This is a genomic window from Parabacteroides sp. merdae-related_45_40, from assembly GCF_001915675.1.
Genome location: NZ_MNQY01000046.1, coordinates 57,672 through 173,014 on the forward strand (window position 1 = coordinate 57,672; position 115,343 = coordinate 173,014).

A 115,343-nucleotide genomic window follows, 5' to 3' on the forward strand; every position below is an offset into this window, starting at 1 on the left:
AAGACGGTCAAGATGAATATGAAATAAACTGTTATTAGATAATTAAATAAGGATAAGATATATGTCGGAATCATAGGGGTACTTCCAGCAGGTAGTACCCTGTTTCATATTTATACAATGCGACATGTGATTCTTTTCAGATACTAGCCTGAATAGTTTACGATAGTTTTGCTTCATCAATTTTAATTTTCATCTTTGTGGTAAGAATAGATGCTAGAGAATCGTTATTATTAATTACAATCTCATGAAGAAACTATTATTTCAGACAACCTTGTTTCTATTATTATGTAGTTGCATAAGTAAAATAGAAAAAACACCAGTAGATTATGTGAATAACCGGATTGGGAATATCAGTCATTTACTTGTGCCTACCTATCCCACTACCCACCTGCCTAACAGCATGTTGCGAATGATTCCGACTCATAATGAGTTTACGACGGATCGTATGGAGGGACTGGCCCTAAATAGTCCTTCCCATAGGCAAGGCCATTCATTGTTGCTGTTGCCTTATAGGGGGGACGTTAAGGATTTCGATGGGAATTTAAAATATCGATATGATCATGAGAAATCTACGCCTTATAATTATTCGGTGTATTTGGATGATTTCTCCGTAGGGGTGGATTTTGCGCCTGCTGCTAAATCGGCGATCTATCGTTTTCGGTTTGAGGATTCGGATCGACGGTTGATTTTGTTGAAAGCCAATGGAAAAGGAGAGATCGATATAAAGGATGGAGCTTTGTGTGGATATGATAATTTCGCCGGGATAAAACATTATTTTTATTTGGAGTTTGATGCCCAGCCCATTCAAGTTGATAGCCTCTCTCATTCTTTGGTATTTGCTGAATTTCCGGAATCGAAGGATGTGGTAAATGTTCGTTATGGAATTTCTTATATTGGAGTAGAGCAGGCCAAGCGGAATTTATATAATGAAATCAATGATTTCAATCTGGAGAAATTGGCCTCGCAAGCTCGTGATAAATGGAACGACGTGTTAGGCAAAATAAAGATTGAAGGAGGCACGGAGGATCAAAAGACCACATTTTATACCGCCTTGTATCGGGCGCACGAAAGAATGATCAATATTTCTGAAGATGGTAAATATTTTAGTGCGTATGACGGAAAGGTACATGAAGATAATGGGGTGGATTTTTGGGTGGATGATTGGGTATGGGATACCTATCTGGCCCTTCACCCGTTGCAAGTGTTATTGAATCCGGAGGCTCAAGAACAAAAACTGGCGTCTTATATCCGGATGTATGAGCAATCCGGGTGGATACCTACTTTCCCTTGTGTATTTGGGGATGCGCATTGCATGAACGGTAACCATGCGGCAGGTGTCTTTGCGGATGCCTTGAATAAAGGCTTGCGGTTTGACGTGGAAAAGGCTTTCGAGGGTATGAAGCATACGGTGATGACTGAGTCCATGATCCCTTGGTACCGGGGACCTAAAACGGCCTTGGATGATTTTTATCATGAGAATGGCTGGTTCCCCGCTTTGCATCCGGGAGAAAAAGAAGAGTTTACGGAGGTAGGACCATTTGAACAGCGACAAGCGGCAGCCGTAACTACAGCCGCATCCTATGACGATTGGTGTATCGCCCAATTAGCTAAACATTTGGGAAAAGATGAGGATTATCGATTCTTTCAGGATCGTTCTTATAATTACCGGAATGTCTTTAACAAAGAGACTCATTTCTTCCATCCGAAGGATAAAGATGGGAAGTTTATAGAACCGTTCGACTATATTTTTTCCGGAGGTATCGGGGCTAGGGCTTATTTTGATGAGAATAATGCTTGGACCTATAATTGGGATGTACGCCATCATATTCAGGATTTAATAGATCTTTTTGGAGGCAACACTCCTTTTATTGAGAGATTGGATCAGTTATTTGTTGAGGATATGAAAATGTCAAAATGGCAATATTACGCTCTTCATCCGGACGCTACGGGCAATGTCGGGCAATTCGTGATGGGAAATGAGCCTAGTTTCCATATTCCTTATCTGTATAACTACGCCGGTCAACCGTGGAAGACGCAAAAACGGATTCGTATGCTTATGGAAAGTTGGTTCAGGAATGATCTGATGGGTGTTTGTGGTGATGAGGATGGTGGTGGAATGTCGGCTTTCTATGTATTCTCCGCTTTAGGTTTCTATCCGGTTTCTCCGGGAGTGCCTGTTTATACGATAGGTAGTCCTTTATTTGATAAATCGGAGATTCAGTTGGCGAACGGGAAAGTGTTTACCATGATCGCTCATGGGGTTTCGTGGGAAAATAAATACATTCAATCCGCTAAGTTGAATGGCGCCGAGTATAATAAGACGTGGTTTACTCATGAGGATGTCATGAAGGGAGGAACATTAGAATTGTTTATGGGAGACCGCCCTAATAAGAAGTGGGGAGTGGGAGAAGGTGCGAATCCTCCTTCTGGTGAGTTTGTCGATTGATTTGGTTTGACGGCATGATTCTACGGTCAAAGATTCGTGAAATCATTTTGTAGATGTTATCTTTGCGTAAGTAAGTTACGAACAAGTGATTTATTCGTAAGTGACAAATAAACAGGAGGAGATATATTATGGCAACGAAGCAAATTCCATATGGCCTGACGGATTTCGAGCGAATCCGTACCGCCAATTATTATTATGTTGATAAGACTCGCTATATTGCGGAGGTGGAGCGGAACGCAAGTTTCTTTTTCCTTATCCGCCCGCGCCGTTTCGGGAAGTCGCTATTCTTGAATGTCCTCAGATGGTATTATGACGTGAACCGTAAGGATTCTTTTGAGGAACTCTTCGGCGACTTATATATCGGCTCCCATCCGACCCCGGAGCAGGGACAATATCTTGTACTGGATTTCAATTTCGCAGGCGTGAACCCAGATCCTGACGAGTTGATCCGCTCTTTTAATGATCACTGTGCCGCTCGTTTCCGGGAGTTTGCCTACTACTACGAACGTTTCTTCAATCCGGGCTTCCGGGAGAAAATGGAGAGTCTGCCAAATGCTGACGAGAAGTTGACCTACACGATCAGTGAGGCTAAACGCTTGAATCTCTCTATCTATCTCTTCATTGACGAGTATGATAACTTCACCAACGCTATCCTCGCCAATATGGGTGAGAAGCATTACAAGGCATTGACACACGGTACGGGCTTCTTCCGTTATTTCTTCAACAAACTGAAAGAAGGGGCTACGGGCGATGGCCCTATCAAGCGCATGTTTATCACTGGGGTATCTCCAGTGACGATGGACGACGTGACCAGCGGTTTCAATATCGGAGCCAACATGACGACAGATTACCGCTTTAATGGAATCATAGGTTTTAGCGAGGGAGAGGTACGGGAGATGCTGGCCTATTACAAGAGCGAGACAGGTTTTGAGGATAGTGTGGACGATCTGATCAACTTGATGAAGCCGTGGTACGATAACTACCGTTTCTCTACGAAGAGTCTGGACGAGCCTATGTACAACTCGGATATGGTACTGTATTTCATCAGCAATTACCTGCCCTTGAGATCGGCCCCGGATAAGATGATCGACAACAACATCCGCACGGACTACAACAAGCTCCGCCATTTGATCCGTCTCGACAAGCGGTTCGGCACGAACGCTTCGATCATCCAGGAGATCGTGAACAACGGCGAGACCACCGCAGTAATCAAGGATGCTTTTCCTGCCGAGGATATCGCCAAGCCGGACAACTTCAAGAGCCTGCTTTACTATTTCGGGTTGCTCTCCATCAAGGGTACCAAGCGTGGAGATACCCTTCTGGGCGTTCCCAACCTGACGGTACGTGAGCAATTATATACCTATCTGATCGAGGCTTACCGGGAAGCTGATGTCTTCTCAATAGAGTTATACAAGCTTCATGATCTGGTAAAGGACATGGCTTACGACGGAGACTGGAAGCCTGTGTTCGAGTATTTTTCCTCCGAGCTGGAGCGGCAGAGCGCTATCCGCGAGTTCATAGAGGGGGAGGCGCACGTGAAAGGTTTCCTACTGGCTTATCTAGGCTTGACCCGTACCTATATAATTTATCCGGAGTATGAGGCCAACAAGGGGTACGCCGATTTCTACATGATGCCCGACTTGATCCACCAGCCCGAGATAGGCTTTAGCTATATCGTGGAGGTGAAATACGCCCGTCGGGACGCTTCCGAAACGGAAATCGAGGCGTTGAGAGCCGAGGCCGCCATCCAGTTACGCCGTTACGCCGCAGACCCGAAGGTTCACGCTACTAAGGGGGATACGGAGCTTCGTCTTGTCACCTTGGTCTTTAAGGGTTGGAAGCTTGCTGTTTGCGAGATGGACTTGGCTTGATTTTGTTTTTATGCTATTTTTGATGGTAGATAATAATACGTTTAATCATCAAAAAAGGAGATATGAGCAAGAGAAAGAATAACCGCTTGGGCAAGGCGGGCATCACATTTTATACCTATGCCACCGAACGCATCCGGGAGAAACGTTTAGCGGGGAAACATAACACTGCCGATTTATATAGGACGACCCGTAATTGGATCTGCGCCTTTCTGGGTAGGAGAAACCTTCTTTTCCCGGAGATAACCCCGGGCTTAATAAGCCGTTTTGTCGCTTATCTGCAATCCGCCGGCTTGCGAGTGAATACCGTGAATACATACCTCAGCAACTTTCGCTCGATTTATAACCAAGCTTGTCGGGATGGTCTGTTGCCGGCTTGCGTCGTATCGCCTTTCGCGTACTTGAACTTGAAGCGGGAAAGAGCCGGATCTAGGGCGTTGGGAAACGAGTCGCTCCGGGAGATCGTGACCTTGAAGTCTGAGGAGCCGGATTTGGCGTGCGTGATCGACTATTGTACGTTCGCCTATTTATCTTGCGGCATGCCTTTCGCGGATATGGCTCGCTTGACTACGGCGAACCTGTATGGCGAGGAGATCGTATATCGGCGTAAGAAGACGGGAACCTTAATCCGTGTCGGGATAACGGCAGGGATGCGGCGGTTGATTAATAAGTATGCGGACGCTTCTTCCCCGTACCTTTTCCCTATTTTATCTCCGGGTAGAGAGGTAGGGCATGAGGAATACAAGGCGATACTGCGTTCGTATAATAACTCGTTGAAGAAGATCGGTCGTGCGCTATCTCGTCCCATTCATCTGACCTCGTATGTTTTCCGCCATACATGGGCAACGAACGCCTTGCGGAAACAAGTCCCTTTATCGATCATTAGCCAAGCGTTGGGGCATACCTCGGAAAAAACAACACGTTTTTATCTGGCCTCTTTGGAACAGTCGGAATTGAATCGTGCGAACGCTAGGGTGACGGAAGAGGTGGATTTGCTTTTGGCGGCTGGATGATGCCCTTATTCGCGAAATAAGGGGAGGAGCCTATTCTGCATAAAAATTACCTATAATAGGCTATTTTCAACGGAAGGCTTGGCAAATGTAAAAAATATTATTGATAAACAATCACTTTTATCTATTTATTAAGAAATAGGAATTGAAGGGGATACAGATATCGTATCCTCTAATTAATCCAAATTTATGCTTATTGCGCATATATCGTGGATATGCGGTTAAAAATAGTGGTTATGCGTGTTTTTTTTAGTTTATGTTGGACGTGCGATATCTCTTCCCCTTATTTCGCGAATAAGGGTGATAAACATTATTAAAAGGTAACGCCCCACTACCACGGGGCATTAAAGACAAAAAGCATCATGGCAGAAGAAAAGACCATCTTGACCGTAGATCTGTACGACAACGTATTAACCGAGAAAACCGGCGATTTCACCGGAAAGATCCGCATTACCGGAACCACGCGAACCTCAGACATCTCGAACCGCATCGTGAAGAAACGTACCGAGTATCGTCCGGAGACGATCACCAACATCCTCGACCTCTCCTACGACGAGATGATCGAGGCCCTCGCCCAAGGCCGTTGCGTGGTGAACAAGTTCGGGCAATGGCTGCTCACTATCAACGGCTCGTTCGACGGAAAGAAATCAGACTTCCGCTCTACGGAGAATAAGATCACCGTAATGTTCACCCCCAGCGCCACCCTCCTGAAGGCGCTAGAAAACATCTACGTGAACGCCGACGTAGCTACCGTGGGCCCGATGATCGAGAGCCTCACGGATTCTACCACGAACGAGAAGAACCTCCATATCACCCCGAACGCCCCGGCTATCATCTTCGGCAGCACGCTGCTTATCAAGGGGGATGATCCATCTGTAGGCGTCTACTTCACCAAGGACGAGGAGGGCGCCACGCCCGTGAAGGTCTCCCTCATCGTGCGCAACACCAAGAGCGAGATCATCATCCAGATCCCGCCACTCGCCGAGGGGCAGTACTGGCTGAGCGTCACTACGCAGGCAGGAGCGGGCTATTCTCTCGTAAAAGATCCACGCACCTACAAGTTTCCCATACTCCTGACCGTTGGCGTAGGAGGAGGAGGTGACAGCGAAAGCCCGGACGAGATCTAGGCGCATAGCGGGACGGGAGAGCCTCTATGCCTAGGGTAGGGAACACTGTTGCTCCCAGCCATGGGAACCGAGGCTTTCCCATGCCTATCAACCGGGGCTTTCCCACCCGTGGGAACACCGTTGTTCCTATACTCCTTACTAACGAATGTTAAATCATTTATTCATTATAAATTATAGCTCATGAGAAAACAACTTTTACTAATGCTGATCCTTTGCCTGTCGGCCACGATGGTCTGGGCGGAAAGGATAGATGTGTCTACGGCCCGTAAGGTGGCGGAAAACGTGGCTAATGCGGGTTCGGGCTTGCGCTCGGCTGGAGACTTGTCACTGGTTTATGCGGCTGCACCGGGGAAATCCGGTTCAGCCTTACGTAGCGGGACAGTGGATGGAGCCGCCGACTATTTCGTGTTCAATGTATCGGGAAACAAGGGATTTGTGATCGTCTCTGGAGAGGACCGGGCACTCCCTGTGTTTGGTTATTCGGACGAGGGTGCTTTTGATCCGGACAACCTACCGGACAACCTCCGCTACATGTTAGCTTACTACCAGAACCAAATTACCTGGTTGGAGCGTTCTGGCATAGAGGTTACCGCGGATATACAAGCCGAGTGGAGTCATTACCTAAACGGAACCAACTTTAGGTCTACCGCTCAAGAGGTAGTGCTGGAGACGGCAGAGTGGGATCAAGGGAAACCTTATAACGGGATGACTCCTCTGATCAGTGGCGAACATGCGCTTACCGGTTGCGTAGCTACAGCGCAAGCTATCATCATGCGCTATCACCAATATCCGGGGCGTGCGATTGGGGGCGTGTCCTCCTACGATGGTGTTTCCACTACCTATGATGATTATGATTGGGCGAATATGCCGCTTACTTATCCGAGGGATGGCTATGGTGATGCCCGAGACAATGCGGTGGCCAAGTTGATGTGGCATTGTGGGGCAAACGTGGAGATGAGTTATGGACTGTCGGCGAGTGGTGCAAGTATGAAACTTCCAGCCAAGTCTTATGTTGAGGTATTTGGCTATAGTCCGGCCATTCGTTATTTAAAAAAGGAAACTTATCGCTGGGAAGAATGGAAAGAGATGATTCGGGAAGAGTTAGACGCCGGGTATCCCTTGAGTTATGGCGGGCAAAGTTCGGGTGGAGGCCATGCCTTCGTATGTGATGGCTATGATGCACAGGGCTTCTTCCATATCAATTGGGGCTGGGGAGGTTATAGTAATGGCTTTTTTGCCTTGTCTGTGCTTGATTCGAACTATGGTAATGATGGTTATAGTGATAGCCAGGAGATGATCCTTAACATCCGTCCATCACAAACCGGTGACAAAAAATATGTTTATAAGCCGGTCGTGACGGACATATCATATTCAGGTTCGCTACCTTTAACTGGTAATGTCGGGATGTCTATCGGTTTACGTTATACCGCTTTCGATAATCTGGATTACTATGTGGGTTTGGCAGTTGTGGACGTATCGGGAAGGATCATCCAACAGCCATCCGATCCAAAATCCATGAATTTTGAGGCTTATGTTCCTGGATGGCGGAATTATTCGACCTATCGCAACATAACCTTGAGCACTTCTCTTGGCGAGGGACAAAGAATCGCTGTTGTCGGTTCTTCAGATGGACATGATTGGGAAGTGATACGCTGCCTTACGACATCACCTACAGGATTGGATAATGACGGCTTGATTGGTGCTCCGGCTGACAATCCAGACGAGCCGGCCGTTAACCCCGTGAATGTGAGTATTTACTGGAATCAGTTTGACGATGTTTTCATGGCTGTATCGGGATTGGACAATAACCAATATAACGGGCAAAACACACAAGGTATTTCCTATAAGTTGACCAATGTAACGGAGAATGTCATCTTACGTTATACCCTGAAAAACTATGCTGCTTGGAAAGGGCAGTTGGATGTTTATTATGGTGATAATAACTCTATTTATCAACCAAGTCAAGGAACGAAGGCCGTGATTGGCGAGGACGGGTCTTTCAGCGTGCCGGTCAGTCTGGCGCAGATATCCGAGGGAGCATACGTGAATTATCTAAAGGTCTTATCAGCCAAGCAGGGCGAGTTGTCTTACGATATTCAAGTATATCTTGAATCCGACCAAGCTAACCCCATATTCGAGGAGAATGATAAGCCGATGAGATTCATGGAAGCCCTTACCGGCTCGATCGCTCCGCATCCGATTATGGGGGCGAAGAACTCTAGAATCCCGTTCACCTATACGATCGAGAAGACAAATCAGTGGCTCGACGGGAAGCCATTAGGAGTGAGTGCCTCAATCTCTAATCTCAAGGCAGATCAAATAAAATTGTATTACGTAAGCGATGGGCAGGAGAAGGAGATCCCGTTGAAGTCGGGCGGGAATGATTATGTTTATTGTTATACGGAAGAAGATTTTGCCATAGGTACGTTGAGCGGCGGTGCTTCATACACCTTCAAGGTTGAGGTCAATGTGTTGATCGATAATGCTTCTATCTCTCTTGTGCCAAAGGTAAAGGATATCTATCATCCTGCCGGATCTGCTTATGCGGGCCTCCAAATAACGGATGCCCCGGTCGTAACCCATGCGATTACGACTGTCTTGACGAACTTGATTCCTCGGGAAGGTCTGCCTACTGTTATCGAGACCGGGAAAAACTTGTACTACAAACTGGAATGCAACAAGGAGGGCTATACGCTTCCAGATATGATTCAGGTGGAAATGGGGACAAAGGAGTTGAACGTGATTACACGACCCGACGAACTGAATGCGGAATGTACGTATAATCCGGAAACCGGGGAGATAATGGTTTATGCGGTAAACGGCGATGTGGTTATCACCGCTACCGCGGTTCCCGTACAGATCGTTACCTATTCCGTTAAGGCGACCTTGACAAATCTATTCTCTTCCCCTGCCATCGTAGACGCTACGACCGTGAAAGAAGGAGAGACATTCTCGTTTACCTTATCGGCGAATAACGGTTACATGCTTCCGGCATCCATTACGATAAAGATGTCCGGTTCCACTTTGGAGGCAGGAAAGGGATATACCTACGATGCCAAGACAGGCAAAGTAGAGATATTGAATGTGAGAGGTGAGGTAGCCATTACCGCTGAAGGAGTGTCTGAACCATCTGTTTACAAGATCACGGCAGACCTGAAGAACCTAACCTCCACACCGGCTATTACCTCGGCTACGACTGTGAAGGAAGGCGAATCGTTCATTTTCACCTTGAAAGCCGCAACGAACTACAAGCTTCCGGATGCGATCAGTATCTTGAAGGGCAATGATGCGCTGACCGCGGAAGAGTTCACATACGACGCTAAAACAGGTAAAGTCGTGATCAAAGCAGTTTCCGGTGACTTGACCGTGAAAGCTTCTGGCATTGATGACCGCCACTACGAGGTGATACTTAATCTTGTGGGAGTCACTTCCCAACCCGCCTCGTTCGATCCTGTATTGGTTAACGGTAAGGTAGAGCTGATCTTGAAGGCGGCCGAAGGCCATACGCTTCCGGCTACCGTTACGGTAATAATGGGCGGTAAGACTTTGATAGCCGGAACGGACTATACTTATAAAGCCTCTACAGGCGCCTTCTCTTTGGCTAAGATTACAGGTAAGCTTTCTATTTCTGCGGAAGGCGTGAAGAATAGCTATCCGGTTACGACTTCATTAGTTAATATCACTTCCGACATTCCAACGAATGTCAAGGCGACATTTGGTGATACCTTCGTATGTAAACTTTCAGCGAATGAGGGCTATACGCTTCCGACTGAGGTTACGATCGTGATGGATGGTAAGACCTTGGTAGACGTGACTGATTATACCTATGATGCCGCTACGGGAAAAATCTCTTTGAAGAAAGTAACCGGTGAGTTAGCGATCACGGCGCAAGGCGTACAGAAGAGCTATGCGGTAGCCCTTACGTTAAAAGACTTGACTTCTGATATCTCGCAAGGCAAGAAGATTAAACATGGTGAGACCTTGACCGGTAAGTTATCTGTAGTGACCCCACAGTACGGGCTTCCTTCCACGATCGAGGTGATGATGGGTGGTAAAGTGCTGGCTGCTGGTTCCGGTTATTCCTATGATCCGAAGACCGGGGAGATAGAAATAAAGAACGTAACCGCTGAGGTTTCAATTAAAGCTTCTGGTGCGGAGATCTTCCAAGTGAAAGAACAGACCGAGAACATAGAGATTAAGACTTCCGGAGAGACTGTGAAAGAAGGAGAGCCATTCAAATGTGAATTAGCACCAGCTACGGGATACAAATTCCCTTATGTCATAAAGGTGATGATGGGTGGTCGTTTGTTGAAGCAAAAGAATTTGCTTAGGGCAGCAGGTTCTGAGTACTATACGTATGACAATACGACGGGAATAATCGAGATTGAGAATGTGGATGGCGAGATCGTTATTGAGGCGAAAGGTGTACAAGAGGGCTTCTTTGAGGTAATCCCGAATCTTGTTAACCTCACTTCCGATCCGGCTTCTTTCGAGCCTTTGGCTAAGGATTCCAAAGTGGAACTTACGCTGAAAGCAGCCTCCGGCTATACGCTTCCGACATCCATTATTGTGAAGATGGGAGAGAATACGCTAGCGTCTACGGATTATACATACAATTCTGGCACGGGTGCTTTCGCATTGGAGAAGATCACGGCTACCTTGGTGATTACGGCGGCAGGTAATAGGATTCCGGATCCGGAACCAGAACCGGAGCCAACCCCGACCACCTACATGGTGACATTGCCGGTTGTAGAGGGCGCTACCTTGATTGCGGAGTCTTCCACGAATGTAGAATCCGGCAAGAGTTTTGCGTTCACACTGACTTTGAAGGACGGCTACAGTGCGCCTCAACTGACAGTGAAAGCGAATGGCTCAGTACTTGGTCCGGTATCAAGCGGCCGTTATGTGATTGAGAAAGTAACGAGTAATATCGTTGTTACCGTAACAGGCATCGTGAAAGATAATCCTACTGATAACGCAGAGGTAGATCCCAATGGCTTGCGAGTATGGGGAGAGAATGGACGATTGCATATCCAGACTCCTGTTATGGACACAGCTTGTATCGTTACATTCGAAGGGCGTTTGTATAGGAACTTATCTTTGCCTGTAGGCGAGACTATCACGAGTATTCCACAAGGGTCTTATATAATTTATATTGGCAACCAATCCTACAAGATCCGCTTCTAGCTATTCTTGAGGAATCATAGGAAGGCGAGTCATTTGCGAGTGGCTCGCCTTTCTTGTTTAATAAATCTTAATATTTACCGGGGATATAAGTATCGTAAGCCATTAGAAAGTATATTCATGCGTAATCTCAATCTATTTATCATGAAATGTATATCTATCTACTTTGTGACCCTATTGTTACTGATGTCGGGCTGTGAATCCGGACGGAGGATCCTCTTAAAAGATCTTCGTTGTGAGAACTTGGAGAATCCGGTCGCGATCGACAATACCCATCCCCATTTTAGCTGGAAAATCGAGACAGACGGGCAAACTATGCGGCAAGCGTATTTTGAGATACAAGTAGCCACGGATAGTTCCTTGCTGGCTCAAGGCAAAGCCGATCTATGGAATTCAGGTAAGGTGGAATCGTCCGCTTCCGTGATGGTCCCTTATCGAGGAAAAGAGTTGCGATCTAGTGTGCTGGCCTATTGGAAAGTCCGGGTATGGGATAATAAGGGGGAATCCTCGGATTGGAGTCCAATCAATCGCTTTGGGATCGGGCTTTTGGATAAAGCGGAATGGCAAGGGAAATATATAGGGATGCCGGATGAGAAGAATCCGATGTTAAGGAAGAAGTTCGAGCTTCAAGACCGTGATGCCACATTACTCCTTCATGTAAACTCCTTAGGGTATCATGAGATCTATTTAAATGGGAGGAAGGTATCGGAAGATGTTCTCTCGCCTGCGGTATCTCAATTAAACAAAAGATCATTATCGGTGACGTACGATCTTACGCCGTACGCAAAGCAGGGAATAAACGACTTATTGCTCTGGTTGGGCCGTGGTTGGTACAGAAAAGCTACTTTTAATGCCGTTCATGATGGGCCGTTGGTTAAACTGCAATTGGACGAGATTCAAAGAAATGGCACTACAAGTACGCTACTCGTTACGGATAGCTCTTGGGAAGGCCGGGGAAGTATGTATGGTGAGACCGGTACCGGTACTTGGTATCCCCATCAATTCGGGGGTGAATGTGTGGATGGGCGGAAGGCGTTGCCGGATTTGACAACGGCTACGCTCGACGAACTGGATTGGAAGCCGGTGTTGGAGGTGGAGGTACCCGGGATAGAGGTAAGTCCCCAGATGTGTGAGCCTAATCGAATACAAGAGATTATCCGTCCCAAAGGAATCAAACAAATAGGGGACAGTATTTGGCTCGTAGATATGGGAAAGGCGTTGAATGGTTGGGTTGAGCTGAGTTTCCCAAAATTACCGGAAGGCCACCGGGTCCGTATGGAATATACGGATTGGTTAAATGAAAACGAAGATTTCAAGCCACAAGAGGAGAACGGACAGTATGAGGATTGGTATATCGGTTCCGGACAAGGCAAAGAGGTATTCCGAAATAAATTTAACCACCATGCGTTTCAATATATAAGGATATCCGGTTTGGCGAAAGCTCCCGAGGAGGTAACTGGCTATCTGATTCATACGGATTATAAGGATGCCTCGTCTTTCGAGTGCTCGGATCCGGACTTGAATGCTATCTATGCGATGATCAAATATACTTTCAAGAACCTAGCTTTCAGTGGTTATATCGTAGACTGCCCGCATTATGAGCGTATGGGATACGGTGGGGATGGAAATGCCTCTTGTAAGAGTTTCCAGACATTGTATGAGGGCTCTTCCGTGTATATGAACTGGATGCAGATGTGGCAGGATTGCATCCGTGAGGATGGGGGGATGCCGCATTGCGTACCGAATCCATACCCGGCGGGAGGTGGTCCGTATTGGTGTGGCTTTATTATCACGGGATCGTGGCCGACTTATTTGAATTATGGGGATAGCCGTCTGATCGAGCGATATTATCCGGTTATGCGACATTGGTTGCGTTATGTGGATGCGTATACGGTCGATGGGTTGCTGAAACGTTGGCCGGATACGGATTATCGGGCATGGTATTTAGGGGATTGGTTGGCTCCGGCGGGTGTCGATTATACGGCGCAGTCATCGGTAGATCTGGTTAGTAACTGCTTTATAAGCGATTGCCTCACTACGATGGAGAAGATCGCGAAGGTATTGGGGAAAGCGGAGGATGCCGCTAAGTATAAAGAGCGTCGCCAACGATTGAACGAGCTTATCCAGAAGACTTTCTATGATCCGGAGAAGAAACAGTACGCTACAGGCTCCCAGATCGATCGGATTTATCCGATGTTGGTCGGCGTGACAGATGAACAGCATATGCCCGAGGTAAAGGAAGGCTTATATCGAGAGACTTTGGAGAATTGTAAGGGCCATATCGGTTCCGGTTTGGTGGGTGTTACGATCTTGACCGATTGGGCGATAAAGAACGGAGAGGCTGATTTTCTCTATTCCATGCTGAAAAAGAGAGAGCTACCGGGATATCTATATATGATCGATCAAGGGGCTTCTACGACTTGGGAATACTGGTCGGGAGAACGTAGTAAGGTTCATAATTGTTTCAATGGCATTGGCGCTTGGTTCTGTCAGGCGATCGGAGGGATCTTGCCGGATGAGGATAGGCCGGGCTATAAACATTTCTTTATCAAACCTCAGATACCGAATGGCGTGACGTGGGCGAGAGTGGCGAGAGAGACCCCTTACGGTACGGCACGTGTGTCTTGGACTATGGAGAACCGATCGCTTTCCCTTGATCTGGAGATACCAGCGAATAGTACGGCGACCTTTATCGCTCCATTTAACGTATCGAATTGTGTGTTAGATGGGAATAATGTAGAAATATCGGCGGGTTCGATTCTGTTGGAAAGTGGAAAACACACGCTATCGCTACCTGCGGAATAGGAATCATATGATTCCCTTCTTTTGGAAATAAATATAACTTAATACTACGAATATAACATGATTAAAGAAACATTATTAGCCTCTGCTTTCGGCTTATTGGGATTGGTTACCGTAGCTTGCGGCTCTCAAAAGAAAGATCTGATGGCGGGAACAGATTATGTAAATCCCTTTATCGGGGCGAGTACGAATACGGAGGCGGCCGGTGCTTACCATGGCTTGGGGAAGACCTTCCCCGGTGCGACCACCCCTTTCGGTATGGTACAGGTAAGTCCGAATACGATTACGGGGGGCGACAATGGTTCCGGATATAGCTACGAGCATGAGACGATCGAGGGATTCGCCTTTACGCAGATGAGTGGTATCGGCTGGTATGGTGATCTGGGTAATTTATTGGTAATGCCTACCGTGGGCGATCTGCGCACGAACTCAGGAAAAGAGGGGGGCGTAGCCGGGTATCGTTCCCGGTATGATAAATCTTCCGAGGAGGCCAAGGCTGGATATTATAAGGTATTGCTAAGCGATTACCAGATACAAGCGGAGGCGACAGCGGCTCCTCATAGCGGTATGCTGAGATTCGTTTTCCCCGAGAATAAGCAGTCCCGCATCCAGTTGGACTTAGCCCGTCGTGTAGGAGGTACTTCTACGTATCAGGCGGTTCAAGTGATAGATGACCATACGATCGCCGGACGAATGGAATGTACGCCGGAAGGCGGAGGCTGGGGGAATGGTGAGGGTTCTTCCCGGTATACCGTGTATTTTTATGCGCAGTTCTCCAAACCGTTGAAAGATTATGGTGTATGGAGCGTGGATATTCCGGAAGGACAGGATCGTCATCGGGAATTCGTGGAGAGCCCGGCTTTCCAGACATTGACAGCGAACGCGAAGATTTCGGAGAGACCAAAGGCATATGAGGGTGAGCACCTCGGGTTCTTTACGGAGTTTGAGACCGAGGCGAATGAGGAGGTTCTTTTCAAGGCCGGTATTTCCTTTGTAAGCTTGGAGGGTGCGGAAAAGAACTTGAAAGCGGAGATCAAGGATTGGGATTTTGACGCGGTACGTTCTCGTGCCCGCTCGTTGTGGGATACGGCTTTGGCTAAGATGGATGTCAGCGGTGGAACGGATGAGCAAAAGGTGATCTTCTATACTTCCTTGTATCATACGATGATCGATCCGAGGATTTACACGGATGTGGATGGTCAGTATATGGGCGCGGACGGAAAAGCGCATAAGTCGGATACGTTCACGAAACGTACGATCTTTAGCGGTTGGGACGTGTTCCGTAGTCAGATGCCTTTGCAAACGATTATTAATCCGGTATTGGTGAATGATTTGTTGAAGTCATTGACAACGATGGCAGAGGAGAGTGGTCGTGAGTACTATGAGCGATGGGAGTTGTTGAACGCCTATAGCGGTTGTATGTTAGGAAATCCGGCTATATCGGTCTTGGCGGATGCCTATGCGAAAGGTATTTGTAGCTTGGATATGGAAAAGGCTTATCGGTATGCGGATAAAACCTCGAGAATGTTCGGGAATGCGGAGTTGGGCTATACCCCGAATCCGCAGAGTATCTCCAAAACCTTGGAGTATGCGTATACGGAATGGTGTATGTCTCAGTTGGCGAAATCATTAGGAAAACAGGAGGATGCGGTTTATTATGCGAAGTTGGCTCAGTCTTACCGGAATTTATATGATGCGGAGAAACATAGCTTCCGCCCGAGAGAAGCGAATGGCCGGTTTGAGGCTTGGCCGGAAGAGGGTAAGCTGAAGGAATGGTACGGCTGTATGGAATGCAATGAGCTGCAACAGGGATGGTTCGTGCCTCACGATATTCCGGGTATGGTGGAACTGATGGGAGGAACGGAACGGGTGATCGCCGATCTGGATACGATGTTCGACAAGACGCCTACGGATTTCCTGTGGAACGCTTATTACAATCATGCGAACGAGCCGGTTCATCATGTGCCTTTCTTGTACAATCATTTGGGACAGCCGTGGAAAACCCAGAAATGGTCTCGTTTCATTTGCGATAAGGCGTATAAGAATAAGGTAGAAGGCTTGGTTGGAAACGAGGATGTCGGTCAGATGTCCGCTTGGTATGTATTGGCGGCATGTGGTTTGTATCCGGTTTGTCCGGGAGATACTCGCTATGAGATATCCAGCCCGGTTTTTGAGAAGACCGAGATCCAGGTTGGTGAAGGGAATACATTTATCATACGAGCCAACCGAAATACCCCGGAAAACACCTATATCCAATCCGCTAAATTAAACGGGATGGATTATACGAGATGCTATCTTGATTATAAGGATATTATGAAAGGTGGCGTACTAGAATTGGAGATGGGCCCCGAGCCGAATACAAATTGGGGCGTGAATAATTAATCAGTAAATAAAATAACATGAAACTCAATACTTTTTATAAACAGGGGGCGGCTTTAGCCCTCTGTTTAACCCTCTCTTTCCCTGTTTTTGCGGAGAAAGACTTGGTACAATACGTAAATACTTTGCAAGGAACAAACTCGACTTACGAATTGAGTTGGGGAAATACCTACCCGACTACGGCGGTTCCCTATCCCATGAATAGCTGGTCTCCACAGACCGGGAAGAATGGTGATGGTTGGAAATACCAATACTCGGCCACTACGATCCGGGGTTTCCAACCGACGCATCAATGTAGCCCTTGGGTGGGAGATTACGGGGTATTCTCTTTGATGCCTGTATCGGAATTGGTTGTTGATGAGTCCAAACGGGCGACTCCGTTCTCTCATGATAAGGAAATTGCCAAGCCTCATTATTATAAGGTTACGTTGGAGAATGGTATTACCACGGAGTTCTCTCCAACTACCCGTTCCGCTCATTTCCGTTTTTCCTTTCCCGCGAAGGGAGACGCTTTTCTCGTACTGGATGGCTATACGAAAACCAGTCAGGTACAAATCGATGTAGCGAACCACCGGATCACCGGCTATGTACACAATGGGGCTTTCTCTCCGAAGACACATAAGAATTATTTTATCATTCAATTTGATAAGCCTTTCGTTAGCTATGGTACATGGGAGAATCGTAAGAATACGATCCAGAAGAATAATTTGAGCTGGGAAGGGGAAGGAATCGGTGCCTATGTACAATTCGCGAAAGGCTCTAAGGTACAGGCCAAGGTATCTACCTCTTATATCAGTCCGGAACAAGCGGAGGTTACGATGACTCGTGAGCTAGGTAAGCACTCATCGGTAGAAGTGACGAAGCAAGCGGCTGCTGACGTATGGAACCAGCTATTGAATCGTGTGTTGGTGGATGGTGGAAGCGAGGAGGATATGAAAACCTTCTACTCCTGCATGTTCCGTGCCAATTTGTTTTCCCATAAGTTTTATGAGGAGAAAGAGGATGGTTCTCCTTACTACTATAGTCCGTACGATGAGAAGATTCATGATGGATATATGTTTACCGATAATGGTTTTTGGGACACTTTCCGTTCCCAGTTCCCGCTGACCAATATCTTGCACCCTACGATGCAGGGGCAATATATGCAAGCCTTGCTAGACGCTCAGGAGCAATGTGGCTGGTTGCCTTCTTGGTCGTTCCCGAGTGAGACCGGCGGGATGGTCGGGAATCACTCGATCTCTTTATTGACGGATGCTTGGGTGAAGGGTATCCGCACTTTCGATCCGGAGAAAGCCTTGAAAGCGTATGCGCATGAGGCGATGAATAAGGGACCTTGGGGCGGTGCCAACGGACGGGTTCGTTGGAAGGATTATTATCAGTTGGGATATATACCTTATCCGGAATCCATGGGATCTACGGCACAGACGTTGGAATATTGCTATGATGACTTTTGTGCGTATCAGTTGGCGAAAATGATTGGGAATAAGTTTTATGAGGAGGTCTTTGCCCGCCAGATCTATAATTACAAGAATGTGTACGATCCTTCTGTCGGTTTTATGAGAGGTCGTAAATTGGATGGTAGTTGGGCGGATTTCGATGCTTTCGAATGGGGCGGTCCTTATTGCGAGGGGAATGCTTGGCATTACAATTGGTCGGTTTTCCATGATGTCCAAGGGTTGATCGATTTGACAGGAGGTGATGAGCGTTTCGTGGCGAAGATCGACTCTGTTTTCGCTTTACCCGGTATCGTGAAATATGGAACATACGGAACGAAAATTCATGAGATGCTGGAGATGGAATTGGCGAAGATGGGACAGTACGCCCAAGGTAATCAACCGATCCAGCATATGATTTACTTGTATAGTTACGCGGGTCAGCCTTGGAAGACGCAATATTGGATTCGTCAGGTGATGGATCGGTTATATAATAGCTCGGAAAATGGTTATCCGGGTGATGAGGATCAAGGCGGTATGTCTTCTTGGTACGTATTGAGCGCGTTGGGTATCTACAGTGTTTGCCCGGGGACGGATGAGTATGTATTGGGTAGCCCGAAATTCCGGAAAGCTACGATTACGATGGAGGATGGCAAGAAGTTCGTGATCGAGGCGAAAGGGAATAGTAAGGATAACGTATATATCCAAAACGCTACCTTGAACGGGAAGAGACATACACGTAATTATATCCATTACAGCGATATCGTGAATGGGGGCGTGCTGGAGCTTCAAATGGGCAATCAACCGGAGAAGACGAGAGGAACTGCGAAAGAGGATCGTCCTTTCTCGTTAAGTAAATAAGTTTTTGGCTGTAAAATCTGTATATTTGTCCCCGTAGTTCCTTGAAAACAAGGCTACGGGGAATTAATCATTAATATTCACTGATATGAATTGGATGAAAAAGGTAGCGGTAGCGTTGGTTTGTTTGCTTCCGCTCGGTTTACAGGCAGCGAAGGTAGATACTTTGCAAGTGAAAAGTCCTTCGATGAATAAAAGTATAGAGGTAGTCGTGGTAAGTCCGGATATGGCCGCGACGGAAGCGTGTCCGGTGATTTATTTGTTACATGGCTATGGCGGTAACGCTCGTACATGGGTCGGTATCAAGCCGGATCTACCTAAGATCGCTGATGAGAAGGGTATCTTTTTCGTATGCCCGGATGGTAAGAATACGTGGTATTGGGATAGCCCTTTGAACGCTGATGTACGGTATGAGACTTTCATCTCGGATGAGTTGGTGAAATACGTGGATTCCCATTATAAGACAGTGGCCGATCGTAAGGGACGTGCTATTACTGGTTTGAGCATGGGTGGACATGGCGCTATGTGGAATGGTCTTCGTCATAGCGATGTTTTCTCCGCGGCGGGAAGTACCAGCGGTGGCGTGGATATCCGCCCTTTCCCGAAAAACTGGGAGATGAGCGTACAAATAGGTGAGAAAGCAAAATATCCGGAAAACTGGGAGAAGTACACGGTTATCAATTTGGTTCCAACCTTGAGGAAAGACCAGATCGCTTTGATCTTCGATTGCGGTGACAGCGATTTCTTTTTGGAGGTGAATAAGAACTACCACGAAGCGTTATTAAAACAAGGCATCGACCACGACTTTATCACTCGCCCGGGTAATCACGATTCACAATACTGGAATAATTCTATTGATTACCAGATCCTCTTTTTCTGGAAACATTTCTTGAAGATGAAGGCCTTGTGATAAGACCGTTTGGCGATTTGACATTTTGACATTTTGTAAACTGAAGTCCCGGAGAACCGATTTTTCCGGGACTATGTACGACTCATTGCCAAATACGCAAGAAAAAAACAATAATTCGTTCATTGATAATACAATACCGAAAAACCGCCTTTCATTCTAGCGAAAATAATTCATCCTAATTCATATCCATTGACTTCTTCGGGCTATCCGATAGGGTTACGACTGGGTTCTAACCGGGTTACGATGCCTATTCACGACTATTGACAACCCTATTCGTGACTGTTTATAATGCCTAACGGCAGTATTGGCGTCGCCCAACGCGACTATACGTGTAGGCTTTTGTCGCCTTTCGTGCTTAAAAACGGGAATACTCTCACTTAAAAGGGCGTTTTATAGCCCCTCACGTCTACTGGTTGGGGCGATTCAAACGAATGCCTTGTCACGATTCGCATTCGAAAAGAAGCATAAAGAAAGTTTCCCGCTGTTATACTCCATATGTACGCTAATTTTCGTACTTTTGCCTCTTGAATCTTGAATATACGAAAGCGATGAATTATCAGATAGATGCTCCGGGTTCCGCTATCCGGACTACCGTAAAGCTTCCCGCTTCTAAAAGTATCAGTAACAGGGCATTGATCTTGAATGCGCTAAGTTATAGCGCATACGATGTGGAGAACTTATCCGATTGCGATGATACAAATTTGATGGTAAAGGCATTGAACTCGAACGATCGGGATTTTAATGTGGGTGCGGCGGGTACGACGATGCGTTTCCTTACTGCTTTCCTCTCGAAGGTGGTGGGCGAATGGACGATTACGGGAACCGAACGCATGAAGAACCGTCCGATCAAGGTGTTGGTGGATGCGCTGAACGCTTTAGGTGCCCGGATCGAGTACATGGAGAAGGAGGGTTATCCTCCTTTGCGTATTTTCGGAAGCGCCTTGCAAGGCGGAGAGATCTCGCTACCGGGAAATGTCAGCTCTCAATATATATCCGCTATCTTGATGATCGCCCCGTTAACAGAAAATGGGGTTACGTTGCATTTGGAGGGCGCCATTATCTCTAGGCCCTATATCCATATCACCTTGCAATTGATGGAGCAATATGGAGTGAGAGCCTCTTGGACGGAGAATACGATCAAAGTACTTCCCCAAGAGTATAAGCCGATTCATTTTACAGTGGAATCTGATTGGAGTGCCGCTTCTTATTGGTATGAGATCATGGCGTTATCGAAAAATGCTGAGATCGAATTGTTAGGTTTATTCAAGAATAGCTTGCAGGGAGATGCCGCCGGAGCGAAGTTGTTCGCTCAATTGGGAGTGGGCACTACTTATACGAAACGTGGAGTAGTGTTAAAGCATACTGGAAATATCTGTGAGAAATTGGTTTATAACTTCGTGAATGAACCGGATTTGGCTCAAACCTTTGTGGTGACTTGCGTGTTATTAAATATCCCTTTCCGCTTTATGGGACTTCAATCATTGAAGATCAAGGAGACGGATCGGATCGAGGCATTGAAGACAGAGCTTCGTAAATTAGGTTATGTGTTGACGGATCGCAATGATAGCATCTTGGAGTGGAACGGTGAACGCAAGGAACCGGAGTCGCATCCGGTAATCGCCACTTACGAGGATCATCGGATGGCTTTGTCATTCGCTCCCGCCGCTTTGGTACGTCCCGAGGGGATAGAGATCGCCCACCCGCAAGTGGTCAGCAAGAGTTACCCCCATTATTGGGAAGATCTTAAGGCCGCTGGTTTCTCTATTAGGGAATCAGCCCTTTAATTTTCAGTTTTCAATTCTCAATTTTCAATTGAATTATGTGGTACATTGTCATAAGTCTTATAGGTCTGGGTGTCGTAGCCGCTATCGCCGGGTATTTCCGGAATAAGAAACTTCAGAAGATGCTGGAACGGGGGGAGATCTCGGAGATCCCCGAGGCACAGGAGATCCCGGAGGTTTGCTGCGGACAACATGAGACTTGCGAGCGGGATAGTTTATTAGCCGCCGTCAGCAAGAAAATCGAATATTATAACGATGAGGAACTGGATCGGTTCCAAGGAGTGGAAGCGGACGCTTACGATGAGGAAGCCGTTGAGGAGTTTAGTGAAGTGCTTTATACCCTCCGGGAAGTGGAGGTGGCCGGTTGGCTCCGTAGCTTGCAACTGCGGGGGATCAATTTGCCGGATGCCTTGAAGGATGAGGCATTCTTGATCATTGGCGAACGCCGTACTCATTAATTTAGGAAACGAATCATATGGATTTATTGCAATATGCCTTTTTTCAGAATGCCTTGATCGGGAGCTTGCTAACCGCTATCGCTTGTGGGATTGTCGGGACTTACATCGTATCCCGCCGGTTGGTATTTATCAGCGGAGGGATCACGCATGCTTCGTTCGGTGGTTTGGGCTTGGGTTTTTATCTGGGAACAAATCCGATCTTGATGGCGATGCTGTTCTCCATCCTCTCCGCTTTTGGCGTGGAGTGGGCGAGCAAGACGCAAAACGTAAGGGAGGATTCCGCTATAGCGGGCGTATGGTCGCTGGGTATGGCTTTGGGAGTGATCTTCATCTTTCTTACCCCGGGGTACGCCCCGAATCTATCCGCTTATTTATTTGGTAATATATTAACGATCTCTACGGCCGATATCTTATGGATTTTAGGGTTGGTGGTATTGTTGATACTCATATTCTCCCTTTTCCTCCGTGAGATTGTTTACGTGGCGTTCGATCGTGACTTCGCTGTCACGCAAGGCCTGCCGGTAAAATGGATCGAGTATACGATGATGTGCTTTATCGCCATGACAATTGTTCTTTCGATCCGGTTGGTAGGGATTATGCTATTGATGAGTTTGCTGACCTTGCCTCAAATAACGGTGAACTTGTTTACTTCCGACTTCAAGAAGATCATATGGGGAAGTATCGCGATCGGCTTTCTGGGTTGCGTGTCCGGACTGGTTCTTTCTTATTTCCTGAACGTGCCTTCTGGTGCGTTTATCATCTTGTTTTTGGTGGTCCTCTTTTTGGCCTTGAAAGCAATAAAACCGTTGTTACGGCGTTAATTAAAGAATGAAAAAAGGGTTTTATTACATAGTGGCGTTATTAACGGTACTCTTGCTTTGGTCGTGCAGCACGAAGAAGAACACGAAAGCGAGCCGTTTTTATCATGCCTTTACGACCCGTTATAATATTTATTTCAATGGAAAACAAGCGTTTGACGAGGCACTGAAAAGCCAACAGGACGGATATAAAGAGAACTATTCCGACAGGATCTATATGTATCCGATTAGCGCCCAGCCTAAAGACAAAGCCGAGCCCGGCGGCCCTTTCGACCGGACGATCGAGAAAAGTAATAAAGCTATTAAACTACACTCCATAAAAGCGAAACCGGCCAAGAAACCGGGCTGGCGGAATAATCCCAAACTACGTGCTATCCAAGAACAAGAGGAATATAACCCTTTCTTAAAGAATAGTTGGCTGATCATGGGACAGGCGCAATTCTACAATGCCGATTTCCTGCAAGCCTCCGCTACCTTTTCCTATATAGCCCGTCATTACGCGAAGGACGAGGAGGTCGTGGCCGAGGCCCGTTTGTGGCAAGCCCGTTGTTATTCCGAGATGGGTTGGTTCTATGAATCCGAGGATATCTTGGATAAGATGAACAAGAACGGTATTCCTGCTTCCGCTTTGAAGCAATATGCGGCGGTGTATGCCGATTATTTGATCAAGAACGGGCAGTTCGAGGATGCCATCCCTTATCTGAAGACCGCTATCAAGGCGGAGAAAAACCGGAAGCAACGTACCCGGATGAAGTATCTTTTGGGACAAATCTATGCGGATCAAGAATTAGATGGCTTGGCTTATAAGACCTTTGGTGAGGTAGCCCGTTCGAATCCTCCGTATGAGTTGGAATTTGCCTCACGTATCCGTCAGACAGAAGTATTCTCGGGTACGAATTACTTGAAAGTGGTGAAGATGCTCGAGAAAATGGCGAAAAGCCAAAAGAATAAGGATTATCTGGATCAAGTATACTATGCTTTAGGAAATGTATACCTCAGCCGGGAAGATACGGTGAATGCCATAAAGAACTATCAACTCGGTATCGATAAGAGTACATTGAATGGAATGGATAAGGCGATCTGCCAGATAAAGCTGGGAGATATCTATTTTACGATGCGGGATTACGTGAAAGCGCAACCTTGCTTTAGCGGAGCCTTAGCCGGAATTCAAAAGGAATACAGGGATTATGAACGGGTTTCTAAATTGTCGGCGATTCTGGATGAATTGGTTGTGCATGTAGAAGCGGTCCATCTTCAAGACAGTTTGCAAGCCTTGGCTAAATTACCGGAAGCGGAGCGGTTAGCGATTATCGATAAGAAGATTGAGGAGGTAAAGAAAGAGGAGGAAGAGGCGAAAGCCTTGGCTGAGAAGGAGGCTTATCTGGCCGAGCAGGAAGCGAAAGGCACCGGAATCGACCGTCCCGGTACGGAAACCAACGCTGTTGTCTTGCCGAATGCGTCCGGTGGAGCGTCTTTCTATTTCTATAATCCTCAGACTGTAGCGCAAGGAAAGACACAGTTCCAGCGTAAATGGGGACGTCGTCCGTTGGAAGATCACTGGCGCCGCCGTAAGAAGGAACTCTCTACCTTTAATGAGAATCTGGATGAGGAGATGCTGGCCGAGGGAGATTCCACCCAAATGGTAGGGCCGGACGGTGAGCCGTTGCCGACCGATTCGATAGGCGGTGATCTGCCGGCTGTTGCCGCCGATGATCCGCATACCCGTGAGTATTATCTACAGCAGCTACCTTTCACGCAAGAGGATATAGACGCTTCTAACATTATTATTATAGACGGTCTTTACAATATGGCGATGATCTATAAGGATAAGTTGGAGGATATCCCCTTATCTGTCGAGGCGTTCGAGAATTTGGAACGCCGTTTCCCGGATAATGAGCACCGTTTGGAGAGCTATTATCAAGTATATTTGATGGCCTTGAAAACCGGAAATACAGCGTTGGCTACCGAGTATAAGAATAAACTAATGAATGCCTTCCCGGAAAGCGATTATGCGGTAGCTGTGGCTGATCCGAATTACGAGTATAATATCCGCATGATGGATGTGGTACAAGACTCGATCTATCAAGCTACTTACGACCGCTATCTGGAGAGCGATACAGCGTATGTACGTAAGAGTTTCCGGTACGTAAGCGAGAAATATCCATTGGCTACGTTGATGCCTAAATTCATGTTCTTGGATGCGTTATCATATGTGCAGGCCGGGGATGCGGAAGGGTTTAAGAATGCCTTGAAAGCGCTGGTCGAGAAGTATCCGAACGCGGATGTCACGGAACTGGCCGGGGAGATGTTGAAAGGTGTTCTTCGGGGACGTGCCTTGGTGCAGGGGGGTGTGAAAGGTATGAGTTGGAACTTACGATTCGGTTTGGGCGAGGATGGTATGTTATCTGCCGAGGATTCGGCCCGTGTATTTAATCCGGAACGGAACACGCCTTATCAGATGCTTTTGGTATATCCTACGGGTAGCGTAGATCAGAACCAGTTGCTATTCGCTGTCGCCGCTTATAACTTCGCGAACTTCATGGTGAAAGAGTTTGATTTGGCTTTGGAGCAGGCCGGCCCGATCAGTATGCTGGCGATTAAAGGATTTATTAGTTTTGACGAGATTATCCAATATTATAAGATGATATACGGTAAGGATGGCTATGCTACGGCCTTGAATAAAGCGGTTGCCGTGTTACCGATCTCTGATGATAATTATGAGACCTTGATGCGCGGCAAGACCTTGGATGAATATATCACCTTCTTCGATGAGAGCTTCGGTGAGGAATTACCGGATCTGGCAGGTCGTTGGAAAGCCCGTATGGAAGCCGCTAAGGAGGAGGAGGCGACTGAAGATGAAATGATCACGGAGGAAGAAGCCGAAGTGCCGGAAGAGGCAGATGAATTGAAACCAGAAGTTGAACCGGAAAAACAACCTGTTACAGAGCCGGAGGAGGAACAACGGCCTGTTCAAGAACCTGTTCGACAGCCCGCTATACCAGTCGTCCCGGATACGATTGAGGTCCCTGCGTTTGACAAACCGGAGATCCAGCCTGTCGATACCCTTCGTAAGGATACGGTTCCTGTTGTTCAGCCGGCGGTTGAGGATCAAGGCATGACCTTGAAAGAAATCCAAGAGATCCGTAAACGGGAAGCTGCCGAAGAAGAAGCCCGCAAGGAAGAGGCTCGTAAGGCTTTCGAGGCCCAGCAAAAGGCGGATAAGGAATTACGTGAGCAGAAAGCGAAAGAACAGGAAGAACTTCTCAAGAAGCAAGCGGAGGAAGAACGTGCCCTGTTGAAAGCGAAGGCTGATCGAGAGAAACAGTTGGAAGCTGATCGCAAGGCCAAGCTGAAACAAGCGGAAGCCGACCGTAAGGCGAAACTGAAAGCTCGTGAGGACCTTCGTAAGGAAAAGGAACGTGCTTATAAGGAACGCCTGAAACAGAAGGAAAAAGAGCGTAAGGAGAAGGAGCGCTTATACAAGCAGAAATTGAAAGAGAAAGAAAAAGCCCGCAAGGAAGCCTTGCGGGAAAAGGAAAAGGCCGCCCGGGAAAAGGCCCGGAAGCGTTAATTGCATTAGATATTAATAGGTAAGAATTTCCAATCCTGTCTCTGTCATCAAGAAGGTATGTTCCCATTGGGCGGAGGGTAGTTCATCCTCGGTGATGACTGTCCAACCGTCTTCCTCGTCGATAAATACTTTCCAAGTACCCATGTTAATCATAGGCTCGATCGTAAAGACCATACCCGGAACTAAAAGCATCCCAGTTCCTTTCCGTCCGAAATGACAAACTTCCGGTTCCTCATGGAATTCCAGACCGACGCCATGTCCGCATAAATCCCGTACGACAGAGAATCCGTTTTTCTCCGCATGCTTTTGAATAGCGTTGCCTATATCACCGACGAATCCGAACGGCTTCGCCGCTTTTATACCGATCTCCAGACATTCCTTGGCGACCTGTACCAATTTCTGCTTTTCCGGAGATACGTTCCCGATCATGAACATGCGGGACGCATCCGAATAATAACCATCTAAAATCGTTGAGACATCCACATTAATAATGTCACCGTCTCTTAGGATCTCCTTCTCACTGGGAATACCGTGACAAACGACCTCGTTGATAGAGGTACATACACTTTTAGGGAACCCCTCATAGTTTAAGGGGGCTGGAATCGCTCCATGCCCTACCGTATAATCATACACCAATTTATCGATAACAGCTGTAGACATACCTTCTTTAATCTCCTTCTGGATTAAATCCAGCACCCCTGTATTGATCACGCTACTTCTGCGGATGCCCTCAATCTGCTCTGGAGTCTTGATAAGCTTGCGGGTGGGTACTAAATGTCCTTTATTTTGGATATATAGGATTTTCTTGTCTAATTCGGTGAGAGATTGCCCTTTGATAGGCTTCCAATTGTTTACTGTTCTACGTGACATATTAATTCGTTTTACTCAAAATGTAGTGTAAAGGTATGACTTTTTAAGATACCCTGTCCTGTAGATACTCTTTATTTATCCAAATAGCTCTTCTTGAAGATATCTATACAAAGAAGGAATAAGGATAATAACAACGGCCCGAAGATGATCCCCATAAATCCGAATAAGGACAACCCGATTACGACTCCGAAGACGGTGATTAACGGATGTATATCCGCCAACTTCTTTTGTAGGATAAAACGAATCAGATTATCGACGTTCGTAATGACAAGCAAGGCATAAATAGTCAATCCCAAGGCATGTACCCAATCTCCGTTTAAAGCCATATAAGCCGCCAACGGAACCCAGACCAATGCGGTCCCTACAATGGGAATGATCGTAGCGATACAAGTGAGAAACCCAAATAACAGCGGATCGGGAGTCTGAAAGATAAAGTAACCGATCACCGCTACGATACCTTGTATAACCGCCAAAAGAGGGATACCTATGGCGTTTGATTTTACGATCATATTGATCTCGTTGAGTACCTCATCCTTGTTTTGATCACTGAAGGGGAATAAGGTGTATAGATAGTTTTCCATTTTTCTTCCGCCTATCAGCATGAAGTACAGAATGAAAATCAAGACGACGACATTTACGGCGAAACTGCTTATGCTACCCACTAAAAACTGTCCGATTTGTGGGAGTATAGAGGCCGCTTTTAATAAGTTTCCTCTATCCAGTACATCAAACCCGGTCTTTTCTTGAACTAGATCCGCTATATGTTGGCCTGTATTTAGCAGTACAGTCGGGTCTAAATTAATATTTTGAGTTTTGTTGATTACCAACCAGATCGCCAATGTGATTGGGATTAAGAAACATAAGATTGTTTCCCCCAGTAACAGTAAAGCTGCAAAAGCCGGTCTCATATTTAGCTTTTCTGTCAGATGGAACATCTGTCCACGCAGCAATATATAGATGGTGAATGCTCCAAGTATACCTCCAAGAAACGGGGTAATCTTAAAAAATAGAATTACCCCTAGTCCTAATATAATGGTGATCAATGAGTATCTCCAGTAATGTTCTTTTACGTTTTCCATATACATTCATGCCCTTATTTATCTAAAAACAAGATAGGAGAAGTCATTGTTTATTGGATTTCTTATTCTTTGGAGAGCCGTTTACCTTCGATGAAGGTCTCTTGAATCTCTATATCGTTGTTGAAAATGATGATATCGGCATCCTTTCCTTTCTCCAATGTTCCTTTACGGTCTAAAATACCCATTAGGCGGGCCGGGCTTTCGGAAGCCATACGAACAGCGTCGTGCAATGGAATTTCCGCTTTCTCGACTAGGGTACGGATCAAACGGATTCCGGTAGCTATACTTCCTGCGATAGCTGAGCGATCGGCTAATTTACATACGCCTTCCTCAATAATTACCCGGGAGTCCGGAAAATGTTCCGTACCGTTATCGCAAGTGGCGGCGGCCATTGCGTCCGTGATTAAGGAGGTACGTTCTACCCCTTTGATTTGATATACCAACTTTAAGATTGCTGGTGGTACGTGGATACCATCGGCTACAACTTCAACGGTCATATCTTTCATGAGATAAATACCTTCTACCGTTCCTTCATGTTTATACTCACGGTCTTTATGGACGGAAGTCATGGCATTGTAGAAGTGGGTAGCATGGGTGAATCCGGCTTCGTATGCTTTTTTCACTTGGAGATAATCGGCTGTGGTGTGGGCTAGTGAAACCAACACACCATGAGCTGACGCATATTTACCGAATACCAAAGCCCCGTCAAGCTCGGGGGCGGCGCTCCAGCGTTTAATACATTGGGTACTGTTTAGTAATTCCTTATATTCTTGGGGATCGGGCGGGTAAATATAATTAGGGTCTTGTCCGCCTTTCATAGCCATATTCAAATAGTTGCCTTCGAGATGTAATCCCATGATACGGGCCCCCTGTTCCGGGTGGTTCATGATGTGCTCGCAGGTCTTGATCGCTTCCCGGAAGGTCTCGATAGGGGCCGCTGCCAATGTAGGATATAAAGCCGTTGTTCCCTGTAAAGCATGTGCTCTTGTGATCGCATAGAACGCTTTCGGGGTAGCTTCTGTGAAATCATGTCCGTTGCCGCCGTGTACATGCGTGTCGATACAGCCGGGAGCCACATAATATCCTTTTGCGTCGATGATCTCCGCATGAGGAATCTCCCGGTTTTGCCCGGTGATATCCACTATTTTCCCATCTGAGATGATGATTTGCCCGTTTGGTAGGAGGCCCGAAGGAGTTAATACTTTTGCGTTTATGATTTTAAGAAATGCGCTTTCCATATATTTTGTTTTTAGTCTTTTGGAATCAGTAATAAGTTATCCTTATAGGACAACGGGGGATTATATTGGATTTCCCGGTTGCCCCTCGGGGTAGCGGATCGTAAGAGTGGTGACTGGCCGGTTATCTCGTAAATAGCTTGTCCTAATAAAGGATCCTTCAAATCTCCGAATTCAGCTAGATCACTCTTGAATTCATCAATAGCTATATCGGGATGAAATCCGTCTTCATAATCAGCTTCCCGATCCTTATTATAAATATGGAAAGTGACGGGAGAAAGTATCCAGCCATATTTTTTAGATTCATTGTAGATCGTCATACCGACGGTCTTGCCAAAAGTCTGCTTACCGATAACCCGAACGTCTAGATAAGATCGTAGCGAGTTAATGATAAGTTCGGAGGCAGAAGCCGTAGTTGAACCTGTCAAAACAAATAGCCGTTGTAGGTTTAAGTTTCCCGCCATGACCTCGGTCGTTTTGAGTAAAGGCAAGGTCTCATTTTTATTGGAGTTTTTATCGTTATACTCCATGATACATAAAGGTTCTCCTAAAACGTTTTCACGGACTAATAGCGAAGCCAGTAATTGGGCGCAATTGACAAGCCCACCCCCATTATAGCGTAAGTCAAGTACGAACTCATTGACGTTGCGGCTTTTGAATTTTTCGAAGAGTTGTTGCAAATAAAGATTATAACTTGTGTCGCTATAATCATATTCATCTGGTCCGGAGGCGAAATGGTTGTACATCAAATAGCCGATTCGCTTATTGCCATATATGTATACGGAATCTTTTAGGAATGGGATGTCTTCTACCGTTCGGGATGCGTTCAAGGTAACTCTTCGGGTGGAGACGAATCCCTTGGTGTTTCCTGTTTCTTTTCCTAGTTGGAGGGATACGCTGCCTCCGCTTCTCAACACATCATAGTCTTGGATAGAACCCAAGGAGCCGTTTACGCCAAGTATCCAGTCTCCCCGTTTCAATCCGGCTTCTTCGGCGGGTGAATCCTTTAATACATAAAGGACAATGGCTATTTTATAGGTACTACCTCCGTCTTTAAGGTTGGAAGTTGCGAAATCGAATCCGTATGAGTTGTTCGCATCGTAAATGCTCTTTGTTACGGTCGCTTTCTCTAATTGGGAGAAGTAATGATGGCCATCAGAAAGCTCTTTCCCGTCTTTATAGGATAACAGGCCCTTGAAGAAGCTCTCCGGATCAAGACTAAAGTCCAAGGAACTTTTATCCGGGAACTCGGAATACCAAAGATAATTCTCTCGCATCGTTTGCTCGATCCATTGATTTACTTCATTGTCGGTTGCCGGAATATCGATATCATCTTTCTCGCAAGCGGAGAATGCTAAAAGGCCAAGGATAACGATCGTATAATACTTATAATTCATAGTGGATATATATTAAAAACAGCCCTTCTCTCAATAACGGAAAAGGGCTGTTGATATTGTTAAGGACAAATATACGCTATATTTTCTTCTCGATAACCGCTTGAACAACATTTAATACATAATCGCCCAGCTTTTCACTTTCACTAACCATGTCCATGTAATAAACGCCATCTTGATATTGGTACAGCTTATTGTTGATATCTTCGATATTCCGGCTCTTCAACTGGTTACGGTAGTTGTTGATCTCGTTCTCTATGTTATAAGAAGGATTGATATCATCATGCACGAGCTCCGGCTTATGCAGAATTACGTTCATGCGGCTTAACGCCCCGGATACCAATTCGAACATATGATCCAGATGCTTGTTTTGCTCCTCCGTGAATTCGGATTTGAACTCGTTTCTGCGTTTGATACTTCGGGCAAGGTTATTACAAGAATCCGCTATACTCTCGATTTCCGAGACGGCACGTAGCATGATACGGATTTCTTCCTTACTTTCAGAACTCAAACGGCCTTCCGATACTTCAGTCAAGTAATTCGCGATCTCGATCTCCATGCGGTCGCTGATATTCTCGTATTTCTCTACACGGCTATACGTCTTGAGGAAGGTCTCCTCATTCTTCTCGTAAAATAATTCTTTCACCATATTAAACATCCTAGCCGTACGCTCGGCGAATAATGAGATTTCTTTATGAGCTTGTAGGATGGAAAGCTCGGCGGTGGATAACATACCTCCCGTGATATAGCGAAGGCGGTATTCCTCGTCTTCCACCTTGGGCTTGATAAGCGTACATACGGTCTTTTCGATCAAGCTTACGAACCAGATCATAATGAAAGTATTACTGATATTGAATGCAGTGTGGAACGCTGCCAGTTTAAAGGATACCGCCACAGCCGGATCACTGACCTTCATTACATGGGTAACAAACCATGAGACGGCATTCGTGAAAGGGTAGAAGAGCACCAAAACCCACATGACACCGAAAACGTTGAAAACAAGGTGCGCTAACGCGGCTCGTCGTGCTTGTGTGTTTCCGGTTAATGCGGCTAAGTTGGCCGTAATCGTGGTTCCGATATTCTCGCCTAATACCAAAGCGACTCCCAAATGATAATCGATCCAGCCGTTGGCGCACATAATCAATGTAATAGCCATCGTGGCGGCGGAGGCTTGTACGATCATGGTTAAGATCGCTCCGATAAATAAGAACAAGATGATGGAGAAAAATCCCATATCCGTATAATTCTGCACGAAAGCCAGCATTTCCGGATTCGCTCCGAGGTCCGGGGCGTTTGCCTTTAAACTTTGAAGGCCCATGAACAGGAACGCGAAACCAAAAACAAATTCACCAATTGATTTACGAGAGCTTTTTCCTGAGAAGAAGAGTGGGAGAGCGAAAGCTAAAAGGGGAAGGGCGAATGCGGCGATATCGACCTTGAAACCGAGGGCGGAGATAAGCCATGCCGTTACCGTGGTTCCGATGTTGGCACCCATAATGACTCCGATGGATTGGGTCAATGTCAAGAGTCCGGCATTCACGAAACTCACGACCATAACCGTCGTAGCCGATGATGATTGGATAAGAGCCGTTATTAACACCCCGGTGAGCATACCGGTTACTCTGTTCGTGGTCATCGCGGTTAGTATTCGCCGTAAACTGTCACCCGCAAATTTTTGTAACCCTTCACTCATGATCTTCATTCCGTACAAGAACAGCGCCAAGGAGCCGATCAGCCGGAGAAAATCAAAAAAAGAATAGTCCATTTAAATTACGTTTAAGTGGATTGTATATCCGATTAATATTCCTAACTTTAGGGGGCGAATTTACAAATAATAACTGAGATAGTATGTCTGAGACAATAACAATTTACTGCAAAAATAATAATACCTACAAGGATGTACCCATTGGTTCTTCGTTGTTGGACATTTATACGGCGGTTGGCGCTCCGCTTCGGTACAGGCCGATGAACGCGCAAGTGAATAATAAGACGGAAAGCTTGAACTTCCGTTGCTGGCAACCGAAGGATATCGAATTTATCGACTATACTCAATTATCCGGATTGAGAACCTATGTCCGCTCGCTTTGCCATATATTTTCCAAGGCGGTGTATGATATTTGGCCGACGGCGACCTTAAATCTGGAACATCCGGTATCGAAAGGTTACTATTGCGTGATCCATAACGGCAAGAACATCGATCTGGAGACGATCGAGAAGATCAAGAAACGTATGTGGGAGTTGATTGACGCGGATCTTCCTTTCCTCCATAAGAGTGTCCGTACGGTGGATGCCGCCGTATTGTTCAGGGAGCGGGGTATGAATGATAAGGCTCGCTTAATAGAGACGGCGGGATTGCCTTATACCTCTTATTATGAGTTGGAAGGTTATATCAACTTCTTTTATGGCTGTTTAACCCCTTCGACCGGCTATATCCAATTGTTTGACTTGGAACCGTATATGGATGGCGTTTTGCTCCGTATCCCGAAGCAGACCGATCCGATGGAATTGCAGCCTGTCATCAAGCAGGATAAGATGTTCGAGGCTTATAAGGAACACCTTACATTGCAGCGGACTGTCGGCTTAGATAATGTGGGGGATTTGAATTTAGCGATAGAGAAAGGCCGCTCTCAGGATATAATCCTTGTCTCTGAGGCGATGCAGGAAAAACAGGTTGCCAAGATCGCCGAAAAGATCGCCGATGGATATAAAGAGGGCATCCGTATCGTCTTGATCTCCGGCCCTTCTTCTTCGGGAAAGACTACATTTTGCAAGCGTTTGCAAGTACAATTGACGACTAACCTGCTTCATCCGGTAGGAATTTCCTTGGATGATTATTTCTTGAATCGGGAAGATACACCGAAAGATGAGCATGGCGAGTATGATTTTGAATCTTTGTATGCGCTGGATTTACCTTATTTTAATAAGGATTTGAAGAAGTTGTTATCCGGGGAAGAGATCGAGCTGCCTAGTTTCAACTTTGAGTCTGGCCGAAGGATTTTCAAGGGAAAGAAGTTAAAACTTCGTGAGAACTCGATTTTGGTAATAGAAGGTATTCATGCTTTGAATCCGGAACTGACGGAGTTTATCGATGATAAATATAAATATCGGGTATATGTCTCGGTCTTGACCTCTATCTCTTTGGATAACCATAATTGGATACCGACGACGGATAATCGTCTGCTGCGCCGTATTATCCGGGATTATCGCTTTAGGGGATATTCGGCGGAAGATACGATCAACCGTTGGCCGAGCGTTCGCCGGGGTGAGGATAAATGGATCTTTCCGTATCAGGAGAATGCGGACGCTATGTTTAATAGCGCCATGTTGTATGAGTTGGCCGCTTTGCGGAAATATGCGGAACCGATCCTAGCGCAAGTACCCGAGAGCAATAAAGCGAATGCCGAGGCATATCGTTTGCTTCGTTTCCTTCGCTACTTTAATTATATCCCTACGGAAGAGTTGCCGGGAACTTCCTTGCTCCGTGAATTCTTGGGGGGAGGAAGCTTCAAGTACTAGGTAGAATCAGACTCTATAAAGCCTTTAAAAAAAGACGTACGTGTTTTTCCGAAAACATGTACGTCTTTTTTTGAAAACACGTACGTGTTTTTATGTTACCCCTTTTTGACAAAATGTTTCGGGGCCCGGATTTAAGCTGTTTGTTATTTGGAGGCCGGGCAATGATCCGTCGGGCAAAAGATCATGCACCTTGTTTAGAACTATTATAGTTTAATAGCTGTACTGTTAAAACTAAAAACTTATATTTGCATGTTGATAAATAAGAGGGCGGGTGATTGTCCTGCCCTTACAGTGCAATGATTTAGATTATGTTAAAGCAACAGTTACAACAAAAGTTACAGCAAAAGCTATCCCCTCAGCAGATACAGTTGATACGGCTTCTGGAGCTTCCCGCGATCGAGTTGGAAGAACGTGTGAAGCATGAGCTGGAAGATAACCCAGCCTTGGAGGAAGGAAAAGAGCCTGTTGATGATTTTGAACGAACTGAAAGCGAGGAGGGGGGAGAAGAGATCCCTTCTGTTGATACTGAGACCGACCTTTCTTTGGGAGATTATTTAACGGAAGACGATATACCTGATTATAAGCTACGGGAAATGACCGAGCGTGCGGAACGGAAAGAGGATGTCCCCTTCTCCGTAAGCCAATCCTTGAATGAGTTTCTGTTACAGCAGCTCGGGTTAAGGGATTTACCGGATAAGCAAATGAAAATAGCGGAGTATATCATTGGAAATATCGATGATGACGGTTATTTGCGCCGGGACCTTTCGGCGATAGCGGACGATTTGATCTTCCAAGCCGGACAAGAGGTAGATGAGAAGGAGATCGAGTCTATCTTGAATATCATCCAAGATTTTGAGCCTGCCGGGGTAGGTGCCCGTGACTTGAAAGAATGTCTGTTGATCCAGCTGGATAAGAAGGAGAATACTCCGGTTACAAATTTGGCGATTCGTGTTTTGACCGAATATTTCGAGGAGTTCACCCGCAAACATTACGATAAGATCTTACGAGGTCTCGATATCGATGAGGAAACGTTAAAGAAGGTCATTCACGAGATTACTATGTTAAATCCGAAACCCGGAAGTAGTTGGGGTGGTTCTATGGAAGTGGCGATGAGCCAGATCATCCCGGATTTCGTGGTGGAAGCGCATAATGGAGAGCTTATCTTGAGCATGAATAACCGGGGGGTACCGGATATGCGTATCAACCGGGAGTATGCCGAGATGTTTCAGGATTATACGGCGAATAAGGCGAACCAAACCGCTGAGAGGCGGGATGCCGTACAGTTCGTGAAACAAAAGTTGGATTCCGCCCAGTGGTTCATCGACGCTATCAAGCAACGTAATGAGACCTTGCAGCGTACCATGGAGGCGATTATCTATTTACAACGGGACTTTTTCCTGACAGGCGATGAGGCTACCCTCCATCCCATGATCTTGAAAGACGTAGCGGAGCGTGCGGGATATGATATCTCCACTATTTCCCGGGTAAGTAACAGTAAATATGTGCAAACGAATTTCGGTATTTATCCGTTGAAATACTTTTTCTCCGAGTCTATGCAGACCGATACCGGCGAGGAGATCTCGACCCGTGAGGTGAAAAAGATCATGAAAGAACATGTAGATGCCGAAGACAAACGAAAACCGTTGACCGATGAGGAGTTGGCTACGATCCTGAAAGAAAAAGGGTATGTCATCGCCCGGCGTACGGTAGCGAAATACAGGGAGCAACTGGGGATTCCGGTAGCTCGTCTGAGAAAAGAAATATAAAAGCGTATGAAACTATTCTCGAATATAATATCCTTCGTGTTCCATCCGTTGCTTATGGTGACCTATGGGATCGTGTTGGCGTTGATGTTTACATTTCTCGCCATTTACCCGTTACCTGTGAAGCTGCTGATTGCCGGAGGTACCTTTATTTCGACAGCGATAGTTCCCGGGCTTTTCATCTTCTTATTGGTGAAAAATGGCGCGGCCGGCGATATAGAGCTTTCCGACCGGAAGGAGCGGGTGGTTCCTTATCTGATTTTTATCACTTCCATCTTGGTATGTATCTTTTTCCTGTATAAGATGCTGATGCCGTTTTGGTTGTTAGCGATGCTGATCGGGGCTTGCGTAGCCTTGGTAATCGCCTTATGCATCAATTTTGCTTGGAAGATTAGCGCGCATGCCATTGGTATCGGCGGGTTACTGGGCGGTGTTATGGGAGTGGCGCGTATCCATATGATAAATCCCTACTGGGCTTTTATAGTCGTGTTGATCGTGGCTGGTTTATTAGGTACCTCGCGTATCTTTTTAAAAAGGCATACACCAATGCAGGTATATGCGGGGTTTTGTCTGGGATTTATATGTACCTTTGTAGCCTCATTAATGAGTTATATCTATTTATTCATCTAATAAAAACACTAAAATTATGAATTTTCCTGCAGATTTAAAGTACACAAAAGACCATGAGTGGATTCGTGTAGAAGGTGACGTAGCTTATGTTGGTATTACTGATTACGCTCAAGGCGAGCTAGGTGAGATCGTTTATGTAGACATTACGACAGAGGGGGAGACCGTCGCTCAAGAAGAGGTGTTCGGTACGATTGAAGCTGTTAAGACTGTTTCCGATCTTTTCATGCCGGTTAGCGGAGAGGTTTTGGAAGTAAACGCTGAATTGGAAGACGCTCCTGAATTGGTTAATGAAGACGCTTATGGTAAAGGTTGGTTAATCAAGATTTCTCTTACGGACGCTTCTGAGTTGGAGGAACTATTATCCGCTGAAGACTATCAAAAATTAATCGCTAAATAAGAATGACACCTGTTGTAAGTATTATCATGGGTAGTACCTCGGATCTACCCGTTATGGAGAAGGCGGCTAAGTTCTTGGATGAGATGGAGATCCCGTTCGAGATGCATGCTCTATCCGCACACCGTACTCCCGCTGAGGTGGAGGCTTTCGCCAAAGGAGCTAAAGGACGTGGAATCAAGGTTATCATCGCCGCTGCCGGAATGGCCGCTCATCTTTGCGGTGTGATCGCTTCCATGACGACGGTTCCCGTGATCGGCGTGCCTATTAACTCTACGCTGGACGGTATGGATGCCTTGTTGGCTATCGTACAGATGCCTCCGGGAATCCCTGTGGCTACTGTCGGCATCAATGGCGCTTTGAACGCTGGTATCCTTGCGGTGCAGATGCTTGCCGTCGGCGACGAGCAACTTCAGGAGAAGCTATCCGCTTATAAGGAGGATTTGAAGAAGAAAATCGTGAAGGCTAACGAGGAGTTGGCTAAGGTTTCTTTTAAATACAAAACTAATTAATTGAAAGTTGAAAGTTGAGAATTGAAAATTAAGGAGAAAGTCTCTCTTTAGGTTTTCAGTTCTCAACACTCATTCTCAATTTTCAATTCTCAATTTTCAATTAACAATGGCTTACTTTAATTACAACCGCCGTAAATCATCCGTTGCCCAAATCGGTGACACACCCATGGGAGGTGAGAATCCTATCCGTATTCAATCCATGGCTAATGTATCAACGATGGATACGGAGGCGGCGGTAGCTCAAGCGATCCGTATGATCGAGGCGGGAGCTGAGTATGTGCGTTTTACGGCACAGGGGGAACGGGAAGCCCGAAACTTGGGCGAGATTCGTAAACAATTGAATGAACAAGGGTATACGACTCCTTTGGTCGCTGATATCCATTTTAATCCTAGAGCGGCTGATGCCGCCGCCGGTGAGGTGGAAAAGGTACGTATCAATCCGGGAAACTATGTAGATAAGGTAAAGACATTCAGCCATCTTGAATATACGGATGAGGAATATGCCGCCGAGATCGAGAAGATCCGTGAGCGGTTCGTCCCTTTCTTGAATATTTGTAAGGCACATGGCACCGCTATTCGTATCGGTGTGAATCATGGCTCGCTCTCCGATCGTATCATGAGCCGTTATGGTGATACGCCCGAGGGGATGGTAGCGAGTTGTATGGAGTTTCTTCGCATTTGCCGGGAGGAGAATTTCCCGGATGTGGTTATTTCGATTAAGGCTTCCAATACCGTTGTCATGGTAAGGACCGTGCGGTTGTTGGTTCGTACGATGGAGGCCGAGAATATGCATTACCCCTTGCACCTTGGGGTAACGGAGGCGGGTGACGGTGAGGACGGGCGTATCAAGAGCGCTGTCGGAATCGGTACGCTTCTATGTGACGGTATCGGTGATACGATCCGGGTTTCCTTGAGTGAGGACCCCGAGGCGGAAATGCCGGTAGCGCGTAAATTGGTGGATTATATTAGGGAACGGGAAAATCATCGTCCTATCGAGGCTTCGATGGCTCCCGGTTTCGATACGGTGGCGACATGCCGTCGTATAAGCCGTGTGGTGGAGGGTATCGGAGGTACTTTCCCGCCAGTCGTGATCTCCGATCGTAGTAACGGGGATTTTGAGTTTGATCATTTGTCCTTGCCGGACTATATATATATAGGAAAGGAAGATCCGGATAATTTGCCGGATAATTTCCGTTTATTGGTAGACGCTCATTTTTGGAAAGAGCGTCCGAATGCTTTTCCTTGCTTCATCGCCTCGGAAGCGGAGGAGTTAAAGGATTACGATTGTCCGCTTAAGTTTATCCGTCTGACGTATATGGATCTTACGGATCGTATGTTGGAGATATTGAAAGCGGATAAGACCGTGGTGGTTTTATTAAGTACACATCATCGGAATGGGGTTGGCTCGCAACGTGCGGCTATGCATAAATTGCTGATGGCGGGTTGTGACGTGCCGGTTGTCTTGCATCGTGATTTCCGGGAGACGGATGTGGAGTTGTTGCAACTGAAATCCGCCGCCGATTTCGGTACGCTTTTGCTGGATGGTTTTGGGGATGGCTTGATGCTGCACAATGAGGGATGCGAGGCGGTTGTCTCGGATCGCTGTATGTTCGGGATCTTGCAGGCTACAAGAACCCGTATCAGTAAGACGGAATATATCTCTTGTCCGAGTTGCGGACGTACCTTGTACGACCTGCAAACAACGATCGCCCGTATCAAGGAGGCTACTTCCCATTTAAAAGGCTTGAAGATCGGTATCATGGGCTGTATCGTAAACGGCCCCGGCGAGATGGCCGATGCCGACTATGGTTATGTGGGTGCCGGACGTGGACAAATCAGCCTGTATAAAGGTAAGGAATGTGTCCTCAAGAATATCCCCGAGGAAGACGCTGTAGAACGTTTAGTTCAGTTAATAAAAGAGAACGGGGATTGGGTTAATTAGTTAATTCATTACCTTTGTGGAGATCAAGGATTAGAACCTATTAAGAAGTATGACAGTAAATGAATTGAAATATGTATATATAGAGGAAACCATGAGTGCCTTAGGTAATGAGGAGCTTATGGAAGCGATTCTTGATGCTGTAAGAAAAGTAAAAGTAAAGTTTCAAGAAAGACAAGAGGTTTCTGATAGTTTGTTTGGAGATGTACCGGCATTACCTCATTCGATCGCTCAATTGAAAGAAAGTCTAGGGAGGGCTGAAGAGGATCGTGTCGCTGGACGTTTTACCCCGAGCGAGAAAGTCTTTCAAGAGCTAAGAAATGAATATCCGTTCTTATGCAAGTAGTTTGGCTTGATGAGGCTAAGGTGTTGTTTAAGGAAGCGATATCGTTTGGTTTTCTTGCTTTTGGGGAAAAGGCCGTGATTCGTTTTGTGGACGAAGTGCAGAGAACAAATGAGCGGCTGTCTGTTTTCCCTCGTTTAGGTAAGATTGAACCTGCTTTGAGAGGGCTTGAACGAGAGTATCGCAGTTTGGTTGTTCATAAGAATTATAAGGTTATTTATTATATAGATGATGATATGGTCTTTATCGCTTCGTTTTGGAGCACTCGGTGTAATCCGAATAGTCTCCGTTCGGGAATAAAGAAAATAAGATAATATATGAAAGTAAGAATTATCAATAAATCGCATCACCCGCTGCCGGGTTATGCGACTCCTTTATCTGCCGGGATGGATATCCGGGCGAATTTGTCGGAATCGGTTGTGTTGAAACCGTTGGAACGTAAATTAATCCCGACCGGACTTTATATCTCGCTGCCGGAAGGCTATGAGGCCCAGATGCGTCCTCGTAGCGGGCTGGCTTTAAAGCATGGGATAACCCTGCTGAATACGCCGGGTACGATCGATGCCGATTATCGGGGGGAGATCGGTATCATTCTCGTGAATCTATCTTCCGAGCCTTTTACGGTGAATGATGGTGAGCGTATCTGCCAAATGGTTATAGCCGCTCATAGCCATGTGGATTGGGAACTCGTGGAGACGTTGGATGATACGGAGCGGGGAGCCGGGGGATTCGGTCATACCGGAAAAGAATAAGAATAATAAGGTTAACAAGAATAATAGGATGTTTAAGCAACTGATATATCTCATCTCTTTCCTCTCGTTGGTCGCTGTGCTCCCGGCTGGTGCTACAGAAACGGAGAAGGATCAACGTAAATTCGATTATTTCTTTTATGAGGGCTTGAACTTGAAGAACGCCGGGAAATTTGACGCCGCTTATGATGCCTTCAACCATTGCTTGGCGATTGACTCGACGGCGGCTCCGGTCTTGTATGAGCTTTCTTCTTTTTATGTACAGTTGAACCGTCCGGAGAAAGCGGTCGAGATGTTGAAAAGAGCCGTAGCCAACAGCAAGGATAATTTCACGTATAAAATGGCATTGGCGTCTATCACCCGGAATCTGGGTATGTATGGCGAAGCCGCCGAGGAGTACGAGGAACTGGTTCGTGATTATCCGGAGAAGGAGGAGCTGAATTATTATCTGGCCGATGCCTTGACGCAAGCCGGCGAGATCGGGAAGGCGATCGAGGCTTATGACGCATTGGAGTCGGTTATGGGTATGAACGAGGCGATCTCCATGCAGAAATACAAACTGTACGTCCAGTTGGAGAAACCGGAAGAGGCTTTCAAGGAGATCGAGAAGCTAGCGGCTAAATATCCTATGGAGGCCCGTTACCAGATCGTATTGGGCGATCTTCATTTGGAAAACGGGGAGATGGACAAGGCTTTGGCTTGCTATCAAAAAGCGAATGAGATTGATCCGACTGACCCTTATTATATCGTCTCTATGGCCAATTACTACGAGGCGAAAGGGGATAAGGAGGCCGCCGAGCAACAAATCCGTAGCGCTTTGGTAAACGAGAAGCTGGACGTGGAGACGAAAGTGAACATCCTTTCCCGGTATATCTTGAAACTGCAACAAACGAAGCAGGGAACTGAGAACGCGAATCATTTATTCCAAACCCTTTTGGAGCAACATCCGGAGGATATCGACTTAAAACTGATGTATGGCGGTCTCTTGATGGCCCAAGGAAAGACAGAGGAGGCGAAATTCCAGTTCCAGTTGGTAACCGAGATGGAACCGAGTAACGCCGGGGCTTGGCAGCAATTGCTGAATCTGGCTTTGAAAGGGGAGGATATCCCGGAGGTCATCCGTATCTGTACGGCTTGTATGGAGCTTTTCCCCGAGTCGCCGGAATATTACTTCTATCTGGGTATCGCTTACTACCAACAACAGAAATATCAAGAAGCCTTGAATACCTATTATGCGGGCTTGAATATCATTCCGAAGGAGAACCTGCCGCTGAAATCGGATTTCTACGGCCAGATCGGTGATATTTATTACCAGATGGGGCAATTGGATCAAGCGTATAAAGCGTACGATGAGGCATTGAAGTACAATGACAAGAACGTGGTCGTACTGAACAACTACAGTTACTTCCTTTCCTTGGAGAAGAAAGACTTGAAGAAGGCGGAGCGTATGAGCGCCCAATGTATCAAGCTGGAACCGGACAACGCCACGTATCTGGATACCTACGCTTGGATCTTCTTCGTACAAGGAAACTATACCTTGGCGAAAATCTATATCGAGAGCGCTTTGGAGAAAGATAAGACAAAGAGCGCCGAACTCGTGGATCATTATGGGGACATCCTTTTCATGAACGGTGATAAGGAGAAAGCGGTGGAGCAATGGAAAAAGGCGAAAGAGATGGGGAAGGATTCCGAGATCTTGAACCGTAAGATCGCCGAGCAACAATATATAGAAGACGAGAACGCGAAATGAAAAGAGACTATTTCTTGACCTTCCTGTTATGTGGAGGTCTTTTACTTTCGATGTTGACAGGCTGTAAATCGTCCAAGAAAGTCGGGACGGTGGAATCCGCTAGCGTGAAGGCTCATAATGAGTTCTTCCAGTCGGTGGAGGATCAATCCTTCCAGTTCCGTACCTTGACGGCTCGGCTGAACGTGGATCTGGATATCCCCGGTAAGCAAATGAGCTCTCGGGTGGATATGAAGATGGTCAAGGATAGCGCTTTCCAGCTGTCGGTACAGCCATTTCTCGGGATCGAGATCTTCCGTATCGAGTTGAGCCGGGATACGATCAAGGTGGTAGACCGCATGAATAAACGCTATATGATCGAGAATTATTCCAATTTGCAAGGACAGACTCCGATCGAGTTCAACTTCTATAATTTGCAGGCTCTTTTCACGAATCATCTGTTTATCCCGGGGGAACAAGGCGTTTCCCGTAAGCATTATAATCGGTTTAAGCTGAATCAAGAAGGTCCGGTCGCCGAGATCAAGACGAAGGATGCCATGGGGCTATTCTATACCTTTAAGGCGGACGGCGAGGAGAAACTTCTCTCTACCTATGTAGCGGACCCTTCCGATCGTTATGCCTTGCAATGGCTGTACGAGGATTTTCGCTTGGTGGATCGGCAGCCGTTCCCGATGTTGATGGATGTGCAGGTGTTGAAGAACGGGAATCCCGAGGGTGGGGTGAAGATCCATTACTCCCGTATCCAACTGGACGAGCCGCTCAAGTTGGATTTTTCGGTTCCTTCTAAATATAAGCGTATTACCTTTGCGCAAGTATTGAAAACGATTACGAATCTGAATCAATAATCTATCATGAGGTACGTCTGGATCGTTCTATTGGCATTGTCTTTATCTACCGTGGTTTACGGTCAGAAATCCGCTGCTGTCCGTCAGTTGGAGCAGCAGCGCAAGGAGGCGTTGGCCGATATCGAGGAGACGAATAAATTATTACAAGAGACGGCCCAGACTGCTAAAACTTCCCTGAACCGTTTGAATCTACTTTCCAAACAAATTCTTTCGCGTAAGAAAGTCATCAGTTTATTGAATCAAGAGCTGGATGAGATCGAGAAAGATATCTTGAATATCCAAGGCCAGTTGCGCACCTTAAAACGGGAACTGGGCGATAAGCAGACGAATTACGGTAAATCGATGCGAGGGCTTTATAAACGCCATAGCTCGCAAGATAAATTGTTGTTTATCCTATCCGCCGAGAGTTTCTCTCAATCCATGCGGCGTATACGGTATTTACGGGAATATGCGGATTGGCAGAAGCGGCAAGCGAATGACATCGTTGAAAAGCAGGCCGAGATCAGCCGCAAGCAAGCTGAGATGGAGAAGACCCGTGCCGAGAAGCGTACCCTTTTAGGAACTCGTCAAGAAGAGAGTAAGAAGCTAGAAAGTGAGGAAGCTTCTCAGAAAGAGGAAGTCCAGCTATTGAATAAGAGACAAAAGGATTTGAAGGCGGATCTCCAAAAGAAGCGTCGTCAAGCCGAGGCTTTAAACCGACAGATAGAGAAGCAGATCGCCGAGGAGATCGCCCGTGCCGAGGCCGAGGCGAAAGCCGCCCGTGAACGTGCGGAACGTGAGCGTCGTGCCCGTGAACAAGCTGCCGCTAAGGGTAAACCCGTACCGGAAAGTAAAAAAGAGCCGATCCGTGAGGAACGTGTGGCGGATACGAAAGGGGGTTATGCGATGACAAAGGCGGAGAAGCAATTGTCCGATAACTTCGCCAATAACCGGGGACGTTTGCCGTATCCGGTGGCCGGAAGACATACGATCGTCTCTACATTCGGCGAGCAACAGCATCAGGAGTTGAAATATGTTCGTACCAGTAATAGTGGTATCGATATCCAGACCTCACCCGGGGCGGATGCCCGTGCGGTATTCAATGGGGAGGTGACGCGTGTGTTCGTGGTGCCGGGGTACAATAATTCCGTAATCGTTCGTCATGGTAACTACTTGACGGTTTATAGCAATTTGAGTCAGGTATATGTGAAAGCGGGCGACCGGGTCTCTACCCGTCAAGCGATCGGAAGGATCTATTCAGACCCGGAAGATGGTAATTCCACGATCCTCCATTTCCAACTGTGGAAGGAAAAGACGAAGCTGAATCCGCAGCCTTGGTTGGAATAAAAGCGGTTGTGATATGTTAAAACTATGATGGGCATTATAAGGCTGTTACGATGCCTGTTGTAAGGATGCTAGAATGCCCATTGTAACAACCTTATAATGCCTATTGTAATTTTCTCGTTTAACGCTCGTTCAATACGTTGTATAACCCATTCAGATCGTCGGCACCTACCAAGTCTACACCTTCCTTGATGAAGAAGCGTTTGAACTGCTCGGTATCCGGGGCGCCCCACCAACGGAATAGTTTTCCCTCATCGTGAACTTTCCGGATGATCTCACGCATCTTCTGTAGTTGGTCGGCGGGCATCTCGCCTTCACCTTTCCAAGTGAAGAAATCGGAGTAATTATCGCTTATGACCGGAGCGAGGGAAGCAGGGATGCCCTGTCCCAGATCCTTTATTTGTCCGTCGAGGAAGGTGAAGCGGCTGTTCTCTTTCGGCAGGCTGTTCTTCGGACGGTCGCCGGAAAGGAAGAAGAGGACGGCACCTTCTTTATATTCGCCGTTATCGACGGAACAGAAATATTCCTCGTAAGGTTCCATCTGTTTCTTTAATAGCTTGTACATCTCTTCGCCTTGTGCCTTGCAATCCACCATCAGGTAGAAAGGACGATCGCTATCGGGATAGACCTTACCTCCATTCGCTTGTATGCGGGCCACGAGCGGCTTGAGGTATAGGTTCTCGAAGGTAATGGCCGGATTGGGTTCCGGGCGGTCATGGGAAACGTATAGCTCGTCATCGATCAGCCACAGATCGGCCTCCACGCAGTTGAAGCGGAAGGACAAGGCGTCCAGCAGAGGTTTCTCCCGCCAGTAATCATTGTGCGAGAAGGCGTTGTAATGAATTGCGGAGGAGGCTTTCTGAATCGTCTGCTCCGTGGTTGTCTCCGCCACTTGAACTGTGTCCGATCCCTTCGGGGAGGAGCAAGCCGTACAGAGGGCGAGGGAGGTGATAAATAAGGATAGAATCTGTTTCATATACTAATTGTTTTTTGAGTCTAGTTGTAGAGACGGGGCACGCACCGTCTCTACAACTGGATGTTTGATGGATTTACTGTTTTATATGGTTTGCGTGCCGGGTTTTACGTTAGCCGTCTTCTGTTTGTCGCCCCAAAGGACGGTTAGTTCCAAGGGGACGTCGCTGGTAATTTCTACCTGCGGCTCTTGGGTAGCGGAAGAACGGGCCTTGACTTTGATCGCTACCAGACCGTCGAGGCCGAAAGGATAACGGTCGATACCATAAGCCTCCGTCAAGTTCACGTCTACGGTCAATTTCTTCTCGTACACATTGGAGCGGATGCCGAAGATTTGCTCGATCAAGCCGGAGATCGGTGCCAGTCCGCCCCAGCCCACGAAATTCGGGCGAGCCATGAAGCCCGTCTCCTCATGTTCCGGAGCGTAGTATTCCCAGAACGTACCGGTATTCTTATACACCTTTAGGACGTTATCATAATGGTTGCGTGCGATCTCGTAAGCCAATTTACGATAGCCTTGTTGCAATAGGCCGGTAATCACCATATAATTCGCTCCCGGCCATACGCCACCCTGCCAGTAGCGGCCGTTATCCTTGTATTTAGGATGGTTGGCGGCAAGGGAAGGGATGCGGTGCAGGCGGTTGAATGTCTCCTTGTTATCCAGCTCGGCCACGAAAGCATCCATGCGTTCCTTGGACAGGACATCGGTCAATAAGGCCCAGTACGCATAGATTCCCTTGGTGGAGGAAAGGCTTCCGTCGGCGTATTGATCGAAAAGGAAATGCTCCTTCTCGTCCCATAGGTTCTCGTTGATATACTTCTTTAGCATCTTCTGCTCGTCCTCGAACTCCTCGATCTCCTGCCAACGCTCCAGATAGAAACCCATCTCAAGCAGATGCCCGGCGGTGAAGTATTGTTGCAAGCAAACGTCCAGCCAGATCATATGGCCGTGGCTGTATATCGGATTGTATTTCGGTTCCACCCGGGGCATGTTGTCCATGCCGGTACCCCAACCGCTGGTCCAATACGTACCGTTGCGCCACGTATGGTTTAGCTTCAACCATTTATAATAAGCGCAAAGGGCGGGGAATATCTTGTGTAGGCGGTCTATATCGCCGAACTGCTTATAATAGACGATCTCGCTCCAAGGGAGGATATTCGGTCCGGTGCTGGTCGGATCGTAACGCTCGAAACAGTCCGCTCCGTCCGCCTTGATCTCCCGGCAGATGAAACCGTCCGGGTGTTGTTTGGCGTAGAAATTATCTAACGTACGTTGGAAGGGGAAGAAGCGGGTACCGAAACGGGCGAACATCATCATGAAGGCGGAGTCCCACATGAAGATATTGCCGTTGTAGGCGACATCGAGGTAACTGCATACGAAACCGGAATCCGGTTCCGGGGCCTTGATGTTGCCGATGCCGATTTGCCAAGCCTTCCAGTACATCTCGATTTCCTTCTCGTGTCCGCTCCAAGTCGGGTCCGGGAGGATTTGCTTGGCCTCCTCGAAGGTTCCGGGCGTGATGGTCTCCGGTTTCGCTGTCCGGAACTCGTTCTCGGTCACGAAGGGTTCCTTCAGGTAGGTGTTCTTGTAAGGAAGATTGTACTTGGGTCGTTTCTCTTCCATTTTCTCTTGCGCTAAAAGGTTCCCGGCGGGAACGGAGGCCGCGCCTGCCGCAAGAAGGGATTGCTTTAAGAAGTTTCGTCTTGTTGTCATTCCTTATGATATTTTTATTGGGGGAGAGAGGGAGAAGGTGCGCCTCAGTCGGTGAACACGGTCCTCCCGGTCGGGTACCGTAGTACTGCTAGTCAAGTACCGCTGTCCTCTCAGCCAAAGTACTGCGGTACTTGGGCAGGGGTACTGCGGTACCCGACCGGGAGGATTGCGGTACTTGACTAGCGGGATAGCGGCCTGTTATACTCTCCATCGGATGAATACTGTTTGATTATAGATTCAGGAGCTTTTTGATCTTCCAGAAGATATCCGTATTCTCGAAGATACCCGTGAAGTTCTCGGCACCCGGGCCGAAAGCGTAAACGGGAACCATCACGCCGCTATGCCCTCCGGTGGAGAATTTACAAACGATACGGCCCTCGTTCAGATCCCCGTCCACCAAGGTAAGGCCACCGGTCTCGTGATCGGCGGTTACGACAACCAATGTCTCACCGTCTTGGGCGGCCCATTCGAAGATACGTCCGATCGTACGGTCGAAATCATGTGTCTCTTGCATCAACAGGTCGATATCGTTGAAATGTCCGTAATCATCCAATTGGGAGCCCTCTACCATCAGGAAGAAACCTTCCGGGTTTTGTCCCAGCAGATCGATCGCTTTCATTGAGGCACGAGCCAAGAGATCGCCTCGCTCGGCGGGAAGCGGGGTGTCTACGGTATCGGTAACGCAGAATACCTTGCCTTTTTGAATCTTCGCCAGTTCCTCCCAGCTACGGGGAGTCTGGTAACCTTTCTCCCTTAATTCCTTGAACAAATCACGTCCGTCTGCACGGTTCTCGAATAGCTTGGAGCCGCCGCCGAATACGTAATCGACGCCACAGTTCACGTAATCCGCTACGATCTCGGCCTCGGCGTCGCGATCCGTATTGTGGCAGCAGAAGTCGGCGGGCGTAGCGTCCCATAGGCGACAGGTAACGGCGATGCCGCTTGACAGGCCTTTCTTATTCGCCAAGGTAGCCAAAGATTCCAAGGGCTTGCCTTCCGGGTCTACGCCTACCATATGGTAGTTCGTTTTATGGCCGGTGGCCAGTGCGGTACCTCCGGCTCCGGAGTCGGTGATGAGGCGGTTGGCGCAATAGGTTTTCGAGAGGCCGGTGTATTGGGAGTTGTCCAGCCAGAGCTTGCCCCGGTTGGCGGTCCAAGCGGAATACATGTGCATAAGGCTCATGCCGTCGCCGATCATGAGGATCACGTTCTTTATTTTCTTTCCGGTAGGGGGGACTAGTTTCTTGACCTCGTAAGGTTTCTCTAGTACATACGTTTGTTCTTTGTCTCGGCGACTTTGTGCCGCGGCCTCCGGAACGATCATGCCGGATAGCAGGATGGCTAAGGCGGATAGCACGGATAGAGTTGTTCTTCTCATATGATTCAGTATTTAATGATATATCTACAACTAGGTATTATCAATTTATATAAAGGTTCTCTGTTGGGATCGCGTCTAGTTTGGACATGCTTGGCGTACGCCAGCTCCAGCCTAGGTACTCACCCTCGTAATCCTCGAAATAATGCAAGGCGAAGGGGTGGTAGCCTTTTTGTAAGGGGATGCGTCCCGTCGCGTCGATGGCGGCGTGGGAGGCATCATTGTCCACTACCTTTTCTTTGCCGATATAGAGGACGCTACCGTCATCCGAGCGGGTACTGAACTCATAGACACCGTCTTCCGGTGCGTATATATATCCGGTGAAGATATAACCGAAATGATCCGGCAATTTAGCGTTCAGGATAGAAGGCTCAGGTATTGTTCCGGTCTCGACTACCTTCGCTTTTTGCAGATCGGCTACCCATTGGAACTCTCCTTCGTAATAGGTATAAGCTACCCCATGCTTCGTAGGCTGTATGGATAACGCGGGGCGTAATACGGCTTTTGTCGCTTGGATCGAGTACGTACGGCTGGGTACGAATCCCTTTTTATATCCTTTGGCCTTGATAATCGTGGTCTCTTTTAAGACGAATGGCTCGCTGTATACCGGAGCGTTCTCATCCGGTTCCGATCCGTCAAGCGTGTAATGGATAACCGCCTCGGGTGTCGTGGATTTTAGTTCCGCCGTAATCTCACCTTCAAATAAATCCAGATCATTCGCTATGTAAGGGATAGAGACGGTAGGTTGCTCCGTATAGGAATAGGGAGCGTACTCGGGAGCGGTTCCCCAACTCTTGTCCGGTGTCGCCGAGAGCGTAAAGTCCAGTGTGCCTCCTTGCATCAACTGGTAGTATGTGATATAGCAATGCTTAATCTCTTTTCCATTCAGCGATACGCTCGTGATGTATTTATTCTTTTCCGGTTGGTTTGCCGTGATCGTAAGTATCTTTCCGTTTCCGAGTTTCACGGTCGCTTTGTCAAAGAGCGGCGCAGTCAGGATAAACTGGTTGCTACCCGGACAAACGGAGTAGAAACCAAGGCTGCTCAACAGGTACCAAGCGGACATCTGCCCGCAATCCTCGTTGCCGATAATCCCCTCGGGAGTCGGTTGGTACATCTCGTCCAACAGGCGGCGGGTCCATTCTTGGGTTTTCCACGGCTCGCCTACGTAGCTGTACAGGTAAGCCATGTGATGGCTAGGCTCGTTGCCATGCGCATATTGACCGACCAATCCTGTAACGTCTACCAGATCGCCGACTACCTCGGAGGTAACCATAAATAAGCTATCCAGATCAGCGATGAATGCCTCCCGGCCTCCGAACAACTGGGTCAATCCATATACGTCATGCGGGGTAAAGAAACGATATTGCCAGGCCGTAGCCTCCGTATAGGAACGTCCGATAGCGAATGGATCGAAAGGAGTCTCCCAATTCCCATCCTGCCGTTTGCCCCGGAAGAACCGGGTACTACCGTCGAATACGTTGATAAAATTCTGGGAACGCTTGATGAAGGTCTCATAATCATCCATATGTCCTAAAGCTTTCGCCATTTGTGCGATACACCAGTCATCGTAGGCGAATTCCAATAAACAGGAAACCGATTCTTTCTTGATATTCGTCGGGATGAAGCCTTCCTTTATATAATAATCCGCTCCTTTCTTATTTTTCTCCGCTGAGATCTTCATCGCTTCGAGAGCATGTTCCGCGTCATATCCGCGAATACCTTTTAAATAAGCGTCCGCTATAATCGATGTGGAGTGATAACCGATCATGGTTCCGGTCTCGCCTGCCGATAAGGGCCATAACGGAAGCTCGCCGCTGGCGTCGTACATATCCAAGAGAGACTGTACCATATCATTCACCAAGGTAGTATCCAACAGAGTCATCATCGGATGCCAGGCCCGGAAGGTGTCCCAAGTGGAGAAGGTGGAGAATTGGCGGCGACCTGCCGGGATCGTCGCTACGCTCATGTCGTGACGGCGGTATTGTCCGTTCACGTCGCTCGCTATGTTCGGGATGATCTTGCTATGGTATAGCGCCGTATAGAAATTCGTGCGCTCGGCTTCGGTGCCTCCTTCTACCGTGATAACGTCCAGTTCTTTTTCCCAATCGGAGCGTGTCGCTTGATGGATGGCATCGAAATCAAAGCCATAGGAATCCGTCTCTTGCTCAAGGTCCAGACGGGCGTTCTCCTCATTTACGATCGATACCCCGACTTTGCAGACGATGGGCTTTCCGGTAGTCGTATCGAAGGTAAGTACGGCTTGCCGTTCGGAAGGCTGTTCCATGGAAGAGAAGGGTTGCGAGAATTGCGCTACAAAGAAGACATACTGATTGTCTACCCAGCCCCGGGTACGCCGCATACCGGTAAGCTCATTCTCCCCAGTTTGCTTAACCCAGCCTTCGTATATATATTCGTTATCCAATAAATGGTCCATATCGACCACCAACGTAGCCTCTATCCCTTTTTTATAGGTATATCGGTGTATCCCGACATGCGGGGTCGTGGTAAGTTCCGCTAATACACCTGCCTCCCTGAGATTCACCGAGTAGTAACCCGGGGAAGCCTTCTCGTCCGAGTGCGAGAACGCTAGAGGTGTCTGGAGTGACGGACGGAATAGGATATCGCCAAGGTTGATACATCCCGTACCGCTTAAATGGGTATGGGAAAAACCCATTAAGGTAGAATCGCTGTAATGATAACCGGAACAAGCGTCCCAATTCCCTTTCCGGGTGTCCGGGCTTAGTTGGACCGCTCCGTAGGGAGCCGTGGCCCCGGGATACGTGTGTCCGTGAAATCCCGTGCCGATAAACGGATCCACGGAATCGATGGGGGATTGTGGAGCTTGGCTACAGGCCGTGAATAAGGCTATTATTCCTGTACACAAGCAAGAAGAAAGCGTTTGAATTAATCTCATGGTATATTTTTTGTTTAATATATAGTATACAATAGGCAAAGGTAAGCTACCTATTTGAGATATGCGTTTTTACCCGGTAGAAAATAACATGGGCTGTTTCATTTTCTGAGACAGCCCGTAATGAATCTTATTCGTACCTTGATCGGTTTAAAGGAGTCGGTTAATATCCCTCGTTCTGCTTCAATTGACCATTCGATTTAGTAATCTCTTCACTTGGATACGGGAATACCATCATATGCGCTTGATAGGCGTTTTTGTTGGTGTAATCTTCGTAACCAATAATCGTGAACGCGGATTCCGGATTCGCCCGGTCTTCATATCTGCGGATACGTGGATGTGCGTTCAACTCTTTATCGGCCAATGTCTTTATGTCGGTATTGGAAGAACGGTTCCAACGCTTTAAGTCGAATAGATGGTCTGTAAACTCAAAAGCTAATTCACAACGGCGTTCGTGATATAGATCCTTCATCGTGGCGGTACCGGTAAGCGGTGTCAAGTTTGAGCGTAGGCGGATACGGTTGATATCTGCGGTTGCTTTATCGGCTTGGCCTGTCATTAAATATGCCTCGGCACGGAACAATAACATTTCTGCGAAACGGATGATCGGGAAATTGACACGGACCGTAGGCCAGTCTCCGTTAGCACTCACGGCTCCTTCACCTACAGGGTCTGAGTATTTGAACGCGTCCATGTATTTATTGATCATGAAACCAGCTTCAAGGTCGGAGGTAGACCAGAACTTGCGTGTCTCGCCGAAGAACGGGAACTCTTGGTTGTATTCCAAGATTGAGCGTACTAAACGGTCATTACCTTTACCATCTTTCGCCATTTCTTCGTAGATGTCGTAAGAGGGCTTCATCTGCCCCCAACCATTATATTTGCCCCATCCTTTGTTCTCAAGGATAATGCCCGGGAATTCGGTACCGCCCGGTAGTGCGCCGCCGATACTCGGAATAGTCCAGAGATATTCGGCGTTCCAATAATCTTTCAAGTCAGACGAGAATAGTTCCGCGAATGTAGGAGCTAGATCTCGATTGTAGTTGTTCTCCAATTGATTGACCATCTCGATGACGTTGTTCCATTGGGTAGCATCCCAAGTAGCCCAGTAAGCATAAGTTTTCGCTTTGAACGCCACGGCAGCAGCCTGATGTGCCCGGCCCCGGTTGTCGGCGTCATAGGATTCGAAGTTTGGAAGGTAGGCGATTGCCTTGTCCATATCTTCGATGATCAGTTTATAATTGTCCATAACGGTAGCTTGCTGAGGCGGTATGGAGTTGTCGTAATCGTCGGGGAAGTCCTCGTAACGTACGAAAGGTACTCCTTGTTTATCCGTACCGTACCGATAAGCGATCAGATAATGTGCCCAGCCGCGACTGAAGTAAGCTTCGCCCAAGCTGCGTTTCTCGACGGCGGTCAGCGTCGTTCCCTTTTCTTTCTTCACTAATTCTTGGATGATCCAATTCGCACGGGACATAGTAGAATACATACGGCTGAATACATCTCTTAGAGGAGATTCATCACCGGTATAGGCTAAGGTCGCCAAAGAGTTATAACCGCGTGTACGTCCCCAAACAATGTCGCATGCGGCTCCCTGTTCCCAGAATAATTCACGGCCGTAACAACCCTCTTGATGGAATCTTTCATATAATCCGTCAATGGCATCAATGGCCTGTTGATCATTCAAGAAATAGGAGGTTGTAGTTGCGTTTCCTTCCGGCTGAACGTCGAGGAAGTCGCTACAAGAACTACAAACCAATGCGGATAATGCTAATACTGTAATATATCTTTTCATTTTGATCCTTTGTTAATATGAATATCTTTTAAAATACCCGATTAGTATGTCAATTTGACTCCGACAGAGAATACGCGTGAAACCGGATACTTCAAGGCATCCCAACCGCCGGTTTCCGGGTCCATTCCTGAGTAGTTCGTGATCGTGAAGAGGTTCTCACCGCTAAGGTAAACAGACATCATGCTGTTGCGTTCTTGCAGGTGAGCGCATTTCCTGATAACATCACTCAAGTCATAGGATACGGTGAAGTTCTTCAAACGTAAGTAAGAAGCATTCTCCAGATACCAATCAGACGGTGTGCTAAAGTTGCTATTTGGGTCGTTTTTCGATAAGCGTGGAATATTCGACCCTGTATTCGACGGACTCCAAGCGTTCATGATCTCTTTTGAGCGGTTGAAGTTTCCTTCTACATCGCTTAAGGCCATATATTTACCTACATATAAAGCTTGTGCTCCACCTACGCCTTGGAACATAGCGCTTACGGAAAGCTTCTTCCAAGTGAATCCTCCGGAGAATGAGAATGTAGTTTTAGGTGTAGCGCTACCGCAGTATTGACGGTCTTCATCATTGATAACTCCATCACCATTGGCATCGACGAATTTCAAATCGCCGGCTACAGCGTCCGGTTGGATTCGTTTTCCGTCTTTGTTTACATAAGCGGCTGCCTCTGCGTCGCTTTGAAAAATGCCGTCAGTCTTGATCAGATAGAAAGAGGCCAGCGGTTCTCCTTCGGCTGTTTGATACATATATGGAAGGTTACGATAACTTCCATCGAAATATGCATCATTTTTGGTGATACCTGTCCAAACGCCCGGGGTTCCGTCTGCGTTCTTTACCCCAATATCAGAAACCCAGTTCTTTAGATAAGAGAAGTTTCCGGAAACGAAGTACGACCAATCTTTATTTACTTGTTGGTTCCAATTGATTTGTGCCTCGAAACCTCGGTTGCGGACTTCACCTTGATTGACTAACATGGCATCGATACCGATCGTTCCCGGCCAGTTCATCGTTTGCGACTGGATCAAGTTGAACGTGCGTTTGTCGAAATAGTCGAATGCCATGCTCAAGCGATTGTCGAACATGTTCACATCTAGGCCTAAGTCCCATTGCTCGGAAGTTTCCCATGTTAAGTTGGGATTTAATGCGGTAGAGTTATAGACGAAGTTTCCCCAAATCTTGTTCGATTCTACGCCGTACTGTGCCTGCTCCGACCAATAATTCTTACCTAATAAAGCTGATTTGTAATTGTAACCGATAGATCCTAGATTACCGACACGTCCCCAAGAAGCACGGATCTTCAATAAATTCAGTGTCTCGCTTTTCGGGAAGAAAGATTCATTAGAGATTTTCCATCCGGCTGTTACGGCAGGGAAGTCGCCATAGTTATTATCTTTAGGTAGACGGCCTGCGTAATCACGACGCCAAGAGGCTGTAACGAAGTAACGATCGTTGAAGGAATAAGCCAGACGGGCGATCAAGGATACGTTTGCGTCAGGACCGGTCAAATAATCGGTAGCGGAAACAGAATTCGCATAGGATAGATATTGTAAATAATCGGATTCGTCAGATAAATCTTTTCCATTAACCTCTAGCCCTCGCTTGCTGTAATGATCGGCCGTAGTGGATAGTAAGACACCCAGGGTGTGCATGTCATTAAACGTATTGTCGTAAGTCAATGTGTTTTCCGTTTTCCATGCGTCTGCACGGTAAGTCGTTTCATCCAGATTATTTGTCAAGGAGGGTTTTCCCACCTCGTCACGGATCGGACTGAAGTTCTTATATAGATTATTCTTCAGGTTGTAAGTGAAACGGCTCGTGAACTTTAAGCCGGTAACGATATTCGCTAGTTCCAGACTGGTCGTACTCCAGATGTCGCTGGTTCGGTCATAGCGGTTTTCCGCTTCCAGCAAGCGAACCGGATTGACAGCGTCTCCGTGGATATCCGCAAAGTTGGAGCCATATTTGGCGATGTAATCCGGGTCTTCGGTCGTTGTTCCACCGTAAGTACCATCCAGCGGATTGTAAACCGTAGCGCTGGCAGGCATATACATAGCCGCCGCGACAACTCCCGTATAACCACTGTCGGTATCTTTTGAACGGCTTTCGTTGTTTTTCCAAACCACGTCTTCGGTGATGGTCACCCATTTATTCAATTTGAATTTACCGTTGTAACGAAGTGAAAGGTTCTTGTTGAAAGTATTGATCAATACACCTTCATCGTTATCGTAAGCAAATGAAACACGGTTGGAGGCATTCTCGGAACCAACATTCAAGGCTACGTTATGGCGTTGGTAGAAAGCGGTGCGGAAGATCTCGTCCATCCAGTTGGTACGTGTGGTACCTACCCATGGGTTCTTGGTCAAATCCCAACCGGTCGGCAATGTAAACCCCGCGTTTGCGTAAGACAGTTTTCGCATCTCGAGTTGCTCTTCCGCATTTAACGGCTCGATTACGTTGCTAGCTTTACGAACACCGAAAGTTGCGTCATAGCTCAACGAGGTCTTGCCCTCTTTCGCCTTCTTGGTGGTTACCAAGATAACACCGCCGGCTCCGGATTGCGCTCCATAGATAGCGGCAGAGGCAGCATCTTTTAAGACGACAATCGTCTCGATATCATTCATAGAGGCGATGGGTGCGCCGGGAACACCGTCAACAACCCATAATACGTTATCGCCATTCTGTGAGCCCTGTCCACGAATCACGATCGAGGGTGTAGCCGTCGGGTCTCCACCGTTCGCTTGTACGGTAACACCCGCTAACTGCCCTTGCAACATACTTTCGGTAGAGGTAACCGGACGGGCCACCAAGTCTTCCGTGTTGTTCAGCACGCCCACGGAAGCGGAGAGATCTTGTTTGCGTTGCCCCGCTCCATAACCGAGTACGACTACCTCATCCAATTTCTGCGTATCTTCTTCTAGGATGATGTTGAAGGTCGTTTTCCCGTTTATCGGGATACTTTGCGTCATATAACCGATATAACTGATCTCTAAGGTAGCGTTTTCCGGAACTTCCAGTAGGAAATCTCCATCGAGCCCGGTGATTACTCCGTTTGTCGTCCCTTTTACGATCACGTTCGCGCCAATTACAGGAATCCCCGCATGGTCTTTGACGATACCGGAAATCTGTTTCGTACTTTGTTGGTAGATGCTGGGACTCGGAAGTTCTAAGCCCGATGATTGCCCGAAGACGGGAGAAGCTTGAGCGGTTTGGGTACCTGCCACTATGCCACATAAAGACATCCCTACGCATAGATGCTTGACAGGGATGAAATCATAAAGCCGTTGTTTCATGTTTGCGTATTTTAGTGTTTATCTAAATCTGCCGCAAAAGTAGGCGTAATATGTGCGAGTATAGTGGAAGGTCTTATGAAGTGTTTGTGAATAAAATGTTGCAAAGCTGTTGCAGCCTTACTGCAACGCACGTGCAGTGTTACTGCGACAGGCGTGCAGTAACATTGCAATGTGGGTTGCAGTAATCAGAAATCAAAGTATCGTTTAGCGTTGTTGTAACTGATGTCCTCCACCATCTGTCCAATGAAGGAAAACTCGGAGGCGGGCAATAAGCCTTTCTCTATCTCATTGCCTAGCATATTACAAAGGATCCGGCGGAAATACTCATGACGGGGATATGACAGGAAGCTACGGGAATCTGTCAGCATACCGACGAAACGGCTTAAAAGCCCGAGGCTGGAAAGCGCATTTAATTGATCTTCCATACCTTTGATCTGATCGAGGAACCACCAAGCCGCTCCATATTGCATCTTCCCGGGTACACTGCCGTCGTTGAAATTGTAGGCATTGGCTACCATCAACTCGGTGTCGCGGGGGTTCAGGTTGTAAACGATCGTTTTCGCTAACAGCCCTTCTTGATCTAAACGGCTGAAAAAGCGGTTCATGGATACGGAGATCGGCTGATCGTCGATAGCGTCGAAACCCGTGTCCGGTCCTAATAACTTGAACATCCGTTTGTTATTATTTCGGTTAGCGCCGATATGGAATTGTTGTACCCATCCACTCCGGGCATCCATCACCGCCAATTCGTATAGCAATGCCGAACGGTATTTGCGAACTTCCTGCTCCGTGAGCGATTTACCCATACGAGCCTTGAGGAAGATCACCTCAATCTCCTGCTCGGTATAAGGTTCGGCATAGAATGTATCCAACCCGTGGTCCGATAACCGGCACCCTTGGGCGGCGAAGAAATCATGTCGTTTTTGTAAAGCCTCCAATAAATGCTTGTAGGTGAGGATGGTCTTATCGGCAGCCTCCTCCAGCTTGGACAAATAGTCATTAAGCGCCTTGAAATTATCGATAGCGAGTACCTTGTCCGGTCGCCATGCCGGATATACACGAGTGTGGCATCCGTTTGAACGTATTTTTTGATGGTATTCCAAGGAATCTATAGGATCGTCGGTCGTACAAACGATCTCTACGTTCATCCGTTTCATGATGGCTTGCGCACGATACTCGGGGGTACGTAGTTTATCCGTACAAGTTGTGTAGATTTCCTTGGCGGAAGCCGGATTCAAGACTTTATGGATTCCGAATATACGGCTAAGCTCCAGATGCGTCCAATGATAAAGCGGATTTCGCATCGTGTAAGGCATCGTCTCGGCCCATTTAAGGAATTTCTCATAAGAGGGCTTATCTCCGGTGATGTATTCCTCGGGAATGCCATTCGCTCTCATCGCCCGCCATTTGTAATGGTCTCCGCCCAGCCATATCTCCGTAAGATCCTCGAATTGGTGATTCTCCGCTATTTGCCGGGGATCCAGATGGCAATGGTAATCAATGATGGGCATCTTCGCCGCATGCTCGTGATATAACTCACGGGCCGTGTCGGTCTGGAGCAAGAAATCTTGATCTAAAAAGCTTTTCATACTTGGCGATACTTTTGAATGATAGATAAGGCGTCGCGGCATAAATCGGTAATGAATTGCCAATCGTTTTCCGCTATCGCTTCTTTGGGGAAGAGTTTGGACCCCATTCCTACGCAGGTCACGCCGGCCTTGAACCAAGCGGATAGATTCTCCTCTGTCGGCTCCACGGCACCGGTCGCCATGATTAGGGTCCATGGCATGGGCGCCTTTATGTTCTTGACAAATGAGGGACCTCCTACATTTCCGGCGGGGAATATCTTGCAAAGGTCGCAACCTGTTTCTTGGGCAAAGCCGATCTCGGATACGGAACCGCAGCCGGGCGTATAAGGGATGAGGCGACGGTTACATATCTTCGCTATCTCCGGGTTAAACAGCGGACCGACTACGAAGTTTGCCCCTAGCTGTATGAATAAGGCGGCTGTGGCCGGGTCTACGATAGAACCTACGCCCAATACTAATTCCGGACATTCCTTGGCGGCGTATTTTACCAGCTCGCCAAATACCTCGTGGGCGAAATCTCCCCGGTTAGTAAACTCGAAGGCTCTGACGCCTCCCTCGTAACAGGCTTTTACAACTTGTTTTGCGATCTCTACCTCTTTATTATAATAGACGGGCACCATTCCGGTTTGGATGATAGCCTGTAATGTTTGTATTTTATTGAATCGAGCCATATTGGGAATTAAAAATTGAAAATTGAGAATTGAAAATTAGCGGGAGACACGACCGGAGGTGTCGCCGGACATGAGTTTTTCTACTTCCTCTACGGTTACTTGATTGAAGTCTCCGTAGATCGTGTGTTTCAGGCAGGAAGCCGCTACCGCAAAGTCCAAGGCTTTCTGGTCGTCACCGGGGTAGGAGAGCAAACCGTAAATAAGGCCTCCCATAAAAGAATCGCCTCCACCTACACGATCTACGATATGGGTGATGTCATACCGGCGGGATTCGTACAACCGGTTGTCGGCGTATAGCACTCCGCCCCATGTGTTATGATTGGCATTGATGGAGCCTCTTAGCGTGATGATAACTTTCCGGGCACGTGGGAAGTGAGCCATTAATTGGGTACATACCGACTGGAAAGAAGCGGCGTGTACCTCGCCTTCCGTGGCGGCGGCGTCGAAACCTTCGGGCTTGATACCGAAGACTTTCTCGGCATCTTCCTCGTTTCCTAGGATGATATCGCATCCGGCTACTAGTTCCGGCATGACCTCATGGGCTGTCTTACCGTATTTCCAGAGATTTTTCCGGTAGTTGAGGTCGCAGGATACCGTGATGCCCAATCGGTTTGCCGCCTGTATCGCTTCCAAGCATACGTTGGCGGCACCTTCGGATATGGCTGGCGTGATACCTGTCCAGTGAAACCAAGAGGCATCTTTGAATACCTCGTCCCAATCGATCATCCCCGGTTGGATCTCGGCGATGGAAGAATGAACCCGATCATATACCACCTTGCTGGCACGAGCGACCGCTCCGGTCTCCAGAAAATAAATGCCTAACCGTTCCCCTCCGTAAATGATCTTGGATGTTCCGATACCCTGTTTGCGTAATTCCATAACGCAGGCACGGGCGATGTCATTTTTGGGTAAACGGGTTACAAACTCAGTCTCTATGCCATAGTTGGCGAGTGAGGCGGCGACATTCGCTTCCCCTCCGCCAAAAGTAGCGTTGAACTGATTGGCTTGGCAAAAGCGTAAATAATCCGGAGTAGCCAGCCTAAGCATGATCTCTCCGAAAGTTATGACTTTCTTACTCATGGTGGTATAGTATTATGTTTTTCGCAAATGTAAGGGTTTATTTCGAATAATGTATAGCGTGTGTGCGAAAACATAGGCTTTTTTATTCCACCTCCCGGACAAAACGCCCGATTTCGAAAGGAGTCTTAGGGGCGCTAACACTGGTGTAGAAAGGAAGCAGGTATTTGACAAAGCCTTCTTCTACCTCTAAATTGGGAAATCCTAGTTTATAGATACCAAAGCGAGAATCATAATCCTTGATCGAATCTTCTCGAAGTTCTGTATACCGATGGGATAAATAGTCTGGTTCATAGTGCCAAATATTTAATGTGACCTATTGACAAAGATACGATAAGTTTCTTGATTTAGGATATAGAGTCCGGAAAAACAAAAAAGCCGCTAGTCCCAATATGGATGCGGCTTTTTTTGCTCCTCAATGAAACAATCTCACGATTCCCCCCTTGCAAAGACTTGTTAACCTTAGATCTAAAATACTATGAAAAAAACTCGATGCAAATATAAGGGGTTTTATAATATGCGTCAATAGTATTTGTAACATTTTATTGTAAAAATATCGCAAATAGGTTTCAATTTGATATATATCAAGCTTGTTATTCTGAAATTCCGTACTTTTTAGGAATATTATTCATAATTTCGAATAATTCGTTAACAGTCTCCGCACGTAGCATGGCGATCCGTGTTTGCTTGAAATCGGTAATACCTTTGAAGAGCGGAGTAGCTGCTAGATGACGACGAATATGTAAGATTCCCCTACGTTCGTCCAATCGTTCCACGCTTTGCTCCACTTGTTTTTTTAGGATATCCAGATACCAAGAGAAAGGCTCTTGCGGCAATAATTCCCCGGTCGTAAGATAGTGTTTTACCTCCCGGAAGATCCAAGGGCGGCCTATGCTAGCCCTACCGATCATTACGGCGTTTACGCCATAGTCCTCGAAACGCTGTTTGCATATCTCGGCGGAAGTCACGTCGCCATTCCCGATGATAGGGATTTGCATGCGAGGGTTATTTTTTACGGCACCGATCAAGGTCCAATCCGCCTCGCCCGTGTACATTTGCGCCCGTGTACGTCCGTGGATGGAGAGGGCGGCGATACCGCAATCCTGTAGTTGCTCGGCCAGATCCACGATAATGCGGTTGTCGGCATCCCATCCCAAACGGGTTTTCACGGTGACGGGGATGTTCACGGCTTTCACCACTTCTCTCGTGATTTCCAGCATCAACGGGATATTGCGTAGCATGCCGGCCCCGGCTCCCTTGCCCGCTACTTTCTTTACGGGGCAACCAAAGTTTATATCTAAAATATCCGGACGAGCTTCCTCGCAAATACGTGCGGCCTCTACCATCGAGGCTACGTCCTTACCGTAAATCTGGATAGCGACCGGACGCTCATCATCGGAGACATTTAGTTTTTGCTGTGTTTTGTTCACACTGCGGATCAATGCGTCGCTCGATACGAACTCCGTATATACCATGTCCGCCCCGAAGCGTTTGCACATCAAACGAAACGAGATATCCGTCACGTCCTCCATAGGCGCCAAGAATACCGGACGCTCCCCTAAATCTATTGAACCAATCTTCATACCTTCTGTTTGCTAACTAAATAGAGATTACAAAAGTACTTCTTTTTGGGGAATAATTTTTACATCTCGTAAGATGATCGGTGGATGGAACAGGCGTTTTTAATAATCCGGATCATTTATGATATATTGATAGAGCTCGGATTGCCCCGCTTTATTTAGGATCTTGTGCTTCTCCAACTGGAACTATTCTTTCATGATGGGATGGAGGGTTTGTGCTTATAAGAAATCTTCTCAAATATTATTCGTACCTTTGCTACCGTAATATTAAAATATATAACCTTGAAAGAGAAGGATTTTGAAATAATGGCGCCTGTCGGTTCCTATGAATCGTTGATGGCTGCTATACAAGGAGGGGCCGACTCCATTTATTTCGGTATCGAAGGATTGAATATGCGTTCTCGCTCGTCGAATAATTTCACGACGGAGGATTTGCGTAAGATCGTCGCTATTTGCGGGGAACATGGTATCAAGAGTTATCTCACGGTTAATACGGTTATTTATGGTGAGGATCTTCCGTTGATGAGGGAGATCATAGACGCCGCTAAGGATGCGGGTGTCTCCGCCATTATCGCCGCCGATGTGGCCGCTATGAGTTACGCGAATAGCATCGGGCAAGAGGTGCACTTATCCACGCAGTTGAATATCTCGAACGTGGAGGCGTTGAAGTTTTACGCCCGCTTCGCCGATGTGGTCGTATTGGCTCGCGAGTTGAACTTAAAGCAGGTGCATGAGATTTATCAGGAGATCGTGAAGCAGCAGATCAAAGGCCCGAAAGGGGAATTGATCCGCATAGAGATGTTCGCTCACGGGGCTTTGTGCATGGCCGTGTCCGGTAAATGCTATTTGAGTTTGCATGAGATGAACGCTTCCGCCAATCGGGGGGCTTGCATGCAAATTTGTCGTCGTGCCTATACGGTGCATGACAAGGATAGCCAGATCGAGCTGGATGTGGAGAATCAGTATATCATGTCGCCGAAAGACTTGAAGACGATTCATTTCATGAATAAGATGATGGATGCCGGCGTACGTGTGTTCAAGCTGGAGGGGCGTGCCCGCGGGCCGGAGTATGTGCGTCTCGTGACCGAATGTTATAAAGAGGCGGTCAAGGCCTATTGCGAAGGTACCTTCGATGAGGAGAAGGTAGCGGTTTGGGACGAGCGTCTGCGCAGGGTCTTTAATCGCGGTTTCTGGGATGGCTACTATCTGGGACAACGATTGGGTGAATGGAGCAGTAAATATGGCTCCGGTGCTACCCGTAAGAAAGTGTACGTGGCACGGGGTATCAAATACTTCAGCGGAATCGGTGTCGCCGAGTTTGAGATGGAGTCCGGTTCCTTGAGAGTAGGCGATGAGATCTTGGTAACAGGTCCCACGACCGGAGCCGTTATGCAGACCGTCGATGAGATCCGGGTAGACCTGAAACCGGTGGAGGAGACCGTGAAAGGGGAACGCTTCTCGATAAAGATGTCCGAGAAGATCCGCCCGTCCGATCGTCTTTATAAAATGGAGAAAGTACAAATCGAAAAAGAACTACGATAATGAAGGAATATATTTTTAAACTGACAGACAAGGTTCGCGATTATGAGTGCGATTTGCAAGGCGTGGTGAATAACTCCAATTACCAACATTATATGGAGCATACCCGGCATGAGTTTCTGGAGTCGTTGGGTGAGAACTTTGGCGCCATGCATGAGAAGGGCATCGATGCTTTTGTGGCCCGTGTGGATATCCAGTTCAAGAACTCCTTGCGGAGCGGCGATCGGTATACTTCTTGCCTGAATGTATATAAGAAAGGGGTGAAACTGGTGTTCGAGCAAGATATTTACCGGGAATCCGATGGGGCGCTGGCTACTAAAGGAGTCGTGGAATCCGTTGTCGTAGAGAATGGCAAATTAACCAGAGGAGAATATTTCGATGAGATGCTAAAGCGAATAGAATCAAAACAAGCATAAATGACAGACAAACAGATTTACCAAATTGGCCTTACTATGATTAATGGGGTGGGAGATATCCTAGCCCGCCATCTTCTGGAAGCGTTGGGGGATGCGGAGGCCGTGTTTACGGAAAAGCGCCAGTCGCTAGAGAAGATACCGGGTATCGGCGATTCGATTATCGCCGAGATTAAGCGGGCGGATGTGCTCTTACGGGCAGAGAAAGAATTGGCTTTTGCCCAAAAGAACGGTATCTCTATCTATTTCTTGAAAGATATGAATTATCCGGAACGTCTGCGGGAATGCCCGGACGCTCCGGTTTTATTTTATTTCAAGGGGAACGCAGATTTAAACGCCGCCCATATCATCAGCGTTGTGGGTACTCGTAGGGCCTCCGCTTATGGGCAGGAAGTGACCGAGCGTTTATTGCGGGATTTGTCCGTGAGTTTCCCGGATCTATTGGTCGTTAGCGGACTCGCGTATGGCATCGATATTTGTGCCCATCGGAATGCGTTGAAGAACCAATTGCCCACGGTGGGCGTATTGGCGCATGGTTTGGATCGTATCTATCCTCCCGTGCATCGCTCTACGGCGATCGAAATGTTGGATCGGGGAGGTTTGTTGACCGACTTTCCTAGCGGGACGAATCCGGATCGGCAGAACTTTATCCGGCGAAACCGGATCGTAGCCGGTCTGGCGGATGCCACGATCGTTATTGAATCGGCGGAGAAAGGAGGCTCTTTGATCACGGCGGATATCGCTTTCTCGTATGGCCGGGATGTCTATGCCTTTCCGGGCCGGGTAACGGATATCAACTCTAAAGGATGTAATGGCTTAATCCGGCAGAATAAAGGAGGCTTGATCACTTGCGCTGACGATTTAATCATGGCGATGCGTTGGGATGTCGCTCAAAAGACAGACGCGTTACCGGTCCAAACCCAATTATTATTTCCTGAGAACGAGGAGAGTGAACGGATCTTGTCGTTCTTGGAAATGCGAAAGGAATCTCATATCAATGAATTGTCCGTAGCCTTGAATCTTCCGGTACATCAATTATCTTCTCTGCTCTTTGAGTTGGAATTGGATGGAAAGATAAAATCGATGCCGGGAAGCATCTATAAACGAATGAAACCCCTATAAATAATTAAAGCCTGTCTCACGACAAGCCCTAACCAAACTTTGTTAACCTTAAATCTAATACTATTATGAAAAAACCACAATGCAAAGATAAGCTTGTAAAGCCCCTTTGTCAAGGGTTTTGAGTATAACTTGTGTTAAACAACATGTCTGCCCGGTATAAAAAATGTTTTTGAATTTGAAACTATACAGAATAGGCATAAAATCTTCTAAAATTAACAGTTTGGATGTTGTTTGTAATCCTTGATCTTCACAGTGCTTGTATATATGGAGGAGGTTTATCCATACTAAAAAATCCTTGTAAGCGAACTTACAAGGATTTCTGGATTTGTGCGGCTGAAGGGACTCGAACCCCCACGCCGTGAAGCATCAGATCCTAAGTCTGACGTGGCTACCAATTACACCACAGCCGCATTGGAATCGTGTGCAAAGGTAATGCTTTTTTATAAACTTGCAAATATTTGCGTTGTTTTTTTAGCGAAACCTTATTTCTTCTCGGTCTCGGACAAGAGGTGGGTGATCGCCGCCTCGATAATCGTATCTTTACCTTTCTCGATATCTTCTTGGGTCATAGAAACCTTATATGTAGGATCGATACCGAATTCCGTATGCTGTTTGTTTACATCTAGCATGGGAGATGCGGAGAAACGGACACCCCAGCCGTTGGGCAACTCGGAGTTAAAGGGGAAGCCACTACCGCCTCCGGTGCGATCTCCCATCGTCGTTACATAAGGCATCATGCGTACTTTCTGCACGAAATCGTTGGCGGCGCTGTAGCAATGACGATTCGTTAAGACCACGACAGGGCGTAACCAGCGGATACGCTCGGAAGGTGAGAGATAAAGGGGATAAGGTTCGGAAAAGTCATCGTGCCCTTTACCCGTCTTATGTTGGATATAGCCGGTCAGTATCTTTTCCTCCAAGAAACGGGAAGCGATGCGATCGGCGTTTGATAACATGCCACCGCCATTATCCCGGATATCGAAGATCAAACCTTTGCAATCCTTGAATTGATAGAATATGTGATCCAAACCGCTTTCGCCGGCCGAACTGGAAAAGCTACCGTAGTAAATATACCCGATCTGCCCGTCACTCAATGTCGTGTATTTAAGTCCTCCGGCGATCGAGTAGTTCCTTCCGAGATAATTCTCTTGTATGTCCGAGTCGAAATTATCCGGATAATCGAGATACCAATCCCAATAGCGGGACATATTGAAGGTGGATATCAAATTGGTATGCCCGTCTTTCAGCTCGTTTAGCATATCGCCTAATACGTCAAATAGGACGTATTGGTTCATCGTATCGCTTATCTGTGTCTTATAACGGTCGTGAACCTCGTTCCAATCAATGTCCTTGTATTCGAAGAAGCAGTAATTCTCATCCAATATTTTCCAAAGCGCCTCAAAGTTCTCCTGTGGGGAGGTCACGTATTCGTCCGATTTCTCACATCCGGTAAACAGGAATCCAAGAAATATACATATATGTATAAGGTATCGTTTCATTTGATTTCCTTTTAATAATAAGCGCTTCTGAACCGCTGGGTATTCTTTAGGCGTTTTCCTCCGAAAGAGATGAATTCTTTCACGAGGCCGATCATAAAAGAGTGAGATATTATATGAGACTGTATCCCATTGACATCCGTACGGTAAGAGCTGTTTAGGTAACCTGCCCGTATCGTAAAATTACAAACCGGGAAATCTACCGTGAAAAAGTTCTTCATGGCGAATTTATTATGGAAGGAATTGAATTGCACCACTCCCGAAGCATTCCCTAGGTTGAAGATCTCGTAATACGATTGCCCGTAATGGGGGGAGAATAAAACACCGGCGAAGGGGATCGTGAACTGGTAGCGTAGCGTCATGGGATATTCCTTGACGCGTAACTTATAGATCGCCATGGCGGAGATGTTCAAATCGATATCCGCTTTCGCCGAGGCCGGGTTATTTCCGTTGCGGGTATTGTATATAAAACCACCCATGCCATGCACGGCACCACCCGCCAGAAGCTTTAAATCCGGCAATACCGTGGGCAAATGATAATGGTAACCCAACGTATAATCGATAAAGCCCGCGAAATCCGTAGCGGTAGAGGCTGCATTATCCGTGCTAGCCAGATCGACGCTTATGGTTTGCTGTCTGGATACCCGATAGTTTGCCAGCCGGACCCTCTTCATCCGTTCATTCATTACCCGTAATCCGGGGCCTGTATATTTCTTATCTTCCATGCTGGGAGATAAATAGGTGTCCATTAGGTTGTAGCTTCCTATACCGACCATGGTCCCGCTGTTGATAGACCAAGGGATCTCGTCTCCATCGGACTGAGCCTTGGCCGATGACGCGAGAAACAGCAGGAACAAACCAATCAAACAGGTGATAGCTTTCATAGGTTATTCGTCAAACAATTTCATCTGTCCCGTGATTTCATCGATAATATCCGTGGTACTCTGCCCGTCGTCAGTGTCGTTTCCCTCCTCATTGCCTTCGGTATCGTCTGATTCCGATGCGTTTCCGGAAGAGACGAAGCGATTCGGTTCCAGCTCATTGATTGTCTCGACCTCAAATGTAGAGATTCGTTTACCTTTGGCTTTGAAGCCTTTCACCGCGATAAATTCATCGGCATCGAGGACGAGAGCCTCCCGGAAGGCGTCATGGCCTCCGAAGATCACCTCGATACGAGGATAGACCTCATCCGTAAGCAACATCAAGCGGTTCTTTGGATTCTCTCCTAGGAAATTCTGCTTCCGGGTATTTACCTCCAGCAGGAATCGTTTGATGTAATAATATTTCTGATCCGCGTCGTATAATACGGCAGTCCATATCTTGCTCGGCTGGTATTTCTCGATGACCATGATATTGGACTCGTAGTGATTGCTAAGGTCAAAATTCGTGGCGTAGAAATCGCCGTTCGGCAGGATCACTAATATTTGATCGTTGCTGTGGAACTCGCCTAACTCTTCCCCCCGCCCATCGTAATTTAACCGGAGTACGTCCCAGTCGAACCATACTTCCCGGCCACCTAAGGTGGAAGAGCCTTTCTGCTTGAGGCTGATCTTGTGCACCTCCGCTTTCGTCAGGATATTACCTTGAGAACCCCGTCCCTTAATGGCTACCTCGCTGAAGTTCTTTTCGAAGACGAGTAGTTTCTGCCGGGGTTTGGGTTTCAGGATTACCTTGACGGTCTCCGCCTCTCCGTTCGGGTTCGCGCTGAAGTAAAGGACACGGGAGTTTTCCGTACCTTTGGTCAGGTCGTATTCCCGGTCGCGTGTAGCGCCTGTGACGGCGAAGCGTTTGATGTAATTATATCCGAACTTACCGTCCCGGTATATGACGTTGTAAATCGTCCGATTGTCGTTACGCTTAAATACGTTGACATATAGAATATCCTTGCCGATAAACATCTTATCCGCTACCTTGACGATCTTATAAGTACCGTTGCGATAGAAGATAATGACATCGTCTATATCCGAGCAGTTGCATATGAACTCGTCCTTTTTCAGTCCCATACCGATGAAACCTTCTTGACGGTTGATATACAATTTCTCGTTTGCCTCTACGACCTTGGTCGCCTCGATCGTGTCGAAATTGCGTATCACGGTATGGCGAGGGTAAGCCTTGCCGTATTTCTCTTTCAGCATGGTAAACCAATCGATGGTATAGTCGATGATATGTTCCAGTTTATCGTTGATCTTGGCGATTTGTTCCAAGGTCTGGGCAATGAACTCGTTACTCTTGTCGGAGTTGAACTTTAAGATACGTCCCATCTTGATCTCCATGAGTTTCAGGATATCGTCCCGGGTAACTTCACGGATAAATCGGGGCTTGAACGGCTCTAAACGAAGGTCGATATGGGATATCGCCTCGTCCATGTTCTTGGCGTTCTCGAATTCCGGGTCTTTATAAATACGTTCCTCGATAAATATCTTTTCAAGGGAGGCGAAGAACAGGGCCTCCTCCTGCTCTTGTTTCTGGATCTTGAGCTCTTCCCGTAAAAGCTCCAGCGTACGATCCGTAGAGTGGCGAAGCACATCGCTGACCGTAAGGAAATGCGGCTTGTCCTCCTTGATCACGCAACAGTTCGGGGAGATACTGATCTCACAATCCGTAAAGGCGTATAAGGCATCGATGGTCTTGTCTGAAGAGACCCCCGAAGCGAGATGCACCAAGATCTCTACATCCTTGGCGGTATTATCGTCTACCTTCTTGATCTTGATCTTTCCTTTATCGTTCGCTTTTAGGATGGACTCGATCACGGTAGAGGTTGTTTTTCCATACGGGATCTCCGAGATCACCAATGTCTTATTATCGAGCTTGCCGATTTTCGCACGGACTTTCACCGATCCACCCCGTTCTCCATCATTATATTTGGCTATGTCGATAGAGCCTCCTGTCTGGAAATCCGGATATAACGCAAATTCCTCTCCCCGTAGATAGGCGATGGAAGCATCTAATAACTCATTGAAATTATGAGGGAGTATCTTGGAAGACAGGCCTACGGCAATACCTTCCACGCCCTGTGCCAGCAATAAAGGGAATTTTACCGGTAAGGTAACCGGTTCCTTATTACGCCCGTCGTAAGAAAGCTGCCAAAGGGTTGTCTTGGGATTGAATACGGTCTCCAAGGCAAACTTGGAAAGGCGAGCCTCTATATAACGAGGAGCGGCGGCTCCGTCTCCCGTCAGGATATTACCCCAGTTTCCTTGGCAATCGATCAACAGATCTTTTTGTCCCAATTGCACCAAGGCATCTCCGATAGAGGCGTCTCCGTGAGGGTGGAACTGCATCGTATGACCTACGATATTCGCGACCTTGTTATACCGCCCGTCATCCAACCTCCTCATGGAGTGCAGGATACGTCGTTGTACGGGTTTCAGTCCATCGTTGATATGCGGAACGGCCCGTTCCAAGATCACATAAGAAGCGTAGTCTAGGAACCAGTTTTGGTACATCCCAGACAAATGATAGGTCGTGACACGTGTATCCCCTTTCCCCGGGACTTTATAGTCGGAATGGGTATTCGCCTCTTCCTCCGTAGTCTCGTTATCTTGGGTATCACTATTTATATCCTCAATTTCCTCGTTTTCCTTATCCTCGATATAATCGTCTTCTTTATCTTCCGGTCTCATAAAATCCAGTTCTTTCTACACAACGCTATTACGCCAAATTGCTAACAGGGTGTAAATATAGCAAATTCTATTCTATTTCTTTGATAATTTGGCTGACTGTAACTAATAATGGGGGTAGTTTATCTTTAATGACATCAAAAACGATTTCGGCATCGACACCATCATAATGATGAGAGATATAATCGCGCATTCTAAAAATATTTCGCCAAGGTATTTGTGGGTATTTAGAAAATAGTGTTCCATGGGTCTTATTATCAATGGATTTTAGGTTTTCACCGATGGTCTGTATTAACATACAAGCGGCATCTAGCTTTTCCATGCCGGACTCACTCAGCAGATAGTCATTTACGGAAAAGATCGGTTTATTTCTGCGTAAGACCGTTTCAATTGTAGATTGAACTCTATGAAGGATTTGCAGTATTTCTTGGTTAAGCAAATATTCCATCGCGTCGTATATTATTCATTAACAATTCATTCAAGTTTTGTCTTAAACGTAGTAGATCGATTTTATATCCGGTCAATTTTTCCAAATCTTCTTGAATATCACATAGAATATAGAAATTAGGAGTTTCTATCTCGACACAGATATCCAAATCGCTTGATTCTGTTTGTTCTCCTCTGGCAACGGAACCAAATACTCCCAATCGCTTTATACCATATTGGGAAGACATAGTCTTTTTGTATTCTTTGAGAATACTTATGATTTCATTTAATGTTTTCATGACCATGTAATTTATTGAGTAACAAATATAGTAAAAAAATTGATATATGCTATTTTAGGTATAAGGTAACTATAAAATTAGGTGTTGGAGTAGGGGTTTTTCAGAATCTTTTGTCTTATCAATAACAATTGATATTTACATATAAAAGAATATGATATGAAGAAGCTGATTTTATTTGTGTTATTCGCTTTGAGCGGCTTGATGGTGAGCGCTCAATCACGCTGGGGGATTATTCCGGAGGGTGGATTCGCCGCGATTAATCGTGTTGGAATGGGCTCTAGCTGGCGTGCGGGGGTTAAGGTAGGCGTTGGTGTATCTTACCAGTTTGAACCGGGATGGATTGGATTGAAATCCGGTTTATATTATGCGAATAGAGGGTATTCGTTGGGAGATTATCCGAGAACGACGGAGTCTGCTACGTATGTCTTGAAAGAGATGATGACCGGTGGTATCACGCAACATTTTTTGCAATTGCCCGTGATGGCTGATTTCTCATGGAAAGTGTCGAAAGAGGTACGTATGCATTTAGCGGTCGGTATGTATGCCGGTGTATCTGTCAAGAATGATACGAATTGGGGATCTTCGTTTACGATGGGGTATTCGAAGGAGCCGCAGGCGCTTGGTAAATATGTCAAATCTACTGGTCTAGGGTATAATTATGGTTATGGCCATTCGGGATATGATGAGGCTGAAAACGCCGATCATCCATTTCGAGACGTGAATTCTTTTGATTGGGGATTGACAACTTCTTTTGGTATAGAGGTGAATAACTGGGTGATGAATCTGGGGTATGATCTCTCTCTAGGTGATGAGGGCGGTAACTATAAGATCGATGGCGATAATTTCTCTCTGTATGAGGTAAGAAGTGTCGGTGCCAATTACAATACGATGAGTCTGACGGTTGGGTATAAGTTCAAGCTTTAACAGCAAATCACTCATAGGATACGAATCTGACGAATATTCGGTGTCTTTTTTTAATAGATATGCAGCTTTTGAGATTGTTTGATCATCTATAACTTATAGAAACTTAAATAAATAAGATATTATGAGAATCATCAATCCGATAGGTGGGATCATCCTGCTTTTTGTCTTGCTGGGCACTCTGGGGTGTAGCGAGGACTCATTTCAAGATGAGGCTAAGCCGGTGATTTGTCCTAGTGTTGTTTATCCGGAGGGAGCTAAATTGGCACGAGTTTGGTACGGTGCGGGTATTTCCTCTCCTCAGAGTCTAGCGAAGGAATATGTGTACGATGAGTCGGGACGTATCTCCAAGGTATTACATCCATTGAATACGGAGGATGGAGAAGGATACTTGATTGGCTACGTTGAATATGTTTATGACGAGTGGGGATTCTTGTCTAAAGAAGTCTGCTTCAACAGAAACCTAGATCAGACGTATCATAATTTGTCTACGCTTCATTATAAGTATGATGAACAAGGCCGGAAAATAAAGGAGATTACTGAATATCCGGTTATTGGCAAGAGCAAGGTGACAGTCTTTTCTTATAAGAATAATCTTCTGGAACGGAAAGTTGAGTACGACGAACTCGGCCGGAAGCTTACTTATACGGACTATGAGTACGATGAGACAGGGTTGTTGAAAAAAGAAACGATTCGTGATCCCGAAACGTCCGAGGTTCTCCGATATAGCGAGTACCGTAATGAGAACGGATTGAACATGGAGATCATGGTTTATACTTCTCTCCCGACAGAGAAGAAACCTATAGAGCTTCGTAGGATCACGAAGTACTATGATCAGAATGGCAATCTGCTTCAATTGATCTCTGAGGAATTGGCTTCTTTTAGCTCTCAGTCGAGCTTCTCGGAGTCCTATGAGTATATTTGAAGGCGTTCGTGATGACTTTATTCGATATGGAATGTCATCACGAATGTTTTTTCCTTCGTATAGGGTGCCTATTCGTCCAATCCTTGTTCGTTCGGATTTCCGGTCTTCATGAAATACCTTTATACAATAAGACCCCTTCCGTAGTTGTTCTCACTCCTTGTACTTTTCCTTCGGTAATTTGAAAATTCTTTTAGTTCTTATGGTTTTCTATATTTGCCATAAATATAACAAAAAATGCAGAGCGTAGCGTAGGGATTAAAAGCAAAAGTGGGTTTCTCTTAGAGGTAACAAAAGTTTCATACTGAGGAAACTTTAGTTTCCCTATAGAGAAACAAAAGTTTTCCGCTTATTAAACTTTTGTTTTCATATGGAAAAACTTTTGTTTTTTAGGCTGAAAAACTACAAATGACTAGATGTTAATATTTTATCCGTGTTGAAAGGAGATCGGATAATACTATATGGTGAGTGTGGAGGAGCGTTGTGTTAGGTGATAGAAAAGTGGTAAATAGCGGTAAATAGTGGTAGATAGAGCTAGATAATTGTAGATGTTTTTTATCTACCACCATTAGTTAATCATCCTAAGACCAGATGAATGCAGGGATAGTTGTAGATGTTGTAGCAAATAGGCTTATAAACTATATGAGAGAATTGAAAGTCAAAGCGATGAGCGAATAACTTTCAATTCTCCATGTTTCAATTAAATGGTATAATATTGTTCCCATCCTTTGCGAGGCGGTACTCCACATAGCATCTTATTCGCCTCAGGATCGTTCGTGATCTGTTTCGTGTCACGATCGAAGACGAGCTTGCGGTTCAAGCGCTGGCTTAATACGCCGAGACAGAATACCTGACTTAATGGGCCGGCGATAGAGAACGGTGAGCGGGTTTTCTCCTTCCCCATACAACTTAGCAGGAAGTTAGCGAAATGGTTAGACGGGCTTTTCGGCACTTCCGGTAAGCGGGATTCCATCTCTTTCGCTTTCTCATCCGGGATGATAGATAAGGTACTTCCATGAGAACCACCCTTGAAGGTTAATTCTTTCGAGTAGATTTCCTTGCCCGGGTTCAACTTCGCCGGTTGTATCTTGCCGCCGGCTACGGTCGGGATATTCGGGTCGAGCTCGGAAACACCGTAACCTTCCGGGACGGCGGGGATATTGTCCAATCCATCGTACCAAGTGATATCCACGGCCGGCATATTCCCTCTTTCCGGGAATTTAAACAAAAGGGTGGATGACATCGGGAAGAAGAACGGGTTATGGTCTTTCAAATAAAGCGGATTTATTTCTGTAGGCAATCCTAAATCTAGGAATTCATGTGCCGTATCCAAAATATGCGCTCCCCAGTCTCCTAAGACACCCATTCCGAAGTCGTACCAACAACGCCATTGTCCCAAATGATAGTCATGGTTGTAATCATGATATTGAGCTACGCCGATCCATGTGTCCCAATCCATCGTCTCGGGAACCGGTTCTCCCATAGGCATATGCCTAATATTCGGGTTCCATCCGTGCCAGCGACGCGGATTATTCATATGGGCGGTAATGGCGGTAACATCCTTGATAATACCGGCCTCTTTCCATGCCTTGAATTGGAAATAGTTCGCCTCGGAATGTCCTTGGTTACCCATTTGGGTGACAACGCCGTATTTCTTGGCCCCACGCATCATGATCTCTATCTCTTGGAATGTGCGGGCCATCGGTTTCTCTACATATACATGTTTGCCGTGCGCCATCGCCTCGATCGTGATCGGGAAGTGGGAATGATCCGGCACGCCTACGCTTACGGCATCGATCTTGTCCGCCATCCGGTCGAACATCGTGCGGAAGTCTTGAAAACGGGCCGCTTTCGGGAACATGTTGATAATCTCTTGCGTGTGAGGGGCTCCCATGTCCACGTCGCAGAGAGCTACTACGTTACACAGACCTGTGTTATACAATTCCTTGGCGATCTCGCCCCCTCGTTGTCCGATGCCGATGAACGCTATATTTACCCGGTCATTGGCACTGATTAGCGGGGAAGTAGGTAGAACACGTCCGTGGGCGGGTGTCCAGAACGACGGGATGGCCGATACTGCCGATAAGGCTAGCGCTCGCTTAAGGAACGAGCGGCGTGAGATTTCTTCTGATTTCATGGTATTATCTTGTTTAAATTATACTGTTTGCGCAAACACTAATGATTTACGTCGTAAATATACAAAACTTTCTATAGTTACGGAAAAAATCATTTACTTTGTAACCTCATAAAGGAGACCATGTGCTAATGTGCCACTCAGGCGGGTCTCCGATGGACTTATCATTGGCACATTGGCATATTAACAAAATTGGCAAATTATTAGATTATGGCACAAGAAGATGTATTTAAGAAATTAGTTTCACACTGTAAGGAGTATGGTTTCGTATTTCCCTCCTCAGAGATTTATGACGGTTTGGGAGCGGTATACGATTATGGCCAGTATGGTGTTGAGTTAAAGAACAATATAAAGAAATATTGGTGGGATAGCATGACTTTGCTGCATGAGAATGTGGTGGGTATTGATTCCGCTATTTTTATGCACCCTACTATCTGGAAAGCTTCCGGCCATGTTGACGCTTTTAATGATCCGTTGATCGATAACAAGGACTCGAAGAAACGTTACCGCGCGGACGTTTTGATCGAAGACCATTTGGGCAAGATCGAGGAGAAAATGAATAAGGAAGTGGCGAAAGCCGCAAAGAAATTCGGTGACGCTTTCGATGAGGCTAAATTCCGTGAGACGAATCCTCGTGTATTGGAGCATCAAGCGAAATGGAATGAGATCCATGAGCGTTATAGCAAGGCGATGAACGAGTCTAACTTCGAGGATCTTCGCCAATTGATCTTGGATTGCGAGATCGTTTGCCCGATTTCCGGAACTCGTAACTGGACGGAGGTTCGCCAGTTTAACTTGATGTTCTCTACGGATATGGGTTCTACCGCTGATGGAGCGATGAAGGTTTATCTTCGTCCGGAGACGGCCCAAGGTATTTTCGTGAACTTCTTGAATGTGCAGAAGACTGGCCGTATGAAGATCCCGTTCGGTATCGCCCAGATCGGTAAGGCGTTCCGTAATGAGATCGTGGCTCGTCAGTTTATCTTCCGTATGCGTGAGTTCGAGCAAATGGAGATGCAATTCTTCGTTCGTCCGGGTGAGGAGATCGAGTGGTTTAAGAAATGGAAGTCTACTCGTTTGAAATGGCATCAAGCCCTAGGTTTGGGCGATGAGAAGTATCGCTATCACGATCATGAGAAATTGGCTCACTACGCTAATGCGGCTACGGATATCGAGTTTGAAATGCCGTTCGGATTTAAGGAAGTGGAGGGTATACATAGCCGTACGAACTTCGACTTGAGTCAGCATGAGAAGTTTTCCGGTAAAAAGATCCAATATTTCGATCCGGAGTTGAACCAGAGTTACACTCCGTATGTAATCGAGACCTCGATCGGTGTAGACCGTGTGTTCTTGAGCATCATGGCGGGTTCTTACTGCGAGGAGACGTTGGCGAATGGCGAGAGCCGTGTGGTATTGAAGTTGCCCGCAGCCTTGGCTCCGATCAAATTGGCTGTATTGCCATTGGTGAAGAAAGATGGCCTGCCCGAGAAAGCTGAGGAGATTATAAATATGTTGCGTTTCGACTTCCGTTGCCAATACGACGAGAAGGATTCTATTGGTAAGCGTTATCGCCGTCAGGATGCGATCGGTACCCCGTATTGTATTACGGTAGACCATGACACCTTGAAGGATAATTGCGTAACGATCCGTTTCCGTGACACGATGGAGCAAGAGCGCATAAGCATCGATAAGCTTCACGATATTATCACGGAGAAGGTGAGCATGAAGAATTTATTGAAAAAGGTAATAGAGTAAACGAATGAAGAAGTACTGGCATATCGCATTGATGTTGTTTTGCGTGCTCATGATCACCTCTTGTGGGGATGATGATGAGGCACTAGAGGTGGATGAGGTTTGGAAGGTCCAGAATGAGGAGGCTTTTCAAGCCCAGATGCTGGTTCCGGGTTTCGAGCAATTGAGTTCTCAAAGTAATGCCGGATTTATCCTTTACAAGGTCTTGAAGACTGGGGAGAGTAAGGAGCCGATTTATTATACGAGCAAGGTGGAATGTTATTATAAAGGCTCTTTTATAAATGGTGAAGTTTTTGATGATCGTTCTTTCGAGGCTGGAGAGCCTGCGGTGATGGAAGTGTACAAGATGACTGATGGCTTTGCCACGGCTTTACAGAATATGCATCCCGGTGATAAATGGGAGATTTGGGTTCCCTCGCAACTTGGATATGGAGAAGCGGGATATAAGAATCCTAATACCGGGGCTGTTGTTGTAAAACCTTGCACTACGATGATTTTTGAGATGGAAGTCGTAGGTATTGTTGAGGAATAGAAATCCTATCTTATGGTATAATTACGGCCGCCTCTTTTTAGGGGTGGCCGTTTTTTTATAGTTATATGTAAATCTAGGGAAGCAAATCCCCTATAAACAATTAAAGCCTGTCTCACGACAAGCCCTAACCAAACTTTGTTAACCTTAAATCTAATACTATTATGAAAAAACCACGATGCAAAGATACGTTCGTCAAGACCATTTGTCAAGTCTTTTGCAACTAATATATGTTAAGTAACATATCGATGCTTGCCAAAAAGTGTTACACAACACAAAACTCTATATATTACAATCAAAATCTTCTAATTTTAACGATGATTAGGTCCCTTTTATAGGACTGCTAAAGGGAAAGACGTTCTTTGAGTAGCTTATAGCCAGCGCTACTGGCACGAAGATAGGTTCCATCCTTTAATCGTACTTGATAGGTTTCTTTTCCGAATAGTTCTACTCGCAATATCTGTTCCGTATTAACGATATAAGAGCGATGTATACGAACGAACTCCGGAGAAGGAAGGCTTCGCTCGAAATACTTCATGGTTTGCTCCTTTACGTGCTGACCGGAAGTGGTGAATAAGGTCACATAGTCGCCACATGCTTGCAAATAGAATATCTCTTTTATCGGGATGATATGAATACGTGTCCCGTCTTTTACGGATATACGATCTAGAATCTCCTCCGGAACGGTAGCCGGGGGAGGTGCCGTCTTTTCCTCCATTTGTCTCACGATAAGCTCCGCCTCACTCTTTCTTTCCCGGCTGGCATACCATTGGGATAGAATGATCCATGCCATTAGGCCGAACAGGAATCGAAAAGGAATCGTGATCGAGAATTCCTCCCAATCTTCCAATCCGAATATTTGTAGCAAGATCGAGCATCCGGCTATGCAAGCGATTTGTACGAGTACGGCGAAAGCCACTCGTGCTTGCATGATATGTAACGTACATTGTACATACCAAAGATAATATCCCGCTACGGCGAACAATGCGATGGAAAGTAAGCTATCGACCAAAGTGATGCTCAACGGAAGATCGCCATAAAGAGTTAATAATGCGCATTGGATCGCTATGGCTAAAAATAATAATAGGCTTCCCAGCCCTTTATGTAATATGGATGTTGTAATAGGATGTTCTTGCATGATGAGTTTAGTCTCTTAGTTCAAGGCCGCTGAACGACAAGTCTCCACATATATACAACGTGTGCGTCATGTCGGTTGTTTCTGTCAGGTCCCTCATATCTTGGCATCCAGCCAAGAAGGAATCAACCTTTAGACGAACCAGCCATCCTTTAGGGACATATATTACTACGCCGCTGAAGGAGCTATCTATGTTTATGATGGTTTCATCAGCCTCTAATGTTGTTTTTTTAAGATCGAGGATCACGTTGCCGAAAGATACGTCTATGTCCGCCCCCTTGAATACGGGGTCCAGTACGATGTGCCTTACCGAGTTGAAAGTGGTGTCAACCGATACGAAACCGTTATCTGTCTCGTAGTTGATCTCATCGTTAGGCTTTCGGTGCCCGAAAGGGGGATGGTTAAAGGGACGTTTATGCTTTTTCGTGCGGATAGAATCTTTCCGCTTCAGCATGATGACCAATCCTAACAGGATTAATCCTAACGGCCAATATACACGTAAGAAATCGTTCGTGATCCAATTTAACTGCGGGAAAAGGAAATAGACTCCCACGCCCACGAGGAGCATGCCTCCTACCGGATTACGGTGGAAAATCATAAAGATGCCCGACACGACAAGCAGCATCGGCCAAGATACAAGCAAGTCAAATAAAGATGGATCTATCATTCCTAGATTCCGCAGTAAAAATAATATACCGACAATGATAAATAAGGTAGCGATCAGATACCCGTTTGTCCTCTTCTCTTTAAAATCGATGTCATAATCTTTCATATCCATAAGTTCCATTTTTTTGTTTTTTATCAAATGTACGGGTTCGTCATTCTATACACAAGTAAATACCGCTGATTTCTATACGAGTATCGGTAAATAACCGAATAATCCCGATTAAAAAAGCCTTTAGTTTGTAAGAAACGTGAATTTGACACCAAAACTTGATAAAAAAACGAGTTTGATAAGATTAGTTGATAATTAAGGAATATCTTTGTCTTTACAACTGCAATAGAGGAATGTAGGGAATGATACGAAATATTATAAATTTAAAGGCAATAATACTTTATTTTGGATTGATTTTATGCTTGATAGCCGGTATGCCGACTCCGGCTTATGGGAGTTTTTCATATCCGGTCAAGGATGAATCGTATGTATTGGTAATAAATTCATATGTGGATGGCGAACGCTGGTCTGGCAATTTATTAAACATGATCTCGAAGTTCGCTACCCCGGAGGAGTACACCCTCCGGATAGATCATATGAGCGTGATGTTGGTTGATACGCCAGAGAAATTAAAAGAGAAGCAAGAGGCCTTCTTTGAAGTTAATAAGAAGAAGCCGGATGGAATTATCTACTTAGGCGTAAATGGATGGGCTTTTATGCGGGATAAGATCCGGGAGAAATGGGGGGATATTCCCACTCTGGTCTGTTCGGAAACGGGTGAAATGGCAGAAGATGAATGCTATTTTAATCAGCGGCATTCCTCTGATAGGGTGATCCCTTTACAAGAGGCGGTTAAGGGGTATAACGCTACGGGCTTGGTTATCCCTTATTATGTTAAAGGTTCGATCGACTTGGTGAAGGAATTAATCCCGGGTTTGAAACGTCTGATTTTCATATCCGACAGACGTTATGTCTCCACATGGCTTCGGGATGAGATGGAGAAACATATGGAAACTTCTTTCCCTGAGGGGAAAGTGGATTTTTATACGGAGGGTTCTTGCTCCATGGATAGTTTAATGGCGGTTCTGTCGGAGAAAGACCCACATCGAGCGACGGCCGTGATGTATTACTCGTGGATTACCGAGAAACCTTTCTTGAATCACTCGTTATTATATAGTACTTTGTATCAAGGTATAAACGGCATTTCTAGGCATCCTGTTTTTTCTTTATATGATATGGGCGTGGAAGAAGGATATACGATTGGTGGATATTATAATAGCGCTAAAACGATTGAGACTGCTCTAATTCCCTTGCTACAGCAAGTTTATAACGGTGAAGATATGGGCAAGATCCCGGTTTCAACGGTGGATGATCCTCATAAATACTTGAATTATGTTTCGCTGATGAGCGCGATGTCTAATGAAGATAATTTCCCACATGATGCGATCTATTTGAATGCGCCTCCCTCTTTTTTAGAAAAATATTGGATGCCGCTGTTAGGCTTTCTGATTTTCTTTCTGGTAGTCGTGTTTTTAGCGTGGCATTACGTGTATCGTTCTAAGCAAAAGATGAAGGAAGTGGAGTTGAGGCTATTATCCCGTTACCGTGATTTATTTAATAATATGCCATTGCCTTATATACGGCAGCGGCTGATTCGGGAAGGTACGCAAATCGATGTGCAGGTTTTGGATGTAAACCATGCTTTCGAGGAAAAAATCGCTCCTAAAGATTTCGTGGTAAATAAGCATGGAAAAGAGATCGCTAATTTAATTGGGGGAAGTTATCCTTTGCTTCTATCGGCTGTGCCTACAGTTCTGGAGAGTGGGAAATCCTTTACTTGTGAGTATTATTTTGAGCCGACAGGGCTTTACTATACGATTATCATCATGCCTACCTCGGAAGAGAATGTGGTTGATGCGTTTTTTATTGATATTACGGATATCCATAAATTCCAGACGCATTTGAAAGCCATGAATCATAAGCTGGCTATGGCGTTAGAGGCGGCAGATCTTTTACCGTGGCGATATAATCTGGCTGAAGGGAAGATTATCTATGAGTCGAAAGTACATCCGGGAGATAATATAGAGACTGCAGAGGTGCATACCCATGAGGTTTCGTTGAAGGAATATTTCAGCAAGATACACCCGTCTTTCAGGGCTTGCGTGGAAAAGGCTTTCGATGATTTGTGTAATGGGAAAATAAAGAAAGTACGAAAAGAATATTGTCTGGAGCGGTTGATTCCGGGAGAAGATCGCCATGAGTGGGAGGAGATACAGGTAATGGCTGAATATGATGCTTCCGGTAAACCGAAAGCGTTGATCGGGTCTACGATATCTATTACCGAGCGTAAGCAATTGGAACATGACCTTCGAATGGCTAGGGATAAGGCGGAGGAGTCGAATAAATTGAAATCAGCGTTTTTAGCTAATATGAGCCATGAGATACGTACACCGTTGAATGCGATCGTAGGTTTCTCTAATATCCTCGCCTCGACCGATAACCTTGAGGATAAGAAGGAATTCGCTGATATTATCGAGAATAATAATTCCCTATTGTTGCAGTTGATAAACGATATCTTGGATTTGTCAAAGATTGAGGCGGGTACCTTGGAGTTTACTTATGACTATGTGGATATTAACGCTGTATTGAGGGATTTGGAGCAATCGGCTCATTTGAAGAATAAGAATCCGGATGTACAGATCTCATTTAAGGATTATCTGGAGCCTTGCGTGATTTATACGGATCGAAATCGTCTGTCCCAACTGATGATCAATCTGTTGAACAATGCCATGAAATTTACGCAGGCAGGATTGATCTCATTTGGCTATAAACTGCGGGATGATAATACGTTGTGGTTCTATGTAGAGGATACGGGCTGCGGAATCCCGGAGAATAAACGGAAAGATATTTTCGGACGTTTTGTGAAACTGAATACTTTCGCTCAAGGAACAGGATTGGGTTTAAGCATCTGTGAGATGATTGTTACCCAGATGAAAGGAACGATAGGGGTTGATTCCGTGGAAGGGAAAGGCTCTAGGTTCTGGTTTACATTGCCTTTTCAGCCGAAGAAAGAATTATTGCCTAATGAAGAGCAGAAGCCTGTTACTTTGGAGAAGATCGCCCGAAGTGAGGTTACGATCTTGATCGCTGAGGATAATTCCAGTAATTATCGCCTGTTTGAGTCTATATTGAAACCTGAATATAAATTGATTCATGCATGGAATGGAAAGGAGGCTGTAGAGCTATTTCATCAGCACAAACCGCAATTGATCTTGATGGATATAAAGATGCCGGTCATGGATGGATATGAGGCTACCGCAGAGATTCGTAAGGTTTCTTCCAACGTACCTATAATTGCGGTGACGGCTTACGCTTTCGCCCAAGATGAGCAGCGGATTATTAAAAGTGGATTTGATGCCTATACGGCGAAACCGATTAATGGGAAGGTCTTAAAGGACAAGATATCGACTTTATTGACGCATCGGATTATTCTGATGTAATCGAAGGGCTTTGCGGGAAGCAGACCTCATAAAACAATTAAAGCCTGTCTCACGACAAGCCCTAACCAAACTTTGTTAACCTTAAATCTAATACTATTATGAAAAAACCACGATGCAAATATACGGAGTTACCGCTATTTGTCAATAGATTAAGTGCTAAATTGTGTTTTGTAACATGTAATAAAATCTAATAGGAACTTATGCCTCATTGAAATCTTTCGATAGAGTCGCATATATTCTTTATACCTCCCTCTTTTTGGATCATCTCGCCTATATGAGCGGCATTTTTCTTATAAAGCGGATTGGTGACCAGATCACAAACCTTGCGTTCGATCTCCTGCTCGCTCGCTTTCGCTATCTTAACCCCTTCCGGCCCTAACCCTAATTGGTGGATTCGATAGGACCAATAGGGTTGATCGATAATCAACGGAGTGATTAATTGGGGCTTTCCCGCCCTTCCTACGCTATGGGTCGTGCCGCAACCTCCATGATGGATAACGCCGTCGCAGTGCGGGAATATCAAATTATGCGGAACCGGCTGCTTCATTAAGAATAAATGTTTATCCGCTTGTAAGGTGATTCCTGTCTTTGCCCAACCGGAACCGATGATGAGCCGATAATCATGTTTCTTGCAAATATCGACCAAGGCTTTGCTGAAACGGTTACCATCCTTGGAACTACAACTCCCGAGGGTAAAAAAGATAATAGGGCTTTGAGCGCTGTCGACGAATGATATCATTTCCTCGTAAGCCTTCTCATCATATTGAAAAGTGTCATTGAAGCAATAGCCTCCGATCGACCATTCGAACGTCCAGTCCGGATCTACGTTTCCTAGGTGCTGGCTGAAAAGCAAGTAATTATATGAACGCTCTCCCGCGTGATAGCCAAAATTGCGGATCGGAGCGAGTCCGTATTTAGCCCGGTTCTTATTGATCGTGTCTTTGACCATGAAATTGGTCATCCGGTTCATCAACTTCCATAGGATAGCGGGAGTGATGATCGGGTTGGGTTTGGGAAATGGCAATACGGCCGGGGGAATCTTCTTACCCGGCAAGAACGGGGCGTAGGCGGTACGTATCAAGGGCTTCTTGCAATACTCGGCGATACTTGCGACAGCAAATTCCGAGTTGGTCGATACTAAAATATCATGCTCTTTTAGTAGGGGAATCAATTGATCGAACTGTTTATCGATCACGTTCCTCATCCATTTAAGGAATGGCCGGAATTTATGTGAGTTTTGCGCTGCGCTATCGATCATGCCGCCGATATCGTCAAACTGCTGCAATACGTATTTAAATCCGTAGGGTTTAACGGTCTCCTCGAATATTTGAGGGAGATTGATGGTCACCTCATGGCCACGTCTTTCCAATTCGGCCGCTATGGCCAAATAAGGAAGAACGTCGCCTTGTGAGCCTCTGGTTACTAATAGTATTTTCATGCTACGTTTATTTATGGGCTATGAGGGTCTTGTTTACCGGATATTCAGTTGACGCAAACGCTCGATGTCCAGATGGTATTTGGCTTCCATCGTTTGTAGTTTCTGCTCATTGATGGCTAAGGGATGATTCAATCGTTTCGTTTCCCGGTATCCTTTATATACGGAGCGAATCATCTTACGTGGATTGAAAATGACGGATGAGGTGATCCAGCAGCCGTGCGTACACCAACAGTTGGCTTTATACCCATGTCCGATAGCGGCTATTTCCTGTTTCATCGCTTCGCTATTCATCACTTTACTTATATCGCAACCATACTCTTTTATATTTCCGAGCGGTTCCCGTAACTCGCAGGCACGAAAACGTCCGTCGTAGTCGATTACCAAGGTAGTCTCTCCGGCCGTACAATCCATCCCCCAAGGGGTCGGGTGATCTATGTTGCTGGCACGTATATTATATAAGGTACGTATAAGGCCGAGATAGAAGAAGCGTGTGATCGGTTTCCTTAAGCCGGTGGTATCCGCTACCATCCGATCCGCATAAGCTGAATAGATAGGGGATATGTCATCTTGTATTTTGCGTAGCGTTGACTCGGTTAGGATTTTCACGCCATCGTCACGGGTCATGCCTCTGGCGGCCTCAATCGTATGTGTGGAGGTACGGAAACGTCCGTATACCCAAGTCATGAAGTCTTCTACCTGGTCTATATTGTATTTCGTGATAACGGTTGCTATATTTTTCAGGACCTTGCCGTCGTCTCCGAAATTCTCCTGTATCTTACGCAGGGTTTCCAGTGCCTTATAGAAGTTTCCCGGTACGCCTCTCTGTGTATCGTGGGTCGTACCGAAACCATCCAAGGAAAGGCTTACGTTAATATTACAATCCGGGCAGTTCTGGCGGAACCGTTTTACCCATTCGACGATCCGGTCTGGTTTTAAGCCGTTCGTAGGGATGTTCACATCTTTGATATGGTTGTTTTTGTAGAATAACTCCAATATTTCCGGTAGATCCTCACGCAGGGTAGGCTCACCCCCGGATATCCATAATCGGTTGAATTGCCCGGCAGTTTCTGATATCTTCTTGATTTCATCGAAAGTGAGGTCGGGTTGCTTCTTATCCATTTCTTGGGCATAGAAGCACATCGCGCATTTGGCGTTGCATCGGCCTGTTACGAAAAGGAAGATCGACTCGAGTTTTCTTTCCGTGCTCATTGCCCTGAAAGAACTGGTGGTTCGTTTTTTGTCCATTTTATTTTTGTTTTACCATTTGTCTTATCTGGCGCATGATTTTTTCCTTGTGTTTGATCAACACCCGGAGAAAATAACATAAGAAGCCAAATAAAATACTTATTAGCATATACTATATGATCTTTAAAGGCAAAGATCGACGATAAAATGACGCTAAACAATCTCTATTTGCAGTATTTTGTGGTCCATGTTTAAAAGGTAGGTCTATAAACAATTAAAGCCTGTCTCACGACAAGCCCTAACCAAACTTTGTTAACCTTAAATCTAATACTATTATGAAAAAACCACGATGCAAATATACGGACTTTTCAATTCCTGTCAAGATCTGTAGTGCTAAATTATGTTTTTCAACATATAACAAAAATAAAAAGGCGCCTTTCTTTTAGAGAAAGACGCCTTTTCCATGATATACTAATCAAATATTAGTCTTGTAGCTTAGCGCAAATGAACTCACGGTTCAAACGAGCGATGTTACTAACGGAGATGTTCTTCGGACACTCCATCTCGCAAGCGCGTGTGTTCGTACAGTTACCGAAGCCAAGTTCATCCATTTTAGCGACCATTGCTTTCGCACGGCGAGTAGCCTCGACTTTACCTTGAGGCAACAAAGCCAGCTGGCTAACCTTAGCGGATACGAATAACATAGCGGAACCATTCTTACAAGCGGCAGCACAAGCGCCACAACCGATACAAGCGGCAGCGTCCATGGCTAAGTCTGCGTCCTTCTTTGGGATAGGTATCGCATTAGCGTCGGGTACACCACCTGTGTTGACAGATGTGAAACCACCCGCTTGGATGATTTTGTCGTAAGCGTAGCGGTCTACCATCAAGTCGCGGATAACAGGGAAACCTGCGGAACGCCACGGTTCGATCGTGATCGTCTCTCCATCGTGGAAACGACGCATATATAACTGGCAAGTCGTAGCTCCAGTTGCCGGTCCGTGCGGGTGTCCGTTTACATACAATGAACACATGCCACAGATACCCTCGCGGCAGTCGTGATCGAATACGATCGGTTCCTTACCCTCGTTGACCAACTGCTCGTTCAAGATATCCAACATTTCCAAGAAAGAGACACTCTGATTGATCTTCTCAATTTTGTATGTCTCGAACTGTCCTTTCTCCTTCGGACCTCTCTGACGCCAAACCTTAAGTGTTACACTTATATCTTTATCCATGATTCTAATTTTTTCTGAGATTGATGATTATTACTTCTTGTAGTTACGTGTTTGAGGAACAACGAACTCATAGTTCAAATCCTCTTTCAACATGACAGGATCTTTGTCCTCGCCTTGGTACTCCCAGCAAGATACGTACATGAACTTATCGTCATGACGCAAGGCCTCACCTTCTTCTGTCTGGTGCTCCGTACGGAAGTGACCACCACAAGACTCAGCGCGGTCCAAAGCATCGTGTGCCATCAATGTACCGATCTCGATAAAGTCGGCTACACGTAATGCTTTCTCTAACTCGGTATTCAAGTTGTCTGCGTTGCCTGGGATGAATACGTTGCTCCAGAACTCTTTCTTCAAGTCTTTCAGCATCTGGATAGCTTCTTGCAAACCTTTTGCGTCGCGTGCCATACCGATATGTTCCCACATGATATGACCTAGTTTGCGGTGGATAGTGTCTACGGTTTCTTTACCCTTGACGTTCATCAATTTTTGGATACGATCCTTGATGGCCTTTTCTGCCTCGACGAACTCCGGCAGATCCGTGCTGAAGCGAGGAACTTGGATTTGGTCGGACAAATAGTTCTGGATCGTGTATGGTAATACGAAATAACCATCGGCCAATCCCTGCATCAAAGCGGAAGCACCTAAACGGTTCGCTCCGTGATCGGAGAAGTTTGCCTCACCGATAGCGAACAGACCCGGAATGGAGGTCATCAACTCATAGTCAACCCACAATCCACCCATTGAGTAGTGCAATGCCGGGTAGATCATCATCGGAGTCTCGTATGGATTATCGTTCGTGATCTCTTCGTACATATCGAACAAGTTACCGTATTTCTGCTTAACGACCTCTTTACCCAAGCGATTGATCGCGTCGGAGAAATCCAAGAATACGGCCAAGCCCGTGCTGTTCACGCCGAAACCTGCGTCGCAACGCTCTTTAGCGGCACGAGAAGCCACGTCGCGAGGAACCAAGTTTCCGAATGCCGGATAACGACGCTCCAAATAATAATCACGGTCTGCCTCGGGAATATCTTTACCTTTCTTCGTTCCGGCCTGTAGAGCTTTAGCGTCTTCCAGTTTCTTCGGAACCCAGATACGGCCGTCGTTACGCAAGGATTCGGACATCAAAGTCAATTTAGATTGGAAGTCACCTTTCACCGGTACGCAAGTCGGGTGGATCTGAACCATACAAGGATTAGCGAAGTAAGCGCCTTTCTTGTAGCATTGCCATGCGGCGGAACCGTTAGATGCCATAGCGTTGGTTGACAAGAAGAACGTATTAACGTAACCACCCGTAGCTACAACTACAGCGTGAGCGGCGTAACGCTCGATCTTACCTGTAATCAAGTTGCGGGCGATGATACCACGAGCACGACCGTCTACCTTAACTACATCCAACATCTCATGACGAGTGTACATCTTAACCTTACCCAAACCGATCTGACGACTCAACGCTGAATAAGCGCCTAACAAAAGCTGCTGACCCGTCTGGCCACGGGCGTAGAACGTACGCGATACCTGAGCGCCACCGAATGAACGGTTATCCAACAAACCACCATATTCGCGAGCGAAAGGAACGCCTTGAGCCACGCACTGGTCGATGATTGAGTTAGAAACCTCAGCCAAACGATAAACGTTAGCCTCACGAGCACGGTAGTCACCACCTTTGATCGTATCGTAGAACAAACGGTAAACAGAGTCACCATCATTCTGGTAGTTCTTAGCGGCGTTGATACCACCTTGAGCGGCGATAGAGTGCGCACGGCGGGGAGAATCTTGGATACAGAAGTTCAATACGTTGAATCCCATCTCTGCCAAAGATGCGGCAGCGGAAGCTCCAGCCAAACCTGTACCGACTACGATAACATCCAAACGACGCTTGTTAGCGGGGTTCACCAATTTCTGGTGATTTTTATAATTAGTCCACTTCTCAGCCAACGGGCCTTGAGGTATTTTAGAATTTATTTCAGACATAATGATTTAATTTCAAAAGTTCTTAATTATAAAACCTGTAGCTTGCAATTAAGCACCTACTCCGTTTAGGAAGAAGATGATAGTAATGATCGCGAAAAGTCCGCAAATAACCGTAGCTACGATCTTAGAGATACATTCCCAGCGGTTCATCCAGATCGTGTTATTCCAACCGATTGTTTGGATAGCGCTCCAGAAACCGTGAGTCAAGTGGAACCACAAAGCCACGTACCAGATCAAATAAAGAACGGTGATCACGGCATTACCTTGGAAGTAATAGTTGATAAAAGCGGCTCCGTCTTGTGGAGATACCATAGCTGACCCCAATGCAACTTCGTGATGACCGATCAATTCGGCGAACATCATCTTATACCAGAACTGGCTGAAGTGCAACAGCATGAACAGGATAACGATCAAACCCAAAACGAACATGTTCTGAGATGCCCATTCCACGCCTTTCGGACGAGCGTTGATAGCGTAACGGTCGTTACCACGTGCCTTACGGTTTTGCAAGGTAAGAATGATAGCGTACACGAAGTGGATCACAACGCCTGCGGCCAATACGAGAGTAGCTGCCACAGCGTACCAATTAGAGCCCAACAGCGAACAAACCATGTTATAAGCCTCTCCGGAGAAAACGGCCGCCACGTTCATCGACAGGTGGAACAATAAGAACAGAACAAGAAAGAGGCCTGATATACTCATTATCAGCTTCTTCCCGATAGAAGAATTAAGTAACCACATAAGATAATAATTTAAGTTATTTAATTGTATTTAGAAATTTCTACTTAAACTATGTAATTATCACGCAAAGGTATGCTAAATCCATATATCGCGCAAACGATTAAAGAAATATTTCTGCATTAATGGGAGAGGTCAGGGCATGTGCCCCGACACATGAAATAATGCGGAAGGAAAAGGCTTTCCTTATGAATAATTTATATACATTTGCCTATATGCGTAAGGATTTGAATGGGGCACGGCATTTTTCTATAGGGATCAAGTTTACGATCTTATTGTTTACGATCGCGATCTTGGTTCTTGTGCTTTTTTCGTATAGGAGCGACAAGCATGGCAACCTGTTCTGGCAGGTAGAGAAATTGATTCCGCATCATCCGGACAGCGCTTTGGTGTTATTAGAGAAAGTGACGGATGTCAATGGATTATCGCTTCGAGAGAAAGCCCGTTATTGTCTGTTATGGACCGAATCACGGGATGAGGCGGGATTGAGGCATACATCGGATTCCATAATCTCTATCGCTACGGATTATTATAGGACGACACGAGGCTGTTACTGGCCTCCCAAAGCGTGGTTTTACCGGGGGAAAGTCTATGAGGATATGGATCAACCGTCCCTAGCTTTGGAATGCTATTTACGTGCGTTGGAATATGAGGGAGGGAATTGGGATTACGAATTTTGGGGACGGTTATATAACCAGATAGGGAGGCTGTACGCCGAGCAGGAATTATATGGCAAGGCTATGTCTTTTTTGAGAAAAGCGAGTGCCCAATATCAGCTCTTGAATGATACGGCCGGACAAGGCCGGATACTGGAGGAAGTCAAGAAATACGAGGCGTTACGGGATTCTATCGGATCGCTGTCAGCGAGAGAATCGATTTATCAGATCACTTCCCGGTATGATGTAAGGCCGGTTCGTGAGGACTTATATAGGAAAGAATTGATGTTATCGCAAAGGGGACAGGAGCGTTATCTGTACGCGTTTATTATCGGCATAATCCTATTTATTTGCTTCCTCCTTTATCGGCGATGGAGAAATACGCAGGAAAACGCTCTTCGAAGGGAAGAAGCCTTGCGACGTTCGATTGCTAGCCAGCAACAACGTATGCGAGAAGAAAAAGAAGAGAATGAACGGCAAATCACCCTTTTGGAAAAAAGAATTACGAAAATAAAGGAAGAAAAGGATCAAGAGTTGATGTTGGTTTCCTTACAATTGGAAAAACAACGGCTGGAGATTTGTAACGAGTCGATTCATAATAAGGAGAGTAAGCATTTATTATCTGTTGCGATCTTGCGGAAATCGGAGGTCTATGAGAAGTTTCACGATCGGGATGCCGGCAAGATTGTCTCTGAGGATTGGGAGCTTTTGGAGGTGCTGTTGAATAAGGCTTATGATGACTTTACCTTACGGCTGAAAAAACTATATCCTGCTATTTCCGATACGGAGTTGAAGGTCTGTATGCTTACGAAGATCGGCGTTCCCGCCAACCAGATCACACGGGTATTGAAATATAATAGTTCGGTACTTCGTCCTCGTCTATTCCGGAAGATTTTTAAGAAAGAAGGTTCTACGGAGACATTTGTGGAGTTTATCTCAAGTTTTTGATTATTATGTATTTATAGCGGTCTTGGCAGGTTTGTTCTCATTTTTGTTCTCATTTATCATGTGATTTGTGAGATATGCGGGATATTTTTGGAGGCAAAAAAGCATGGTTATGAAAAGTGTAAAGTTAGCCTCTATCTTGTTTTATTTAAATAGTGTTTTTGTCGTTTCTTGTTTCGTGTCATGCGGTTCTTCGCCAACGGAAGCGTCCTCTCTTTTAACCGCGGATATAAGAGGGGGGATGGATAAACCGGGGCTATTGGGATTAGGCGATGAGATCAAGGGGGTTACTTTTGTCCCTTTAGAGGTGACCACGGATGATGCCTCGTTGATAGACGGAGTTTATGATTATGCCGTGACAGATCGATATATCTATGTGCTTCCCGTAAAAGAGCCCCGTATCGTCCTGTTCGATCGGCAAGGGCGTTTTATCCGGACGTTGGTAAAAGAAGGGCAGGGGCCGGGTGAATTTAGCGGTATTCTGCCATGTATCCAAGTGGACGAACGTAATGACCGCCTTTTTTTATTTAGTAATAATCGAGTTTGGGAATATACGTTGGAAGGTGAATTTATCGGACAATCCACCCATGAGTATTCGGTAATCTATATGCGTCATATCGGAAAGGATCGTTTCGCCGCCATATCATTCCCTTTTCAGCCTTTCAACGGAGGAGGATTCGGATTAGGCCTATTTTCGAGGAAAGGGGATACGATAGCGATCAAGAATGATTTTTATTCCTTTTTATTACCCCATGAGAAGAGCGGGTTCACGACAAGTATCGCCCCCGCTTATTCTGATGCGCAAAACTCTGTGTTGTTTAAGACCGGTAGTAATGATACGGTCTTCTGTATCTCGGCGGATCGAATAAGTGCGGCTTGTGTCCTTGATCTGAAAAACTCGGATGCGGAAGTGATTCGTTCGTTGGATGTTACGGACATGAGTAATTTGCGAATTGAAAAAAAGGACCCCAAGGATATCTTTGTGCAAGATATGATTGAGTTTCCGGGACATTATTATTTCCGTTTATTGTATAACCAAGGCTATTATATAGCCTCTGTAGATAAAAAGACGGGAAAGACACTTGTGGAAAAATGTGTGATGCCGGGTTCTATCTATGAACTGGCGGATGCGAACCTTCAACATGGCATGCAGGGTACGAGAAGTTATCGGAATTTCCCGGTCTGGGGGAGGGTCATAAAAGATGAGCTGGTACAAGTAGTGACCCCGTATGAGCTAAACTTATATAAATCGCTTCGCTCGATCACGATTCCGCAGGAGTTGGACTTAAAAGGAGAGGAGGGCAATCCGGTTTTTGTGTTTTATTCGCTTATCTGACTTCGATATGTATCGCTCGGTTGTACTTCTTGTAATAATCTAGCGATAGAAGCTATAGTATTCATGGTTACTATCTATAGAAAATCTGATTTACTATTGATAGTAATCTGATTTATTATAGATAGTAATTGGATCGGTAATAGGCGTGTATGTATAACTGATTAGATATCAGCCATATACTAATATTTACGTGCAAAGTGGGCATATTGTGTATTTTAACTGTTCGGTAAATAATCGTGTTCTTTTATCTTTTCTATGCCTTTGATGGCTATTAGTGTTAATTAACGTATTGTTTATATTTATATTACGAGTATTTCGTATATTTGCGAAACCAACGTAATATCCGGATATGCTTAGAGGTTGGTAAGTATGTGTAATAACGGTATAAATAACATTAAAACGGATTGAAAATGAAAAAGGCGATTATGAACACAATGATCATCCTGTTCGCTTTGGCGATGTGCGTAGGATGCGGACAGTCTTCGGAACAAAAAGAAGAAAGTGTTCCGACAGATGTAACAAAGGCAGAAAAACAAGAGCAAGTACAGGTGGAAGCGGAGGACGAAGATACGCTGGAAAATGGAGAGCAGGTATTTAGGGTGGTAGAGGTGATGCCGAAGTTTCCCGGCGGTGATGCGGAGCTTTTGAAATTTATAGCCAAGAATATAAAGTATCCACAAGAGAGCCAAGAGAAAGGGGAGCAAGGCCGTGTGATTTGTTCGTTTGTGGTAACGAAGGATGGAACGCTTACGAATTACAAGGTCCTTAGAGGAATCTCCCCGGCATTAGACCAAGAGGCGGTTCGGGTCTTGCAAATGATGCCTCGTTGGACACCGGGCACCCAAAAAGGCGAGCCGGTAGCCGTGAAATATACGGTGCCGATCACATTTAAGTTGCAATAATTCACGATTGCAGGTCTTGTGATTCTTATTTAATGTTAATTAACGTGCCTTCCGCATGCTGTTTACGACTATTTCGTAGCTTTGTGGATATACATTAAATAAAAGGATAAGATTTATGGAGAAGCTAACGATGCAGGAAGAAGAGGCGATGCGCTGGATTTGGCGGATCGGTCCTTGTTTTGTGAAAGATGTGCTGGCCAAATACGAGGACCCGAAACCTCCTTATACGACGCTCGCTTCCGTGATCAAGAATCTGGAGCGAAAGAAGTACGTGAAGGCGAAACGTTATGGAAATACGTATGAATACCGTCCCTTGATAGAGGAAACGGAATATAAACGTACGTTCCTTGGCGGCGTGGTAACGAATTATTTCGCTAACTCGTATAAAGAAATGGTTTCTTTCTTTGCGAAAGATCAGAAAATCTCTACGGATGATCTAAAGGATATCATCGATTTGATTGAGAAAGGAAAAGAATAACCTAAATCCCACATACCATGACACCGGAATTTGCCTACTTATTGAAGGTAAATGTAGCCTTTGTACTCTTTTACGCCTTCTACCGGTTGTTCTTCTATAAGGACACGTTCTTCAAGCTACGTCGTGCGATCTTGCTGGCGTTCTTTGGCTTGGCTCTGTTTTATCCTTTGCTGAACATCCAAGATTGGGTAAGGCAACAAGAGCCTATAGCGGACGTGATTTATATGTATTCCGCTATGTTGCCTGAGGCGACGGCGAAAGCGGATGCCGCGGCGTCCGTGGATTGGTATGGATGGTTGCTGGGATCTTTGGGGTTTATTTATTGGGGGATCGTAGCGTTCTTATGCGGACGTTTTCTCGTGCAATTAAGCAGTATCTTATGGTTGGCTCATACCAGTGAGCGTGTTGTTATTCATAAAACTCCGGTTTATGCGTTGCGGAAGGCCGCCGGGCCATTCTCCTTTTTCCGTATGGTCTTCTTGCATCCGGAGAGTCATTCGGATAAGGAAACGGATGAGATATTGACACATGAATGTACGCACGTATCCCAATGGCACTCGATTGACGTGATCTTGAGCGAGATGATGTGTATGGCTTGCTGGTTCAATCCTTTTGTATGGTTATTGAAGCGTGAGGTTAGGCATAATCTGGAGTATCTGGCGGATAACACGGTGATCCAGTCCGGTTACGATAGTAAGAGCTATCAATACCATTTATTGGGATTGGCTCATCATCAGTCCGTTACTACTTTGTATAATAGTTTCAATGTGCTGCATCTGAAGAACCGGATTATGATGATGAACAAGAAGCGGAGCCCGGGTATCGTACGTACGAAATATCTGATATTTATTCCATTGGTAGGGATCTTGATGCTGTTAAGTAATATCGAGGCGGTAGCCCGTTTGACTGTCCGTCTGGCGAATGAGGCTACGGTCTCGAACGCTATGGTGACGGCTACGGGCATTCTGGTTGATGAGACCGGGCAGCCTTTGATCGGGGCATCAGTTGTGGTGAAGGGCGGTAAAGAGGGGACTATCACGGATAGGAAAGGGGCTTTCTCTTTGGAGGTTCCTGCGAATGCGATTTTGCGATGCAGCTATCAAGGAAGGGAGTCCCAAGAGGTCTTGGCTGCTGATATGACAAATAATACCCATTTGTCCTTATCTTCCAAATCCCGTGAGATGAACGAGCAAGTATTTACCGTGGTAGAGAAGATGCCTAGTTTTCCGGGTGGGGATGCGGAGTTGTTGAAATACATAGCCACGAATATAAAGTATCCGAAAGAGAGTCAGGATAACGGGGAGCAAGGGCGTGTAATCTGCTCGTTTATCGTCGGGCGTGATGGTTCCGTCAATAATCCGGAGGTGCTTCGGGGAGTGACTCCTTTATTGAATGAGGAGGCCGTAAGGGTAATAAACACTATGCCTCGCTGGAATCCGGGAATGCAACGTGGAAAGGCGGTCGCCGTGAAATATACGGTACCGATTACGTTCCGTTTGAAAAGTCCGGTAGTAGAAACGAAGGAAGAGACTTTGACGGTAGTGGACGTGATGCCGCAATATCCCGGAGGGGATCATGAATTATTAAAGTTTATCGCTCAAAGCATAAAGTATCCGACGGATGCGCAGGAAGCGGGAGTGCAAGGTCGTGTGATCTGTTCGTTTGTGGTAGATAAGAAAGGAAATATCGTGGAACCTAAAATCATACGGGGGATAGATCCCTCCTTGGATGCGGAAGCTTTGAGAGTCATCGGAATGATGCCCCGGTGGACTCCCGGTCGTCAGGACGGAAAGGCGGTCCGTGTCTTATATACGGTGCCTATTACTTTCCGGTTACAGTGAAATAAGAATAGAGGCTATGTTAGTCGCTTAATCAGTAATCTTAAAAATATACAGATATGAATGCGAAATGTAATTTAGTTACAGTTCTGTTACTTTGTTGCCTTATTTTTCCCGGGAATGCTCAAGAGTTTAATTGGCAAGACTTGGTGAACCGTAAGCAATATGCGGCTGTGATCGCCCGTGCCGATAGCCTTACCCCGGCTGATTCTTCCGATTATGAGGTGATGAATGCTATCGGGCAAGCCTACGAGGGGATGCTTCGTTACCGGCAAGCCTACGACTATTATCGTCTTTGCCTCTCCATGGACACGACTAATCTGGATATTTTAAATACGTTGGCCCGAACGGCTACGAACTTGGGCAAGGCGAAAGACGCTGAGCGGTATTTCCACAAGGTATTAGCGGCCGATAGCCTAAACTTCTATGCTAATTATCAATTGGCCCGGTTGTATTTCCAGTTGGGCGAATATGAGAGGGCGGTTGATACGTATGAGAAACTACAAGCCCGGAATGAGGACAATACGGCCTTATACCGTGCGATCGGCGATTGTTATTCCCGGCTGGAGCAATACCCGTCCGCGACGATCGCCTATTTTCAAGCGTATAACTTGAACCGGGAGAATGCGGGACTGGCGGGTGCTTTGGTAAATACATTATATCGTATGGGTGTCGGTAGTCCGGACTATATATTAGAAGGGGTAGCGATTTGCGATACCGCCTTGATCTACAATCCGGGGAATCGCCAGTTATTACGCAGTAAAGCTTTGGGTTTGTATATGGCAAAACAATTCGCTCAGGCTGATTCCATTTACTCTGGTTTGTTGGCTGATGGTGATTCTACTTACCTTACCTTGAAATATGGGGGAGCCTCGAAGTATTATGCCGGTCTGTATATGCCTTCGGTAGATATCTTGGATATGGCATATGAGCAGGATACGACCTCGGTCGAGGTATGCCTCTTATTGGGTTCCGCCTTGGGTAAGACGTATGACCGGAAGCGGGCTTACGACTTATTTGACCGGGCGGAAAAGGGGTTGGAACCCAATCGTTTCTTGGTAAATCAATTATTGGCCTTCCGTGCGGAGACTTACCAAAAGGACGGGAGATACAAGGAAGCGTCCCGTCTCTACTATGAGGCATGGAAGAAGAATCCGGAACGACTGGATTTCCTGGCGGCGATCTCGCATATGTATAGTGAGATTGACGTGTCTAAATTCCAGAGTGAAGAGGATCGTCAGCGAGGTCTTTTTATCTTGGTACTTTATATGAATGAGAGCTTAAAGAAAAAAGCGGACGAGAGGACGATGGTGTTTAGCCGGGCGCTTCTGCAATCCTTCTATGAGGATATGTTTTTCCGTAATGTGGCAGAGGAGACTATGATAGATCCGGATGGGAAAAAGAGCAAGATCTCTATCGTGGATTTGCGTAACCTGATCAATCAATTGCCGGAGGAATCGGAGATGGTCATGGAGATTCGTGCTATGAGCGCCAGAAGCTCGGGTAAGATAGAGGAGGCGGCCCGTCTGCTTTATCGGGCGTGGAAGGTGAAGGGTACTCGTGTAGAATTGCTTCGTGAGATCGCGAACCTATATAGCCATCCGGATATCTCCGGATTCAAGAATGCGGAGGAGCTACAGAGAGGTGTATTCGCTCAAGTGACTTACGCAAAGGAACTGTTGAAAAACGAGTCGGATCTGAGTAACTTGACTTTTACCCGGCCTTTCTTGGAGTCATTAAATTCGGATATGTCCAAACGGGGTATCACGGAGCAAACCATGCTGGCTCCAGATAACCGGAAAAGCCAGCTTTCTATAAATGAACTCCAATCTCTGATCCAACAACTGCCGGAGACATCCGATGAGGTAAAAGAGATGATACGAATGATGGACCGGGAGAAAACGCTAAAGAGCAAGAAATGACATCGAACGAAAGACTTTAAACATCATAAAAAATGAGAAAATTAACTACGAACGCAGTGGCTATGCTACTCGCTTTAGTCGGATGTATGGGATGTGGCAATCGGTCCGCTTCCTCTGTCGATAACCTTATAAGGGTTGATGTCATGGCCGATTATCCGGAAAAGGAACTGATACTTCAAGACCTCATGGACGTGGAATACATCGCGTTGGAAACCACGGATGATTTTATAACTAAAGGTGCCGTGAAAGCGATCGGAAAGGATATCATGCTGGTGACGAATCGGGGCAGTGATGGGGATATTCTTGTTTTCGATAGAAACGGAAAGGGACTAAGGAAGATAAACCGTTTAGGGCAAAGCGGTGAGGAATACACGCAGCTTACAGGGCTTGTCTTGGATGAGGATAACGATGAGATATTCGTCAAGGATAATCCAGCGAGAAAAATAGGTGTCTATGACTTATTAGGAAACTATAAAAGGAGTTTTAAGTTCACGGATACCAGTTATTATAATTATATATTTAATTATGATCGTGATCATTTGATTTGCTATAAGAGTTATCCATCGGAAAAAGGCAAGCGGGAGTGTCATTTGATTATTTCCAAGCAAGATGGCCGTATCATTCATGAGATCCAAATTCCCTCTAAGGGGACTGAGACTCCGGTTGTAACAGAAGGGGAGTTTATCATTACGCCGGAATTTTATCTTACGTTTCCGGATCGGGATAAATGGATACTTGTCAATACATCGTCTGATACCATATTCCATTACTTGCCGGATGGTAATCTGAGTCCTTTTATCGTAAGAAGCCCTTCCATATCCTCCATGGATACTAAAGTATTTCTTTTTCCAACCGTCATCACCGATCGCTACTGTTTCATGAGAACCATGAGAAAAGAGGTTGACTTTACGACGTTTAAAGGTTTCCTTGGTGAAGATCTGGTGTATGATAAACAAGAAAATGCCTTATTCAGCTATATTCTATACAATGATGATTTCATCAATAAGGAAGAAGTCTCTCTAACATCAGAGCCAAGAAACCCCGAAATAGCTATCTGCCAAACTCTAGATGCCCCGGACTTAGTTGAGGCTTACGAGAAAGGCCAGCTAAAAGGAAAGTTGAAGGAGATCGCCGCAAACTTGGATGAAGAGTCGAATCCTGTGGTCATGCTGCTGAAAAAGAAAAAGTAATATATTGCTCCGGCTGCTACCTTGCTGGAAAAAAGTAAGTTGATGGCTATATTATTTTTTGATAAACACGTACATACTTGATTCATAATACGTAAATCGATTTGAGCGAGAAATACCTATTAATTTTAGGGAGGCCGTATCAAATACTATCGATTGCCCACTTATGTTCCGGAAATAAAATGTTCCTCTCCTGTTGAAATAGTTCTCCGATAACCTATACATTCCATAGCGAATAAGTATTTATTCTTAAATCAGCGCCGTGAACTGTATAAACCACGCCGTGGAATGTGCAGACCACGCCTTGGTTTATACAGTTCACGGCATGGTTTATAGAATAGATGAGATAGCGATAAACTTTATATATAGGTAAACATACGTTTTATTCTAGATGAATCCGTTTGCGTTTTCGAGTAAACCAGCTACATTTGCCGGAAAGAATATCTAGATGAGGAAGTTCCTTTTATTGTGGTTGGTTGGGTTGATGTTGGTGCCTTCTGTGATGGCTGAGCGGAAAAAGGTTGGCTTGGTGCTGGGAGGCGGTGGGGCGAAAGGTGTCGCTCATATCGGGGTGTTGAAGGTATTGGAGGAGGCCGGCATCCCGATTGATTATATTGCCGGAACCAGTATGGGAGCCATCGTTGGTGGCTTGTATTCCGTTGGCTATACTGCCGCTGAGATCGATAGCATGGTACGTTGGCAGGATTGGAGCATGTTGCTAAGTGACCGTGTGAAACGTAGTAACCTTACTTTTCCGGAGAAAGAGAATTCCGAGCGATATGTCTTTTCCCTTCCTTTTGGCCGGAGTAAAAAAGAGATAACGATCCAAGGGATGATAAAAGGTCAAAATCTCCAGAACCTTTTCTCTGATTTAACGATCGGTTATCATGATTCCGTAGATTTTAATCAATTGAATATACCTTTCGCTTGTGTGGCGTTGAATGTGGTGGACGGGCAAGAATATGTTTTCCATCGTGGAAGTCTTCCGTTGGCAATGCGTGCCAGTATGGCGATTCCTGCCGTGTTCGCGCCGGTACGTTTGGATAGCATGGTGTTGGTAGATGGTGGGATCAAGAATAACTATCCGGCGGATGTCGCACGGGATATGGGGGCGGATATCATTATTGGCGTAGATCTGGGTACTAGCGACTTGAAACAGTTGGAGCGGATAAATACCCCTTGGGATATCGTAGGGCAGATCATCGCCTTGCATGGTTATGAGAAATACGGACCGAATAAGGAACAGACCGATCTGTTGTTCCGCCCGAATACAGACCCTTATAATTCCGCTAGTTTTGGGGAGACGGCCCTGGATACCTTGATTGACCGGGGTGAGCAAGTCGCCCGCAAGCAATGGGATGAGATTCTTGCCTTAAAGAAGAAGATTGGTTTATCCGATAGTTCGGATATGCACCGAAACAGATTAGTACATTCCTATCCGGTAGCCCCTACCGATACGTTTCATATCCGGCGTGTCTTGTTTGAAGGTATAGATCCTCGTGATGAGAAATGGTTGACGCAAATCAGCGGCTTGAAAGAGAATAGCTTGCTTACCGTGAAGAAATTGCAGGAAGCCATGTCTATCGTGATCGGTACAAATCTTTACTCGAATGTGAGCTATAAATTGGTCGGTGAGAGGCAGGAGGATTTGGTGCTTACGGTACAGGAAAAATCAAATAGCGCGATTAATGTGGGCTTGAATTTTAATAGTGAGGATATCGTCGCCCTGTTGCTGAATGCTACTTTTGACAATCGGGCTCGTTACCATTCGAAGTTCTCCGTAACGGGAAGGATCGGGAAACGTATGTATGGGCGAGTGGACTATGCGATAGAGCGTAATCCCTTGCGTAACATCAACCTGTCTTACATGTTCACGTACCATGATCTCGACGTCTATAACCGGGGGGATAAAATCGTGAATACGACGTATCGCCATCATTTCGTGGAACTCGGGTATTCGGACATGAACTGGCTGAATTTCAAGTTGAAGCTAGGAGCCCGTTATGAGTATTTTGATTATAACTCATTCCTTTATACGGCGGAAAACCAAAAGTATCAAGTAAAACCGGAAGGCTTTATCAGTTACTTCGCTCAGGCCCATCTGGAAACCTTGGACCGCCGTTACTTCCCGAGTAAAGGCGTTTCTCTGCAAGCGGATTATTCCATTTATACGGATAACTTCGTGACTTATAAGGGACATACCTTCTTCTCCGCTTTGAAACTCAGTTTCCTTTCAGTATTGCCGCTGACTTCCCATTTGAGTCTGTTGCCGTCTATCGATGGGCGTGTGTTGATCGGGAAAGATCCGGCTTATCCCTTTTTGAATGTGGTGGGAGGCGATATGCCGGAAAGGTACCTTCCCCAGCAGTTACCGTTCGCGGGGATCAATCGGATGGAGATATTCGATAATTCCGTGGCGATCGTCCGTTTGAACTTACGTCAGCGTATCGGGCAGCGGCACTATATCTCATTGATAGCCAACTATGCGATCCATGAGGATAATTTCTTCGACCTGCTCAAGGGAGAAAGTGTATGGGGAGGCAGCATCGGTTATGCCTATAATAGTATGTTCGGTCCGATGAATACGAACTTCGGATTGTCGAACCGGAATAATAACCTGCAATTTTATCTGAATCTGGGTTACAGTTTCTAATATTTCTTACATTTGTAAGGATTAAAAATAGAAAGTTATGAATGAACAGATCATAGAGTTCTTGACAGAGTTGAGGAGCCATAACAATCGGGAATGGTTCCAAGACAATAAAAATCGTTACGATGGGCTACGTAAGGGGTTTATCGATGAGGTACAAGATTTAATAGGTCGTATCTCCTTATTCGATCCCGAGGTAGCCGGGTTGGAGGCGAAAGATTGTTTGTTCCGGATATACCGGGATATCCGTTTCTCTCCGGATAAGACTCCTTATAAATGTCATTTCGCCGCTTACATCTCCCAAGGTGGTCGTGCCAGCGAACGGAGTGGTTATTATATCCATCTGGAGCCGGGAGGTTGCTTGCTTTCCGGAGGTGTATGGTGCCCGCCACCTGCGCTATTAAAGAAACTTCGTCAGGATATATACGATCATATCGAGGAATTTACGGCTATTATCGAGGAACCTACATTTAAGAAAACATTCCCGGTGTTAGAGGGGGAGATGCTGAAACGCATGCCTGCCGGCTATCCAATGGATTCCCCTTATGGTTATATCATGAAGCATAAGGATTTCAGCGTGGTGTCTTATAAGCCGGATAATTTCTTTTACGCTACGGATTGGATGGATAAGGCGGTGGATGACTTTAAATTGTTATTACCATTCAATCGTTTCTTAAACTATACGGTAGATGAATATCTAGGGAGAGTTTAAATCTCCCTAGCCTAAGGAAGTAGGGCTGTTAGTTTCTCCAGCTGCGTCTTTAACTCTTCTTGGGTCGCCTTATCGGTTTCTGTCCGGTAGGCCGCCTGTAAATTGGGTAAGAAAGGTAAGTAATGGGTATCCGCTATATATCGGGCTGCCCGGATACGGACGGCGGGTGAAGCGTCATAAAGCAATCCTTGTACCCATCGTTTGGCGTCCCATGAATGATGTGCTTCCAGCCAATCCAAGGCGGCAACCTTTTGCTCGCTTTCTCCGCTTAAAAGGATTTGAAAGGCTTTTTCTTCCTGCTTTAAATCATCGGTAGCCATTAATGATTCATGATTGAACAGGTCTGGACGTACGGCGGAGGATTGATAAGGGATAAAAGGCTTATTCAAGGTCCAACGTACCATCCGGGGGATCATCCACATCATGCCGGGAGTACCTTCGGGGTGGGCGATGGAACTAAAAACACGCCCTTTCCCGTAGTTATTGGCTACGAAGAATGGTTTACCGTTTGTCATATTAGCCGGGGCGTTTCCTTCCTCATGCACATCGCTTTCCATGATGGCAAGCGTGTTGCTTTGGATCGTATCAGCCGGATTGTTTATAAATACCGGTCCCTCATAGTAAATGACGAAACTCGTATCGCGGTCGGCTAATTCGGGGAATATCTTCTTACCCTCCTTGCATAAGGTGAATTTCGCTAATCCATGCCCTCGGTTGTCATGCTCGATGTCGATCGCTTGCTGTCCATTTAGCTGTATACAGGTGTAATCGGGAGTATTCGAGAATAGATAGGCTCCGGCACAGATTCCGACAGCCCCTTTACCTTTAGCGATGAAGTCCTTGATACGTTGTTGATTTAAGGTCCCTAGGTTTAAGTACTGACTTTTGCCACTTCCTCCCGGGATAATAATAGCGTCGATCGAATCGAGCACATTATTAGCTATATCTGCTGTAGTAATGGTACATACCTCCATTTCCGGGTCCAGCCGGATAGCGGCGACAGTTTCCCAAATACAGGTCTGTGCTCCTCCATGCCCATCGAATACACCCACCTTTATCGGCTGAGTACTAATCTCTTTTTTCGTGCTCTTGTTTTCCGGCACTGAGCACTGAACGCATAAAGCCAGATAGGCAAGAAATAAGATGGCGGTCGTTTTCATTTTACGGAGGATTTTAGGTTGTTATTGTTCTCGGGTATAAATCCACTTATCAACCGTATTCTTACTTTTATACCATTGTACATGTTTGCTATCTCCACTTACCCATTTCAATAGATCCGGATAGGCATCACCAATAAAAGCATGTTCCACAGGGTATTTGAAATCATCCGGTATCATTAAGGCCCATATGCAATTATCATTTGAGTAATAACGGTATCTGACCCCTTTGGGGGTATAGCTATAATTACGTTGGTGGATTTCCGTGCGTAAGACCTCTCCTTCCCGCTTTAATACGGTCGTGAAAAGATCGATGTCATCAATGGTCAAATCTTTTAAGGCACCGGCTGCGAACGAAAAGGTGATCAAACGTTCTTGCTTTCCCCTATATGGAAGGTCATTATCTGTATTAATCATTTCATGAAAAGAGAATAATCCATGTATATCATCCGATAGGGCATAAACCGGAGTCTCGGTTTCCGATTCTGGAGTCGTGGTCCAGCCATTTAACTCGGCTTTTTGGATGTCTTTGGACTTTATGCAGGGGAGATGGATGAAAGCTCCGGCCCGCTTAGTTCCACCTAATGCACGGAAAGTCAGTTTTATATTGGCGAATTGTACATAATCGTCTTTCATGGAAGTTTTCATCTGGACTTTTATCACGGCATCATTAAAATCATAATCTCCATAATTAGGGAAAGAGTCTTCTATTATAAATGTATAGGTGGAAGACACGCTTCGGGTCGGGGTACGGCTAACCGGAGTAGCGGTTGTTTCCTGCGATACGGCTAACGAATCGAAAGCACAGACATTATCATTACCCGGTGTTAAGGTGACAGGAGCGGTAACTTGATATCCGGTAGGGGTCGTCAATTGTATGTAAACTTGATCCGACTCTCCCTTTGGATAGATAATTTTCTTATCGAAAAGCGTTTTCTTTGAGCAAACCCCGGTAGCGAGAAGATTCGCATCTTGATCTTCCGGACTTTTATCAAATACTTCTACCAGATAATTATAGGTGCCATCATAGGGGTCGAAAGATTGTACGGTAAGGTGGGATATTTGTATCATCGACCAATCGAAATTAGAGGAAATTGTTACCTTTGAGAATGGATTAGTACCTTCTCCCGGAATTTTATCGGAAGGATCATATACATCCTTTGTACATCCTGAGAATAGGATAAAAAGAAAGGATGTGATAAATAGTTTCATTATTTGTCGCATGTCAAGAAATCAATTTGCATTCTGCCTTCGCAAAGGTAAGAATATATTTATTAATCAATAGATTTTTAATTTATTAAAAAAGCGGTGTCTAAAGTTTTCTTTTGAAAGTTACATCCGGCTGGTGGTAAATAATAGATATTTAAAAATCGGGGGAACTTACGATTTGGTTTACAATATGTCAGTAAACATAGGGGAATCGAAGGGAATGAAGGTCTTGAATGTGTTAAATATTGTGATATTGCTAACGATTTGTCACTTTGCTTTTGGTGATTGTCGGGAAACTTCCTTACTTCGCGGTACAAAATGATAGTAACCTTATAAATTAAAATAGTATGAAGACATCAGTTTGGGGTAAAAGTATTCTTGCGCTAGTTTTTACTTTCATGTGTAGTTTAGCGATAAGCGCAGCGTCTCCTAAAGATTATCTATATGATACAAAAGAGGAGAATGGTAAGATTATCTCTAAAGTGGTATTCTTACAGGAAAACGGACTGTTGAACAAACAGGTAAGATATGAGTTCCAGTACAACGAGAACGGCAAGGTTTCCGAGAAGAAAGCGTTTCGTTGGGATCGGACAAACGACGAATGGGTTCCATTCTATCAGATCACTTATCAATATGATGATCGAAGTGGAGAGATAAAGACAAATTACGGTATGTGGGATAAGAAGAAGAAAAACTTTAGCTTAAATGTCCAGAACATGATTATCCCGAGTACTAATTACGAAGAAATTTTCTCATAATACATACTTTAAATTAAGACTTTCATAGACAAATAAGGGAAAGGGGCGATTTGGTATCGCCCCTTTTCTTGTTTTTATCAGATGATTTTCTCCAAATCTTTCAAATTGTTAGCTACTTCCTCATCCGTTACCTCATAGTTTGTTAGATCACCGGATAGATATTGGTCGTAAGCGGCCATATCGATCAAGCCGTGGCCCGATAAGTTGAACAAGATCGTACGAGGTTTACCTTCGATCTTGGCTTGCTCTGCCTCATGGATAGCCGCGGCGATAGCGTGGGATGATTCCGGGGCCGGTATGATTCCTTCCGCTTGCGCGAATAAGGTAGCGGCCTTGAAGGTGTCCAATTGCTTGATATCCACGGCGCTCATCAATTCGTCTTTCATCAACTGGCTGACGATGGAGCCGGCGCCATGATAACGCAAACCTCCCGCATGGATATTCGCTGGAGAGAAATTATGTCCCAACGTAAACATCGGGATTAGCGGGGTATAGCCAGCCTCATCTCCGAAGTCATATTGGAATTGCCCTCTTGTAAGTTTCGGGCAAGATGCCGGTTCCGCTGCTATAACCCGGATATCCTTACCTTCCGTTAGTTTATGGCGCAGGAATGGGAATGTGATACCGGAGAAGTTGGAACCACCCCCGAAACAACCGATAACGACATCAGGGTACTCGCCAGCCATTTCCATTTGTTTCTCAGCTTCCAGTCCGATAACGGTCTGATGCAGCATAACGTGGTTTAATACGCTACCTAATGTATATTTACAGTTCGGTGTCTGCATGGCCAACTCTACCGCCTCGGAGATAGCGGTACCTAGGCTACCTTGATAATTAGGATGGTCTGTCAAGATCTTGCGTCCGGCTTTCGTACTCATACTCGGGGAGGCGATAACTTGCGCTCCGAAAGTCTGCATGATCGAACGACGGTAGGGCTTCTGGTGGTAACTAACCTTTACCATATAAACGGCAAGTTCCAAGCCGAAAGCTTTTGCCGCATAAGAAAGAGCGGCACCCCATTGTCCGGCGCCTGTCTCGGTCGTGATATTTGTCGTACCCTCTTGTTTACAATAATAAGCCTGAGCCAAGGCCGAATTCAACTTATGTGAACCGATCGGGCTTACACTCTCGTTCTTGAAATAGATATGAGCGGGCGTATCCAGCGCTTTTTCCAATCCAGTGGCACGAACCAACGGAGTCGGTCGCCATACCTTATAAAGCTCGCGTACTTCATCGGGGATCTCGATCCATGTGTCTGTCGTGTTCATTTCTTGATGAGAGACGCCTTTCGAGAATAGAGGATATAAATCTTCCTCCTTTAAGGGCTGTTTAGTTTGTGGATTTAAGATCGGCAGCGGTTTGTTCTTCATATCCGCTACGATATTATACCATGCCGTAGGTATATCTTTTTCTTCTAGCAAAAACTTTTTAGTACTCATTTTCTTTATCTGGTGTTTACAATATTAATCTAATTTGACCTTTAAGGCTTACAACTTGGAAGCAAAGGAACAAATAATATTTCGTTTCTTCAAATTGAATCCATAAAAATATATACATTCGCGGCTTATAAGGTAAGAAAAATAACAAACTGAATTATAATGAGACGGATTACCCTGTTGCTCGTGGGGATGCTAGCCTTATTTTCTACGACAGCGCAAAGAAAAAACTTCACTTACAAATTCTACGGCTTCGTCCGTGGAGATCTTTTCTACAATTCCCGGACTAATATGGCTCCGATCGATGGGAACTTTTATCTCTATCCTTTGGATAAGAGTTTTGATGCGGATGGCAAGGATTTGAACGCCACGCCGAATGGCAGTTTCTATACGTTCACTTCCCGCTTGGGCTTGGACGTGACGGGTCCTGATATCGGCAAGGCTCGTTCCTCCGCTAAGATAGAGACGGACTTTGGCGGTTTTTCCGGTAGTAATACGATGTTACGTATCCGGCAGGCATACGTAAACTTGGATTGGGGAAAATCGGCGGTATTAGTAGGGATCACGTGGCATCCCTTGTTTGGCGCCGTGATGCCGGATGTCTTGAATCTTTCCACCGGAGCGCCGTTCCAGCCTTTCAACCGTAGCCCTCAGATCCGTTACCAGTATAAGGCGAATAGCCGGGTACAATTGACGGCTTCCGTGTTGTGGCAATTACAATACCTTTCCAGCGGACCGAAAGGCATGAGCGAGGATTATATTAAGAATAGCTGCATTCCGGAGATGTTCGTGGGGGCGGATTTTACCCCTGCGGATGGTTGGTTGATGGGGCTCGGCGCTCATATGATCTCCTTGAAACCCCGTACTTCCACGGAATGGAAGGAGCAAACTTTTAAGGTGAACGAGCGAATGACCGCATTCTCTTACGAGGCACATTTGAAGTATAGCGGAAGAAACTATACCTTTGCGGCGAAAACCTTGATGGCCTCAGCCTTGGATCATACCGCTTTATTGGGCGGTTACGGGGTGAGCTCGGTGGACTCCCGTACGGGCGAGCAGGGATATACGCCTTTTCGCCATTCTACGACATGGGTGAATTTCGCCTACGGAACGAAATGGAGACCGGGAGTTTTCGTCGGATATACGAAGAATTTGGGAACCGGGAAGTCCTTGGTCTCAGCGGATAAGGTGTATGGTATGGGATTGGATATCGATCAATTAATAACCGTCAGCTTAAACGTATCGTATAATTTACCGCATTGGAAGTTCGGTTTCGAGTATTGTCCGGCGACAGCTTATTATGGCACGACCGACTTAGAGAGCGGACGTATCGAGCAAACACATGCGATAACGAATCATCGTATATTAGGTTTGATGATGTATTATTTTTAAAGATAGATTGACCGGAATGGAAATGAAACGCAACTTGCTTCTTTTGATCGGCCTATGTATGGCGGTATGCGTACAGGCGCAAAAGAAAAACTTCTCTTACAAATTTTACGGACAGGTACGTGGAGACTTGTTCTATAATTCCCGTGCGAACGCCGAGATCGTGGATGGTTTGTTCCACCTATATCCGAAGGACGTGGCGTTGGATGCGGATGGCAAGGACTTGAACGCTAGTCCGAACGGTAGTTTTTACCTGCTTTACTCCCGTTTGGGAATCGATGTACAAGGACCGAAGGTTGGTTCGGCCAAGACTTCCTTGAAACTGGAGGCCGATTTCCGGGGTTCGGGTAGCAATTGGGCGGTGCTCCGTATCCGTCATGCCTATGTGAATCTGGATTGGGGCAAGTCCGCTGTCTTGATCGGACAGACATGGCATCCGCTATTTGGCGAGGTCTTTCCACAGATGTTGAATCTTTCTACCGGCGCCCCGTTCCAGCCCTTTAACCGCAGCCCGCAAATTCGTTATCGTTATACGGACAATGGGTGGCAATTGACCGGGTCGGTTCTATGGCAGTTGCAATATCTATCGGCCGGACCGAACGGAAAGAGCGAGGAATATATCAAGAATAGTTGCGTGCCGGAAGTCTATCTCGGGGTGGATTATAAGAAACCCGGTTGGCAGGTAGGAGCCGGTATGGAAATCTTGTCGTTAGTGCCGAGAACGCAGAACGAGGTGGATGGCAAGATTTATAAAGTCAGCGAGCGGGTTTCTTCCGTATCCGGCGAGGCGCACGTGAAATATCAGGACGCGAATTGGTTGGTGATGGCGAAAACATTGCTGGCTTCTAACTTGACGCAGACTTGTATGTTGGGTGGTTACGGCGTCACCTCTATCGACCCACGTACCGGCGAACAGGAATATTCACCGTATCTTTTCTCTACTTCTTGGTTGAATATCGTGTACGGAAAGAAATGGAAACCGGGTTTGTTCTTAGGCTATTTGAAGAACTTGGGAGCGAATGAGGCACTGGTAGGCAAAACCTATGGCGTAGGTCTGGACGTAGATCAGGTATTTACGACCAACCTGCAGCTTTCGTATAATCTTCCGCACTGGAAATTAGGTGTTGAATATAGCCCTTCCATCGCATGGTATGGCCATGTGGATTTGCAAGATGGCGGACGGATTCATGACACACATTCGATAACCAACCATCGGGTATTGGGCGTATTGATTTATACGTTTTGAGAAGGCATGGAGGAATTACGCTAAGGAATAAAAAAGCGGGATAAGAGTATTCTCTTGATCCCGCTTCCACGTATATAGAATTTACAAAGTTGTCTGTTATTTGATATTACCCACCTTTAGCAAGTACTCGGCGATCTGCACGGCGTTCAAAGCGGCGCCTTTCTTGATCTGGTCGCTCACGGTCCAGAATGTCAACCCATTCGGGTTGCTGATATCCTTACGGATACGGCCTACGTAAACCGGATCGTGATCCGCTACGAACAACGGCATCGGATAATCCTTGTTTGCCGGTTCATCCTGCAATACCACACCCTCAGCCTCGGCGAAAGCCTTGCGAGCCTCTTCCACGCTGATCGGACGCTCTGTCTCTACCCAAGTAGATTCGCTATGCGCACGCATAACCGGTACGCGAACACAAGTCGCGCTCACCTCGATATCCGAGTGCATGATCTTACGGGTCTCGTTATACATCTTCATCTCCTCTTTCGTATAGCCGTTTTCCGTGAATACGTCTACGTGAGGGATTACGTTATATGCCAATTGATAAGCGAATTTCTCTACTGTAGGCTCCTCGCCCTTTAATAATTGCTCATATTGTTTTACCAACTCAGCCATAGCGGTAGCGCCCGCTCCACTGGCAGCTTGATAAGTAGATACGTGAACACGCTTGATATGAGATAAGTTCTCGATCGCCTTCAACGCTACAACCATCTGGATCGTGGTACAATTCGGGTTAGCGATCACACCACGAGGACGATTCAAGGCATCCTCCGGGTTTACTTCCGGTACGACCAATGGAACATCCTCGTCCATACGGAACGCGCTGGAGTTATCGATCATCACCGTACCATGTTTCGTGATCGTCTTCTCAAATTCCTTGGAAGTACCACCTCCGGCTGAAACAAAAGCAACATCGATTCCCTTAAAGTCGTCGTTATGCTTCAGTTCCTTAACGGTATACTGTTTACCACGGAAGGTATAAACACGTCCGGCACTACGAGATGAGCCAAAAAGTACCAGCTCATCCATCGGGAGGTTTCTCTGGTCGAGTACACGCAGGAACTCCTGTCCTACGGCTCCACTTACACCAACAATTGCTACTTTCATTTTGAGCACTGATTTAATTTGAATAATGTAAAATAGTTATAACTTTGCTGTCTGTAAAGGGCTTTCATATTTTTGCCTTTTGCGCCCTATTATTTACAGTTGTAACTTATTAGGGTGCAAAGATAGAGAAATTTATAACTAAAACGATATAGCTATGAAACAATTATTATTAATTCTTGCGTTTTTACTTCCGCTTTGCGCTTATCCCCAGTTAAAAGAACCGTTTAATGGACCGGAGATTACATCGGATAACCCTTGGACGGGTGATTTAGATTGCTTTGTGATTGAGACCGGATGGCTGGTCTCACGTGCGGATCCTACCCGGAAAAGTGTTTCCATAGAAACTCCTCTCGTTTATTCCGCTACAATGGAATGGGAATTTGAGATTCGGATGGATTTCAAACCAAGCGATCAAAACCATATCCGGCTACATGTTTATTTAGATGATCAGAGGATGCTTGGATTAAAAAACGATTATTATGTCCAAATCGGCAGTAATAAGAAAACGATAACTTTTCGGAAACATACCGCAACGGAGAAGAATCCAAAGATCTTAATAGAGAAAGCGCTCGATGTCTTGTTGGGAGCCGTGGATTTGAAAGTGAAACTTACTTTAGAAAATCATAAGATATGGAACTTATATGTGCTAGAGAAGGGTAGGTTTGTCTTGATAGGGAGTTGTGAGTCTGAAGTTTCTTCTTCATGTAAAGGGGGACAACTACGTTTTGAATGCCGCTATTCTAAAACTCGAGTAAATGATTTTGCGTGTAACTACATCATTATATCCGATAATATATCGATCGAACCAGAGAAGCCGGATACTCCCGAAGAGCCAGAAGAACCCAATGAGCCCGATGAGCCGTTGGTTCTTCCGCGGCTTCTTGCTATCCAACCGATCACCGAGTCTGTTTTCCAATTACAATATAATCTTCCGGTGGATATCCGTGAGGCGATATTCTCTATATCGGGTATCGGTAATGCCTCTCGTATGACCTATGCGGATGATATGCGGATCCATGTGAATATCAGCTTTGATAAGGAGTTGAAGGTTGGTATGGGTTATGATTTGTTGTGCTCGGGGTTAATGGATCTTGAGGGAAATAAGATTCCGGAGAGTTCTACCGAGATTCGGTTAGAATATGAAGAAGAGCCCGACGCTCCGGAGGAACCAGAAGTGCCGGATACTCCTTCTTTCCCCGCCGGTAGTATCCGTATTAATGAGGTGATGGCTGATCCGAAAGGACAAAAGGCTTTTCCGGAAACGGAGTATGTGGAACTTTATAATACGACGGATAAGGCTATAGAGTTAAATGGTTGGTCATTCTTATATGGTAGTAAGCCTACGGTATTAACAGCTTTGCTTTTGGATGCGGATGGATATATCGTGCTTTATCGGTCCGGTAGGGATATACATATTGACGATTCGGGACAAGATATACCCTTGGATAAATTCCCGGCGTCTTTGGCGAACACGGGGAAGGAGCTTGCGTTATTAGATCCTTCCGGTAAGGAGATCGACCGGATTGCCTATGAGAAAGCGAAAGCCGGTATCGCTTGGGAACGTTCTGAAATCGGTTTTTATTTATCAACGGATGAGCGAGGAGGCACGCCGGGTTCCGCAAACTCTTCTCCTGACGATGAACCAGAAGATCCGGATCGTCCGGACACTCCCCATAAACCGGGTATCCCCACGGACATTATAGTCTTACCCAATGAGATCGTTTTTAATGAGTTGTTGCCGAATCCTTACCCGGAAGGGAGTGAGTATATCGAGCTTTATAATCGTTCGGACCGGACATTGTCTTTGGCTGGACTGTCTGTTGCTACCCGCAAATCCGATGGTACATTGAGTACGCATTATCCTTTATCTTCTATAGTCTCTCTGGTAGAACCACAAGATTATGCGTTGCTGACTAAAAGTATAGAAGGAGTGAGCGATTTTTATCTGATATCTTCGCCGGATGCTTTGCATGAATTAAAACTTCCGGTCTTGGCAAATACCTCCGCTACGCTAGTCCTGTTTCGTACGGAAGATGAGGTTATGATCGATGAGATTCGTTATTCCTCTAAATGGCATGCCCCATCCGTGAAAAATGAGAAGGGGATTGCCTTGGAGCGGATTAATCCTGATAGCGATACGCAGGATGAGATGAATTGGACTTCGGCTTCGGCCACGGCGGGATACGGTACGCCCGGCTATCGGAATTCCCAATATGGAAAGCAAGATGAAGGCGAGGTCACGGGCATAGAGTCTCCCGTTTATTCTGAGGCAACGAAGGAATATACGATCTCCTACCATCTTGATGAATCCGGCTATACCTGTAGGGCCTGGATATTTGATATCTCCGGAAGGCGTATCAGTGAGGTGGTAAATCATGACTTATTAGGGATAGAAGGTGAATTGGCTTGGAACGGCCTTGCGGTGAATGGTTCCAAGGTGAGAACAGGAGTCTATATTTTCTATGCGGAACTCGTTCATCCTCAAGGAAAAATTGAACGTTATAAAGAAGTTTTCCTAGTGAAATAGAATGGGATGTGAAATATAAATACTATTTTTGTCATGAGTGATTTTGAAAGAAGGAGAGAAAAGAATAAAGAGGCACGAGAGTTAGTGAAGATACGGAGGGAGAATATCGCGAAGTATTTCTTTGACCTGTCAAAGTTGACATTTGCGGCTTTAGTGTTGGGATTAGGTGGAGCTTTCTTTAATATAGGTAATTGGGAAAGGTTATCATATGTTGATACTATACCTTTGATCATTTGGTATATTTTTGGAGTTGGCTTAGTTGCTACCGTATGGTTCGCATATATTGGAAGTTTAATACTTAAAATAGATTAGTATGATAGTAGTGGCTGTGTTTTTTACAATTGTTGCTGCAATAGCAGGGAGTATCTTACTATTTCTTCACACTCCTCGCGGAAAGCGTTGGATAAGAGGTGATTAATAGACCGCTTTATACCACTCAAGATCCTTGTACCACTCATTTAGTTTGGGCAAGGCTTCTTGGGGGATGTAGATAGATAAGCCGCTATATTTATTGACCGGCAGATAGCTTCCATACGGATACGGATAAGCGTAAACCGCCTTGGGTGTAGTAGCCTTGTAAATAACCGCCTTTTCCATGCTCCGCTTGAATGCGTTATATTGCTCTTCCGTGGCCAGACGGCTCACGTAATCATCAAAATCATATAAGGCATGATAATTCGGCGTCAAATACTCCATGATCTGCAATTCGCTAACGGGTACGGCGAAAAGATCTCTTTCCGTCTTATCATGGAATAGGGTACGGCAAGTAGCAGCCAATTCATCCAACTCATCGCTTTTCATGACCGAGATCGTTCCTGCCTCACTTTGATAATACGTATAAAACTTTGTCGCTATCCCCACCACATCAGCTTCTTTCTTGAACATATCCCCCATTATCGATTGATAAGGGAAGCCGTTCGCCAATATCTCCGTTGGCGAGCCGATAATATAATCCGCACATCCCCGGAAAGCGTAAGCTACCTCGGCACACGACATATAACAAGCGTCGAACAAAATAAAATCAAAATGATACTTCGATAAAGCGGAGGCCAGATCATTGATCTCCATGAAATTATTTTTCCCGTCTTGCCCGAAGGAACGCAAATAACTATAGATATCAGAAGGCAGCCATCCTGTTCCGTGACTCCACAGCACCAACCCGTAACTATCCGCCGGATATTCCTTTTGTACCTTGTCGATTATTTGCGTCAGCGTCTCGGTAGAGGCAGAGTTCTGGTTCGAGTCGTAGGTCTCGAGCACGATCTGCCGGATGGTATCCGCTTCCAGCTTTAATTGAAAAAGCTGGGGAGCCTCGTTCTGCTTATCCGTATAGATCAACAAATTGCCGTTGTTCAATCCATCTCGCTCAATCCCTTCCTTTATCGCCCTCAGGTTTTGGCTCACGTATCCACTCAAGCTATTATCCCCCGCGAAATAGATAAGAACCGTACGAGGGGCGGTAGTAGGGATAACGACCTCCTCTTTATCGCAAGCGACAAACGAAAGGAGTGACAGGAAAAAAATCACGATATATTTAGCCTTCATGAGTCATATTCTGGATTTATTTTACAAAGATAACGTTTTTCATCCGTAAATCATGGATATTATATAAGTTAACGTACAAATGAACTGATAAATAATATTTATATTTGTACGGTTTTGCCTCTTAAATAAACAAACCTAATGAACCGGGAGATATGAATAAACTATATTTACTGTTAGTATTTCTTTTGTCAACCTTTATGGATATTCAAGGACAGGTCGTGGCCGTGAAGACCAATGTGCTTTATGACGCGATCACTACGCCGAACGTAGGGGCGGAGGTCGCGTTCAACAAGCATTGGTCGGTTGAGGCATCGGGGTATTATAACGGTTGGACATTCTCGAGCGATAAGTCCTTTAAGCATTGGATGATACAACCAGAGGCGCGCTACTGGATACACGAGCGTTTCAACGGACATTTCTTCGGGGTTCATGCCCAGTATATGGATTACGATTTCGCCGGTTTGAAGCTCCTGTATGGGATGGAGAAAAAGAATAGTTATAACGGTAACGCTTATGGCGGCGGTATCTCTTATGGTTATCAGTTATACGTGTCGCCCCGTTGGAACGTGGAGTTCACGGCGGGTTTCGGATACTTGCATTTCGAATATGATAAGTACGCTTTTCCTAGAGGAGATGCGCCTATCGGCAAGTTCCGCAACGAGTATTGGGGATTAACAAAGGCGGGTATCAGTATCGTTTACATCATCAAATAAAGAGATAAATCTATGAAGACATTCATTTATATATGCTTGCTTGTGATCGGCCTTGTTCTTCCGGCAGGAGCGCAGGTGCCTATACAATCTTACCGGGGGCAAGTCTCCGTGAAGCAAAACCGCATCGAGCGGGAGGGCAACTCCTTGCGTCTAGACCTAACGATCAGTGTCTGCGGACTCTCCGTGGGACGATATCAAACCCTGTCCTTGATGCCGATGTTGCGTAGCGACAGAGATTCCGTAGTCATGGCCCCGGTAGTACTAAACGGGGCAAACAAGCAAAAAATGTACGACCGCACCTTAGTTTTCGAAGGCAAGAAAGCCGCCGATGGCGACACTTATACGGTAATCAAGAACACCCCGGAACTGATCCGGGAAATCCCCTATGAACTATCGATTCCATACCACCCATGGATGAAGAACGCCGCTCTGATCTTGGTTGGGGAGTTGGATAATTATGAAGGTGCGCCATTACGAACATTCGTAAACGTATTGACAGAACATTTGGACATTCCGTAAAATAGTTTTTAACGCATTCCGTTATCCTGCAAGTACTGTCGAATAAGCGTAGGCGGTAGACTTGGGTATGGGCTTGTGCCTGCAATGTGTTCTGTATCTTTCGCTATGTTTCAG

At 45.9% G+C, this 115,343-nt stretch carries 84 protein-coding genes, 1 tRNA gene and 1 pseudogene (2 of these 86 cut by a window edge); 50 read left to right on the forward strand and 36 right to left on the reverse strand.

Annotated features, from left to right (window positions below; genetic code table 11):
- The 14 genes from BHV83_RS05980 to porW form a co-directional block, all read left to right on the forward strand.
- Nucleotides 1-27 carry the 3' end of an alpha-mannosidase gene (locus BHV83_RS05980; protein ID WP_008773076.1) on the forward strand. It extends 2,454 nt beyond the left edge of the window, so 27 of the gene's 2,481 nt are visible here — the last part of the coding sequence; its start codon lies off the left edge, out of view; its stop codon occupies nt 25-27.
- Nucleotides 28-244: 217 nt separating this feature from the next.
- Nucleotides 245-2,446 (forward strand): GH92 family glycosyl hydrolase, encoded by a 2,202-nt coding sequence (locus tag BHV83_RS05985; protein ID WP_121773280.1) that lies wholly within the window; start codon nt 245-247, stop codon nt 2,444-2,446.
- Nucleotides 2,447-2,574: 128 nt separating this feature from the next.
- Nucleotides 2,575-4,317 carry a PD-(D/E)XK nuclease domain-containing ATP-binding protein gene (locus tag BHV83_RS05990; protein WP_005863511.1) on the forward strand — a complete coding sequence of 581 codons (1,743 nt, stop codon included), beginning with the start codon at nt 2,575-2,577 and terminating at the stop codon, nt 4,315-4,317.
- Nucleotides 4,318-4,379: 62 nt separating this feature from the next.
- A complete protein-coding gene (locus tag BHV83_RS05995; protein WP_005860121.1) occupies nt 4,380-5,327 on the forward strand; it encodes a tyrosine-type recombinase/integrase in 948 nt (315 codons plus the stop codon).
- 359 nt (nt 5,328-5,686) lie between these two features.
- A complete protein-coding gene (locus tag BHV83_RS06000; protein WP_286756850.1) occupies nt 5,687-6,451 on the forward strand; it encodes a DNA-binding domain-containing protein in 765 nt (254 codons plus the stop codon).
- 180 nt (nt 6,452-6,631) lie between these two features.
- A complete protein-coding gene (locus tag BHV83_RS06005; protein WP_286756852.1) occupies nt 6,632-11,638 on the forward strand; it encodes a C10 family peptidase in 5,007 nt (1,668 codons plus the stop codon).
- A gap of 117 nt (nt 11,639-11,755) precedes the next feature.
- Nucleotides 11,756-14,440, forward strand: a complete 2,685-nt coding sequence (locus tag BHV83_RS06010) for an alpha-L-rhamnosidase (protein WP_353743775.1) — start codon at nt 11,756-11,758, stop codon at nt 14,438-14,440.
- A 57-nt stretch (nt 14,441-14,497) separates the two neighbouring features.
- Nucleotides 14,498-16,819, forward strand: coding sequence for a GH92 family glycosyl hydrolase (locus tag BHV83_RS06015; protein WP_286756855.1), 2,322 nt, complete (start codon nt 14,498-14,500; stop codon nt 16,817-16,819).
- A gap of 17 nt (nt 16,820-16,836) precedes the next feature.
- Complete coding sequence (locus BHV83_RS06020; RefSeq protein ID WP_286756856.1) at nt 16,837-19,110, forward strand: GH92 family glycosyl hydrolase; 2,274 nt, start codon at nt 16,837-16,839, stop codon at nt 19,108-19,110.
- Between the two features lie 85 nt (nt 19,111-19,195).
- The gene (locus tag BHV83_RS06025) at nt 19,196-20,017 is read left to right on the forward strand and encodes an alpha/beta hydrolase (RefSeq protein WP_005863499.1); all 822 of its coding nucleotides are present in this window, start codon (nt 19,196-19,198) and stop codon (nt 20,015-20,017) included.
- Nucleotides 20,018-20,565: 548 nt separating this feature from the next.
- Nucleotides 20,566-21,801, forward strand: a complete 1,236-nt coding sequence (locus BHV83_RS06030) for a 3-phosphoshikimate 1-carboxyvinyltransferase (RefSeq protein WP_250788761.1) — start codon at nt 20,566-20,568, stop codon at nt 21,799-21,801.
- A gap of 35 nt (nt 21,802-21,836) precedes the next feature.
- Nucleotides 21,837-22,256 (forward strand): hypothetical protein, encoded by a 420-nt coding sequence (locus BHV83_RS06035; protein WP_005860099.1) that lies wholly within the window; start codon nt 21,837-21,839, stop codon nt 22,254-22,256.
- Nucleotides 22,257-22,273: 17 nt separating this feature from the next.
- A complete protein-coding gene (locus BHV83_RS06040) occupies nt 22,274-23,077 on the forward strand; it encodes a metal ABC transporter permease (protein WP_005863493.1) in 804 nt (267 codons plus the stop codon).
- A gap of 7 nt (nt 23,078-23,084) precedes the next feature.
- The gene (gene porW, locus BHV83_RS06045; protein ID WP_195319815.1) at nt 23,085-26,645 is read left to right on the forward strand and encodes a type IX secretion system periplasmic lipoprotein PorW/SprE; all 3,561 of its coding nucleotides are present in this window, start codon (nt 23,085-23,087) and stop codon (nt 26,643-26,645) included.
- Between the two features lie 12 nt (nt 26,646-26,657).
- Here the strand turns inward: porW and map are convergent, their stop codons facing one another.
- The 5 genes from map to BHV83_RS06070 all read right to left on the reverse strand — a co-directional run bounded on the left by map (nt 26,658) and on the right by BHV83_RS06070 (nt 32,988).
- Nucleotides 26,658-27,515: a type I methionyl aminopeptidase gene (gene map / locus BHV83_RS06050; protein ID WP_048927002.1), complete on the reverse strand. Its 858-nt coding sequence runs from the start codon at nt 27,513-27,515 to the stop codon at nt 26,658-26,660.
- 71 nt (nt 27,516-27,586) lie between these two features.
- Complete coding sequence (locus BHV83_RS06055; protein WP_048927003.1) at nt 27,587-28,600, reverse strand: AI-2E family transporter; 1,014 nt, start codon at nt 28,598-28,600, stop codon at nt 27,587-27,589.
- 56 nt (nt 28,601-28,656) lie between these two features.
- On the reverse strand, nt 28,657-29,832 hold the full coding sequence (nagA, locus tag BHV83_RS06060; RefSeq protein WP_048927004.1) for an N-acetylglucosamine-6-phosphate deacetylase: 1,176 nt from the start codon (nt 29,830-29,832) through the stop codon (nt 28,657-28,659).
- An 11-nt stretch (nt 29,833-29,843) separates the two neighbouring features.
- Nucleotides 29,844-31,226 (reverse strand): S41 family peptidase, encoded by a 1,383-nt coding sequence (locus BHV83_RS06065; protein WP_286756866.1) that lies wholly within the window; start codon nt 31,224-31,226, stop codon nt 29,844-29,846.
- Between the two features lie 76 nt (nt 31,227-31,302).
- Complete coding sequence (locus BHV83_RS06070; protein ID WP_022191856.1) at nt 31,303-32,988, reverse strand: Na/Pi cotransporter family protein; 1,686 nt, start codon at nt 32,986-32,988, stop codon at nt 31,303-31,305.
- 83 nt (nt 32,989-33,071) lie between these two features.
- Between BHV83_RS06070 and BHV83_RS06075 the strand changes: the two genes are divergently transcribed.
- From BHV83_RS06075 to BHV83_RS06130, 12 genes are all read left to right on the forward strand, one after another.
- Nucleotides 33,072-34,739, forward strand: coding sequence for a nucleoside kinase (locus BHV83_RS06075; RefSeq protein WP_048927006.1), 1,668 nt, complete (start codon nt 33,072-33,074; stop codon nt 34,737-34,739).
- 308 nt (nt 34,740-35,047) lie between these two features.
- Nucleotides 35,048-36,505, forward strand: a complete 1,458-nt coding sequence (gene rpoN, locus BHV83_RS06080; protein ID WP_005860047.1) for an RNA polymerase factor sigma-54 — start codon at nt 35,048-35,050, stop codon at nt 36,503-36,505.
- A 6-nt stretch (nt 36,506-36,511) separates the two neighbouring features.
- The gene (locus tag BHV83_RS06085; RefSeq protein WP_005863464.1) at nt 36,512-37,132 is read left to right on the forward strand and encodes a hypothetical protein; all 621 of its coding nucleotides are present in this window, start codon (nt 36,512-36,514) and stop codon (nt 37,130-37,132) included.
- Nucleotides 37,133-37,148: 16 nt separating this feature from the next.
- Entirely contained in the window at nt 37,149-37,529 is a 381-nt protein-coding gene (gcvH, locus tag BHV83_RS06090; RefSeq protein WP_005863462.1) for a glycine cleavage system protein GcvH, read from the forward strand.
- Nucleotides 37,530-37,531: 2 nt separating this feature from the next.
- Nucleotides 37,532-38,038: a 5-(carboxyamino)imidazole ribonucleotide mutase gene (gene purE / locus BHV83_RS06095; protein WP_005860041.1), complete on the forward strand. Its 507-nt coding sequence runs from the start codon at nt 37,532-37,534 to the stop codon at nt 38,036-38,038.
- Between the two features lie 106 nt (nt 38,039-38,144).
- Nucleotides 38,145-39,980: a 4-hydroxy-3-methylbut-2-en-1-yl diphosphate synthase gene (locus tag BHV83_RS06100; protein WP_005863460.1), complete on the forward strand. Its 1,836-nt coding sequence runs from the start codon at nt 38,145-38,147 to the stop codon at nt 39,978-39,980.
- 49 nt (nt 39,981-40,029) lie between these two features.
- Nucleotides 40,030-40,323, forward strand: coding sequence for a hypothetical protein (locus BHV83_RS06105; RefSeq protein ID WP_005863458.1), 294 nt, complete (start codon nt 40,030-40,032; stop codon nt 40,321-40,323).
- The gene (locus BHV83_RS06110; RefSeq protein WP_044545172.1) at nt 40,314-40,634 is read left to right on the forward strand and encodes a type II toxin-antitoxin system RelE/ParE family toxin; all 321 of its coding nucleotides are present in this window, start codon (nt 40,314-40,316) and stop codon (nt 40,632-40,634) included. The genes BHV83_RS06105 and BHV83_RS06110 overlap by 10 nt, the downstream gene beginning before the upstream one ends.
- Before the next feature lie 3 nt (nt 40,635-40,637).
- On the forward strand, nt 40,638-41,072 hold the full coding sequence (gene dut, locus BHV83_RS06115) for a dUTP diphosphatase (protein WP_022192384.1): 435 nt from the start codon (nt 40,638-40,640) through the stop codon (nt 41,070-41,072).
- Nucleotides 41,073-41,100: 28 nt separating this feature from the next.
- Nucleotides 41,101-42,819 carry a tetratricopeptide repeat protein gene (locus BHV83_RS06120; RefSeq protein WP_005863454.1) on the forward strand — a complete coding sequence of 573 codons (1,719 nt, stop codon included), beginning with the start codon at nt 41,101-41,103 and terminating at the stop codon, nt 42,817-42,819.
- Entirely contained in the window at nt 42,816-43,661 is an 846-nt protein-coding gene (lolB1, locus tag BHV83_RS06125) for a lipoprotein insertase outer membrane protein LolB1 (protein WP_005860032.1), read from the forward strand. Before BHV83_RS06120 ends, lolB1 begins: the two co-directional genes overlap by 4 nt.
- A gap of 6 nt (nt 43,662-43,667) precedes the next feature.
- Nucleotides 43,668-44,987, forward strand: a complete 1,320-nt coding sequence (locus BHV83_RS06130) for a murein hydrolase activator EnvC family protein (protein ID WP_286756880.1) — start codon at nt 43,668-43,670, stop codon at nt 44,985-44,987.
- A gap of 118 nt (nt 44,988-45,105) precedes the next feature.
- Here the strand turns inward: BHV83_RS06130 and BHV83_RS06135 are convergent, their stop codons facing one another.
- The 11 genes and pseudogenes from BHV83_RS06135 to dusB form a co-directional block, all read right to left on the reverse strand.
- Nucleotides 45,106-45,960: a phosphatidylinositol-specific phospholipase C/glycerophosphodiester phosphodiesterase family protein gene (locus BHV83_RS06135; protein ID WP_286756882.1), complete on the reverse strand. Its 855-nt coding sequence runs from the start codon at nt 45,958-45,960 to the stop codon at nt 45,106-45,108.
- Nucleotides 45,961-46,041: 81 nt separating this feature from the next.
- Nucleotides 46,042-47,670, reverse strand: a complete 1,629-nt coding sequence (locus tag BHV83_RS06140) for an MGH1-like glycoside hydrolase domain-containing protein (protein ID WP_286756883.1) — start codon at nt 47,668-47,670, stop codon at nt 46,042-46,044.
- Nucleotides 47,671-47,899: 229 nt separating this feature from the next.
- Entirely contained in the window at nt 47,900-49,048 is a 1,149-nt protein-coding gene (locus tag BHV83_RS06145; protein ID WP_005860025.1) for an alkaline phosphatase, read from the reverse strand.
- 40 nt (nt 49,049-49,088) lie between these two features.
- The gene (locus BHV83_RS06150) at nt 49,089-51,962 is read right to left on the reverse strand and encodes a GH92 family glycosyl hydrolase (protein ID WP_286756885.1); all 2,874 of its coding nucleotides are present in this window, start codon (nt 51,960-51,962) and stop codon (nt 49,089-49,091) included.
- Nucleotides 51,963-52,122: 160 nt separating this feature from the next.
- Complete coding sequence (locus BHV83_RS06155; protein ID WP_122381018.1) at nt 52,123-53,754, reverse strand: RagB/SusD family nutrient uptake outer membrane protein; 1,632 nt, start codon at nt 53,752-53,754, stop codon at nt 52,123-52,125.
- Nucleotides 53,755-53,795: 41 nt separating this feature from the next.
- On the reverse strand, nt 53,796-57,044 hold the full coding sequence (locus BHV83_RS06160) for a SusC/RagA family TonB-linked outer membrane protein (protein ID WP_286756888.1): 3,249 nt from the start codon (nt 57,042-57,044) through the stop codon (nt 53,796-53,798).
- Between the two features lie 185 nt (nt 57,045-57,229).
- On the reverse strand, nt 57,230-58,633 hold the full coding sequence (gene uxaC, locus BHV83_RS06165; protein ID WP_122378930.1) for a glucuronate isomerase: 1,404 nt from the start codon (nt 58,631-58,633) through the stop codon (nt 57,230-57,232).
- Nucleotides 58,630-59,304 carry a bifunctional 4-hydroxy-2-oxoglutarate aldolase/2-dehydro-3-deoxy-phosphogluconate aldolase gene (locus BHV83_RS06170; RefSeq protein ID WP_195284217.1) on the reverse strand — a complete coding sequence of 225 codons (675 nt, stop codon included), beginning with the start codon at nt 59,302-59,304 and terminating at the stop codon, nt 58,630-58,632. Before BHV83_RS06170 ends, uxaC begins: the two co-directional genes overlap by 4 nt.
- Nucleotides 59,305-59,340: 36 nt before the next feature.
- Nucleotides 59,341-60,384: a sugar kinase gene (locus BHV83_RS06175; RefSeq protein WP_048927014.1), complete on the reverse strand. Its 1,044-nt coding sequence runs from the start codon at nt 60,382-60,384 to the stop codon at nt 59,341-59,343.
- A gap of 88 nt (nt 60,385-60,472) precedes the next feature.
- Nucleotides 60,473-60,628, reverse strand: a pseudogene (locus BHV83_RS06180) (AAA family ATPase); the annotation flags it as partial.
- Between the two features lie 346 nt (nt 60,629-60,974).
- Nucleotides 60,975-61,964 (reverse strand): tRNA dihydrouridine synthase DusB, encoded by a 990-nt coding sequence (dusB, locus tag BHV83_RS06185; protein ID WP_286756892.1) that lies wholly within the window; start codon nt 61,962-61,964, stop codon nt 60,975-60,977.
- Between the two features lie 279 nt (nt 61,965-62,243).
- Here dusB and BHV83_RS06190 point away from each other — a divergent pair, with 279 nt between their 5' ends.
- From BHV83_RS06190 to dprA, 3 genes are read left to right on the forward strand one after another with little or no spacing between them, the layout of a single operon-like run.
- Nucleotides 62,244-63,503 (forward strand): peptidase U32 family protein, encoded by a 1,260-nt coding sequence (locus tag BHV83_RS06190; RefSeq protein WP_172618166.1) that lies wholly within the window; start codon nt 62,244-62,246, stop codon nt 63,501-63,503.
- On the forward strand, nt 63,503-63,916 hold the full coding sequence (locus tag BHV83_RS06195; protein WP_005860009.1) for an acyl-CoA thioesterase: 414 nt from the start codon (nt 63,503-63,505) through the stop codon (nt 63,914-63,916). Before BHV83_RS06190 ends, BHV83_RS06195 begins: the two co-directional genes overlap by 1 nt.
- Entirely contained in the window at nt 63,917-65,035 is a 1,119-nt protein-coding gene (gene dprA, locus BHV83_RS06200; protein ID WP_122378432.1) for a DNA-processing protein DprA, read from the forward strand.
- Nucleotides 65,036-65,363: 328 nt separating this feature from the next.
- Here dprA and BHV83_RS06205 read toward each other — a convergent pair.
- From BHV83_RS06205 to BHV83_RS06230, 6 genes are all read right to left on the reverse strand, one after another.
- Nucleotides 65,364-65,445 (reverse strand) — tRNA-Leu (locus BHV83_RS06205).
- A gap of 72 nt (nt 65,446-65,517) precedes the next feature.
- Nucleotides 65,518-66,534, reverse strand: a complete 1,017-nt coding sequence (locus BHV83_RS06210) for a S41 family peptidase (RefSeq protein ID WP_122378431.1) — start codon at nt 66,532-66,534, stop codon at nt 65,518-65,520.
- 11 nt (nt 66,535-66,545) lie between these two features.
- On the reverse strand, nt 66,546-67,415 hold the full coding sequence (locus tag BHV83_RS06215; protein WP_122378430.1) for a DUF3316 domain-containing protein: 870 nt from the start codon (nt 67,413-67,415) through the stop codon (nt 66,546-66,548).
- A gap of 3 nt (nt 67,416-67,418) precedes the next feature.
- Nucleotides 67,419-70,154, reverse strand: coding sequence for a DNA gyrase/topoisomerase IV subunit A (locus BHV83_RS06220; protein WP_122378429.1), 2,736 nt, complete (start codon nt 70,152-70,154; stop codon nt 67,419-67,421).
- Nucleotides 70,155-70,221: 67 nt separating this feature from the next.
- Nucleotides 70,222-70,599, reverse strand: a complete 378-nt coding sequence (locus BHV83_RS06225) for a HepT-like ribonuclease domain-containing protein (RefSeq protein WP_048927020.1) — start codon at nt 70,597-70,599, stop codon at nt 70,222-70,224.
- Nucleotides 70,583-70,876, reverse strand: a complete 294-nt coding sequence (locus tag BHV83_RS06230) for a nucleotidyltransferase family protein (protein WP_048927214.1) — start codon at nt 70,874-70,876, stop codon at nt 70,583-70,585. The genes BHV83_RS06225 and BHV83_RS06230 overlap by 17 nt, the downstream gene beginning before the upstream one ends.
- Nucleotides 70,877-71,032: 156 nt before the next feature.
- On the opposite strand from BHV83_RS06230, the gene BHV83_RS06235 reads away from it, so the two are divergent.
- Nucleotides 71,033-71,800: a porin family protein gene (locus BHV83_RS06235; RefSeq protein WP_122378428.1), complete on the forward strand. Its 768-nt coding sequence runs from the start codon at nt 71,033-71,035 to the stop codon at nt 71,798-71,800.
- 121 nt (nt 71,801-71,921) lie between these two features.
- Nucleotides 71,922-72,722 (forward strand): hypothetical protein, encoded by an 801-nt coding sequence (locus tag BHV83_RS06240; RefSeq protein ID WP_286756900.1) that lies wholly within the window; start codon nt 71,922-71,924, stop codon nt 72,720-72,722.
- A 697-nt stretch (nt 72,723-73,419) separates the two neighbouring features.
- On the opposite strand, the gene BHV83_RS06245 is transcribed toward BHV83_RS06240, so the two are convergent.
- Nucleotides 73,420-74,856 carry a Gfo/Idh/MocA family oxidoreductase gene (locus BHV83_RS06245; protein ID WP_008773018.1) on the reverse strand — a complete coding sequence of 479 codons (1,437 nt, stop codon included), beginning with the start codon at nt 74,854-74,856 and terminating at the stop codon, nt 73,420-73,422.
- A gap of 207 nt (nt 74,857-75,063) precedes the next feature.
- On the opposite strand from BHV83_RS06245, the gene BHV83_RS06250 reads away from it, so the two are divergent.
- Both BHV83_RS06250 and bamJ read left to right on the forward strand, forming a co-directional pair.
- Nucleotides 75,064-76,608, forward strand: a complete 1,545-nt coding sequence (locus BHV83_RS06250) for a glycine--tRNA ligase (RefSeq protein ID WP_286756902.1) — start codon at nt 75,064-75,066, stop codon at nt 76,606-76,608.
- 4 nt (nt 76,609-76,612) lie between these two features.
- Nucleotides 76,613-77,137 carry a BamJ family beta-barrel-assembly machinery protein gene (bamJ, locus tag BHV83_RS06255; RefSeq protein ID WP_008773016.1) on the forward strand — a complete coding sequence of 175 codons (525 nt, stop codon included), beginning with the start codon at nt 76,613-76,615 and terminating at the stop codon, nt 77,135-77,137.
- A 340-nt stretch (nt 77,138-77,477) separates the two neighbouring features.
- Here the strand turns inward: bamJ and BHV83_RS06260 are convergent, their stop codons facing one another.
- Complete coding sequence (locus tag BHV83_RS06260; protein ID WP_087344704.1) at nt 77,478-78,272, reverse strand: LytR/AlgR family response regulator transcription factor; 795 nt, start codon at nt 78,270-78,272, stop codon at nt 77,478-77,480.
- A gap of 7 nt (nt 78,273-78,279) precedes the next feature.
- Complete coding sequence (locus BHV83_RS06265; RefSeq protein WP_158532916.1) at nt 78,280-79,047, reverse strand: LiaI-LiaF-like domain-containing protein; 768 nt, start codon at nt 79,045-79,047, stop codon at nt 78,280-78,282.
- Between the two features lie 239 nt (nt 79,048-79,286).
- Here BHV83_RS06265 and BHV83_RS06270 point away from each other — a divergent pair, with 239 nt between their 5' ends.
- Nucleotides 79,287-82,424: an ATP-binding protein gene (locus tag BHV83_RS06270; RefSeq protein ID WP_272028096.1), complete on the forward strand. Its 3,138-nt coding sequence runs from the start codon at nt 79,287-79,289 to the stop codon at nt 82,422-82,424.
- Nucleotides 82,425-82,629: 205 nt separating this feature from the next.
- Here the strand turns inward: BHV83_RS06270 and BHV83_RS06275 are convergent, their stop codons facing one another.
- The 5 genes from BHV83_RS06275 to BHV83_RS06295 all read right to left on the reverse strand — a co-directional run bounded on the left by BHV83_RS06275 (nt 82,630) and on the right by BHV83_RS06295 (nt 89,000).
- Nucleotides 82,630-83,862, reverse strand: coding sequence for a glycosyltransferase (locus BHV83_RS06275; protein ID WP_036616340.1), 1,233 nt, complete (start codon nt 83,860-83,862; stop codon nt 82,630-82,632).
- A 33-nt stretch (nt 83,863-83,895) separates the two neighbouring features.
- Complete coding sequence (locus BHV83_RS06280) at nt 83,896-85,107, reverse strand: radical SAM protein (RefSeq protein WP_036616336.1); 1,212 nt, start codon at nt 85,105-85,107, stop codon at nt 83,896-83,898.
- Between the two features lie 422 nt (nt 85,108-85,529).
- Entirely contained in the window at nt 85,530-86,285 is a 756-nt protein-coding gene (locus BHV83_RS06285; protein ID WP_272056650.1) for a succinate dehydrogenase/fumarate reductase iron-sulfur subunit, read from the reverse strand.
- Nucleotides 86,286-86,315: 30 nt separating this feature from the next.
- The gene (locus BHV83_RS06290) at nt 86,316-88,259 is read right to left on the reverse strand and encodes a fumarate reductase/succinate dehydrogenase flavoprotein subunit (protein WP_005859978.1); all 1,944 of its coding nucleotides are present in this window, start codon (nt 88,257-88,259) and stop codon (nt 86,316-86,318) included.
- Between the two features lie 48 nt (nt 88,260-88,307).
- Nucleotides 88,308-89,000, reverse strand: a complete 693-nt coding sequence (locus tag BHV83_RS06295) for a succinate dehydrogenase cytochrome b subunit (protein ID WP_005859976.1) — start codon at nt 88,998-89,000, stop codon at nt 88,308-88,310.
- A 185-nt stretch (nt 89,001-89,185) separates the two neighbouring features.
- Here BHV83_RS06295 and BHV83_RS06300 point away from each other — a divergent pair, with 185 nt between their 5' ends.
- From BHV83_RS06300 to BHV83_RS06340, 9 genes are all read left to right on the forward strand, one after another.
- Nucleotides 89,186-90,601 carry a tetratricopeptide repeat protein gene (locus BHV83_RS06300; protein ID WP_158532913.1) on the forward strand — a complete coding sequence of 472 codons (1,416 nt, stop codon included), beginning with the start codon at nt 89,186-89,188 and terminating at the stop codon, nt 90,599-90,601.
- A 109-nt stretch (nt 90,602-90,710) separates the two neighbouring features.
- Nucleotides 90,711-91,934, forward strand: coding sequence for a DUF4934 domain-containing protein (locus tag BHV83_RS06305; protein ID WP_286756915.1), 1,224 nt, complete (start codon nt 90,711-90,713; stop codon nt 91,932-91,934).
- Between the two features lie 410 nt (nt 91,935-92,344).
- Entirely contained in the window at nt 92,345-92,836 is a 492-nt protein-coding gene (locus BHV83_RS06310; RefSeq protein ID WP_286756916.1) for an energy transducer TonB, read from the forward strand.
- A 115-nt stretch (nt 92,837-92,951) separates the two neighbouring features.
- Complete coding sequence (locus tag BHV83_RS06315; RefSeq protein ID WP_005859967.1) at nt 92,952-93,314, forward strand: BlaI/MecI/CopY family transcriptional regulator; 363 nt, start codon at nt 92,952-92,954, stop codon at nt 93,312-93,314.
- A 17-nt stretch (nt 93,315-93,331) separates the two neighbouring features.
- Nucleotides 93,332-95,155: a TonB family protein gene (locus BHV83_RS06320; protein WP_272056652.1), complete on the forward strand. Its 1,824-nt coding sequence runs from the start codon at nt 93,332-93,334 to the stop codon at nt 95,153-95,155.
- Nucleotides 95,156-95,211: 56 nt separating this feature from the next.
- Entirely contained in the window at nt 95,212-97,074 is a 1,863-nt protein-coding gene (locus tag BHV83_RS06325) for a tetratricopeptide repeat protein (RefSeq protein ID WP_272056653.1), read from the forward strand.
- 32 nt (nt 97,075-97,106) lie between these two features.
- Complete coding sequence (locus tag BHV83_RS06330) at nt 97,107-98,264, forward strand: DUF4934 domain-containing protein (RefSeq protein ID WP_057326100.1); 1,158 nt, start codon at nt 97,107-97,109, stop codon at nt 98,262-98,264.
- 445 nt (nt 98,265-98,709) lie between these two features.
- On the forward strand, nt 98,710-100,914 hold the full coding sequence (locus tag BHV83_RS06335) for a patatin-like phospholipase family protein (RefSeq protein ID WP_122380720.1): 2,205 nt from the start codon (nt 98,710-98,712) through the stop codon (nt 100,912-100,914).
- Between the two features lie 37 nt (nt 100,915-100,951).
- Nucleotides 100,952-101,623 carry a DUF2461 domain-containing protein gene (locus BHV83_RS06340; RefSeq protein WP_087344732.1) on the forward strand — a complete coding sequence of 224 codons (672 nt, stop codon included), beginning with the start codon at nt 100,952-100,954 and terminating at the stop codon, nt 101,621-101,623.
- Nucleotides 101,624-101,634: 11 nt separating this feature from the next.
- On the opposite strand, the gene BHV83_RS06345 is transcribed toward BHV83_RS06340, so the two are convergent.
- Nucleotides 101,635-102,783 (reverse strand): BPL-N domain-containing protein, encoded by a 1,149-nt coding sequence (locus BHV83_RS06345; RefSeq protein ID WP_087344831.1) that lies wholly within the window; start codon nt 102,781-102,783, stop codon nt 101,635-101,637.
- A gap of 21 nt (nt 102,784-102,804) precedes the next feature.
- On the reverse strand, nt 102,805-103,851 hold the full coding sequence (locus tag BHV83_RS06350; RefSeq protein WP_258990074.1) for an LruC domain-containing protein: 1,047 nt from the start codon (nt 103,849-103,851) through the stop codon (nt 102,805-102,807).
- Between the two features lie 485 nt (nt 103,852-104,336).
- On the opposite strand from BHV83_RS06350, the gene BHV83_RS06355 reads away from it, so the two are divergent.
- Nucleotides 104,337-104,747: a DUF3836 domain-containing protein gene (locus BHV83_RS06355; protein ID WP_005863376.1), complete on the forward strand. Its 411-nt coding sequence runs from the start codon at nt 104,337-104,339 to the stop codon at nt 104,745-104,747.
- A 77-nt stretch (nt 104,748-104,824) separates the two neighbouring features.
- Here BHV83_RS06355 and BHV83_RS06360 read toward each other — a convergent pair whose 3' ends face one another.
- Nucleotides 104,825-106,186, reverse strand: a complete 1,362-nt coding sequence (locus tag BHV83_RS06360; protein ID WP_057328439.1) for a TrpB-like pyridoxal phosphate-dependent enzyme — start codon at nt 106,184-106,186, stop codon at nt 104,825-104,827.
- A 159-nt stretch (nt 106,187-106,345) separates the two neighbouring features.
- Here BHV83_RS06360 and BHV83_RS06365 point away from each other — a divergent pair, with 159 nt between their 5' ends.
- Nucleotides 106,346-107,575, forward strand: coding sequence for a DcaP family trimeric outer membrane transporter (locus BHV83_RS06365; RefSeq protein WP_286756930.1), 1,230 nt, complete (start codon nt 106,346-106,348; stop codon nt 107,573-107,575).
- Between the two features lie 22 nt (nt 107,576-107,597).
- Nucleotides 107,598-108,818 carry a DcaP family trimeric outer membrane transporter gene (locus BHV83_RS06370; protein WP_057326164.1) on the forward strand — a complete coding sequence of 407 codons (1,221 nt, stop codon included), beginning with the start codon at nt 107,598-107,600 and terminating at the stop codon, nt 108,816-108,818.
- Between the two features lie 96 nt (nt 108,819-108,914).
- On the opposite strand, the gene BHV83_RS06375 is transcribed toward BHV83_RS06370, so the two are convergent.
- Nucleotides 108,915-109,925 carry an aspartate-semialdehyde dehydrogenase gene (locus BHV83_RS06375; protein WP_057326105.1) on the reverse strand — a complete coding sequence of 337 codons (1,011 nt, stop codon included), beginning with the start codon at nt 109,923-109,925 and terminating at the stop codon, nt 108,915-108,917.
- A gap of 154 nt (nt 109,926-110,079) precedes the next feature.
- On the opposite strand from BHV83_RS06375, the gene BHV83_RS06380 reads away from it, so the two are divergent.
- Together BHV83_RS06380 and BHV83_RS06385 are read left to right on the forward strand one after the other, a co-directional pair.
- On the forward strand, nt 110,080-112,452 hold the full coding sequence (locus BHV83_RS06380) for a lamin tail domain-containing protein (RefSeq protein ID WP_057326106.1): 2,373 nt from the start codon (nt 110,080-110,082) through the stop codon (nt 112,450-112,452).
- A 33-nt stretch (nt 112,453-112,485) separates the two neighbouring features.
- Nucleotides 112,486-112,764 carry a DUF6722 family protein gene (locus BHV83_RS06385; RefSeq protein WP_048927034.1) on the forward strand — a complete coding sequence of 93 codons (279 nt, stop codon included), beginning with the start codon at nt 112,486-112,488 and terminating at the stop codon, nt 112,762-112,764.
- Between the two features lie 102 nt (nt 112,765-112,866).
- Here the strand turns inward: BHV83_RS06385 and BHV83_RS06390 are convergent, their stop codons facing one another.
- On the reverse strand, nt 112,867-113,997 hold the full coding sequence (locus BHV83_RS06390) for a clostripain-related cysteine peptidase (protein WP_048927035.1): 1,131 nt from the start codon (nt 113,995-113,997) through the stop codon (nt 112,867-112,869).
- A gap of 152 nt (nt 113,998-114,149) precedes the next feature.
- Here BHV83_RS06390 and BHV83_RS06395 point away from each other — a divergent pair, with 152 nt between their 5' ends.
- Both BHV83_RS06395 and BHV83_RS06400 read left to right on the forward strand, forming a co-directional pair.
- Nucleotides 114,150-114,710, forward strand: coding sequence for a DUF3575 domain-containing protein (locus BHV83_RS06395; protein WP_005863367.1), 561 nt, complete (start codon nt 114,150-114,152; stop codon nt 114,708-114,710).
- A gap of 12 nt (nt 114,711-114,722) precedes the next feature.
- A complete protein-coding gene (locus tag BHV83_RS06400; RefSeq protein WP_008772995.1) occupies nt 114,723-115,229 on the forward strand; it encodes a DUF3868 domain-containing protein in 507 nt (168 codons plus the stop codon).
- A 103-nt stretch (nt 115,230-115,332) separates the two neighbouring features.
- Here the strand turns inward: BHV83_RS06400 and BHV83_RS06405 are convergent, their stop codons facing one another.
- Nucleotides 115,333-115,343: the 3' portion of an AAA family ATPase gene (locus tag BHV83_RS06405; protein WP_232432029.1), read on the reverse strand. The gene runs 463 nt beyond the window's last position; the window shows 11 of its 474 coding nt (coding positions 464-474); its start codon lies beyond the right edge, outside the window — the gene reads right to left on this strand; it ends in the stop codon at nt 115,333-115,335.

Excerpts from the sequence above, each read along its gene's own strand:
- BHV83_RS05985 (WP_121773280.1), top strand. The coding sequence starts at position 245 with ATGAAGAAACTATTATTTCAGACAACCTTGTTTCTATTATTATGTAGT.
- BHV83_RS05990 (WP_005863511.1), top strand. The coding sequence starts at position 2,575 with ATGGCAACGAAGCAAATTCCATATGGCCTGACGGATTTCGAGCGAATC.
- BHV83_RS05995 (WP_005860121.1), top strand. The coding sequence starts at position 4,380 with ATGAGCAAGAGAAAGAATAACCGCTTGGGCAAGGCGGGCATCACATTT.
- BHV83_RS06000 (WP_286756850.1), top strand. The coding sequence starts at position 5,687 with ATGGCAGAAGAAAAGACCATCTTGACCGTAGATCTGTACGACAACGTA.
- BHV83_RS06005 (WP_286756852.1), top strand. The coding sequence starts at position 6,632 with ATGAGAAAACAACTTTTACTAATGCTGATCCTTTGCCTGTCGGCCACG.
- BHV83_RS06010 (WP_353743775.1), top strand. The coding sequence starts at position 11,756 with ATGCGTAATCTCAATCTATTTATCATGAAATGTATATCTATCTACTTT.
- BHV83_RS06015 (WP_286756855.1), top strand. The coding sequence starts at position 14,498 with ATGATTAAAGAAACATTATTAGCCTCTGCTTTCGGCTTATTGGGATTG.
- BHV83_RS06020 (WP_286756856.1), top strand. The coding sequence starts at position 16,837 with ATGAAACTCAATACTTTTTATAAACAGGGGGCGGCTTTAGCCCTCTGT.
- BHV83_RS06025 (WP_005863499.1), top strand. The coding sequence starts at position 19,196 with ATGAATTGGATGAAAAAGGTAGCGGTAGCGTTGGTTTGTTTGCTTCCG.
- BHV83_RS06030 (WP_250788761.1), top strand. The coding sequence starts at position 20,566 with ATGAATTATCAGATAGATGCTCCGGGTTCCGCTATCCGGACTACCGTA.
- BHV83_RS06035 (WP_005860099.1), top strand. The coding sequence starts at position 21,837 with ATGTGGTACATTGTCATAAGTCTTATAGGTCTGGGTGTCGTAGCCGCT.
- BHV83_RS06040 (WP_005863493.1), top strand. The coding sequence starts at position 22,274 with ATGGATTTATTGCAATATGCCTTTTTTCAGAATGCCTTGATCGGGAGC.
- porW (WP_195319815.1), top strand. The coding sequence starts at position 23,085 with ATGAAAAAAGGGTTTTATTACATAGTGGCGTTATTAACGGTACTCTTG.
- map (WP_048927002.1), bottom strand. The coding sequence starts at position 27,515 with ATGTCACGTAGAACAGTAAACAATTGGAAGCCTATCAAAGGGCAATCT.
- BHV83_RS06055 (WP_048927003.1), bottom strand. The coding sequence starts at position 28,600 with ATGTATATGGAAAACGTAAAAGAACATTACTGGAGATACTCATTGATC.
- nagA (WP_048927004.1), bottom strand. The coding sequence starts at position 29,832 with ATGGAAAGCGCATTTCTTAAAATCATAAACGCAAAAGTATTAACTCCT.
- BHV83_RS06065 (WP_286756866.1), bottom strand. The coding sequence starts at position 31,226 with ATGAATTATAAGTATTATACGATCGTTATCCTTGGCCTTTTAGCATTC.
- BHV83_RS06070 (WP_022191856.1), bottom strand. The coding sequence starts at position 32,988 with ATGGACTATTCTTTTTTTGATTTTCTCCGGCTGATCGGCTCCTTGGCG.
- BHV83_RS06075 (WP_048927006.1), top strand. The coding sequence starts at position 33,072 with ATGTCTGAGACAATAACAATTTACTGCAAAAATAATAATACCTACAAG.
- rpoN (WP_005860047.1), top strand. The coding sequence starts at position 35,048 with ATGTTAAAGCAACAGTTACAACAAAAGTTACAGCAAAAGCTATCCCCT.
- BHV83_RS06085 (WP_005863464.1), top strand. The coding sequence starts at position 36,512 with ATGAAACTATTCTCGAATATAATATCCTTCGTGTTCCATCCGTTGCTT.
- gcvH (WP_005863462.1), top strand. The coding sequence starts at position 37,149 with ATGAATTTTCCTGCAGATTTAAAGTACACAAAAGACCATGAGTGGATT.
- purE (WP_005860041.1), top strand. The coding sequence starts at position 37,532 with ATGACACCTGTTGTAAGTATTATCATGGGTAGTACCTCGGATCTACCC.
- BHV83_RS06100 (WP_005863460.1), top strand. The coding sequence starts at position 38,145 with ATGGCTTACTTTAATTACAACCGCCGTAAATCATCCGTTGCCCAAATC.
- BHV83_RS06105 (WP_005863458.1), top strand. The coding sequence starts at position 40,030 with ATGACAGTAAATGAATTGAAATATGTATATATAGAGGAAACCATGAGT.
- BHV83_RS06110 (WP_044545172.1), top strand. The coding sequence starts at position 40,314 with ATGCAAGTAGTTTGGCTTGATGAGGCTAAGGTGTTGTTTAAGGAAGCG.
- dut (WP_022192384.1), top strand. The coding sequence starts at position 40,638 with ATGAAAGTAAGAATTATCAATAAATCGCATCACCCGCTGCCGGGTTAT.
- BHV83_RS06120 (WP_005863454.1), top strand. The coding sequence starts at position 41,101 with ATGTTTAAGCAACTGATATATCTCATCTCTTTCCTCTCGTTGGTCGCT.
- lolB1 (WP_005860032.1), top strand. The coding sequence starts at position 42,816 with ATGAAAAGAGACTATTTCTTGACCTTCCTGTTATGTGGAGGTCTTTTA.
- BHV83_RS06130 (WP_286756880.1), top strand. The coding sequence starts at position 43,668 with ATGAGGTACGTCTGGATCGTTCTATTGGCATTGTCTTTATCTACCGTG.
- BHV83_RS06135 (WP_286756882.1), bottom strand. The coding sequence starts at position 45,960 with ATGAAACAGATTCTATCCTTATTTATCACCTCCCTCGCCCTCTGTACG.
- BHV83_RS06140 (WP_286756883.1), bottom strand. The coding sequence starts at position 47,670 with ATGACAACAAGACGAAACTTCTTAAAGCAATCCCTTCTTGCGGCAGGC.
- BHV83_RS06145 (WP_005860025.1), bottom strand. The coding sequence starts at position 49,048 with ATGAGAAGAACAACTCTATCCGTGCTATCCGCCTTAGCCATCCTGCTA.
- BHV83_RS06150 (WP_286756885.1), bottom strand. The coding sequence starts at position 51,962 with ATGAGATTAATTCAAACGCTTTCTTCTTGCTTGTGTACAGGAATAATA.
- BHV83_RS06155 (WP_122381018.1), bottom strand. The coding sequence starts at position 53,754 with ATGAAAAGATATATTACAGTATTAGCATTATCCGCATTGGTTTGTAGT.
- BHV83_RS06160 (WP_286756888.1), bottom strand. The coding sequence starts at position 57,044 with ATGAAACAACGGCTTTATGATTTCATCCCTGTCAAGCATCTATGCGTA.
- uxaC (WP_122378930.1), bottom strand. The coding sequence starts at position 58,633 with ATGAAAAGCTTTTTAGATCAAGATTTCTTGCTCCAGACCGACACGGCC.
- BHV83_RS06170 (WP_195284217.1), bottom strand. The coding sequence starts at position 59,304 with ATGGCTCGATTCAATAAAATACAAACATTACAGGCTATCATCCAAACC.
- BHV83_RS06175 (WP_048927014.1), bottom strand. The coding sequence starts at position 60,384 with ATGAGTAAGAAAGTCATAACTTTCGGAGAGATCATGCTTAGGCTGGCT.
- dusB (WP_286756892.1), bottom strand. The coding sequence starts at position 61,964 with ATGAAGATTGGTTCAATAGATTTAGGGGAGCGTCCGGTATTCTTGGCG.
- BHV83_RS06195 (WP_005860009.1), top strand. The coding sequence starts at position 63,503 with ATGAAGGAATATATTTTTAAACTGACAGACAAGGTTCGCGATTATGAG.
- dprA (WP_122378432.1), top strand. The coding sequence starts at position 63,917 with ATGACAGACAAACAGATTTACCAAATTGGCCTTACTATGATTAATGGG.
- BHV83_RS06210 (WP_122378431.1), bottom strand. The coding sequence starts at position 66,534 with ATGAAACGATACCTTATACATATATGTATATTTCTTGGATTCCTGTTT.
- BHV83_RS06215 (WP_122378430.1), bottom strand. The coding sequence starts at position 67,415 with ATGAAAGCTATCACCTGTTTGATTGGTTTGTTCCTGCTGTTTCTCGCG.
- BHV83_RS06220 (WP_122378429.1), bottom strand. The coding sequence starts at position 70,154 with ATGAGACCGGAAGATAAAGAAGACGATTATATCGAGGATAAGGAAAAC.
- BHV83_RS06225 (WP_048927020.1), bottom strand. The coding sequence starts at position 70,599 with ATGGAATATTTGCTTAACCAAGAAATACTGCAAATCCTTCATAGAGTT.
- BHV83_RS06230 (WP_048927214.1), bottom strand. The coding sequence starts at position 70,876 with ATGAAAACATTAAATGAAATCATAAGTATTCTCAAAGAATACAAAAAG.
- BHV83_RS06235 (WP_122378428.1), top strand. The coding sequence starts at position 71,033 with ATGAAGAAGCTGATTTTATTTGTGTTATTCGCTTTGAGCGGCTTGATG.
- BHV83_RS06240 (WP_286756900.1), top strand. The coding sequence starts at position 71,922 with ATGAGAATCATCAATCCGATAGGTGGGATCATCCTGCTTTTTGTCTTG.
- BHV83_RS06245 (WP_008773018.1), bottom strand. The coding sequence starts at position 74,856 with ATGAAATCAGAAGAAATCTCACGCCGCTCGTTCCTTAAGCGAGCGCTA.
- BHV83_RS06250 (WP_286756902.1), top strand. The coding sequence starts at position 75,064 with ATGGCACAAGAAGATGTATTTAAGAAATTAGTTTCACACTGTAAGGAG.
- bamJ (WP_008773016.1), top strand. The coding sequence starts at position 76,613 with ATGAAGAAGTACTGGCATATCGCATTGATGTTGTTTTGCGTGCTCATG.
- BHV83_RS06260 (WP_087344704.1), bottom strand. The coding sequence starts at position 78,272 with ATGCAAGAACATCCTATTACAACATCCATATTACATAAAGGGCTGGGA.
- BHV83_RS06265 (WP_158532916.1), bottom strand. The coding sequence starts at position 79,047 with ATGGATATGAAAGATTATGACATCGATTTTAAAGAGAAGAGGACAAAC.
- BHV83_RS06270 (WP_272028096.1), top strand. The coding sequence starts at position 79,287 with ATGATACGAAATATTATAAATTTAAAGGCAATAATACTTTATTTTGGA.
- BHV83_RS06275 (WP_036616340.1), bottom strand. The coding sequence starts at position 83,862 with ATGAAAATACTATTAGTAACCAGAGGCTCACAAGGCGACGTTCTTCCT.
- BHV83_RS06280 (WP_036616336.1), bottom strand. The coding sequence starts at position 85,107 with ATGGACAAAAAACGAACCACCAGTTCTTTCAGGGCAATGAGCACGGAA.
- BHV83_RS06285 (WP_272056650.1), bottom strand. The coding sequence starts at position 86,285 with ATGGATAAAGATATAAGTGTAACACTTAAGGTTTGGCGTCAGAGAGGT.
- BHV83_RS06290 (WP_005859978.1), bottom strand. The coding sequence starts at position 88,259 with ATGTCTGAAATAAATTCTAAAATACCTCAAGGCCCGTTGGCTGAGAAG.
- BHV83_RS06295 (WP_005859976.1), bottom strand. The coding sequence starts at position 89,000 with ATGTGGTTACTTAATTCTTCTATCGGGAAGAAGCTGATAATGAGTATA.
- BHV83_RS06300 (WP_158532913.1), top strand. The coding sequence starts at position 89,186 with ATGAATAATTTATATACATTTGCCTATATGCGTAAGGATTTGAATGGG.
- BHV83_RS06305 (WP_286756915.1), top strand. The coding sequence starts at position 90,711 with ATGAAAAGTGTAAAGTTAGCCTCTATCTTGTTTTATTTAAATAGTGTT.
- BHV83_RS06310 (WP_286756916.1), top strand. The coding sequence starts at position 92,345 with ATGAAAAAGGCGATTATGAACACAATGATCATCCTGTTCGCTTTGGCG.
- BHV83_RS06315 (WP_005859967.1), top strand. The coding sequence starts at position 92,952 with ATGGAGAAGCTAACGATGCAGGAAGAAGAGGCGATGCGCTGGATTTGG.
- BHV83_RS06320 (WP_272056652.1), top strand. The coding sequence starts at position 93,332 with ATGACACCGGAATTTGCCTACTTATTGAAGGTAAATGTAGCCTTTGTA.
- BHV83_RS06325 (WP_272056653.1), top strand. The coding sequence starts at position 95,212 with ATGAATGCGAAATGTAATTTAGTTACAGTTCTGTTACTTTGTTGCCTT.
- BHV83_RS06330 (WP_057326100.1), top strand. The coding sequence starts at position 97,107 with ATGAGAAAATTAACTACGAACGCAGTGGCTATGCTACTCGCTTTAGTC.
- BHV83_RS06335 (WP_122380720.1), top strand. The coding sequence starts at position 98,710 with ATGAGGAAGTTCCTTTTATTGTGGTTGGTTGGGTTGATGTTGGTGCCT.
- BHV83_RS06340 (WP_087344732.1), top strand. The coding sequence starts at position 100,952 with ATGAATGAACAGATCATAGAGTTCTTGACAGAGTTGAGGAGCCATAAC.
- BHV83_RS06345 (WP_087344831.1), bottom strand. The coding sequence starts at position 102,783 with ATGAAAACGACCGCCATCTTATTTCTTGCCTATCTGGCTTTATGCGTT.
- BHV83_RS06350 (WP_258990074.1), bottom strand. The coding sequence starts at position 103,851 with ATGATACAAATATCCCACCTTACCGTACAATCTTTCGACCCCTATGAT.
- BHV83_RS06355 (WP_005863376.1), top strand. The coding sequence starts at position 104,337 with ATGAAGACATCAGTTTGGGGTAAAAGTATTCTTGCGCTAGTTTTTACT.
- BHV83_RS06360 (WP_057328439.1), bottom strand. The coding sequence starts at position 106,186 with ATGAGTACTAAAAAGTTTTTGCTAGAAGAAAAAGATATACCTACGGCA.
- BHV83_RS06365 (WP_286756930.1), top strand. The coding sequence starts at position 106,346 with ATGAGACGGATTACCCTGTTGCTCGTGGGGATGCTAGCCTTATTTTCT.
- BHV83_RS06370 (WP_057326164.1), top strand. The coding sequence starts at position 107,598 with ATGAAACGCAACTTGCTTCTTTTGATCGGCCTATGTATGGCGGTATGC.
- BHV83_RS06375 (WP_057326105.1), bottom strand. The coding sequence starts at position 109,925 with ATGAAAGTAGCAATTGTTGGTGTAAGTGGAGCCGTAGGACAGGAGTTC.
- BHV83_RS06380 (WP_057326106.1), top strand. The coding sequence starts at position 110,080 with ATGAAACAATTATTATTAATTCTTGCGTTTTTACTTCCGCTTTGCGCT.
- BHV83_RS06385 (WP_048927034.1), top strand. The coding sequence starts at position 112,486 with ATGAGTGATTTTGAAAGAAGGAGAGAAAAGAATAAAGAGGCACGAGAG.
- BHV83_RS06390 (WP_048927035.1), bottom strand. The coding sequence starts at position 113,997 with ATGAAGGCTAAATATATCGTGATTTTTTTCCTGTCACTCCTTTCGTTT.
- BHV83_RS06395 (WP_005863367.1), top strand. The coding sequence starts at position 114,150 with ATGAATAAACTATATTTACTGTTAGTATTTCTTTTGTCAACCTTTATG.
- BHV83_RS06400 (WP_008772995.1), top strand. The coding sequence starts at position 114,723 with ATGAAGACATTCATTTATATATGCTTGCTTGTGATCGGCCTTGTTCTT.